Source organism: Pseudodesulfovibrio profundus, assembly GCF_900217235.1.
Taxonomy (GTDB): Bacteria; Desulfobacterota; Desulfovibrionia; order Desulfovibrionales; family Desulfovibrionaceae; genus Pseudodesulfovibrio; species Pseudodesulfovibrio profundus.
Genome location: NZ_LT907975.1, coordinates 1525001 through 1639048, shown reverse-complemented (window position 1 = coordinate 1639048; position 114048 = coordinate 1525001). Strand labels below are relative to the sequence as shown.

At 53.5% G+C, this 114048-nt stretch carries 115 protein-coding genes, 1 other RNA gene and 1 pseudogene (2 of these 117 only partly in view); 80 read left to right on the top strand and 37 right to left on the bottom strand.

The features are described from left to right. Positions 1-520 carry the 3' portion of a diguanylate cyclase gene (locus DPRO_RS07870; RefSeq protein WP_097011551.1) on the top strand. 1997 nt of this gene lie to the left of the window's left edge, so 520 of the gene's 2517 nt are visible here — the last part of the coding sequence; its start codon lies off the left edge, out of view; the stop codon is at positions 518-520. Positions 521-639: 119 nt separating this feature from the next. Here the strand turns inward: DPRO_RS07870 and DPRO_RS07865 are convergent, their stop codons facing one another. The 3 genes from DPRO_RS07865 to DPRO_RS07855 form a co-directional block, all read right to left on the bottom strand. Next, a complete protein-coding gene (locus DPRO_RS07865) occupies positions 640-1422 on the bottom strand; it encodes an ATP-binding protein (RefSeq protein ID WP_097011550.1) in 783 nt (260 codons plus the stop codon). Between the two features lie 158 nt (positions 1423-1580). Beyond that, complete coding sequence (cooS, locus tag DPRO_RS07860; protein WP_097011549.1) at positions 1581-3458, bottom strand: anaerobic carbon-monoxide dehydrogenase catalytic subunit; 1878 nt, start codon at positions 3456-3458, stop codon at positions 1581-1583. Between the two features lie 312 nt (positions 3459-3770). Next, positions 3771-4421, bottom strand: coding sequence for a Crp/Fnr family transcriptional regulator (locus DPRO_RS07855; protein WP_097011548.1), 651 nt, complete (start codon positions 4419-4421; stop codon positions 3771-3773). Between the two features lie 121 nt (positions 4422-4542). Between DPRO_RS07855 and DPRO_RS07850 the strand changes: the two genes are divergently transcribed. Further along, positions 4543-5319, top strand: coding sequence for a substrate-binding periplasmic protein (locus DPRO_RS07850; protein WP_157917398.1), 777 nt, complete (start codon positions 4543-4545; stop codon positions 5317-5319). Between the two features lie 2 nt (positions 5320-5321). Beyond that, the gene (locus tag DPRO_RS07845) at positions 5322-5936 is read left to right on the top strand and encodes a class I SAM-dependent methyltransferase (RefSeq protein ID WP_097011547.1); all 615 of its coding nucleotides are present in this window, start codon (positions 5322-5324) and stop codon (positions 5934-5936) included. A 45-nt stretch (positions 5937-5981) separates the two neighbouring features. On the opposite strand, the gene DPRO_RS07840 is transcribed toward DPRO_RS07845, so the two are convergent. Continuing rightward, a complete protein-coding gene (locus DPRO_RS07840; RefSeq protein ID WP_097011546.1) occupies positions 5982-6317 on the bottom strand; it encodes a TraR/DksA family transcriptional regulator in 336 nt (111 codons plus the stop codon). Continuing rightward, positions 6314-7474 carry a pyridoxal phosphate-dependent aminotransferase gene (locus tag DPRO_RS07835; protein ID WP_097011545.1) on the bottom strand — a complete coding sequence of 387 codons (1161 nt, stop codon included), beginning with the start codon at positions 7472-7474 and terminating at the stop codon, positions 6314-6316. The genes DPRO_RS07840 and DPRO_RS07835 overlap by 4 nt, the downstream gene beginning before the upstream one ends. 49 nt (positions 7475-7523) lie before the next feature. On the opposite strand from DPRO_RS07835, the gene DPRO_RS07830 reads away from it, so the two are divergent. From DPRO_RS07830 to DPRO_RS07820, 3 genes are all read left to right on the top strand, one after another. Beyond that, positions 7524-8273 (top strand): SDR family NAD(P)-dependent oxidoreductase, encoded by a 750-nt coding sequence (locus DPRO_RS07830; protein WP_097011544.1) that lies wholly within the window; start codon positions 7524-7526, stop codon positions 8271-8273. 22 nt (positions 8274-8295) lie between these two features. Beyond that, positions 8296-8868: a hypothetical protein gene (locus DPRO_RS07825; protein ID WP_097011543.1), complete on the top strand. Its 573-nt coding sequence runs from the start codon at positions 8296-8298 to the stop codon at positions 8866-8868. Positions 8869-8954: 86 nt separating this feature from the next. After that, positions 8955-9902 (top strand): phosphotransferase enzyme family protein, encoded by a 948-nt coding sequence (locus DPRO_RS07820; protein WP_097011542.1) that lies wholly within the window; start codon positions 8955-8957, stop codon positions 9900-9902. Between the two features lie 192 nt (positions 9903-10094). Here DPRO_RS07820 and DPRO_RS07815 read toward each other — a convergent pair whose 3' ends face one another. Next, positions 10095-11174 carry a tyrosine-type recombinase/integrase gene (locus DPRO_RS07815; RefSeq protein ID WP_097011541.1) on the bottom strand — a complete coding sequence of 360 codons (1080 nt, stop codon included), beginning with the start codon at positions 11172-11174 and terminating at the stop codon, positions 10095-10097. Positions 11175-11357: 183 nt separating this feature from the next. Between DPRO_RS07815 and DPRO_RS19975 the strand changes: the two genes are divergently transcribed. Next, positions 11358-11681 carry a hypothetical protein gene (locus DPRO_RS19975; protein WP_162291158.1) on the top strand — a complete coding sequence of 108 codons (324 nt, stop codon included), beginning with the start codon at positions 11358-11360 and terminating at the stop codon, positions 11679-11681. Here DPRO_RS19975 and DPRO_RS07805 read toward each other — a convergent pair whose 3' ends face one another. Then, positions 11682-12641: an integrase domain-containing protein gene (locus DPRO_RS07805; protein ID WP_097011539.1), complete on the bottom strand. Its 960-nt coding sequence runs from the start codon at positions 12639-12641 to the stop codon at positions 11682-11684. A 296-nt stretch (positions 12642-12937) separates the two neighbouring features. On the opposite strand from DPRO_RS07805, the gene DPRO_RS07800 reads away from it, so the two are divergent. Then, on the top strand, positions 12938-13588 hold the full coding sequence (locus DPRO_RS07800; protein ID WP_097012874.1) for an IS1595 family transposase: 651 nt from the start codon (positions 12938-12940) through the stop codon (positions 13586-13588). Positions 13589-14196: 608 nt separating this feature from the next. Here DPRO_RS07800 and DPRO_RS19970 read toward each other — a convergent pair. From DPRO_RS19970 to DPRO_RS20465, 3 genes and pseudogenes are all read right to left on the bottom strand, one after another. Beyond that, entirely contained in the window at positions 14197-14364 is a 168-nt protein-coding gene (locus tag DPRO_RS19970; RefSeq protein WP_157917396.1) for an integrase core domain-containing protein, read from the bottom strand. Between the two features lie 26 nt (positions 14365-14390). Further along, positions 14391-15532, bottom strand: a protein-coding gene (locus tag DPRO_RS07795; protein ID WP_097010305.1) for an IS3 family transposase whose coding sequence is annotated in 2 segments (ribosomal slippage) — positions 14391-15271 and positions 15271-15532 — 1143 coding nt in all. Because the reading frame shifts where the segments join, the coding sequence is not laid out codon by codon here. An 81-nt stretch (positions 15533-15613) separates the two neighbouring features. Then, positions 15614-16602, bottom strand: a pseudogene (locus tag DPRO_RS20465) (IS3 family transposase); the annotation flags it as partial. A gap of 254 nt (positions 16603-16856) precedes the next feature. On the opposite strand from DPRO_RS20465, the gene DPRO_RS07780 reads away from it, so the two are divergent. The 14 genes from DPRO_RS07780 to DPRO_RS07720 all read left to right on the top strand — a co-directional run bounded on the left by DPRO_RS07780 (position 16857) and on the right by DPRO_RS07720 (position 33120). Beyond that, on the top strand, positions 16857-18074 hold the full coding sequence (locus DPRO_RS07780; RefSeq protein ID WP_097011536.1) for an NAD(P)/FAD-dependent oxidoreductase: 1218 nt from the start codon (positions 16857-16859) through the stop codon (positions 18072-18074). 214 nt (positions 18075-18288) lie between these two features. After that, positions 18289-18420 carry a hypothetical protein gene (locus DPRO_RS20615; RefSeq protein ID WP_269459708.1) on the top strand — a complete coding sequence of 44 codons (132 nt, stop codon included), beginning with the start codon at positions 18289-18291 and terminating at the stop codon, positions 18418-18420. 30 nt (positions 18421-18450) lie between these two features. Then, on the top strand, positions 18451-20466 hold the full coding sequence (gene tkt / locus DPRO_RS07775) for a transketolase (protein WP_097011535.1): 2016 nt from the start codon (positions 18451-18453) through the stop codon (positions 20464-20466). 12 nt (positions 20467-20478) lie between these two features. Continuing rightward, positions 20479-21654: a phosphoglycerate kinase gene (locus tag DPRO_RS07770; protein WP_097011534.1), complete on the top strand. Its 1176-nt coding sequence runs from the start codon at positions 20479-20481 to the stop codon at positions 21652-21654. A 2-nt stretch (positions 21655-21656) separates the two neighbouring features. Continuing rightward, a complete protein-coding gene (gene pyk / locus DPRO_RS07765) occupies positions 21657-23117 on the top strand; it encodes a pyruvate kinase (RefSeq protein ID WP_097011533.1) in 1461 nt (486 codons plus the stop codon). A gap of 2 nt (positions 23118-23119) precedes the next feature. Then, on the top strand, positions 23120-24187 hold the full coding sequence (gene fba / locus DPRO_RS07760) for a class II fructose-bisphosphate aldolase (RefSeq protein ID WP_097011532.1): 1068 nt from the start codon (positions 23120-23122) through the stop codon (positions 24185-24187). A 10-nt stretch (positions 24188-24197) separates the two neighbouring features. Beyond that, complete coding sequence (gene rpe / locus DPRO_RS07755; protein ID WP_097011531.1) at positions 24198-24944, top strand: ribulose-phosphate 3-epimerase; 747 nt, start codon at positions 24198-24200, stop codon at positions 24942-24944. A gap of 322 nt (positions 24945-25266) precedes the next feature. Further along, positions 25267-26265: a type I glyceraldehyde-3-phosphate dehydrogenase gene (gap, locus tag DPRO_RS07750; protein ID WP_097011530.1), complete on the top strand. Its 999-nt coding sequence runs from the start codon at positions 25267-25269 to the stop codon at positions 26263-26265. A gap of 79 nt (positions 26266-26344) precedes the next feature. After that, positions 26345-27715: a sigma-54 interaction domain-containing protein gene (locus DPRO_RS07745; RefSeq protein ID WP_097011529.1), complete on the top strand. Its 1371-nt coding sequence runs from the start codon at positions 26345-26347 to the stop codon at positions 27713-27715. Positions 27716-27763: 48 nt separating this feature from the next. Continuing rightward, the gene (locus tag DPRO_RS07740) at positions 27764-28615 is read left to right on the top strand and encodes a PHP domain-containing protein (RefSeq protein WP_162291157.1); all 852 of its coding nucleotides are present in this window, start codon (positions 27764-27766) and stop codon (positions 28613-28615) included. Positions 28616-28961: 346 nt separating this feature from the next. Continuing rightward, complete coding sequence (glpX, locus tag DPRO_RS07735; RefSeq protein WP_097013676.1) at positions 28962-29951, top strand: class II fructose-bisphosphatase; 990 nt, start codon at positions 28962-28964, stop codon at positions 29949-29951. Between the two features lie 17 nt (positions 29952-29968). Next, positions 29969-30895: a phosphoribulokinase gene (locus tag DPRO_RS07730; protein ID WP_097011527.1), complete on the top strand. Its 927-nt coding sequence runs from the start codon at positions 29969-29971 to the stop codon at positions 30893-30895. Between the two features lie 35 nt (positions 30896-30930). Then, complete coding sequence (locus DPRO_RS07725) at positions 30931-32319, top strand: ribulose-bisphosphate carboxylase (protein WP_097011526.1); 1389 nt, start codon at positions 30931-30933, stop codon at positions 32317-32319. Positions 32320-32370: 51 nt separating this feature from the next. Beyond that, on the top strand, positions 32371-33120 hold the full coding sequence (locus tag DPRO_RS07720) for an HAD-IA family hydrolase (RefSeq protein ID WP_097011525.1): 750 nt from the start codon (positions 32371-32373) through the stop codon (positions 33118-33120). 93 nt (positions 33121-33213) lie between these two features. On the opposite strand, the gene DPRO_RS07715 is transcribed toward DPRO_RS07720, so the two are convergent. Both DPRO_RS07715 and DPRO_RS07710 read right to left on the bottom strand, forming a co-directional pair. Further along, positions 33214-33864: an IS1595 family transposase gene (locus tag DPRO_RS07715; protein ID WP_097012874.1), complete on the bottom strand. Its 651-nt coding sequence runs from the start codon at positions 33862-33864 to the stop codon at positions 33214-33216. An 85-nt stretch (positions 33865-33949) separates the two neighbouring features. Beyond that, entirely contained in the window at positions 33950-34936 is a 987-nt protein-coding gene (locus DPRO_RS07710) for a TIGR01212 family radical SAM protein (RefSeq protein ID WP_097011524.1), read from the bottom strand. Positions 34937-35113: 177 nt separating this feature from the next. Here DPRO_RS07710 and DPRO_RS07705 point away from each other — a divergent pair, with 177 nt between their 5' ends. The 13 genes from DPRO_RS07705 to DPRO_RS07645 all read left to right on the top strand — a co-directional run bounded on the left by DPRO_RS07705 (position 35114) and on the right by DPRO_RS07645 (position 46934). Beyond that, on the top strand, positions 35114-36157 hold the full coding sequence (locus tag DPRO_RS07705) for a rod shape-determining protein (RefSeq protein ID WP_097011523.1): 1044 nt from the start codon (positions 35114-35116) through the stop codon (positions 36155-36157). Between the two features lie 97 nt (positions 36158-36254). Then, positions 36255-37130, top strand: a complete 876-nt coding sequence (gene mreC / locus DPRO_RS07700) for a rod shape-determining protein MreC (RefSeq protein ID WP_097011522.1) — start codon at positions 36255-36257, stop codon at positions 37128-37130. Then, a complete protein-coding gene (locus DPRO_RS07695; RefSeq protein WP_097011521.1) occupies positions 37114-37599 on the top strand; it encodes a hypothetical protein in 486 nt (161 codons plus the stop codon). Before mreC ends, DPRO_RS07695 begins: the two co-directional genes overlap by 17 nt. Next, the gene (gene mrdA, locus DPRO_RS07690; protein ID WP_097011520.1) at positions 37583-39451 is read left to right on the top strand and encodes a penicillin-binding protein 2; all 1869 of its coding nucleotides are present in this window, start codon (positions 37583-37585) and stop codon (positions 39449-39451) included. Before DPRO_RS07695 ends, mrdA begins: the two co-directional genes overlap by 17 nt. Then, positions 39441-40553 carry a rod shape-determining protein RodA gene (gene rodA, locus DPRO_RS07685; protein WP_097011519.1) on the top strand — a complete coding sequence of 371 codons (1113 nt, stop codon included), beginning with the start codon at positions 39441-39443 and terminating at the stop codon, positions 40551-40553. The genes mrdA and rodA overlap by 11 nt, the downstream gene beginning before the upstream one ends. Positions 40554-40604: 51 nt before the next feature. Further along, entirely contained in the window at positions 40605-40973 is a 369-nt protein-coding gene (locus DPRO_RS07680) for a bactofilin family protein (protein WP_097011518.1), read from the top strand. Between the two features lie 128 nt (positions 40974-41101). Then, positions 41102-41524, top strand: a complete 423-nt coding sequence (locus DPRO_RS07675) for an ATP synthase F0 subunit B (RefSeq protein WP_097011517.1) — start codon at positions 41102-41104, stop codon at positions 41522-41524. A 22-nt stretch (positions 41525-41546) separates the two neighbouring features. Beyond that, positions 41547-42125, top strand: a complete 579-nt coding sequence (gene atpF / locus DPRO_RS07670) for a F0F1 ATP synthase subunit B (protein WP_097011516.1) — start codon at positions 41547-41549, stop codon at positions 42123-42125. After that, positions 42122-42673, top strand: a complete 552-nt coding sequence (gene atpH / locus DPRO_RS07665) for an ATP synthase F1 subunit delta (RefSeq protein ID WP_097011515.1) — start codon at positions 42122-42124, stop codon at positions 42671-42673. The genes atpF and atpH overlap by 4 nt, the downstream gene beginning before the upstream one ends. A 4-nt stretch (positions 42674-42677) precedes the next feature. Then, on the top strand, positions 42678-44186 hold the full coding sequence (gene atpA, locus DPRO_RS07660; protein WP_097011514.1) for a F0F1 ATP synthase subunit alpha: 1509 nt from the start codon (positions 42678-42680) through the stop codon (positions 44184-44186). A 17-nt stretch (positions 44187-44203) separates the two neighbouring features. Next, positions 44204-45085: a F0F1 ATP synthase subunit gamma gene (locus tag DPRO_RS07655; protein WP_097011513.1), complete on the top strand. Its 882-nt coding sequence runs from the start codon at positions 44204-44206 to the stop codon at positions 45083-45085. Between the two features lie 16 nt (positions 45086-45101). Next, positions 45102-46499: a F0F1 ATP synthase subunit beta gene (atpD, locus tag DPRO_RS07650; RefSeq protein WP_097011512.1), complete on the top strand. Its 1398-nt coding sequence runs from the start codon at positions 45102-45104 to the stop codon at positions 46497-46499. 12 nt (positions 46500-46511) lie between these two features. Further along, complete coding sequence (locus DPRO_RS07645; RefSeq protein ID WP_097011511.1) at positions 46512-46934, top strand: F0F1 ATP synthase subunit epsilon; 423 nt, start codon at positions 46512-46514, stop codon at positions 46932-46934. Positions 46935-47131: 197 nt separating this feature from the next. Here the strand turns inward: DPRO_RS07645 and DPRO_RS07640 are convergent, their stop codons facing one another. Next, positions 47132-48304 (bottom strand): pyridoxal phosphate-dependent aminotransferase, encoded by a 1173-nt coding sequence (locus tag DPRO_RS07640; RefSeq protein ID WP_097011510.1) that lies wholly within the window; start codon positions 48302-48304, stop codon positions 47132-47134. 170 nt (positions 48305-48474) lie between these two features. On the opposite strand from DPRO_RS07640, the gene DPRO_RS07635 reads away from it, so the two are divergent. From DPRO_RS07635 to DPRO_RS07620, 4 genes are all read left to right on the top strand, one after another. Continuing rightward, positions 48475-48759, top strand: coding sequence for a hypothetical protein (locus tag DPRO_RS07635; protein WP_097011509.1), 285 nt, complete (start codon positions 48475-48477; stop codon positions 48757-48759). 9 nt (positions 48760-48768) lie between these two features. Further along, positions 48769-48951: a hypothetical protein gene (locus DPRO_RS07630; RefSeq protein WP_097011508.1), complete on the top strand. Its 183-nt coding sequence runs from the start codon at positions 48769-48771 to the stop codon at positions 48949-48951. A gap of 7 nt (positions 48952-48958) precedes the next feature. Further along, positions 48959-50272, top strand: a complete 1314-nt coding sequence (locus DPRO_RS07625; RefSeq protein ID WP_097011507.1) for a MerR family transcriptional regulator — start codon at positions 48959-48961, stop codon at positions 50270-50272. A 191-nt stretch (positions 50273-50463) separates the two neighbouring features. After that, entirely contained in the window at positions 50464-52713 is a 2250-nt protein-coding gene (locus DPRO_RS07620; protein WP_097011506.1) for a vitamin B12-dependent ribonucleotide reductase, read from the top strand. Between the two features lie 103 nt (positions 52714-52816). On the opposite strand, the gene DPRO_RS07615 is transcribed toward DPRO_RS07620, so the two are convergent. The 5 genes from DPRO_RS07615 to DPRO_RS07595 form a co-directional block, all read right to left on the bottom strand. Beyond that, on the bottom strand, positions 52817-54154 hold the full coding sequence (locus tag DPRO_RS07615; protein ID WP_097011505.1) for a response regulator: 1338 nt from the start codon (positions 54152-54154) through the stop codon (positions 52817-52819). Between the two features lie 120 nt (positions 54155-54274). Further along, positions 54275-55618 (bottom strand): tetratricopeptide repeat protein, encoded by a 1344-nt coding sequence (locus DPRO_RS07610; protein ID WP_097011504.1) that lies wholly within the window; start codon positions 55616-55618, stop codon positions 54275-54277. Positions 55619-55685: 67 nt separating this feature from the next. Continuing rightward, on the bottom strand, positions 55686-56474 hold the full coding sequence (locus tag DPRO_RS07605) for an MBL fold metallo-hydrolase (RefSeq protein ID WP_097011503.1): 789 nt from the start codon (positions 56472-56474) through the stop codon (positions 55686-55688). Between the two features lie 15 nt (positions 56475-56489). Next, positions 56490-57200 carry a M48 family metallopeptidase gene (locus tag DPRO_RS07600; RefSeq protein WP_097011502.1) on the bottom strand — a complete coding sequence of 237 codons (711 nt, stop codon included), beginning with the start codon at positions 57198-57200 and terminating at the stop codon, positions 56490-56492. Beyond that, positions 57200-57628 carry a DUF523 domain-containing protein gene (locus tag DPRO_RS07595; RefSeq protein ID WP_097011501.1) on the bottom strand — a complete coding sequence of 143 codons (429 nt, stop codon included), beginning with the start codon at positions 57626-57628 and terminating at the stop codon, positions 57200-57202. The genes DPRO_RS07600 and DPRO_RS07595 overlap by 1 nt, the downstream gene beginning before the upstream one ends. Positions 57629-57696: 68 nt before the next feature. On the opposite strand from DPRO_RS07595, the gene DPRO_RS07590 reads away from it, so the two are divergent. The 10 genes from DPRO_RS07590 (at position 57697) to sppA (ending at position 67018) form a co-directional block, all read left to right on the top strand. Continuing rightward, a complete protein-coding gene (locus DPRO_RS07590; RefSeq protein ID WP_097011500.1) occupies positions 57697-58854 on the top strand; it encodes an MFS transporter in 1158 nt (385 codons plus the stop codon). A 76-nt stretch (positions 58855-58930) separates the two neighbouring features. Further along, complete coding sequence (locus DPRO_RS07585; RefSeq protein WP_097011499.1) at positions 58931-59440, top strand: chemotaxis protein CheD; 510 nt, start codon at positions 58931-58933, stop codon at positions 59438-59440. A 27-nt stretch (positions 59441-59467) separates the two neighbouring features. Next, positions 59468-60262 carry an acetolactate decarboxylase gene (budA, locus tag DPRO_RS07580; RefSeq protein ID WP_097011498.1) on the top strand — a complete coding sequence of 265 codons (795 nt, stop codon included), beginning with the start codon at positions 59468-59470 and terminating at the stop codon, positions 60260-60262. Between the two features lie 4 nt (positions 60263-60266). Further along, positions 60267-60578, top strand: coding sequence for an Hpt domain-containing protein (locus DPRO_RS07575; RefSeq protein ID WP_097011497.1), 312 nt, complete (start codon positions 60267-60269; stop codon positions 60576-60578). 1 nt (position 60579) lies between these two features. After that, positions 60580-61539, top strand: coding sequence for a glycosyltransferase (locus DPRO_RS07570; RefSeq protein ID WP_097011496.1), 960 nt, complete (start codon positions 60580-60582; stop codon positions 61537-61539). 113 nt (positions 61540-61652) lie between these two features. Then, a complete protein-coding gene (locus DPRO_RS07565; protein WP_162291156.1) occupies positions 61653-62297 on the top strand; it encodes an AMIN domain-containing protein in 645 nt (214 codons plus the stop codon). 158 nt (positions 62298-62455) lie between these two features. Beyond that, positions 62456-63217, top strand: a complete 762-nt coding sequence (gene pstB, locus DPRO_RS07560) for a phosphate ABC transporter ATP-binding protein PstB (RefSeq protein WP_097011494.1) — start codon at positions 62456-62458, stop codon at positions 63215-63217. 94 nt (positions 63218-63311) lie between these two features. After that, positions 63312-63977 (top strand): phosphate signaling complex protein PhoU, encoded by a 666-nt coding sequence (gene phoU, locus DPRO_RS07555; protein ID WP_097011493.1) that lies wholly within the window; start codon positions 63312-63314, stop codon positions 63975-63977. Between the two features lie 356 nt (positions 63978-64333). Continuing rightward, positions 64334-66094, top strand: coding sequence for a 30S ribosomal protein S1 (locus DPRO_RS07550; RefSeq protein ID WP_097011492.1), 1761 nt, complete (start codon positions 64334-64336; stop codon positions 66092-66094). Positions 66095-66106: 12 nt separating this feature from the next. Continuing rightward, positions 66107-67018, top strand: a complete 912-nt coding sequence (sppA, locus tag DPRO_RS07545) for a signal peptide peptidase SppA (protein ID WP_322788593.1) — start codon at positions 66107-66109, stop codon at positions 67016-67018. Positions 67019-67074: 56 nt separating this feature from the next. On the opposite strand, the gene DPRO_RS07540 is transcribed toward sppA, so the two are convergent. Then, positions 67075-67797, bottom strand: a complete 723-nt coding sequence (locus DPRO_RS07540; protein WP_097011491.1) for a glutamine amidotransferase — start codon at positions 67795-67797, stop codon at positions 67075-67077. 136 nt (positions 67798-67933) lie between these two features. On the opposite strand from DPRO_RS07540, the gene DPRO_RS07535 reads away from it, so the two are divergent. The 10 genes from DPRO_RS07535 to DPRO_RS07490 all read left to right on the top strand — a co-directional run bounded on the left by DPRO_RS07535 (position 67934) and on the right by DPRO_RS07490 (position 75144). Further along, positions 67934-69307, top strand: coding sequence for a M48 family metalloprotease (locus tag DPRO_RS07535; protein ID WP_097011490.1), 1374 nt, complete (start codon positions 67934-67936; stop codon positions 69305-69307). Positions 69308-69388: 81 nt separating this feature from the next. Beyond that, positions 69389-69895: a TlpA family protein disulfide reductase gene (locus DPRO_RS07530; protein WP_097011489.1), complete on the top strand. Its 507-nt coding sequence runs from the start codon at positions 69389-69391 to the stop codon at positions 69893-69895. Further along, positions 69892-70347, top strand: a complete 456-nt coding sequence (locus DPRO_RS07525; RefSeq protein ID WP_097011488.1) for an N-acetyltransferase — start codon at positions 69892-69894, stop codon at positions 70345-70347. Before DPRO_RS07530 ends, DPRO_RS07525 begins: the two co-directional genes overlap by 4 nt. A 23-nt stretch (positions 70348-70370) precedes the next feature. Next, positions 70371-70898, top strand: coding sequence for a hypoxanthine phosphoribosyltransferase (hpt, locus tag DPRO_RS07520; protein WP_097011487.1), 528 nt, complete (start codon positions 70371-70373; stop codon positions 70896-70898). A 20-nt stretch (positions 70899-70918) separates the two neighbouring features. Further along, positions 70919-72310 (top strand): DUF3426 domain-containing protein, encoded by a 1392-nt coding sequence (locus DPRO_RS07515; protein WP_097011486.1) that lies wholly within the window; start codon positions 70919-70921, stop codon positions 72308-72310. A 265-nt stretch (positions 72311-72575) separates the two neighbouring features. Beyond that, complete coding sequence (locus DPRO_RS07510) at positions 72576-72866, top strand: AtpZ/AtpI family protein (protein WP_097011485.1); 291 nt, start codon at positions 72576-72578, stop codon at positions 72864-72866. Beyond that, positions 72859-73269, top strand: coding sequence for an ATP synthase subunit I (locus DPRO_RS07505; protein WP_097011484.1), 411 nt, complete (start codon positions 72859-72861; stop codon positions 73267-73269). Before DPRO_RS07510 ends, DPRO_RS07505 begins: the two co-directional genes overlap by 8 nt. A 20-nt stretch (positions 73270-73289) precedes the next feature. Next, on the top strand, positions 73290-74012 hold the full coding sequence (gene atpB, locus DPRO_RS07500) for a F0F1 ATP synthase subunit A (protein ID WP_097011483.1): 723 nt from the start codon (positions 73290-73292) through the stop codon (positions 74010-74012). Between the two features lie 76 nt (positions 74013-74088). Next, positions 74089-74394, top strand: a complete 306-nt coding sequence (locus DPRO_RS07495; RefSeq protein WP_097011482.1) for an ATP synthase F0 subunit C — start codon at positions 74089-74091, stop codon at positions 74392-74394. A gap of 117 nt (positions 74395-74511) precedes the next feature. Continuing rightward, positions 74512-75144, top strand: a complete 633-nt coding sequence (locus DPRO_RS07490; protein WP_097011481.1) for a redox-sensing transcriptional repressor Rex — start codon at positions 74512-74514, stop codon at positions 75142-75144. Between the two features lie 253 nt (positions 75145-75397). Here DPRO_RS07490 and DPRO_RS07485 read toward each other — a convergent pair whose 3' ends face one another. Continuing rightward, a complete protein-coding gene (locus DPRO_RS07485; protein ID WP_097011480.1) occupies positions 75398-76084 on the bottom strand; it encodes a response regulator in 687 nt (228 codons plus the stop codon). A gap of 306 nt (positions 76085-76390) precedes the next feature. Between DPRO_RS07485 and DPRO_RS07480 the strand changes: the two genes are divergently transcribed. The 4 genes from DPRO_RS07480 (at position 76391) to hisG (ending at position 79234) form a co-directional block, all read left to right on the top strand. Beyond that, positions 76391-76552, top strand: coding sequence for a hypothetical protein (locus DPRO_RS07480; RefSeq protein WP_232005741.1), 162 nt, complete (start codon positions 76391-76393; stop codon positions 76550-76552). 169 nt (positions 76553-76721) lie between these two features. After that, positions 76722-77648: an NAD-dependent epimerase/dehydratase family protein gene (locus tag DPRO_RS07475; RefSeq protein ID WP_097011478.1), complete on the top strand. Its 927-nt coding sequence runs from the start codon at positions 76722-76724 to the stop codon at positions 77646-77648. Between the two features lie 333 nt (positions 77649-77981). Beyond that, positions 77982-78356 (top strand): phosphoribosyl-AMP cyclohydrolase, encoded by a 375-nt coding sequence (gene hisI / locus DPRO_RS07470; protein WP_097011477.1) that lies wholly within the window; start codon positions 77982-77984, stop codon positions 78354-78356. Further along, entirely contained in the window at positions 78356-79234 is an 879-nt protein-coding gene (hisG, locus tag DPRO_RS07465; RefSeq protein ID WP_097011476.1) for an ATP phosphoribosyltransferase, read from the top strand. Before hisI ends, hisG begins: the two co-directional genes overlap by 1 nt. Before the next feature lie 80 nt (positions 79235-79314). Here the strand turns inward: hisG and DPRO_RS07460 are convergent, their stop codons facing one another. Both DPRO_RS07460 and DPRO_RS07455 read right to left on the bottom strand, forming a co-directional pair. Then, entirely contained in the window at positions 79315-79980 is a 666-nt protein-coding gene (locus DPRO_RS07460; RefSeq protein WP_097013674.1) for a 16S rRNA (guanine(527)-N(7))-methyltransferase RsmG, read from the bottom strand. Between the two features lie 237 nt (positions 79981-80217). Beyond that, positions 80218-81690, bottom strand: coding sequence for a PP2C family protein-serine/threonine phosphatase (locus DPRO_RS07455; RefSeq protein ID WP_097011475.1), 1473 nt, complete (start codon positions 81688-81690; stop codon positions 80218-80220). A gap of 194 nt (positions 81691-81884) precedes the next feature. Here DPRO_RS07455 and DPRO_RS07450 point away from each other — a divergent pair, with 194 nt between their 5' ends. The 11 genes from DPRO_RS07450 to tyrS all read left to right on the top strand — a co-directional run bounded on the left by DPRO_RS07450 (position 81885) and on the right by tyrS (position 91108). Continuing rightward, entirely contained in the window at positions 81885-82493 is a 609-nt protein-coding gene (locus DPRO_RS07450; RefSeq protein ID WP_157917395.1) for a hypothetical protein, read from the top strand. Between the two features lies 1 nt (position 82494). Beyond that, a complete protein-coding gene (locus tag DPRO_RS07445; RefSeq protein WP_097011473.1) occupies positions 82495-83406 on the top strand; it encodes a hypothetical protein in 912 nt (303 codons plus the stop codon). Continuing rightward, the gene (locus DPRO_RS07440; protein ID WP_097011472.1) at positions 83393-83773 is read left to right on the top strand and encodes a PqqD family protein; all 381 of its coding nucleotides are present in this window, start codon (positions 83393-83395) and stop codon (positions 83771-83773) included. Before DPRO_RS07445 ends, DPRO_RS07440 begins: the two co-directional genes overlap by 14 nt. 103 nt (positions 83774-83876) lie before the next feature. After that, positions 83877-85256: a bifunctional UDP-N-acetylglucosamine diphosphorylase/glucosamine-1-phosphate N-acetyltransferase GlmU gene (gene glmU / locus DPRO_RS07435; protein WP_097011471.1), complete on the top strand. Its 1380-nt coding sequence runs from the start codon at positions 83877-83879 to the stop codon at positions 85254-85256. A 31-nt stretch (positions 85257-85287) separates the two neighbouring features. After that, a complete protein-coding gene (gene zapB / locus DPRO_RS20300) occupies positions 85288-85464 on the top strand; it encodes a cell division protein ZapB (protein ID WP_173806763.1) in 177 nt (58 codons plus the stop codon). 12 nt (positions 85465-85476) lie between these two features. Further along, the gene (locus tag DPRO_RS07430) at positions 85477-85731 is read left to right on the top strand and encodes a cell division protein ZapA (RefSeq protein ID WP_097011470.1); all 255 of its coding nucleotides are present in this window, start codon (positions 85477-85479) and stop codon (positions 85729-85731) included. Between the two features lie 40 nt (positions 85732-85771). Beyond that, positions 85772-85957, top strand: a non-coding RNA gene (gene ssrS / locus DPRO_RS07425) — 6S RNA. Between the two features lie 179 nt (positions 85958-86136). Continuing rightward, complete coding sequence (rny, locus tag DPRO_RS07420) at positions 86137-87693, top strand: ribonuclease Y (protein WP_097011469.1); 1557 nt, start codon at positions 86137-86139, stop codon at positions 87691-87693. 406 nt (positions 87694-88099) lie between these two features. Continuing rightward, positions 88100-88933, top strand: a complete 834-nt coding sequence (locus DPRO_RS07415) for a CheR family methyltransferase (RefSeq protein ID WP_232005740.1) — start codon at positions 88100-88102, stop codon at positions 88931-88933. A 72-nt stretch (positions 88934-89005) separates the two neighbouring features. Further along, entirely contained in the window at positions 89006-89782 is a 777-nt protein-coding gene (locus DPRO_RS07410) for a TIGR00282 family metallophosphoesterase (protein WP_097011467.1), read from the top strand. A 45-nt stretch (positions 89783-89827) separates the two neighbouring features. Further along, positions 89828-91108 (top strand): tyrosine--tRNA ligase, encoded by a 1281-nt coding sequence (gene tyrS, locus DPRO_RS07405; protein ID WP_097011466.1) that lies wholly within the window; start codon positions 89828-89830, stop codon positions 91106-91108. A 72-nt stretch (positions 91109-91180) separates the two neighbouring features. On the opposite strand, the gene DPRO_RS07400 is transcribed toward tyrS, so the two are convergent. The 4 genes from DPRO_RS07400 to DPRO_RS07385 form a co-directional block, all read right to left on the bottom strand. Next, positions 91181-91909 carry a CBM96 family carbohydrate-binding protein gene (locus tag DPRO_RS07400; protein WP_157917394.1) on the bottom strand — a complete coding sequence of 243 codons (729 nt, stop codon included), beginning with the start codon at positions 91907-91909 and terminating at the stop codon, positions 91181-91183. Positions 91910-92201: 292 nt separating this feature from the next. Then, positions 92202-92987: an ABC transporter permease gene (locus tag DPRO_RS07395; protein WP_097011464.1), complete on the bottom strand. Its 786-nt coding sequence runs from the start codon at positions 92985-92987 to the stop codon at positions 92202-92204. After that, complete coding sequence (locus tag DPRO_RS07390; protein WP_097011463.1) at positions 92984-93637, bottom strand: ABC transporter ATP-binding protein; 654 nt, start codon at positions 93635-93637, stop codon at positions 92984-92986. The genes DPRO_RS07395 and DPRO_RS07390 overlap by 4 nt, the downstream gene beginning before the upstream one ends. Next, positions 93637-94461, bottom strand: a complete 825-nt coding sequence (locus tag DPRO_RS07385; protein ID WP_232005739.1) for a tetratricopeptide repeat protein — start codon at positions 94459-94461, stop codon at positions 93637-93639. The genes DPRO_RS07390 and DPRO_RS07385 overlap by 1 nt, the downstream gene beginning before the upstream one ends. 295 nt (positions 94462-94756) lie before the next feature. On the opposite strand from DPRO_RS07385, the gene DPRO_RS07380 reads away from it, so the two are divergent. From DPRO_RS07380 to DPRO_RS07360, 5 genes are all read left to right on the top strand, one after another. After that, complete coding sequence (locus DPRO_RS07380) at positions 94757-95317, top strand: helix-turn-helix domain-containing protein (RefSeq protein ID WP_097011462.1); 561 nt, start codon at positions 94757-94759, stop codon at positions 95315-95317. A 6-nt stretch (positions 95318-95323) separates the two neighbouring features. Next, positions 95324-96964: an AMP-binding protein gene (locus DPRO_RS07375; protein ID WP_097011461.1), complete on the top strand. Its 1641-nt coding sequence runs from the start codon at positions 95324-95326 to the stop codon at positions 96962-96964. 133 nt (positions 96965-97097) lie between these two features. Beyond that, positions 97098-97646, top strand: coding sequence for a helix-turn-helix domain-containing protein (locus tag DPRO_RS07370; protein ID WP_097011460.1), 549 nt, complete (start codon positions 97098-97100; stop codon positions 97644-97646). A 98-nt stretch (positions 97647-97744) separates the two neighbouring features. Next, positions 97745-99382, top strand: a complete 1638-nt coding sequence (locus DPRO_RS07365) for an AMP-binding protein (RefSeq protein WP_097011459.1) — start codon at positions 97745-97747, stop codon at positions 99380-99382. Between the two features lie 144 nt (positions 99383-99526). After that, a complete protein-coding gene (locus DPRO_RS07360) occupies positions 99527-99928 on the top strand; it encodes a hypothetical protein (RefSeq protein WP_097011458.1) in 402 nt (133 codons plus the stop codon). A gap of 167 nt (positions 99929-100095) precedes the next feature. Here the strand turns inward: DPRO_RS07360 and DPRO_RS07355 are convergent, their stop codons facing one another. The 11 genes from DPRO_RS07355 to dnaE form a co-directional block, all read right to left on the bottom strand. Continuing rightward, a complete protein-coding gene (locus DPRO_RS07355) occupies positions 100096-101781 on the bottom strand; it encodes a flagellar hook protein FlgE (protein ID WP_097011457.1) in 1686 nt (561 codons plus the stop codon). 59 nt (positions 101782-101840) lie between these two features. Then, positions 101841-102575 (bottom strand): flagellar hook assembly protein FlgD, encoded by a 735-nt coding sequence (locus tag DPRO_RS07350; protein ID WP_097011456.1) that lies wholly within the window; start codon positions 102573-102575, stop codon positions 101841-101843. An 11-nt stretch (positions 102576-102586) separates the two neighbouring features. Further along, a complete protein-coding gene (locus tag DPRO_RS07345) occupies positions 102587-104281 on the bottom strand; it encodes a flagellar hook-length control protein FliK (protein ID WP_097011455.1) in 1695 nt (564 codons plus the stop codon). 117 nt (positions 104282-104398) lie between these two features. Continuing rightward, entirely contained in the window at positions 104399-105805 is a 1407-nt protein-coding gene (locus tag DPRO_RS07340; RefSeq protein WP_173806761.1) for a glycosyltransferase family 9 protein, read from the bottom strand. Between the two features lie 9 nt (positions 105806-105814). Continuing rightward, positions 105815-107062, bottom strand: coding sequence for a CgeB family protein (locus DPRO_RS07335; RefSeq protein ID WP_232005738.1), 1248 nt, complete (start codon positions 107060-107062; stop codon positions 105815-105817). 62 nt (positions 107063-107124) lie between these two features. Then, positions 107125-107589, bottom strand: coding sequence for a D-aminoacyl-tRNA deacylase (gene dtd, locus DPRO_RS07330; RefSeq protein ID WP_097011454.1), 465 nt, complete (start codon positions 107587-107589; stop codon positions 107125-107127). Next, complete coding sequence (locus tag DPRO_RS07325) at positions 107586-107840, bottom strand: hypothetical protein (RefSeq protein ID WP_097011453.1); 255 nt, start codon at positions 107838-107840, stop codon at positions 107586-107588. Before DPRO_RS07325 ends, dtd begins: the two co-directional genes overlap by 4 nt. Positions 107841-107843: 3 nt before the next feature. After that, complete coding sequence (queD, locus tag DPRO_RS07320; RefSeq protein WP_097011452.1) at positions 107844-108224, bottom strand: 6-carboxytetrahydropterin synthase QueD; 381 nt, start codon at positions 108222-108224, stop codon at positions 107844-107846. A gap of 9 nt (positions 108225-108233) precedes the next feature. Continuing rightward, positions 108234-108599 carry a nucleotide pyrophosphohydrolase gene (locus DPRO_RS07315; protein WP_097011451.1) on the bottom strand — a complete coding sequence of 122 codons (366 nt, stop codon included), beginning with the start codon at positions 108597-108599 and terminating at the stop codon, positions 108234-108236. An 86-nt stretch (positions 108600-108685) separates the two neighbouring features. After that, positions 108686-109729, bottom strand: a complete 1044-nt coding sequence (locus DPRO_RS07310) for a PEP-CTERM sorting domain-containing protein (RefSeq protein WP_097011450.1) — start codon at positions 109727-109729, stop codon at positions 108686-108688. A 255-nt stretch (positions 109730-109984) separates the two neighbouring features. Continuing rightward, positions 109985-113527 carry a DNA polymerase III subunit alpha gene (dnaE, locus tag DPRO_RS07305; protein WP_097011449.1) on the bottom strand — a complete coding sequence of 1181 codons (3543 nt, stop codon included), beginning with the start codon at positions 113525-113527 and terminating at the stop codon, positions 109985-109987. Positions 113528-113808: 281 nt separating this feature from the next. Here dnaE and DPRO_RS07300 point away from each other — a divergent pair, with 281 nt between their 5' ends. Continuing rightward, positions 113809-114048 carry the 5' end (the start) of an SLC13 family permease gene (locus tag DPRO_RS07300; RefSeq protein ID WP_232005737.1) on the top strand. Its footprint extends 990 nt past the window's final position, so 240 of the gene's 1230 nt are visible here — the first part of the coding sequence; the start codon lies at positions 113809-113811; the stop codon falls past the right edge of the window.

Genomic DNA, 114048 nt, shown 5'->3' with positions numbered 1-114048 from the left:
GCTCCGATTGCTGGCTACCACCGACGACATGACCAAGCTCCTGAACCGCCGCCGATTCATGGAAATGGTCGAACGGGAATTTCAGCGCAGCAGTCGGTATGGCAATCCGTTTTCCTTCATCATGTTTGATGTGGATAAATTCAAAAACATCAATGACACATACGGCCACGATGTAGGCGATATGGTGCTCAAAAGCATAGCCTCAACAGCCAGGACCATGGTGCGTGATGTTGATATCCTTGGTCGGATCGGAGGCGAAGAGTTCGCTGTGGGGCTTCCTGAGACAGACATGAGCGGAGCGGAACTCCTGGCGGAAAAGCTGCGGGTTGCCATGGAGAACAAGGAAGTCGTTCTTGGCGACGGTACGGTGATCTCATTCACCATAAGCCTTGGCGTTGCCACTCTTGATGCTTCATGCAGTGAGGTCAACATGCTGATGAAGCATGCAGATATCGCTCTGTATCAGGCAAAGGAAAACGGCCGGAACAGGGTAGAGATGTACGAGCCGGATAAGAGCTGAACCACGAGCAGTACTTGACTCGATGATGAACGGGCCTCGACCCCAGTCGCGTCAGCTTCCACCACCCATCCCTTCACAACATTGAATGATTTTTGCGGCGCCCTTTATGGCGTTTGGCACTATTGCCTGCCAGACAATCGAGTCAGAAGGCGCTCGATGGTGGCGTCCAGCTCGTTCTGTTCGGGCAGATTCAGCACGGAGGAGTCGGTCATCTGCCGGGACAGCAATCCCTCGATGGGCGGTATGGTCAGTGACCACTCCGGCAGTCCGTCCAGCTCGGGTGGGGTTCCGCCGTTGTAGCGGTTGATGACCAGTGCCTGATTGGTCAGGCCGAGGTCCGAGGCCATGCGCCCCACCTCAGCCCCTGTGTGCAGGCTGCGCATGGACGGTTCGCTGACCACGACGAGTCCGTCCACATGGGAGACTGTGCCGCGTCCCAAGTGTTCAACCCCGGCTTCCAGATCAACCAGCACCCATTCGTCCCGGTCCATCACGATATGCGCCAGCATGGCCTTGAGCAATGCATTGGCGTCGCATGCACAGCCGCCTCCCGCATTGGTCACGGCACCCATGACAATCAACCGCTTTCGCCCGGGTTGTACCCCGTCTGCGGGTTCTCCACTGAGGGGGATATCCATGGCAAGAGTGTCGGGCAGGTCGTCCACATCGGGATTGAGGTTCAGAAATCCACCGGCGTGGATGCGATCACGGACAAGGTCTTCCCTGCATATGAGCGGTTCCGGCAGGGTCTCAGGCGCAACACCTGAAGCCTGCCCCAGAGAAAGTGCGGTGTCAGCATCGATGAGCCACACATTTTTACCCTGTCGGGCGAGATAATCAGCAGTCCATGCGGCCAGGGACGTCTTGCCGACCCCGCCTTTGCCTGCAAAAGCTATTTTCATGGTCATTTCTCCAGCACAGTATGCAGTGATTGTCCGTGAGTTTTGTTCTCTGGTGATTGTGGATACCGCCAACTGGTAGGGGACCTCCCGCAGGAGGTCCCCCCAGCCGCCGTTTCGGGGAGGTGGCACCGAAACGGAGCGAATCCGGGCATCGCTACCTATTCACTCAATCCCAACCCTTTGCGTTTGGCTTTGATGCGTTCATCGAACATTTCCGCGGTTTTCACCGGATCGGGTTCGATGAAGAAGGTGGCGCCGACGAGGTCTTCAAGCCCTTCGACTGCGAGGTTGGTGACGGTTTCCGAACCGAGTATGTTCGGCGGATGCCCGAGATGCGTGTAGATGCCGGAAGCCACGGCGTACAAACCGATGGCTGCGGCCTTTTCGGAATACCATTCCGGGGAGGATGCGCCCACCGGAAGGTCCGAGATATCCACTCCGAGCGTGTCGGCCAGAGCGCCGCACAGTTGGAGAATACGTGAGTTGTCAACACAGGACCCGTAATGCAGGACCGGTGGAATACCGAGGGAACCGCAGACCTTCTTGAGCCCGGGACCGGCCATCTCGATGGCCTCGGGAACGAGCAGTCCGGCCTTGCCTGCTGCCGTGGTGACACAGCCGGTTGCCAGGACAAGGATGTCGCGTTTGATCAGCTCTTTGGCCAGCCCGACGTTCATGGAGTCCTGTTTGAACTTCGGGTTGTTGCAGCCGACAATGCCCACGGCACCGCGGATGTCGCCATTGGCGATGGCCTGAACCAGCGGGTCAAGTGAGCCGCCAAGGGCTTCGATGACTGCTTCGTTGGAGAAGCCGGTCATGATGGAAACGGGCTCGCACGGAATGTCCACGCGCCCGGCATCACGTTCGGCAAAGCCTTCCACTGCCATGGAAACGATTTCCTTGGCCTGTTCCATTGCTGTCTTGGGCTGGAAGTCGATGTGGATGCCGCCGGTGAAGCGTGCCTTGTTGGCTGTGTCGATGAATTTGGTGTGGTAACAGCCGGCTATTGTCACCAGGCTGGGCATGATGCACTGGTAATCGACCACGATGGCTTCGACGGCACCGGTGAGGATCGCCAGTTCGGTCATCAGGTGGTTACCGGCCATGGGGATTCCCTGGCGCATGAGCAACTCGTTTCCGGTGCAGCACAGACCACCGACATTGATGCCTTCAGCGCCCAGTTCCTTGGCCCGGGCCACCAGCTCGGGATCGCGGGCTGCGGCCAGGATCATTTCGGAAACGACCGGATTGTGGCCGTGGACGAGCAGGTTGACCTGGTCTTCCTTGATGATACCGAGGTTGGCTGTCGACATTTTCGGCGTGGGTGTCCCGAAGATGACATCCGACAGTTCGGTGCCGATCATGGAGCCGCCCCAACCGTCGGCCAGTGCGGTACGGGCCGCGTGGATCATCGTGTTGGGAGCGTCGTTGTCACAGCCCATATGGGTGCGGTGCATCATCTCCGCGATTTCACGGTCAATGCCACGGGGGGTCATGTTCAGGCTGTCCCATTTGTCGCGGCGAACCTTGGGTGCGCGGGACAGGAAGGCGACTTCGGATTTGCGGGAACCGAAATCGCCGAAGAAACATTCCATGGCGTCTTCGGCCACGGCCATGATGTCGCGTCCTTCGGTTTCAATGCCGACTTCAGCGGCAATGCGTATCAGCTTGGCTTCATCGGTGATCTTGTAGTCCTTGGCCTCGCCTTCGACGATGGCTTCGAGCACTTCGATCAGGTCGCGGCCATGGTCCGAGTGTCCGGCTGCACCACCGGCGATGAAACGCCCGAAATTGCGTGCAACCACCACATCGGCATCCGCACCGCAAACGCCACGCGGCATCTTCTTGGAGATGCGGCACGGGCCCATGGTACAGTTGCGACAGGTGGTGCCGAGTTCACAGAATTTACAGTGGGGAGTCTGCATCTGCAGACGTTCGTGCACGGTTTCGATACCTTCTTCCCGTGCCTTCTTTATCATCGCTTTTGCGTCATCCCAGATGGTCAGATCATCAATGGGTTTTGGTTCCTTGGCCATACGTACCTCCAAATGCCTGGTTTAACAGGATCTTCTTACCGCAACGATCCGAAACGATCAGCGTCTTGACTCCAGTTTCTGACGGACCATACACGGAGTCTCTTACCTTATCTGTCGGATAGCCGACAAATGGAAAGAAAAAGATCATGATAATAACCAGACCGCCAAGCTGGGGTATTACGCATACGCAATAGTGCGTACGTTATGGCACGTATTGCACCTTGCGTCGAGCGTGTGCGAATGACGATGGTAAGCTGCCGATGCAGGCTTGGGCGATGGAGGGTGCTGTGGGTGGCTTGAAACCTGCCGCGTTTATTGTCCGGCTGCGGCTTCCAGTGCTGATAAATCCGGAATGTAATACCTGCCACGTCCCTCTTTTTCCATGAGACCCTGCCGGACTATTTCATTGAGCAGCGTGGAGATGGTCTGGCGACTGGCGCCCATGAGCTGGGCGAGTTGTTCCATGGTCAGTCCCAGAGAGATGTGGACACCGCCATTCTCTGACGGCGGAGCAGAACGGGCTTCGCTGAGGATATAGTCGATCAGTCGTTCATGGATATCCTTGAAGGCAAGGCCGCCGATGATGGAAAAGGAGTTGTGGAGGATGTTGCCCAGAACGCGAACCATGGTCCGTGTGAACATGGGGACACGATCCATGACGGTTTTGACCGAATGGACGTCCGCGACCAGCAGGGTGCAGTCGTCAAAGGCTTCGATGAAACAATCCGCATGGGTGGCGTAGAGGTCGCCGGGGTTGAGGATGGCCAGAGAAAATTCCTTGTCTTCATAGCCGAGATAAATACGCACCCGTCCGCTGCCGATCACGAAAACAAGGTTCTCCTGCTCATCAGGGGCATAGATGATCGTACCCTTGGGATAGGTCTTTTCATGGAATACGGCACGGAGGTCCGCCAGTTCCTCTTTTGCCAGTTCATCCAACAGGTTGATGCCGGAAAATTTCATTATGTTCTCCCCCGGTGTCCGCAGACACCCGTTTATATTGCTGCCTATCACGGGGTGGGGAGTTCGTCCAACAAATGCAATTTTCAAGATTCAGACACCAATGCTTGCTTTTTGTGTACACTTGCACGATATTGCAACGGTGAAGCAATATTTGATCATAATTTTTACCCTGTTGATGGCCGTCACCGCGTTTGCGCAGGAAGATGACCCCTGGGTTCCGCGAGAGGTGTGTGTGTTCGGCATGCCCTATGTCGGCCGGGCCGTGCAGCCGGGACAGGCCGGACTGTATACGGAGATTCTGCAGAGTGTGTACGAGGATGAGGGGATTGGTTTCAAACACAAATCCCTGCCGTATCCGCGTGCGCTGCAATCTGTGACTGACTCCAGGATTCAATGCACTCTGAGCGTCAGGGATCAATTCAATGACGTTGTTCAAGGGGCTGTGTCCCTGGCGCTGTACGATTTGGTAGCAGTCCATTTTCGTTCCACGGATTTTACCGGGGTTGATTCTCTTCGCGACAAACGCGTGGCCTATCTCAACGGGTTTGACTGGCAGGAATACATCACGGTGAAGATGTCCCCACAGGAAGTGTACGATCTCGGTTTTGCCTTCCAGATGTTGGACAGGGGGCATGTGGAATACATCATAGGTGACAAGGACCAACTGCTGGAAGCGTTGCCCCGGTCCGGTATCCAGCTCAGTGACCTACGCATTTCCCCCATCACCACACTTGAGGTCTGCCCCATATTCAGCCCTTCGGAGAGTGGTCGACGACTCAAGGAAGTCTATGACCGTCGCATGCAGGAGTTGGTGGATTCTGGTGCTCTGGATCACATTTATCAGAGGCATGGCGTCAATATTCGAGCCCTCCATGGCGCCTCAGTCACACTAGATTGATCATGAATGAATACAGCCGTATGGCGAAGTGGTACGATACCCTTGTCGGACCATCTCTTCGTCCTGTGCATGAGTCCATGGTACAGGTTGCCCTCAAGAGGGGCTGTCGATCTGCGGTGGATGTCTGTTGCGGTACGGGCATGCTTGCCGGAATGTGTTTTGAAGCGGGACTCCCCGTGATCGGCCTGGATCTTTCTCCCGACATGTTGGCTGTGGCCAGAAAAAAGCGCTCCGGTGTTCGTTTTCAGCAAGGGGACGCCACACGTTTGCCATTCGCCTCGGATGGTTTCGATGCCGGATTCATCAGCTTTGCCCTTCATGAAAAACCGCTTGATCAGGCAGAGCGTATTTTTGCGGAAACCTTGCGTATCGTCCGTCCCGGCGGGGTCGTTCTCATCGGTGACTACCGCCTACCATCCGTTGGCCGTTCACCTATGACGGGCCTGGTAGTAGCCATGGTCGAACGGTTGGCCGGTGCCGACCATCATGCCTGTTTCCGACAATACATGGATCGGGGCGGAACCACGTCTTTCCTCCATCGCTCGGGAGAACCGTTTGTCAGGAAACGGGTGTTCATGGGCGGATGGGCTGGCGTCTACGCTGTAACGGTCGAATAAAAAACGGACACGATGCAGGCATCGTGTCCGCTGACAGTCTGTGGGTTACTCCGCACATTCAACGCATAATTCGGTTTCCGGCATGGCTTTGAGGCGGGCCATGGGGATAAGGTCGTCGCATTCGATGCACCGCCCGAAATCTTCGTCTTCATCCACGCGTTTGAGCGCTTTTTCCAGGCTCATCAGACGGACCCGGGCCTTGGAAAGCTGTGCCTCGGCCACGGACTGGTTGACGATGTTGTCCATGCGGGAGATGCGGCCGATGGCATTGTCGGGGGCAACCGGTTCCAGCAGTTTCTCAAGGTGAGGAATCTCTTCCTTGATTTCCTTCATTTCCTCCTGCGCAAATGCCTTGAACTGCTTTTTTTGCGAATCATTCATGAGGACAGCCTCCGTAAACGGTTCATGGCATCTTCCAGTACCGGCATTTCCTTGGCAAAGCAGAAACGCGCCAGTGTTTCACCTTCCGGGCCGTGGAAAAAGGCGGAACCGGGGACGCAGGGCACGCCGGTCTGTTGCAGCAGGTACAGCGCCCGCTCCTTGGCTGTTTCACCGGGAAGCGACGATATATCGGCCAGCGTATAGTAGGCTCCTTCTGGAACATGCGGCGTCAGATCGATCTCCTTGAGCGTATTGCAAAAGAGATCACGCTTTTGTTGGTGGTCGTCGGATATGGCCTGATAGTAGTCAGGGCCGAGGGTAGCCAGTCCGTTGGCCGCGCCGATCTGGAGCGGGGCCGGAGCGCAGACATAGACCAGGTCACTGAAATGGCCGATGGGCAACGCCCATTCCGGGTCGCAGATGGCGTAGCCCAGTCGCCAGCCCGTGATGGAAAATACCTTGGAAAGCCCGGAGATGGTGATGGTCCGGCGTCCCATTCCCGGCAGGGTGGCCGGGGAAATGTGCTTGAGCCCGTCAAAAACAAAGTGTTCGTAAATTTCATCCGTAAAAACAAAGAGATCATGTGCTTCGGCGAAATCGGCAATGACCGACATCTCTTCACGGTTGAAGACCTTGCCCGCCGGATTGGACGGCGTGTTCAGGATGATGGCCCGTGTTCGACTGGTAACAGCGTCTTCAAGGGCTTTTGTGGTAAAAGACCAGTGAGGCGGCTCAAGGGTGACATACCTCGGCTTGATGCCCAGCGATGCCATGGTCACGATATGATAGCCGTAATATGGCTCAAACACGACGACCTCATCCCCTTCATCCAGCAGGGCGAGACATGCGGAGTAGAAGGCGCCAGTCGCACCGGCCGATACCACGACCTGTCCTTCGGGGTCGATGTCCAGCCCGGTGAAGCGGCCCTGCTTCTCGGCCACGGCCTTGCGCAGTTCCCAGCGCCCGTCAAAGCGGGTGTAGGTATTGATGCCGCGGTCCATGGCTTCCTGCGCGCCCTGCCTGACTGCATCCGGCACAGGCAGGTCACAGACCCCCTGCGCCAGATTGATGCCTTTGGCCTTGGCGCATTCGATGGACATGTTGCGAATTTCTGATTGGGCGACCAATGGACGTCGTTTGCTTACTTTCAATGACATGTTGCGTATTCTCGGGTATGCAATAGGGTAAACGGAAGGATCAACATATATGACTTTGCTCAGGAATAAAACCCTCGTGCTCACAGGAGCCTCAAGGGGCATAGGAAAAGCCCTGGCTCTGGAGCTGGCCAAGGAAGGCGTGAACCTTGTTCTTGGTGCGCGCAGTGAAGATAAGCTCAGGGAAACCAGTAAATTGTGCCGAGAACAGGGCGTGAAGGCCGTTGCCATCAGTGGTGACGTGTCCTCGTCCAACGTGGCACTGGAATTGGTACAGGTGGGAATTGAATTTGGTGATTTCTACGGATTCATCCACGCGGCCGGAGTGCTGGCACCCGGTCCGGCCATCTGGGAGCTGAACAAGACCCGTTTCCGTGAAGTCATGGATTCGTCGGTCACCGCTGCCCATCAATTGATTCGGCATGCGGTACCCCATCTGCTCTGGCGGGGAGGCGGTCTGGCCGTCTTCTTCGGGTCCGGCGCAGCAGAACGCGCACAGCCGGGAATTGGGGCCTATTGCGCCGCCAAGGCCGCAGAAGAACACATGGCTCGTCAATTGGCGGCGGAAGCACCGCCGGTCACTTCCATAATCTGGCGTCCTGGCGTCGTGGAAACACGGATGCAGGTGGACGCACGCAACAGCGAAGGGCATAGTGCCGAACAGCTCAAGGCGGTCTTCCGCCCATGGAAGGAAGAGGGCATCTTGTTGACACCGGAAGAGTCGGCCCGCGGCCTTGTTGATTTCTTGAAAGACGATCCGGGCAAGTATAATGGCAAGGTTGCCGATATACGGAAAATATAGAAGATATTCCAAGGAGATAATTGTGAAACACCTCAGCCTTACCCTCATGCTGATTTTCTCTCTCGTACTCTTTGCCGGTTGCAGCGATAATGAAACCGTGGCCCCGGAACCGCCTGAAACAACACGGGATTCAGCCCCGGCTTCGATCCCGGAGGCGCAGGTCGAAACGCAATCCATGGCTCCGCTCACCGAAGCCGAATTTCAGAAGTTCATCAAGGATATTCCCGAAATCACCCGCTTGACCAATCCGACCATCAACGCCGAAGGTCCCAAAGACCCCGAAGTCCTTTCCGCCAAGATTGCAGAGGTCACCACATCCCTTGGCTGGGATCAGCAGCGGTTTCTGTATGTGTACGGACAGGCCATGACCGTTATGAATTACGAACAGATGGTGCTCATGAAGCGCCAAATGGATGAGCAGATTCAGGGGCTGACCGAAGAAGAACAGAAAATGGTCGAAGAGATGATGGCCCAGCAGCCTCAGGGACAGTTGGAAGCCGTCAAGCAGCAGGTGGATCGACAGGTCTCCCCTGCTGAACAGCAAATCATCCGAGACAATCTGACAGCTCTTGAAGAGGCTTTGGGGCTGCGCTAGGCCACAAGCCACTACCATTAAACAACGGCCTGGCCGTCACCGGTTCTCACCGATGGCGGCCATGCTTTTTTACCTTTCAAAAATCTATGAAAACTGATCTTTCCCCATGGGGGCTGACCTTAGGGCGCATACGTGACGACATTCTCCTGCCGGGCAGTCCTGAGCGGTGTGCATCCCGTGTGGCGGTCGATGATTCAACCGGTCGAACCTGGATGCTGGAGCAGCTCAAACCCGGGCAATTCGACAGCCGTGAACGTATCGGGCGTGCCCTGACCACACTCTCGGACGCCGGGGTGCCTGTACCTGCGTATGTCGCCGCTGATGGGCGGTATTGCGTGGAGCAGGGCGGCGCGTATTGGCAGCTTTCCCCGTTCATTTTCGGTGATCCTTTACCGCAGCCCGAGTTTGTGGATGACGCGGCGCGGGGCGTGAGTCTCGGGCAGTTCATAGCGGGCATGCGATTTGTTTCATCGGCAGCTTCGGACGAGTTTCTCAACGTACCCCGGTTCGATCTTGAAGCGTACGTCAATGAACTGATGGCAGTCATGGCGCCACGCCGGGTCGACCTGCACGAGGCGTTGCTCCCTGTTCTTGGTGTGCTGGCCCCGCTTTTCGACGTCTGGCACGATTTGCCCGTGGCTCTGTGTCAGGGAGACTTTCATCCGCTCAATGTCATCTGGAATGATACGCAGGTTGGCGCGGTCATCGACTGGGAATTCATGGGGCTTCGGCCTGTATTATTTGATGTAGCCAACTGTCTGGGGTGTGTCGGTATCGAAGACCCCCACGCCTTGGTGCGCGGTTTGGCTCCGGCATTGCTCAAGACCTTGCGGGATCAAGGGCAGCTTGATCCCGCTGATTTGGCGCTGTTGCCCGAGATGATTCTGGGGATGCGATTCGCCTGGATGTCCGAGTGGTTGCGCAAGCAGGACGAAGAAATGGCCCAGCTTGAGGTTCGGTACATGCGTCTTCTGGGCAATTCCATCGATACATTGCTCCCGGTCTGGGAGCAGATGCTTGGGATGAAAGGCTGAAGCAGAATATGAATGCCGCGTTGCGGCGATATGTCGCAAGACTTCGCCTCCGGCGGCCAAAGGGCGAGCCCCTTTGGAATAGCCACAACCTCTGTGTGTGACTATCGGTTCTTACCTTTAGTTTTCAACGGGTTGCCGACAAATGTCTGCAACCCGTTTTGTGTTTGTGTGTGAACCGCGTGTGTGGATTTGTTACGCGACCTTATTGTCATCCTTGCGGCTTTCCCTTTCGTAGATGTCCATGGCATCGCGTTCAACGTCACGGAGTTTTTCCAGGTAGATTTCCGTGCTTCGGCGGTCGGCGTGTCCAAGGACGCGCTGGATGCCTGGAAGCAGGGCGCCATGGTTGTCCATGACGGATGCGCCCGATGCTCGGAAGCGGTGGAAGCTGTAGTAATCCACACCTGCCCGTTTGCAGGTGTTTTGGAGCATGGTATATCTGCCACACTTGTACGGCCCTTCTTCCATCCTTTTGGTCTTCGCATTGTAGGCTCGGCGCCAAAACACCCATTCCTTATCTGGATCACGTTCATTATACAGGTCCAACAAGACTTCATACAGCTTGTCCGTCATCGGGATTTCACGCAGGACCGGCTCCCTGTTTTTGTTCTTGAACGTCTTCAGCTCAACATACCGTTCTTCGAAGTTGACCCGCTTCCACTTGAGTCGGTGTACTTCGATGCTTCGGGCCAAGGTTTCGCGCAATACCCACAAGTAGGCACGGTGCTTCGGTTTGGCCGCTTCAATAATGCGATCAAGTTCATCACTCGTCGGAGTCCGCTTCTTTTCCTTGGGCTTATCGTTGGGAAACGTTTCCAGTCCCGCAAAGGGATTGTTTTGAATGAAATGCTGCCCACGTTTCATGGCCCAGGAAAACGCTGCCCGAAGGACCTTCAAATCGTTATTGCCTGCAACAGGGGTGCTTTTCTTTACCAAAGCCATCAGGAACTCATCGGCCTTCAGGCGGGTGATGGTGCTGCAAGGCACGTTGCCCAGATAATCCAGCAAGCGTTGAGCTGCGTACTTTGTCTTTATGTAATGCGACTCGGAGTATGCTCGGTCCAACATATAGTCCAAACGCAGGTTCAGCAGATCAAGCAAGGCCATGTCGCCCTGGGCTTCCATCGCCAGTTGTGCTTTTACTTCCTTCCTTTTTTCGGCTTCTGCCGCTTTTGCGGCCCGTTTTGTCTTGAACCACGCCTTGGTGTGGCGCTTGCCTTTTACCATGAAGTCGTACCGGTACCCTTTTCCGGCTTTTGAATAAACGGTCATAGATATCTTCCTCGTTCGGGAAGAACCACGACCCACCGCGTTTGACACCACCGATTGCTTCGGCATGGTCGTAGACCCAGTCTACGCTTTTGCCCAAGTATTCGGCGACATCCTTTGCGGATAATACGCGCGGATGTGATTCAGTGTCAAAGGTCATCGATCTTCCCAACCATTGTTTTCTTAGTGTCGGGAAAATTTGAAATTAACCCAACTCATCTGCCAACCCTTCAGTTTAAGCACAGCGAGAGGTTAAATTGCAAGGTTGGGACAACGGGTATTTTGTATTTGGGCGATAAAAAGCAAAAAAAACTACGAAAAGGTGGGTTTTTGGAAAAAATCAATACCAAAAAAGAATCAGAGGCACCCACTCCTCGGAAGCAAAGTCATGCCTGTTTGTCGGCCTACGGACTACAAACAGGTACGACGGTTGAAGAGCAGATTGACTCGTCGACCTCCCTCTTCAACCTATCCCAACAGAAAACCCCGCACAAAAAAGCGGGGCTTTGATTAATGACTACAACCAAGATAAGCGTCAGACACATCCCGGCGACCGGAAGAATGACCGGCAGTGACTTCAATATCATCGCGGGCCTCAGCATCCAGCCGAGACCATTCACCCCCTGCCGCATTTTGAGCGGCCTGTTGAAAGCCTTCCACAGACTCGTGTTGATTGGGCGGCTGAAATCCAGTGTGATCGACGTACATACGATGGAACCTTTCGTGCCGATTACTGTGGAGCGTCCAACCGCTTTCTTTCTTTGTAAAGCCACATAATCGGGCAGCGTGGGATAGCTTTTCTTGCCACTTGTCGCCCATGCCGCTTGGCATGAGATTGTGTATTCCGGGCCTGTCAGATTGACTGACATATGGCAGTGCTTTTTCCAATGCTTCTTGCTGCTGCCATGACAGGTTGTAAAGTGTTCTTGGTCTGCCGCCTTTCGTCCCATACTGGACATGAAGACTACGGCTTTCTCGGTCCCAATCGCTGATCAGATCAACTTTGGCTGCTTCTTCTCGGCGTAATCCGAGTTCATACTGTAATCTTATCTGTGCAGCGGCTCGTGGCCCGTATTCATACTTGACCTCGTTTGCCAGCTTGTCGATTGCCCCCTGCACAAAGACGGGGGCAACCGCTTTACTATTAGCGTTGGCAATGCTTCCGCGCCTGACGTCGAAGACATCATTAGTCGGGCTAATACCTGTATTGCCATATGTTTCGCACAGGTGACGGGCTGCAGAGAATACTTCTGCTATACGCCCGTCACCCGTGCCATTTTCTTTCATTTTGTCAGCCACTGCCGAAAAATGTTTGTTGGATATCTTAGACCATTTACGGACCCCATATCCTGCTTCTTTTAACCTTTTCGCAAAGACTTTTGCATTTTGTCTGATGCGATATTGTTTTGAGCGCGGACCGGACAGGGTTGCCCTGTTCGCGCCCAGTGCTAGACTGATGGATTTTGCCATGGATTTCTCCTTCAATAATAGTTCGGGACAATGCCCCGGGACAAAGCAGGTTGGACCTTTCCCGTTATCGGGGAAACAACCTGCCTATGGCGCGAAGATGCGCCACACAACAACCGATAGCGGAACAAATCAATGTCCGTTTCCCACTGAATGAGAAATTCAAGAATCCATTTAATAAGGGGTGTCACCGCACAGGCTCGTTCGTCCTGCGCATAGATTGGTGACCATGGGGGAATTTGGGCAAAGATAGATTTAGGGGCTGTACCAGATAACTCCTTTGGGTTATCGGTATGGCAATGCGAAAAAGTCGTTTGAGCAAGGACAAGCAGCTTCGTTTAATCGAACATTTTGTGGCTGGCACGACAGCTCGTTGCGCTGCCGATCTGGTTGGTGTGAACGTCAAAACAGCCGCCTATTACTTTCACCGGCTCCGGGAAATCATAGCGGTAGAAGAGTCCTGTGAAGGGATGGATTTTGGCGAATTTGAGGTCGATGAGAGCTACTTCGGTGGCAAGCGAAAGGGCAAAAGAGGACGTGGGGCGGCTGGTAAGGTTCCTGTTTTTGGAATCCTTAAAAGGGGCGGGAAGGTCTATACACAGGTGATTCCTGATGCGAAAGGTAAAACCTTGCTTCCCATTATTCAGGAAAGAATCCAGCCAGACAGTGTGGTTTACTCGGACTGCTGGTATGGCTACAATGTCCTTGATGTGTCAGCGTTCAAACACTTCCGAATCAACCACTCGAAGCTGTTTGCAGATAGCCACAACCACATCAATGGAATCGAGAATTTTTGGAACCAGGCCAAACGCCATATGAGGAAATTCAACGGCATTCCAACCAAGCATTTTTCTCTGTTTTTAAAGGAATGCGAGTGGCGTTTTAATAACAGCAATCCGCGAAGCCAGTTTAAACAACTGAAACAGTGGGTTAGAAGACATATGGGCTAGTTATCTGGTACAGCCCCTAGATTTATAGGTATCTACCGTTTGTCCGATGGCGGGTGCTGCGTTTCAGCTTGCGTTTGGATGTGAAAGTCTGCCGTTTGGAATGAAAAGGCACTGAAGTGTTAGATGTTTCGGCGCATTAGCGCCGGATTTCGTGCTCATCAGTTCTGACTGTCGTCCAGAACTTATGAGCACTTGCGGTGAGAATCCTCCTTTCCGAGTTTAAAGGTTAGACATGAGTCCTTACTTAGTGAATATGATCATCTTTTCTGAAGATCAAGGGCTCACCGCCAATTAAATGATCTTTCCCGCCTTTTGTTATCAGCGTAGCGCAAACAGACTCAATGGCAAGGCGATCCCTACGGGCGAATGGCAAGCATTCGGCCTTGTCATTGAGTCTTGATTTACGCTGGACGCGGATTAGATGACGGCGACAGGATGCTCGAATCTGGTTCAAGGGATAATCATGACATAGGGTTTATTCACATACTAACCAGGTGGTAGAGAAAAAATCATTCCCCGAAGGAATTTAAGTTGACTATTAGTCCAAAGAAGTGGCCTCGGTTCTTCGGACCACTGAGCGACGATTTTAAGGTGGACACGTTTACGAGCTACGCCGCTCTTTCGTTCCAGGCCAGAGGGGGTACCCCCTCTGGCCTGGAACGGTTCTGATATATCTCCATCGGCTTCTTGCCGTCAAAAGCAAAATGCGGACGTCGATTGTTGTAGAAATCGAACCACCAAGCCAAGGCTTGCCGCAGTTCGCTTCCGGTTCCCATTGTAAAGTCCCCTTTCATAGGGCCAGTTAACGGTAGAGACTCCCGGCAGTTTTCGGGGGGTTGCCCAGAGGGTAGGGGGTACCCCCTGCCCTTTGGGCAGCAAAATTTATCGGCGACATATTCCCCAGGGATTCATGAGGACGTTCCTCGTTGTACTCACGGATAAAGTCCTCCGTAATGGCCCGAACTTCGCTCAGGCTGTTGAACACGTACAAATCAAGCACTTCTTCTCTGTAGGTTCGGTTGAACCGCTCGATGTATGAGTTCTGGGTGGGTTTGCCAGGCTGAATGAACTCCAGATTCACGCCATGCGATTCGGCCCAGGCCGCCATGACAGTCCCCGAGAACTCTGGACCATTGTCCATTCGCAACCTCTCGGGATAGCCGCCACGCTCTTCGGCTACCCGATCCAGCACCCTTACCACTCGTCCTGCTGGCATATTGGTATCGATCTCCACGGCCAAGGCCTCACGGTTGTAATCATCTACAGCGTTGAAAGTCCTGAAGACGCGACCGCTGTAAAGCGTGTCCCGCATGAAATCTATCGACCAGCAATAGTTTGGCGCAAGCGGTTGGGCCACTGCCGTCCGAGAGGCTTGCGGAAGCCGCTTCTTGGCCTTGCGCTTCAGGTTCATTTTCAAGAGGCAGTAAACCCTCCAGACCTTCTTGTGGTTCCAGGGCTTGTCCTGCTGTCGAAGGACGTTGAAAAGCTTACTGAAGCCCCATGTAGGCTTTTTCTCGGCCAGTTCAGTCAAGGCTGCGATGACATCGCTGTCGTCCCGCGGATGCGGCTTGTAGGCGTAGTAGCTCCTACTGATGCCCATGGCCGCGCATGCCTTGCGCAAGCTCAACTCAAACGCGTTGACCATGTGCATGACAAATTCCTTGCGTTGAACTGGCCTCAGAGTTTTTTTTCGATCACATCCTTGAGCGCCATGTTTTCCAGGCTGAGGTCGGCGAACATCTGCTTGAGCTTACGGTTCTCCGTTTCGAGATCCTTCATCCGTTGGATATCGGATGCCTCCATGCCGCCATACTTTGACTTCCACTTGTAGTACGTGGCGCTGCTCACGCCGTGCTCGCGGCAGACATCGACGACAGTTCGTCCGCCTTCCACTGCCTTCAGGATCTTGACGATCTGGTACTCGCTGAACTTCGATTTACGCATGCAAAACTCCTGTCCCATTTTGGGCCAGAAGTCTCTACTTGGCAATGGACCTACTTTACGGGGACTTTACACCATCTCACGCAGGTAAGCACATTCATATTTCAACGAACGCCACAGACGCTCGATCATCACATTATCCATCCATCGGCCTCGACCGTCCATGGAGATACGAATTCCAGCCTCTCTGAGCGTCCGTGTGAACTCGTAGCTGGTGAACTGTGATCCCTGGTCGGTGTTGAAGATTTCCGGCACCCCATAACGATTCAGGGCTTCTTCCAAGGCAGACACGCAGAAATCAGCATCCATCGTGTTTGAGAGCCTCCACGACAGGACGGCCCGACTGTGCCAGTCCATGACCGCCACAAGGTATAAGAAGCCGCGTGTCATGGGGATATACGTGATGTCGGCACACCAAACCTGATTGGGCTTCGTAATCGCCTTGTGCCGCAGCAAATACGGATACGTCTTATGTTGCGGATGCGGATGGCTTGTCTTTGGCTTTTGGTAAATCGCCATCAGGCCCATTTTACGCATCAGACGTCGTACCCGTTCACGACCGACCCTTTGCCCTTCGTCTCGTAGGGTATTACGCATCTGTCTGGAACCGAAAAACGGCAGCTCCATAAACAACTCATCGATTCGGCGCATAAGGGCCAGGTTGGCCGGAGATTCGCCGATCGGTTCGTAGTAGTACGTCGATCGGTACAGCTTGAGAATTCGGCATTGCCGCCGGATACTGAGCTCGGGGTGAGTCTTGTCGACCACCTCTCGCCTTCGCTCACAGCTCAAATTTTGGCGAAGGCTTGTTGCAAAAAATCCTTCTCCACCGTGAGCTGGCCAATCTTGGCGTGAAGCTCCTTGATCTGGGCCCCGTTATCCTGACGGCCGACGGCCTTGCCTGAAAAGGACGCCACGATCCCTTCCTTGGCCTGCTTCTTCCACTGGGAAACCTGATTGGGGTGTACGCCGTACTTGCTGGCGAGTTCCGACAGGGTGTGTTCCCCGGACAGGGCATCCAGGGCGACTCGGGCTTTGAATTCCGCGCTGAAACGTTTTCTCGTCTTGGACATGAATTGCCTCCTTCGGGCAGTTTATGTCCACCTTATCGAGTGGTCCAGTTTTCCGAGGCCACTTCGCTTTTCCTTGTTCAGACGACTTTTTCGCATTGCCATACTGATAACCCAGAGGAGTTATCTGGTACAGCCCCATGGATTTTTTAGGTGTTTCGGTAGTGGGCTGCCAGCTTGGTGGCCATTCTTCTCTTCCCTTGATCCGCGAGTTGTGAAATATTTAAAGGGTAGCAGAATAACTATGGGATGGGTTTTTGCCAGATTATGATGTCATAGTAGTTGGAGCAGGGCCCGCAGGGGCGTGTACAGCAATCCATGCTGCCAGGCAGGGCTTGCATGTCCTCTTGCTCGACCAGAAAAAGTTCCCAAGGGAAAAACCCTGCGGAGACGCGCTCTCTTCGTTGGCGATTGCCGAGTTCAACGTCTTGGGACTTCTGCCACGCCTATTGGAAATCCCCCATACCCCGGTTCAAAAGATCGCCTACCACTCTGCCGACGGTAGTTCTGTGACCGTGCCGATACTCAAGATCGACAAAGATACTCCCGAGGCCGGAATTATCTGTCGCAGAATTCTTCTTGATGCTCTTTTGATGGAAGCTGCGGCTGAAGAGGAAGTGGAGATTGTCGATTGGTGCCAGGTGACTGAGATCCAGACTAAAAATGGACAGGCCTGTGGAGTGAAGGGCGAACGTGGCGGCGGGCGCGAAGTATCCTGGACTGCAAAGGTCATAGTCGGTGCTGACGGCAGCGATTCAGTCGTAGCTAAGCAGATGAAGATGCCCCGCTACAGTGAGTATCGTGCTCTGGCTGTCCGTGGGTATTATCGTCAGGTGCTAGGCATCCGGGGGAACATCGAGATTCATTTCCCTGAAGAGGTTCTGCCCGGTTATGTCTGGTTCCATCCCACTGAAACGAGCCAGACCAATGTCGGCCTGGCCCTTCCCATGGACGTGGTCAAGCAAGGGAATATTAAGCCCAAGCAGGCCCTTTTACGGGCACTTGAATCTCCTGAACTCAAGGAACGTTTCGCTTTTGCCGAGCAGATGGGTGAGATCGAAACGGGCGTGTTGCCGGTGGGTAATCCCATGCGTGAAATTCATGGCGACGGCTTCCTTCTCGTCGGTGACGCAGCAGGTCTGGTCAATCCCTGCAGTTCAGACGGCACAACCAATGCCATTATCTCTGCCCGGATAGCCGGACAGGTGCTTGCCAAGGCGTGCGCTGGTGATGTCTGGGACGAAGCCGCCTTGCGCGAGTATCCATACAACCTGTGGCAGGAGATCGGTCCTTCCCTTGAAATGGGCGGCCGCCTCATGGGGTTGAGAACCCCCAAAGCCATAGGGAGCCTCATTCGAAGTGCTTCCCGACGTCCCCACAATGCCGGTTGGATTTCCGGTGTTCTGCTCGGCTCGGCGCTTCCCTCGGAAGACCTGGACGATTTCCTGGCCTACATCAATTTCTTCGCCAAATAACATTCCCTCACGCTGTGCCACTTGCGGCCCAGCTCACGGCACATGCTCTGAATTGCTGGGTCAGGAATGGCACAGTCATGAGAAGAACTCTTTTCTCTCGTTTCGCAGTAACCATCTGTAATAAATGTGGTTGTCTTCTTCCATCTTTCAGGCGAAGTCGTCGGCACGTCTTTTGATCTAATCCTGGCATCAACCGTTTCGCCGGGAGGACACCATGAAAGAGACATTACGACACTACCTGAATCCGCTGCACGTCTTCTGCCGCCTGAAAAGCTGCGGCCTGCATAACCGAACCGCCATGAAGCTCTGCGGTGTGTACGAGCGTGTCTATTCCCGGATCCTCTAATCAATCACGTCAACAAGAAGGGGAAAAGCAATGCCTCAACGCAGTGAACTTGCCAATGCCATCCGTGCTCTGAGCATGGACGCCATCCAAAAAGCCAATTCCGGACATCCGGGTGCTCCACTCGGCATGGCCGATATCGCCGAGGTTCTGTGGAACGATTATCTGGTCCACAATCCGGCCAATCCCAGCTGGGCAAACAGGGATCGATTCGTTTTTTCCAACGGGCATGGCTCGATGCTCCTCTACTCATTGCTGCACTTGAGCGGCTATGACGTCACCATCGATGACATCAAGCAGTTCAGGCAACTCAATTCTAAAACCCCGGGGCATCCGGAGCTTGGAATGACGCCGGGCGTCGAATCCACCTCCGGGCCTCTTGGGCAAGGCATCGCCTGCGCTGTGGGCATGGCCGTGGCCGAAAAGGTTCTCGGCGCCCAATACAACCAAGACGGTCATACCATCATGGACCACCACACCTATGTCTTCATGGGGGATGGATGCATGATGGAAGGCGTCTCCCACGAGGCGTGTTCCCTGGCTGGCACCCTGCAACTCGGCAAGCTCATCGCTTTTTACGACGACAACGGCATCTCCATCGACGGCTGCGTCGATGGTTGGTTCACGGATGACACGCCGCGTCGATTCCAGTCCTATGGCTGGCACGTCGTTCCCGGTGTGGATGGTCATGATCCTGAGTCCATCAAGGACGCCATTGAAAAGGCACGGAGTGAGCCGGACAGGCCGACTCTCATCTGCTGCAAGACGGTCATCGGGCAGGGTGCTCCCAATGTCTGTGGTACGGAAAAATGCCACGGTGCTCCTCTCGGCGATGACGAAATAAGCTGCGCCAGAGATGCCATGAGCTGGCCTCATCCACCCTTTGAAATCCCGGAGTTGGTGTATGCCTCCTGGAGTGCCAAAGGATCTGGCTTCAGGGCAGAGGATTCCTGGAATGCCCGCTTTAAGGAATACGAAAAGGTTTATCCGCAACTGGCTGCCGAGTTCACTCGTCGTATGAATGGCGAGTTGCCTGACGACTTCGACTCTCACGCATCCAATTATGTTGACAGTGTTGATGCCAAGGCAGAAAGCCTGGCCACTCGCAAGGCCTCGCAAAATGCCATTGAAGGGTTGGCCCCGGTGCTGCCGGAATTCTTTGGTGGATCGGCCGATCTGGCTGGTTCGAACTTGACCAGATGGTCCGGTTCCAAGATCGCTGTCCCGACTGACTGGAATGGCAATTACATGAATTACGGCGTGCGAGAATTTGCCATGTCCGTGATGATGAACGGCATGGTCCTGCATGGCGGCTTCATCCCTTATGGTGGGACATTTCTCGTCTTTTCGGACTATGCCCGCAACGCCATGCGCATGTCTGCCCTGATGGGGCTGCGTACTCTCTACGTCCTGACTCACGATTCCATCGGTGTTGGCGAAGACGGACCGACCCACCAGCCAGTGGAGCATGTCGAATCGCTGCGCCTGATTCCCAACATGGATGTTTGGCGTCCCTGCGACGCAGTGGAAGCCGCAGTTGCCTGGGAACGGTCGGTCAAGCGCGACGACGGCCCATCATCTCTCATCATGTCCCGCCAGGCTCTGCCGCATCAGTCCCGGTCTGCGGAAACCCTCGAACAGGTGTCTTGTGGCGGATACGTCCTGCGTGACAGCGACACGACTCCCGACGCCATCATCATTGCCACCGGGTCCGAAGTCGGCCTGGCCATGGAAGCCGCCATGACTATGGAATCCACAGGCAGCCATGTCCGGGTTGTGTCCATGCCGTGTGTCGAGGTCTTTGAACGGCAGAGCGAAGACTATCGCAATCAAGTTTTACCGCCTCATGTCACGACTCGTGTGGCAGTCGAGGCTGGTGTGACGAGCGGATGGGGCAAGTATGTAGGACTTGAAGGTGCTGTGCTGGGCATGGACCGTTTCGGCGAATCTGCTCCGGGCAATGAATTGTTCGAATATTTCGGGTTCACGCCCGATGCATTGGTCAAGCTGGTCAAACGAGTCATGAACGGGAAGAAGATGGCCGCTTAATCAAGGGGGAGGATGGTTATGTTGGAGATGTCAAAGCTCGATTTGGCCGGAAAGCGGGTCCTCATAAGGGAGGATTTCAACGTTCCGATTTCAGATGGCGAGATCACGAGCGATAAACGACTTATGGCGGCCTTGCCGACCATCCGAACGGCCTTGAATCGCGGGGCCCAGGTCATGATCATGTCCCACTTGGGACGGCCAAAGGAAGGGACCTTTGACCCGGATATGACTCTGGAGCCAGTGGCTCATCGATTGTCGGAATTGCTCGGACTGGTTGTCCGTTTCGAGAAAGACTGGATCAATGGCGTTTCCTTACAGCCCGGTGAGGTTGTCCTCTTGGAAAATGTTCGATTTCTCAAGGGAGAAAGTGACAATGACCTTGAGCTTGGTAAGGCCATGGCCGTGCTCTGCGACACCTTTGTCATGGATGCTTTTGCTACGGCTCACAGGGCTCAGGCGTCGACGCACGCCGTAGCCCGGTTCGCGCCTGTCGCCTGTGCCGGGCCGCTCTTGATGAGGGAACTGGCCGGACTGGAGCGAGGATTCATGGCTCCCCAATCGCCTGTGGTGGCTGTGGTGGGTGGGGCCAAGGTTTCAACCAAGCTCACGGTACTTGAGTCGCTCCTCTCTAAAGTGGACAAGCTTATCGTGGGCGGTGGTATTGCCAATAATTTCATTGCTGCCGCGGGTTTCGACATCTGCTCTTCGCTCTTTGAGCCGGACTTGGTTGAGGCTACCCGCGACCTGATGCAGGTTGCCATCGATGCCGATGTTGAAATCCCCATCCCGCTTGATGTGGTGTGTGGACGGGAGTTCTCCGAAGATGCCGCGCCCATTGCTCGGCAGGTCAATAAAGTCGCTGCCAATGAGATGATTTTGGATATCGGTCCCAAGACATCCTCGCTGTATTCCCGATTGTTGGAGGATGCCGGAACCATCGTCTGGAACGGTCCGGTCGGTGTTTTCGAGTTCGACCAGTTCGGCCAGGGGACCATGGATCTTTCCATGTCCATCGCGGAAAGCCCGGCCTACTCCATTGCCGGAGGGGGAGATACCCTAGCTGCTATCGACAAGTATGGTGTGGGCGATGACATCTCCTATATCTCGACCGGTGGCGGGGCTTTTCTGGAGTTTCTTGAAGGCAAGACTTTGCCCGCAGTGGGCATTCTCGAAGAACGAAGTATGTGAGTATGGAACAGAGACTTCGCAGAACCAAGATTGTGGCTACGCTCGGGCCTGCAACCGACAATGAGGACGCATTGCGCGACCTCATCCGTCAGGGTGTCGATGTCGTGCGCCTTAATTTTTCGCACGGGAACAGTGCCGATCACGTCAAATTGGCAGCACTGGTCAGGAGAATTGCCAACGAGCAGGGCAGGACTGTGGGGATCCTTGCCGATCTCCAGGGACCAAAAATCCGCATCGGTGGTTTCAGGGAAGAATCAATTACCTTGGAAGAAGGGGATAGTTTTATCATTGACCCGGACACCGCTCTGCACGAGGGCAGCGTCGAGAGGGTTGGTATTACCTATTCAGCTTTGTCTGATGACGTGGACCCTGAAAGTATCCTGCTTCTCGATGACGGTAAATGCATCCTCGAAGTCGACCACGTGGTCGATGGTGCGGTTCACTGCACTGTTGTTACTGGAGGCGTCCTTTCCAGCGGCAAGGGTGTGAACCTGCTTTCGGGCGGCCTTTCAGCCGGCGCTCTGACTGAAAAGGATCGCATGGACATGCGAGCCGTGGCAGAAATGGATGCTGATTTTCTGGCTCTTTCATTCGTCCGCAATGCCGCAGATGTTGATGAGTGCCGTGAACTCATGGCCGCGCTTGGCTGGCACGGATTCATTCTTTCCAAGATCGAGCGCGCCGAGGCCCTGGAGCATGTGGAGACAATCGTTCAGCTTTCCGACGGCATCATGATCGCGCGTGGCGATCTCGGTGTGGAGATCGGTGATGCCAAGCTTCCCGGTGTACAGAAGTCGCTCATCAAGCGGGCCCGATCTCTCAACCGGATCGTTGTCACAGCCACTCAGATGATGGACTCAATGATCCTGAGTCCGGTTCCGACACGGGCCGAAGTCTTTGACGTGGCCAATGCGGTTTTGGACGGCACGGATGCAGTCATGCTCTCCGCAGAGTCTGCTGTGGGCAAGTATCCGGCTGAGGCCGTGTCCGCCATGGGAAAAATATGTCTTGAGGCGGAGCGGCAGGAAGTGGCAATCCGCTCCCGACATCGTCTGGATTCCCGTTTTACGCATATTGACGAGTCCATTGCCATGTCCGCCATGTATGCGGCCAATCACCTGGATACCGCCGCTATTGGCGCTTTCACTGATTCGGGTGGAACCGCGTTATGGATGTCCCGAATCAGTTCTGGCATCCCGATTTTCGCCCTGTCCAAGATTGAAAAAACCCGCCGTCGAGTCTCGCTCTATCGTGGCGTCTACCCTGTGGATTTCAATCCCGAGACTGTCTGTGCTTCCCAGCAGCATTCGGCTGCAGCAGCAGAACTCGTCAGGCTCGGAGCTGCACAGGTAGGCGATCTGGTCATCACCACCAGCGGGGATACCGCCGGAGAAAAGGGCGGCACCAACTCGATGCGAATTTGCAGAATAGAACAACCAACCGAGATACATCCGGAGGAGTAATCATGGCGCTTATTTCATTACGACAGTTGCTGGATCATGCAGCAGCCAACGGCTATGGCGTTCCTGCTTTCAACGTCAACAATATGGAACAGATCAGGGCTATCATGGAAGCTGCTGACGAAACCAACAGCCCGGTCATACTTCAGAGTTCGGCTGGTGCGCGCAAATATGCCGGTTCCGTCTTTCTGCGCCATCTTATCCTGGCTGCTTTGGAGGAATGGCCCCATATACCGGTCTGCCTGCATCTTGATCACGGTGCCTCGCCTGGAGTCTGTGTTCAGGCCATCCAGAATGGTTTCAGCTCAGTCATGATGGATGGTTCTCTCATGGAAGATTCCAGTACCCCATCCAGCTATGAATACAATGTGGATGTGACTAAAAAAGTTACGGACATGGCTCATGCTTGCGGTGTGTCAGTGGAAGGAGAACTCGGCGTGCTGGGATCTCTGGAGACGGCAACGGCAGGCAAAGAGGACGGTGTCGGAGCAGAGGGTAAATTGACCCGCGAACAGATGCTCACCGATCCGGATCAGGCAGCCGATTTCGTTGCGAAAACCAAGGTGGATGCCCTGGCCATCGCCATTGGCACCAGCCATGGTGCGTACAAGTTTTCCCGCCCTCCGTCCGGTGAAGTGCTGGCCATCGATCGGATCAAGGAGATCCATGCCCGCATACCGGATACGCATCTCGTCATGCACGGCTCTTCCTCGGTGCCGCAAGAGTGGCTCAAGACCATCAATGATTATGGCGGAGAAATTCCCGAGACCTACGGCGTTCCCGTGACCGAAATTCAGGAAGGCATCAAGCATGGCGTGCGCAAAGTCAATATTGATACCGACCTGCGATTGGCAGCCACTGGTGCGGTTCGTAAATACATTGCCGAAAATCCGGGCAATTTCGATCCGCGCAAGTTCCTCTCCGAGGCGACCAAGGCCATGAAGGAAGTCTGTAGGTCTCGGTTCCTGGCTTTTGGTTCCGCCGGCTGGGCAGAGCCCATCACACCCCGCAATCACGAGACCATGGCCGAAGGGTACGCTGCCGGGAAGTATGCCCCGACAGCGAGGACGTAAAGGGGGAATCATGAGTGTTGAAAATACTGTCATATTGTCGCCTTCTCTTCTGTCGTCTGATTTCAGTCGACTCGGTGAAGAACTGGCTATGTTGGAAGATGCAGGTGTGGAATGGGTCCATTGGGACGTCATGGACGGTCAATTCGTCCCCAATATCACCTTCGGGTCGCCTGTCATCAAAGCGTGTCGCAAGCAGAGCAAACTGTTCTTTGACGTACACCTCATGATTGATAACCCCGGTCGCTACATCAAGGAATTCGCTGATGCTGGCGCCGACCTCATTTGTGTTCACGCCGAATCGGAGACGCACCTGGAGCGTACCGTGGCCGAGATCGCAAATCACGGTGTACGACCTGCAGTAGCCATCAACCCGCACACGTCTTTGAGCGCAGTTCAGTACTTGTTGCCACAGTTGTACATGGTCCTTGTCATGAGTGTGAATCCCGGCTTTGGCGGACAATCGTTTATTCCATTTTCCATCGACAAGATCAGAACCCTTGCCCGGATGATCAAGATGCATGAAGCGGACACCCTCATCCAGGTGGATGGTGGCGTGACCCCTGCCAACATCGCTGAGCTTCATCATGCCGGGGCTGATGTTTTCGTATCCGGCTCGGCGTTTTTCGGAGAACCCCCGTATGACAAACGGCTAGAAACCTTTATGGAGGCAGCCTGCGCAGGGGCTGACCAAAAGGCGTGCGGTTGGGGGGCCATTGCGCCTCCCCCCATCCTTTGGACCACTGATCGGTCATTTTAAGGTGGAGCCCGGCGTCCGAGTTTGTGCCTCCTTAGAGGCGGTTCGCCGTAGCCGTTGTGGAGCGTAGCCCGTCCCCGTAGGGGCGGCCCGAAGGGCCGAGGGCGGAGCGGAGCAACGGCTACGAGCCAAGTCAATGAACATTCAAGTTGCTTCTGTATACGGCAGCGGGAGTTCTTTTGTCCAACGACGAATGACCGCGCTCCCCGTTCACCACGTTGAATCGGCCATTGAAAGAGAATTCATCAGTAAAAGTCCGGGAATTGGCTAAGTAAAGCCAACAAGGGCACAGCGAGGGCGGCCACGGTCGCTTGAGGAGACAATCATGAGTGTGAAAATAGGTATCAACGGTTTCGGGCGAATCGGACGTTATCTTGCCAGGCTGCTTGCCAGGGAAGAAGGGTACGAACTCGCTGTGGTCAATGCCCGCGCCGACAATGTCCAATTGGCCCACCTGCTCAAATATGATTCGGTTCACGGAACCTTTGATGAGGAAGTAAAAGCCACCAACAATGGGTTCATGGTCGGCGATCATGAAGTCGTGGTGACTCGCTGTGCGCCCGGCGAATGGTGCTGGGGAGCCTGGGACGTCGATATCGTCGTTGAAAGCACCGGTGCCTTTCGTGATCGTATGAGTTGTGAACAGATGATCGATTGCGGCTGCGAGAAAGTGGTTATCAGTGCTCCAGGCCCAGATTGTGATGCCACCATAGTCATGGGCGTCAACGATCACCTTCTGAGCGAAAACGATGTGATTATTTCCAATGCGTCCTGCACTACCAACTGTCTGGCTCCTGTTGCCAAGGTGCTGCATGAGGCCTTTGGCATCGAGAAGGGACTCATGACCACCATTCACTCATACACAATGAGTCAGCGAGTGCTGGATGGCACGCACAAGGACCTCAGACGCGCCAGGGCCGGTGCAGTCAATATGTTGCCCACCACCACGGGCGCTGCCCGGGCCGTGAGCCAGGTCATCCCTGCCCTTGAAGGCAGGCTCGATGGTATGGCAGTACGTGTGCCTACCCCCAATGTTTCACTCGTGGATTTTGTGGCAGACGTGAGTTGTGACGTCACGACAGAAGACGTCAACAACGCCCTCAAATCCGCCTCCGAAGGAAGCCTGAAGGACGTTATGGGCTACTCGGAAGAGCCTCTCGTATCGACTGATTATCTTGGCTCGGCGTATGGCGGCGTGGTGGATGGTCTATGTACCACTGTTATGGCAGACCGGATGGTCAAGACCATTATCTGGTACGACAATGAATCAAGCTTCACCCACCAGCTTCTTCGCCTTATTCGCAAGGTTGCTGCACTGATGTAAGAAACAGGGGTCACTCGCATTCCCGATTATTCGGCATAAGCGTGGCCCCTATAAAGGCCTCCCAGCCGATGGAGGGAATATGTGGAAAGACACCAAGATACAGATCCTGGTTGCAGGTTCGGGGAAGACATGTGCCCCGTTCGTCAAGGCGATCGCGGATGTGCACGGTGTCAAGATAGCCTGCCTTTTGGACATGCAGGCTGACCCGTCGAGCATCGAACTCGCCAAGGACATCGGTGTGCCGTTGGTCAATGAACTGCCGTCCTATGTGGATGCAGCCAATTTGGACATCATCGTCAATGCTTCGAAAAACGATGATGTTTCAACACACATCAACAAGAACAAGCCTGAGCACGCCGTTGTGCTTGAAAATGCGGCCGCACGCTTGGTCCGTCTCCTGACGGTCTCTTTACGCAAGAAAGCGCGCTACGAGGGGCGCTTCCATGCAGTGCAGCGAGAGATGGAGCAGCGCGGGGGAAAAACCCGGATCATCGGAAAATCGATCCAGATGTGTGAGGTCATGGATCTCGTCGAACGTGTTGCACCCACGCCGACTACAGTGTTGTTGTTGGGCGAAACCGGGGTCGGCAAGGATCTCATTGCACGGGCCATTCACCAGCAGAGCCACCTGAACAGTCGTCCCTATATCTCAATCAATTGTACAGCCCTGACGTCGTCGCTCATGGAAAGTGAACTCTTTGGTTATAAGAAGGGTGCATTCACCGGTGCCGAGGAAGACCGCAAGGGACTCTTTGAAGAAGCCGATGGCGGTACTTTGTTCCTGGACGAAATCGGGGACATGTTGCCCGAGTTGCAGGCCAAGCTGCTCCGCTTTCTTCAGACGGGAGAGATTCGTCGCGTCGGCAGTACTGAAACCACGAATGTCAATGTGCGGGTCATCGCAGCCACCAATCGTGATCTTGAATTTGCCATGGATAACGAGACGTTTCGACGAGATTTGTACTATCGGTTTAATACTTTCACTATCGAAATTCCGCCTCTCAGGGATCGGATGATGGACATCCCGTACCTGGTTTATCACTTCATAACCAAGGCCGAGGCCAAGTTGAACAAAAGGCTGACTGGCATTGCGGACGAGGCACTGGAGTGCATGAGCCGCTACGACTGGCCCGGCAATGTCCGGGAACTGGAAAATGTCATCGAACGGGCTGCCATTCTGTGCAAGGGCGATGTTATCGGCCCTGAGGATGTAGCCTTGCGTATTGATGATTCCGGTACTTTCGGGTGTCCGGTAGGAAAGCCCGCAGCAGAGGATCAGGAAAACAGCAGTGTTTTCCAATCCAAGAAAGACCAAGTCATGGAGAACTTCGAGAAGAAGGAGATGCAGCGCTACCTCCAGGAGACGGATGGTAACGTCAGCGAAGCCTCCAGAATGTCTGGGATCCCTCGTCGGACCTTTTACAGAAAAATGAAAAAATACGGGATGTAGGATAATGTCATGTTCCCTCGAACAACGAAACAATCCGTGCATTTTGACATGCACACACACTCTGGCCGCTCATGGGAGAGCAAGATACCCGGCAGACTGCTGCTGACTCTTGCAAGACAAAACGGGCTGCAGGGAATCGGCATATGTGAAAAGGATGCATTTCCTGATGAAACCCTCTTTACTCATGCCGCCAAGCTGCGTTTGAAGCTGGCGCTGGGCATCGAATTCTCATGCCGGGACGCCAGCATCATTGGCTTCGGTTTGGACTTGACCACAAAGGACCAAACCAAACTTGAATCTCGCTTTGCCTTGGTACGAGAGCAAACCTTGCAACGTGCACATGTTCTCATCGAACGGTTGCAATCGTGGGATGGGACCATAAACCGTAAAAACGTCGCTGCATTTGCAGGGAGAGACCCACACCCCACATTCATTGTGCAGTATATGGTTCAGGCCAGGCGTATGTTTCCATCAATGATTGACGCAGGGCGTTTTATTGCTGAGGAACGACTTGATTCCGATCTGCCCGCCTTGCACCTGCCCGATCCGGTTGACATCATCGAATTGATACACCGGGTCGGAGGAGTATCCATCTGGGCGCATCCGTTCATGTCGCCATCCGAAAAGCAGCGACCGCTCATGGCAACCCTTGCCGAGGCCGGTCTCGATGGCATTGAGGCGGTCTACCCTTACCGTGAAAACGGATATCCAGGGGAAGAGAGCAATGAGATCCTTCAGGCCCGGACCTTGTCTCTGACGAAGAACACCGACGTCTTCTTCTCCGGTGGGTCTGATTGTAGATATCCAATAGGTCCTTTTGAAGACACGAGACTCATGCTGCCCGGTGAATACGGTATCACTTCGCATGAGGCTCAGTTCCTTGAGCGGGTGCTGCACTGACCTGTGTCACAGGCGGCACAGTTAAGAAACACGGCTCATCCGAGTGTGCCCCTTGCGGCACATCCGGATGAGCCTTTTCTTTTTCGTCGACTCAATAACCTTCTGTATACAAAGACTAAATCTCAATTCATCTGTTCAGAACAATTGTGGCACGGCAGTTGTAATCATTCATTCTAGGAGACGGCCTTACCGCAAGCCGTCTACCTCTCTCCGAGGGAGAGGCAAGGGGATGTAATCTGTCATCCCCCCCAGGATGAATGCTCAGAATAAACAAGGTGACCGCAACACACCGCCCCTTGCCTCTCTTTCAATCATATAGCGAAAACACTTTTGTGGAGATGAAATGATGACAAGAAGACAGCCTGACAGAAACCTCGCCCTGGACCTTGCCAGAGTCACCGAAGCCGCAGCCCTTGCCTCGGCCCGATGGCTTGGCCTTGGTAAAAAAGAGGACGGAGACGGCGCTGCCGTGGATGCCATGCGTATCAGTTTTAACGCCATGGCCATCAACGGCCGGGTCGTCATCGGTGAAGGCGAAAAGGATGAAGCACCGATGCTCTTTAACGGAGAATCGGTCGGCACCGGCGTCGGCCCCAGGATGGATATCGCCGTGGACCCGGTGGAAGGAACCCGTCTTCTTGCCAATGGACGACCCAACGCAATTTCCGTTGTGGCAATGACTCCTGAAGGAAGCATGTATGATCCGGGCCCTGCCTATTACATGAACAAGCTTGTTGTTCCGCCCGAAGCCGTCGGGATGGTCGACATCAAGGACCCAGTGGCTCGAACTCTACGCAAGGTAGCCCAGGCCAAGAACAAGGACGTGAGAGATCTCGTTGTGTTCGTCCTGGACAAGGAGCGGCACGAAGAACTCATTGCTGACATTCGTGCCACCGGAGCGCGCATCCAATTGCACACGGATGGCGACGTGGCCGGTGCACTCATGGCTGTCATTCCCGATACGGGTATCGACATCATGATGGGCACAGGCGGCACCCCCGAAGGCGTGCTGGCCGCCACGGCAATTCGTGTCCTCGGAGGCGAGATGCAGGGCATGCTCGATCCCCAATCAGAGGAAGAGAAAGCACGGGTCAAGGAAGCCGGTCGCGACATCAAGCAGGTATTGAAGATGGAGGATCTCGTGAGCAGCGACGATATTTTCTTCGCCGCCACCGGTATTACCGACGGCGTCTTTCTCAAAGGCGTCGACTTCACCGGCAAAGGGGCAAAAACGACCTCGCTCGTCATGCGGGGCCTTACCGGTACTGTACGCTATGTCGAGTCGGCTCATCGGTTCGACAAGCTCATGCGCATCAGTTCCATCGATTACGATTAAAGAAAAGGGAGAACCCCATGCAACGCACAAGACCAATATTGCTTGGCATAGTGGGCGATTCGGCCGCCGGGAAAACCACGATCTCGGCTGGGATTGAAAAGATCCTCGGCCCGGACCGAGTGACCAACATCTGCTCCGACGACTATCACAAGTACAACCGGGTGCAGCGTGCCGAGAAGAATATCTCCGCCCTCCATCCCGATTGCAACCATATCGACATCATGCAGCACAACTTTTACCAGCTGCGTCGTGGCGAAGCGATCCTCAAGCCTGTCTACAACCATAGCACAGGCGACTTTGACCCGCCTGTCTATGTCGAGCCCAAGGAATTCGTCATCGTTGAAGGGCTGCTCGGCTTCTATACCAAGAAGATGCGCGATGCCTTTGACGTCAAGATCTATCTTGATCCGGACGAGGAACTCCGGGTGGACTGGAAGTTCAAGCGGGATACGGTCAAACGTGGCTATACCCGTGAAGAGGTTCAGGCTTCCCTGGACAAGCGGATCGAAGTCTCAACCAACTTCATCCGCCCGCAACGAAAATTTGCCGACATCGTCTGCAATTTCTATCGCCCGGATGGAGCCGAAGAGGAAACCGGTACCAAGCTGAATACCAACCTCATCCTGAGGCCGACCATTCATCATCCGGATTTTGCCGAGTTCATCGACCATCGTCCGGGCACCAAGGAGAAGTGTCTGACGTTCACCTTAGGTCGCGATGAAGGGCTGCCTGTGGATATTCTCAAGATCACGGGCAACATCAAACAGATGACCGCAGAAACGCTCATGGACATCATCATGGACCATCTGGACAAGGTCGACGACCTGACCACTGATGGAGTGGGTTGCTACACCGAAGGTTCGGAGAAAAAAGTCAGCTATCCTCTTGGCATCACTCAGCTTTTGACCTGTTTTCACCTGATGAATGCCAAAATGAACACATAAGATGCACACACGTGCTGAGACAAAAGGAGACAACCATGTCTGTATATGACCAAACCAATCGCTATGTGAACTTTGACCTGAATGAAGAAAAGCTGATCGCCGACGGCAGGCACGTCCTCTGCGCCTACATTTTCAAACCAGCCGATGGGTACGGTGATGTCGAGGTGGCAGCCCACTTTGCAGCCGAATCATCCACCGGCACCAACGTTGAAGTGTGCACCACCGATGATTTCACCAAAGGGGTCGATGCCCTGGTGTACGAAGTCAAGGATGTTGGAGACGGTGATTCGTTGATGAAGATCGCCTATCCGGTGGAACTCTTTGACCGCAACATCATTGACGGTCGGGCCATGCTCGCCTCGTTCCTGACCCTGTGCATCGGTAACAACCAGGGCATGGGTGATGTGGCCTACGCCAAGATGCATGATTTCTACGTGCCTCGTCAGTATCTGGAACTCTTTGACGGTCCGTCCAAGAATATCTCGGACTTCTGGCGTATGCTGGATCGTCCCACGGAAAACGGCGGCATGATCGTCGGTACCATCGTCAAGCCCAAGCTGGGCTTGCGTCCCAAACCCTTTGCCGAAGCCTGTTACCAATTCTGGCTTGGTGGCGATTTCGTCAAGAACGACGAACCCCAGGGTAACCAGGTGTTTGCGCCTCTCAAGGAGACCATCACGGCCGTTGCCGATGCCATGAAACGCGCCCAGGACGAGACCGGTGAAGCCAAAGTCTTCTCGGCCAACATAACGGCCGATGATCCGCTGGAGATGATCGCTCGCGGTGAGTATATCCTCGAAGCGTTTGGTGAGAATGCAAACCAGGTTGCTTTCCTGGTTGATGGATATGTGGCAGGCCCGACCTCCATCACCACCGCCCGTAGGAACTTCCCCAATCAGTTCCTGCACTACCACAGGGCAGGGCATGGCGCTGTCACCTCTCCCCAGGCCAAACGCGGTTATACCGCCTTTGTGCTGAGCAAGATGTCTCGCCTCCAGGGTGCATCCGGTATCCACACCGGCACCATGGGATTCGGTAAGATGGAAGGCGACAGGAGCGACAAGGCCATGGCCTACATGATCGAGCGTGAAGAGGCCCAAGGGCCGTATTTCAAGCAGAAATGGTACGGTATGAAAGCGACGACACCCATGATCTCCGGTGGCATGAATGCCCTGAGACTGCCGGGCTTCTTCGACAACCTCGGCCATTCCAATATCTGCCAGACCTCTGGCGGCGGTGCTTTCGGGCACGTCGATGGTCCCACGGCAGGCGCGCTGTCGCTGAGACAGTCGCATGAAGCGTGGATCCAGGGAGTCAATCTCGTGGAATATGCCAAGGAGCATAAGGAACTGGCTCGGGCATTTGAATCCTTCCCGCAAGACGCAGACCGGTTCTACCCCGGTTGGCGCGAACAACTTGGTTAATAATGATCAAGGGAGGGGCTACGGCCCCTTCCTTATTTATGGGGAGGTTTTATGAAACTTGAGGCTCTTATCTGGGATGTAGACGGCACTCTTGTGGATAGTGAGGAGTTACACCGAAAGGCTTTTAATCAGTCATTCGAAGACGCGGGTCTTGACTGGCATTGGAGTCATGAGGCGTATTTGAAGCTACTCGACGTCACAGGCGGTAAGGAGCGAATCCGGCATTATATGGAGCTGTCCAGAATAGACGAAGAAAGCATGCCAAAAACGCCGGAAGACATCCACGCCGTGAAGACCGATTTCTATAACCATAGCGTGCGCAACGGTGGTCTCGGCCTGAGGCCGGGCGTGGAAGCTCTCATCGAGGAAGCCGTGCAAAGGGGAAACCGGCTTGCCATCGCCACGACAACCTCACTGGTCAATGTCGAAGCTCTTTTCCATTCTGGAGTGCTCCAGCGAGAGCACTGGGAAGTCATTATGGCCGGTGATCAGGTGGAAAACAAGAAGCCTGCACCTGATGTATACATTGAAGCATTGAGGCAGCTTGGGTTGAACCCCTTGGAGTGCCTTGCGGTCGAAGATTCCGAGAATGGGTTGAACGCTGCCTTTGAGGCAGGCCTTCCCACCGTGGTAACGACCAATGCATACACTCGACATCAGAGCTTTGGGAAGGAAATAGCCCTTGTCCATGGTTTCGAAAATGGTGTCCCAACGCTGGGCGGAACGTTAAGACCAATTTCCATGTGTCATCTTGAGGCGTGGCATGCTGCTGCACAATCCATCTATCAGCGGAGAGCTTAACAGTCTGCTATTGTCAGTCCACAGTCAAACACGTGTTTAGTTATTGATTTAATTTGAGATTGATGTATTATTAAAAGGGGCTGTACCAGATAACTAGCCCATATGTCTTCTAACCCACTGTTTCAGTTGTTTAAACTGGCTTCGCGGATTGCTGTTATTAAAACGCCACTCGCATTCCTTTAAAAACAGAGAAAAATGCTTGGTTGGAATGCCGTTGAATTTCCTCATATGGCGTTTGGCCTGGTTCCAAAAATTCTCGATTCCATTGATGTGGTTGTGGCTATCTGCAAACAGCTTCGAGTGGTTGATTCGGAAGTGTTTGAACGCTGACACATCAAGGACATTGTAGCCATACCAGCAGTCCGAGTAAACCACACTGTCTGGCTGGATTCTTTCCTGAATAATGGGAAGCAAGGTTTTACCTTTCGCATCAGGAATCACCTGTGTATAGACCTTCCCGCCCCTTTTAAGGATTCCAAAAACAGGAACCTTACCAGCCGCCCCACGTCCTCTTTTGCCCTTTCGCTTGCCACCGAAGTAGCTCTCATCGACCTCAAATTCGCCAAAATCCATCCCTTCACAGGACTCTTCTACCGCTATGATTTCCCGGAGCCGGTGAAAGTAATAGGCGGCTGTTTTGACGTTCACACCAACCAGATCGGCAGCGCAACGAGCTGTCGTGCCAGCCACAAAATGTTCGATTAAACGAAGCTGCTTGTCCTTGCTCAAACGACTTTTTCGCATTGCCATACCGATAACCCAAAGGAGTTATCTGGTACAGCCCCGACCACAATTGTCTCGATTTGTGTCTCTTGCCTGTCAGTCATGCTTAAAAGGGGACCTCGCCCGAATAGGCTGCGTCGAACCAATCGGGGATGGCGTCTTCAGCACCGTTGTGCTTGCCCTGCCAGATGTCGCCGCCGTCGAGATGATTGCGTACCGCGTTGTGCAGGCCGCGCATGTTGGCTGCCCATTCCGGGGCGATCAACTCGCCTTCCAGTGGATTGCCGTTGAGCCGGTGTACAATGGTGGTCGGCTTGAGCAGCATGAGCGCGTCCGAGAGAAAACTGAGATATTCGAGCTGACTCAGGGGCGTGTACTGTCCGTTTTCATACATTTTGGCGATGCCCGTGTCGCGGCATACATACAGGTTGTGGAACTTGATGCCGTTTATTGGAAGTCGATTGATGAAGCGAACGGAATCGAGTAACTCATTACGTCCTTCGCGACCATACACGGATGGCAGACCAGCGATGACATGGGCCACCACCGTCAGGCCGCGTTGTGCCGCCGCCTTGGTTGCGTCGGCAAAGGCGCGGGCCGTGTGGCCTCGATTGATGTGGGCCAGCGTTTTGTCGCAGGCTGATTGCAGTCCCAGTTCCAGCGTCACATCCTCAAGGCCCAGCTTCTCCTTCTGTTCTGCAAGCAGGTCCAGCTTTTTGTCATCAAGGCAGTCTGGGCGTGTACCCAGGCTGAGGGTGGTCAGGCCGGGAAGCCCCTTGAGCTGGGCCACGGCATCGGCCAGTTGGTCAATGGGGCCGTGGGTGTTGGAGTAGGATTGCAGGTAGGCGGTGAAGAGTTCAAGATTATGGTTGGTCGTGTGAATGTCGCGCCAGAACTTCCACTGTTCGGCAAAGGACATACCCTTGTCGGCAAACCCGGATCCGGAACCACGCGGGTTGCAGAAAATACAGCCGGTTCTGGAGAGGGTGCCGTCACGGTTTGGACAGGAAAAACCGGCGTCGAGCGGAATTTTCTGGACTCGTTTGCCGTACCGTTGTCGTGTGTATGCTGATAAGGAGTAGTATCGAACCATGTGGTTTTTAGAAAAAGTTGAGAAAATATGCTCAAACCGGCCTTGGCGTATTGCCTGAGCCGGTTATGTTTGGTACCAATCGTCAACTGAAAATGTACGCTAGCGCACTTCCGTGCCGTTGGGAAGTGCCTTTCTCGCATATGATTCTGAACGAATTTCGAATGGAACGGGGGTTTAATGGGAAGCCTGCTTAACAAAATTATCGGCTCTTTTTCGAACGATCTTGCCATTGACTTGGGGACGGCCAATACGCTGGTCTATGTCAAAGGCAAGGGAGTCATGCTGTCCGAGCCATCTGTAGTCGCGGTCAAAAAAGACTCGCGCGGTGGCAAGGCGGTATTGGCGGTTGGTGCCGAAGCAAAGAAGATGCTGGGTAGAACGCCCGGCAACATCGTCGCTATTCGTCCCATGAAGGACGGCGTTATCGCCGACTTCGAGGTGACGGAAGCCATGCTGCGTCACTTTATATCAAAAGTTCATAACTCTCGGAGGCTTGTCCGGCCTCGCATCATGATCTGCGTTCCTACCGGCATCACGCAGGTAGAGAAACGGGCAGTGCGAGAATCCGCTCAGTCTGCCGGTGCACGTGAGGTCTACCTGATTGAGGAGCCCATGGCCGCTGCCATCGGTGCCAATCTGCCGATTACGGAACCGACCTCAAACATGATCGTCGACATCGGTGGCGGTACCACTGAGATCGCTGTCATCTCCCTGTCGGGTATCGTTTATGCGCGCTCGGTGCGCATAGGCGGCGACAAGATGGATGAAGCGATCATGCAGCATGTCAAACGCAAGTACAACATGCTCATCGGTGAATCCACGGCTGAACAGATCAAGATTCACATCGGTTCCGCCTATCCTCTCGGGGATCAGGAGCCTGTGATGGAAGTCAAGGGTCGCGATCTGGTCACAGGTATCCCGCAGAATCGACCGATCACTGCGGAAGAGGTTCGCGACGCCATCAGCGAACAGGTCGAGGGCATCGTTCAGGGTGTTCGTATCGCCCTTGAGCAGACGCCGCCCGAACTGGCTGCCGACATCGTGGATCGAGGTATCGTACTGACCGGTGGTGGAGCACTCCTCAAAGGACTCGACCAACTGTTGCAGCATGAGACCCAGTTGCCCATTACCGTAGTCGAGGACCCGCTTACCGCGGTCGTTCTTGGTTCGGGTAAGGCGCTGGACAATATCGATCTCTATAAAGACATCACCACCGACTAGTCGGCCATTCATGGCCGGAAAACTGGTTGTTCCGGGGCGCACGATTGCAGCATCCACGCAATCGTGCGTCTTTTAACTCAGCGGGCAGGAAGCAAATGTGAGCGGGCCGAAGAAAATAGCTGTCATCATCGTCGTTGGACTTTTCGTCTATCTTTCCATGTACACGTGGAATCTGCGAACCGGCCACCTCGACGCGCTTTCCAGCTACACCGGGCTGGATATCTCCGGCTACGTGTTGCGCCCCGGCATCTGGGTGAAAGATCAGGTTGTCGGGTTCTGGGAGCGATACATCTATTTTGTCGACCTCAAACAGAAGAACGACGCCCTGCTACGTGAGAACAGCGAGCTGAAACGGCAATCGATGCTCCTCAACTCGCGGGCTGAATCTGCCGCCCGAATCGAAAAAATGCTCGGATTCCAGCCGCCGCAGGAATGGGAATACTCTGGCGCACGCGTTATTTCCCATCGAATGGGGCCTGCTGGCATCTTCGCCACGGTCGCAGTCGATGCAGGTGCTGCATCCGGTGTGGAGCAGGATATGCCCGTGGTTGCCCTTGACGGAGTTGTCGGGCGCGTGCTGGAAACCGGTGCCATGACATCGACGGTCTTGCTGCTGAGCGACCCCAATAGCCGTATTGCCGTTCTGGGACAGGACAACCGTTCTCCCGGCATGCTCTCGGGTCGTGGGTATGGCAATCCCCTTGAGCTGCGTTTCGTCAATCTCAATTCCGACATAGAACCCGGCGAGATACTCGTCACTTCCGGTCTTTCCGGCATCTACCCGAAAGGCCTGCCGGTTGCGCGAGTGGTCAAGGTTCAGCGTTCGGATATCTCTCTTTTCCTTTCCATCTTGGCTGAGCCGTTGGTTGATATGGCTGAGCAGGAAGAAATCTTGTTGCTCAAGCGCGTCCCCATCGAAGAACCCGTGGCTCCCGAAGTCACAGAGGGTGATGACGATGTTGTCCAACAGTAATCTGCTTTCCATCGGGTGGTGGTCCGGGTATACGCTGCTTGGCGTATGGGCGCAGCGCTTCGTGCCGGGTGTGGATTTCCTCGCTCCGGGTATCGTGCTGGCCCTGCAAAAAGAGTATCGATACGGCGCGCTCTGGCTCATGCTGGTGTGGATTCTTCTGCAGGAAGGGATGGGGAGTCTTCCATTTGGCTATGGTGTGGCATCGTATGGAATGCTGGCGGTATTTTACGCCATGGGGCGCTGGCTTTTCGAGGCACGGTCCATCCTGTTCATGTGTCTGCTCGGAGTGGCACAGGGTGGCTTGCACGTCTTTTTGGGGTACAGCCTTGCCAGGCTGGCCAAGCTCCATGTCATCATGGATACCCTGCTGTGGGAAGGTATGATTCAGGCAGTAACATTTGCCGGGGTGTGGGTTATTATCGACGCGCTTTACCCCAAAAGGTTGAGGCACAATGTCAAACCTTTATAGCAATGCTGACCAGACGCCGCCCCAGAGCGGCCTTCTTCTGCTCCAGATTCTGATCCTTGCGCTGTTTTGTCTGTTTTCCGTCCGGCTGTGGTATCTGCAAATCCACCGGGGCGAGGAATACGCTCGTAAGGCCAAAGAAAACCAGCTTCGTCAGGAACATATTTTTTCACCGCGTGGCTTGATTCGCGATAGAAACGGCGACCTGTTGGCGGTCAATGAACCTGCCTATGCCCTTGGGCTGGTGCGGGAAGATTGCCCCGATATCGACCAGACCCTGCATCAGGTGGCTCGCTGGACCGATTTGTCCTTTGAGGAACTCAAGGAGACCTACAATAAAAAACGCCGACGGGTGAAGCCGTTCGAGCCGCTGATTCTGGTCTCTGATCTTTCCTTTCATCAGCTTGCGCTTATTGATGCCAATAAACTCCGCTGGCCCGGACTTGAGGTCCAGGTTCGACCCAGAAGACAATATCGCTATGGCAAGCTCATGGCGCATGTGCTCGGATATGTAGCTGAAGCCAACGAGCGCGAAATGGCAAAGAATCCCGAACTCGCTCTCGGTGATACCGTGGGCAAACAGGGAATTGAGTTTGTCCTTGAAGACCGCATGCGTGGCGTCAAGGGCCTAAGCCAGTTCGAGGTCGATGTCACTGGCCGTCGTTTGCAGGAACGCATTCTCAAACACCCTAGGGCCGGTCACGAGGTTTCTCTGTCCATCGATCTGGGGCTGCAGAAAGTGGCCATGGACTGGCTTGAAGAGCAGGCAGGCGGTGTCGTCGTCATGGACGCCGATACAGGGCAGATTTGGGCATTGGCCACCTCGCCGTCATATGATTCCAATGATTTTTCTTCCGGGCTGACGCCAGAACAGTGGGCCGAGCTCAGAGATGATCCGCTACACCCCATGCAGAACCGTGTCATTCAGTCCGTCTATCCTCCCGGATCCGTATTTAAGCACGTGGTGGCTGGGGCCGGATTGCACTACGATATGCTCGATCCCAGTGAAACAGTGAATTGTACCGGCCAGATGAAGCTGGGACGACGCGTTTTCCGTTGCTGGAAAAAATGGGGCCACGGCAAGGTCGATCTCGAAACGGCATTGGTTCAGTCCTGTGACGTATATTTCTATAGAATGGGAAAAAAGCTGACCGTTGACCGCATGTCCGAATTTGCACAAGCATCTGGTTTCGGCAAGCTGACAGGAATCCGTTTGCCACATGAGAAGGCCGGAGTCATGCCCACGCGTGAGTGGAAACAGCGCCGATTCAACGAAAGTTGGCAAGGAGGTGACAACCTGAATATGTCCATTGGGCAAGGGTATACGCTTGTTACCCCGTTGCAGGTTGCTCGATTCTTCGCTGGAGTCATCAACGGTGGAAAGTTGTTGAAACCGCTGCTGCTGAAAGATGAAAAGACCGTTGTTCAGGGAACCATACCGCTTGATCAGAAACAGCTGGATCTGCTCCATGACGCATTGGTGGAAACCGTGGACAGCAACCGTGGTACTGCGCGGCGTATTCGTACTCCCGGTGTCGTGGTTGGTGGCAAGACGGGAACGACTCAGGTTGTGCGTTTGACCGATGAACTCAAGGAGCTGGATGACGATGACATCCCCTACAGATTTCGTGATCACGCATGGATGTCAGCCATTGCTGAAAAAGATGGTCGTCGATTTTCCATTGCCGTGCTTGTGGAGCATGGTCTCCATGGCTCATCCGGTGCTGGGCCGGTTGTCAAAGCGGTCATAGATTACCTGTTCCTGGACAAGGTCCGTAAAAATCCTGAATCGCGCAAAGCCAAAGCTCGCCAGGCGCGAGAACTGAAAGTGCCGGAGAAAAAGAATGCCAATTGATAGAAGGCTCTTTTTTTACATCAACTGGCCTCTGCTTATCTCGGCCATCATGCTGTTTGCCCTCGGTGCACTCAACCTCTATTCCGCCAGCGGTCATCGGCTGGAAGAAGGCATGAGTGTCGCTCCCTTTTTCAACAAGCAGTTGATTTGGGGTTTGATGGGCGTGTTCGGCATGATTCTGTTCATGTTCTTTGATTACCGTCACCTCAAGACCTTGGCCTGGCCTGTCTTCTGGATCACGGTCCTTTTACTCGTTTCCGTTTTCTTCATGGGTAAAACCATCTATGGAGCCAAACGGTGGCTTGACCTGGGGTTCATGAACTTCCAGCCAAGTGAACTAGCCAAGATTGCCATACTGATCGTAGGAGCGCGCATCCTTTCCAAGGAGCGTGAGCCACTGGATTTCCTGCGCCTGTTCTATGTGCTCGGGGTGGGACTTATCCTTGCTGGGCTCATCATCAAGCAACCGGACCTTGGTTCCGGCCTCTCGATCATAATGATATTGGGCGGCATGATCCTTTTCCGCGGCGTGACGCCCAGGGTCTTTAAAACCGCACTCCTCGTGATCCCTCTTTTGCTGCCGCTGTCATGGTTTTTCCTGCATGACTATCAGAAGCAGCGAATCATGACGTTCCTTGATCCGACCACGGATCCACTGGGTGCTGGCTACCATATCATCCAGTCAGAGATAGCCATTGGCTCAGGCGGCTTCTGGGGCAAGGGATTCCTTGAGGGAACCCAGTCGCAGTTGCGCTTCCTGCCCGAACGTCACACCGACTTTGCCGTGGCGGTTCTGGGTGAAGAGTGGGGCTTTTTCGGGACTATGTTACTTTTGTCACTATTCTGTTTTTTCCTGTACCAAATGGTGCTCATAGCACGTGATGCGCGGGGGCTTTTCGGGAGCTATCTGGCGACAGGCGTGTTCTTTTATTTCTTCTGGCAAATCCTAATAAATACGGGTATGGTCCTCGGGCTTATGCCAGTAGTAGGAATTCCGCTGCCTTTCATCAGCTATGGAGGCAGTGCCACACTGGTAAACTTCTGTCTCGTAGGGCTTGTGCTAAATGTGTCAATGCGCCGATTCCTCTTCAAGCAGAGGTAGGCCAAGTCCGGTCGCAGTGCGGATTAAACAGCTTTTCAGGAGCGCGTTTCGATGGCGAGAGATGAAATCAACGCCTTTTTGGGTGCTGGTACTAACTATGAAGGAAGATTGCACTTTCAGGGTGCTGTTCGAATAGATGGCAACTTCCGGGGCGAAGTCGAGTCCGATGGCACATTGGTTGTCGGGCAGGAGGCTTCGGTGGAAGGCCAGGTAAATGTAGGCCAGCTCGTCCTATCCGGGAAGATTCAGGGCGAGGTGGCAGCCAAGAACAAGGTCGTTCTGCACAAAACGGCCAATCTCCAAGGCAACATCAGGACGCCAGTTCTGGTGGTGGAAGAGGGTGCTGTCCTTGAGGGACAGCTTGATATGGGCAGTCTGAGCTCCAAGTCCGAAGGGACCTCGGAAGCAGATTCCAGCTAACTTTCAACAGGGCGCAGCCGCTGTTTTTTGAGCGTGTCAAAAGCAAAAAGCCTTTGACAGAACGCTTGAAATTGCGTAATCGGCAGTGACTTTGCGCCAAAATTCACAACCTATCTGGGGGCAACGGTATGGTATTACCTGACAAAACAATTTTTATCCAAGCAGTGAACTTTTTAGTCACGATCTTCGTGCTGAACGTGCTGCTGATCAAACCCATTCGCGAGATCATCAAGAAACGCAAGGGTTTGATGGCTGATCAGCTGGAGAAGATCGAAGGTTTCAACAGCAGCGCTGAAGGCAAAGTGGCCGATTATGAGGTCCAGCTTGCAGCCGCTCGCAAGGAAGCCAACGATATCCGCACCGCCATGAAAGACGAAGGCACTGCTGAAGAGCAGAAGCTGATGTCCGCCGCAGGTGAGGAAGCCTCCAGCACCATTCAGGCCGCTCGCGCTGAAATCAAGAGCGAGGTCAAAGGTGCCATGGATCAGCTGACCAAGGACGTTGACAAATTCGCCGAAGCCGCTACGGGCAAGATCCTGGGCCAGGCTTAGACGAGGGAAGGAGGGTTTCATCTTGAAACGGATGTATGTGTTTTTTGCGGTCCTGGTGTCCGCCCTGGCGATCTCGTCGGTTGCCTTTGCCGCCGCAGCGGAGGGTCATGCTCTCTTCACGTCTGAGAACGTGAAAGACTATGGTCTCCGCATTGTCAACTTCATCATCTTCGCTGGCCTGCTGTACAAGTTCGCCGGTGCAAAGATCAGAGACTTCTTCGTTGGTCGCCGTGACGGCATCAAGCAGGAACTTGACGACCTGCAGACCCGTCAGGCCGAGGCCGAGAAGAAGCTCAAGGAAGTTGAAGCTGGCATCGCCAACATGGCGCAGGAAAAAGAGGCAATCATTGCCGAAGCCAGACAGCAGGGCGAAGCGATCAAGGAAGGCATCATTGCCAAGGCTCACAGCGACGCCGAGGCTCTGAAGGAGCAGGCCAAGCGCACCGCTTCCAACGAAGCTCAGGCAGCTATCAAAACCATTCGTGTCGAAATGGCCGAAATGGTCGTTGAAGCCGCAGAGAAAATCGTTGCCGAGAAGCTGAGCGCGGAAGATCACGACAAGCTCGTGGATGACTATTTAACCAAGGTGGTGCTCAATTGACCGGTAACGTAGTTTCCCGCCGCTACGCCAAGGCTCTGTTCTCTATTGGCGCCGCCAAGGGCGAGGCAGATCAGGCGAAGTACGGCGAGCAGCTGGTTGCTCTGAGCGATTCCATTATGGAATCCGCAGAAGCCGTGGGGTTCTTCAAGAATCCCTCATTCTCTGCTGAAGAGAAGAAGGCTGTACTGAACCAGCTCACTGACAAGATTGCGGTAGATCCGATGGTTAAGAACTTCTGTGACCTGCTGGCCGACAAAGGCCGGGTCGAGATGATTCCTGCTATCGCTTCCGACTATAAGGCAATGATGGACGCCGTGTCCGGTGTCATCTCCGGCGAACTCATCACGGTGAGCGAGCTTTCCGAGGAAAGAAAATCTGCAATTCAGGCGAACCTTGAAAAACAGGCCGGCAAGAAGCTGGAACTGTCTTTCGCAACCGACAAGGACATCCTTGGCGGCATCGTCCTCAAAGTAGGGGATAAGGTTATGGACGCCAGCCTCAAGGCTCAGCTGCAGATTTTGAAAGAAAATATTAAAAGGGGTGAGTAGGGCAATGCAGATCAAAGCAGAAGAAATCAGCAAAATCATTCAGGACCAGATTCAGAATTATGAGTCTCGTGTTGAAATGAGCGAGACCGGTACCGTCCTCTACGTTGGTGACGGTATTGCTCGTGTTCACGGCGTAGAGAACGTCATGGCCATGGAGCTGCTGGAATTCCCCGGTGGCCTGATGGGCATGGTGCTCAACCTGGAAGAAGACAACGTTGGTGTTGCTCTCCTGGGTCCGGACACCGGTGTTAAAGAAGGTGACCCGGTCAAGCGTACCGGTAACATTTACTCCGTTCCCGTTGGTGACGGTGTTATGGGTCGCGTTGTTAACCCGCTGGGTGAGCCCCTTGATGGTCTGGGACCGATCAACACAACCGAGACTCGTCCGGTTGAGATGAAGGCACCCGGCATCATCGCTCGTAAGTCCGTTCACGAGCCCTGCTACACCGGCCTCAAGGCTGTTGACGCCATGACTCCTGTTGGCCGCGGCCAGCGCGAACTCGTCATTGGTGACCGTCAGACCGGTAAGACCGCTGTCTGCGTCGACGCCATCCTCGCCCAGAAGACCACTGACGTACATTGCTTCTACGTCGCTATTGGTCAGAAAAAAGCATCCGTTGCTCTCGTTGCCGACATTCTCCGTCAGCACGGCGCCATGGAATACACCACCATCATTTCCGCGACCGCTTCCGAGCCCGCACCGCTGCAGTTCATCGCTGCCTACACCGGTGCGACCATGGCCGAGTTCTACCGCGACAACGGCAAGCACGCCCTGATCTGCTACGATGACCTTTCCAAGCAGGCCACCGCTTACCGCGAAATGTCCCTCCTGCTTCGTCGCCCTCCGGGACGTGAAGCATTCCCCGGTGACGTCTTCTACCTCCACTCCCGCCTCCTCGAGCGTTCCTGTAAGGTTAACGACGAACTGGGCGCCGGTTCCCTGACCGCTCTGCCGGTTATTGAAACCCAGGCTGGTGACGTTTCCGCGTTTATTCCGACAAACGTTATCTCCATCACCGATGGTCAGATCTACCTGGAACCCAACCTGTTCCTCTCCGGTGTTCGTCCGGCCATTAACGTCGGTCTCTCCGTCTCCCGAGTCGGTGGTTCCGCACAGATCAAGGCCATGAAGCAGGTTGCCGGTACACTGCGTCTCGACCTCGCTCAGTACCGCGAGCTCGCCGCATTCGCCTCCTTCGGTTCCGATCTCGATAAGGCTACTCAGGCCAAGCTGAACCGCGGTGCCCGCATGGTTGAGCTTCTGAAGCAGCCTCAGTACCGTCCGCTGACCGTCCAGGAGCAGGTTGCTGTTCTGTACGCCGGTACCCGCGGCTTTATTGATGAGGTCCCTGTAGAAGAGGTTGTCCGTTTCGAAGCTGAATTCATTGAGTTCATGAACAACGCCAAGTCTTCCGTGCTCGACTCCATCGCTGAGAAGCAGAAGATTGATGACGCTGTGGAAGCTGACCTGAAGGCAGCTATTGAAGAATTCTTGAAAGGCTTCAGCGCCTAACCTAAGGGGTTAACTGAATGGCTTCGTTAAGAGACGTCCAGAACCAGATTACTGGCGTCAAGAAAACCAAGCAGATCACCAAGGCCATGAATATGGTGGCCTCGGCAAAACTGCGCAACGCACAGGAGCGTATTGAACGCTTCCGTCCGTATGCGGACAAGTTTTATGAGATGCTGGGTGACTTGGCTGCCGGTGCTGACGAATCGGTACACCCGCTGCTGGAAGTCCGTGACGAAGTGAAAACCGTGGCAATCATGGTAACCACTTCCGACCGCGGACTCTGTGGCGCATTCAATATCAATATAATAAACAAGGCCAAAAAGCTCGCTCAAGAAAAGGCCGCCGAAGGCAAGACTGTCAAAATGTACTGCATCGGCAAGAAGGCCCGCGACGCCTTCAAGAAGTTGGATTTCGAAATCGTTCGTGCGGATGCAGATTCCATGAGCGGAAAATTCGACTTCACCCTGGCCGCCAGCGTAGGCAACGAGCTGATCTCCGGTTACATGAATGGAGAACTGGACGAAGTACACGTTGTGTACGGTGAGTTCCAGTCCATGGCCAAACAGCCGCCCGTAGCTCTGACTGTACTGCCCATGGCAGCTCAGGAAGAAGGCGAAAGCCAGGGCGAAAGCGGCACTGGTGATTACTTGTACGAACCGTCTGTCGAGGGACTGCTCGCTGAGCTCCTCCCCCGCTTCATCAAGGTCCAGGTCTACCGCGGCCTGCTCGATACTTCGGCATCCGAGCACGCAGCTCGTATGGCTGCCATGGATAACGCCACCAAGGCGTGTGATGAGTTGACGGACAGCTTGACCTTGCTCTTCAACAAGACGAGGCAGGCCGCCATTACTGGCGATCTTATGGACATTGTCGGCGGCGTTGAAGCGCTGAAAGGATAAAAGGGGGCTATGAAAAATGGCTAATACTGGTAAAATTGTTCAGGTAATCGGCGCCGTTGTCGACGTCGAATTTGCCGAAGGGAATCTTCCCAACATTCTGTCTGCGTTGGAGATTAAAAACCCCAACAATACTGACGCTCCTGAGCTGATCTGCGAAGTAGCTCAGCACCTGGGTAACAACGTCGTTCGCACCATCGCCATGGACGCTACTGAAGGTCTCGTTCGCGGCATGGTAGCTACCGACCTCGAATCTCCCATCACCGTTCCTGTTGGCGCCGGTTCTCTGGGCCGCATCATGAACGTCGTTGGCGCACCTGCTGACGAAATGGGCGAAGTTCCCTGCGAAAAGCGTCTTCCCATTCACCGTGAAGCCCCCGCCTTCACCGAGCAGTCCACCAAAGTTGAGCTGCTCGAAACCGGCATCAAGGTCGTTGACCTTCTTATTCCCTTCCCGAAGGGTGGTAAGATGGGCCTCTTCGGCGGCGCCGGTGTTGGTAAGACCGTTATTCTGATGGAGATGATCAACAACATCGCCAAGCAGCACGGTGGTATTTCCGTGTTCGCCGGTGTTGGTGAGCGTACCCGTGAAGGAAACGACCTTTACCACGAAATGAAGGACGCTGGCGTTCTCGAGAAAGCCGCACTTATCTACGGCCAGATGAACGAGCCTCCGGGAGCACGTGCTCGTGTTGCTCTGACAGCTCTGACCTGTGCTGAGTACTTCCGTGACGAAGAAGGCCAGGACGTGCTTCTCTTCGTTGATAACATCTTCCGCTTCACCCAGGCTGGTGCTGAGGTATCCGCACTGCTCGGCCGCATGCCTTCCGCAGTTGGTTACCAGCCGACTCTGGGTACTGACCTTGGTGGCCTTCAGGAGCGTATTACCTCCACGAACAAGGGTTCCATTACTTCCGTTCAGGCCGTTTACGTCCCTGCGGATGACTTGACTGACCCCGCACCGGCTACCACCTTTGCTCACCTCGACGGTACTCTCGTTCTGTCCCGTCAGATTGCTGAGCTCGGCATCTACCCCGCGGTTGATCCTCTTGACTCCACCTCCCGTATTCTCTCCCCCGACGTTCTCGGTGAAGAGCACTACGCTACTGCACGTGAAGTCCAGTCCGTACTGCAGAAGTACAAGGACCTGCAGGACATCATCGCCATTCTTGGTATGGACGAACTGTCCGACGAAGATAAGCAGACCGTTGCCCGCGCTCGTCGCGTCCAGCGTTTCCTGTCCCAGCCGTTCCACGTTGCTGAGGTCTTCACCGGCGTTCCCGGCGTGTACGTCAAGACGGAAGACACCGTTAAGGCATTCCGCGACATTCTGGACGGCAAGTACGACGACCTGCCTGAGCAGGCCTTCTACATGTGCGGACCCATCGAGGAAGCCATAGAGAAAGCCAAGCAGTAAGCGAGGTAACCAATGGCTAATAATTTGAAAATCGAGATCGTCACTCCCGACCGCAAGGTATTGTCGGAAGAAGTGGAGTACGTGGGCGCACCCGGTATCATGGGTGAATTCGGTGTACTGCCGAACCACGTCCCTTTCCTTTCCGCTCTGGGAATCGGCAATCTCCATTATAAACAAGACGGCAAGGCGCACTACGTCTTCATCGCCGGTGGATTTGCTGAAGTAAGCAACAACCAGGTCACCATTCTGGCTGAGGTTGCTGAAAAAGCCACTGAAATCGATGTAGATCGTGCCCAGAAGGCCAAGCAGCGTGCTGAAGAGCGCACTGCCAAGGCCAAGGAAAAAGTGGATGCCGCTCGTAACCAGGCTTCATTGAAGCGCGCAATTGCTCGCATCAACGCAAGATCCTGCGGTAAAAACGCTGGCACCTGCTAGATCCACACCCCATAAAATAAAAGGGCAGTCTCGTATGAGACTGCCCTTTTTTTATTACTGGCCGAAAAATGTGAATGACTCGTTAGATACGATATTCTTGGAAAGCGTGATGAAAGTGCATCGATAGTTGCAACACGTTTCTGAAGCATAAACAAAGGCTGCCATGACCATGGCAGCCTTTGACGATGAGAGTCTGTTTATTTGCCGGTTAAGACCTTACCAACAGCGTGGAGCGCTTTCTCAAGCGTTGCATCGTCCACGGCGTAGGAAAACCGAATACAGTTGTCGTCACCGAAAGCAGAGCCAGGAACAAGGGCAACACCTGCTTCTTCCAGGATTTTGGTGCACATGGTGCCGGAGTCCGGGGCATCGTCCGTATAGAACTGATTCAGGACAGGAAAGAGGTAGAATGCGCCATCAGGTTTCGGACAGGAGGCACCCCAGCCGGTGATGATGTCGTATGCCAAATCACGACGTCGTACAAATGACTCTTTCATCTTTTCAACTATATCCCAAGATCCAGTGAGACCGGCTATTGCAGACTTTTGGGTGATGGAGTTGATGTTGGAAGTCGATTGTCCCTGAATCTTGCACATGGCCTGAATGAGATCCGGGTGAGTAAGCGTATAGCCGACACGCCAACCGGTCATGCAAAAGGATTTGGATAAGGCACCAACAATGGCAATGGTGTCTGGATAAGATTCCCAGGTTTTTGCCAGCGAGGAGGGCTTGGCCGGTTCGTAAACAAGTCGATCATACACTTCATCGGAAATGATGAAAATATCGTTTTTCCTGGCCCACGACGCGATTTCATCCAACTGTGCTTGTGTGTAGCAACAGCCGGTTGGATTAGAGGGCGAGTTGAGAATGAGCACCTTGGTTCTCTCAGTACGTGCAGCCTTCAGACCTTCGATGGAAACCAGATATCCATCTTCGGCGGTTGAAGGCACGAATACGGAGACACCTTCTGCCAGCTGTACCATTGCGGGGTAGCTAACCCAGTAGGGTGAAGGGATCAGCACCTCGTCACCGGGGTTAACCAAAGCCATGAGCAGGTTGTACAAGACCTGTTTGCCGCCATTGGAGGCCATGGTGTCAGCGCTTTCTGCGTTAGCGCCGTAAAATTCGGAATAATACCCGGCGATGGCCTCACGTAGCTCAGGAATGCCTGGTACAGGCGTATATCGTGTGAAACCTTCATCAAGAGCCGCTTTAGCAGCTTCGCATACGTGTGGTGGTGTTTCAAAGTCCGGTTGACCAACGGCAAGGCTGACGATTTCCTTACCCTGCGCACGCAGTTCCATGGCTTTGGCATTCACAGCAAGGGTGGCAGAAGGTTTGATTCTGCGCAGCCTCTCGGAAATATTCATCGGGTGCTCTCTTTTTATGGTTACTATAATGGACCGCTCTACTGCCCATAGACGAAAAACCATTACACGTAAATCCGTTTTATTTACCGAAATAAAAAATTTGACCTGTCTATACGTTCATAGTGCATCACCCTTTGACAATGTTGTGTAAACAATAGCTTGGAGGCGCTATGTTGGATGGAATGTACGAGGGTAAAATGGTATCGGAAACCATGAAGCTGGAATACCCAATTGATGATATCTGGAGACTGCTGTGTCCGGTGAGTGAGTATGATTGGATTCCAGGCTGGGAATGTCGCATAGTTCATACAGAAAGCGGGACAAATGAACTGGGCTGTGTGTTTCAGACCGACTTCCCACTTGATGGACCGACTGATACCTGGGTGACCAGTGTCTTTGAACCACCATCAAGGCTTGAATTCATTCGCACCAATTCTATGCGTGTCATTCGGTAAAGCATCGAATTGGAGGTCATTGATGGCGCGACGCAACTGAAATGGTCCCAACGAATAATCCCGCTTTGTCTTGAAGGTGTTGAATTGGCAGAGGCCAAGATTGACAGCTTTGCAAGCCAGATCGCCGGGTTGAAGCAGATGATGAATCATTATTTGGACACCGGTACCATGCTGAACCTCATCAAGGAGTAGCAATCGAATGTTCACAGTAGGACGACTGGCAAAAAAACACGGTTTGTCGCGTTCGACCTTGCTCTATTATGAGCGCATTGGCTTGTTTGCCCCCCATCAGCATGCAAAAGGGGACTACCGGCAGTATTCAGAGGAAGATGATCGTCGATTAGCTCGAATCTGCCAGTACAGAAAGGCAGGCATCGCGCTGTCGGTGATCAAGGAGATGCTCGATGATGGGCCGGAGAATCGAATTGTTGGTGCTCTTGAACAACGTCTGGAAGAATTGAACACAGAGCAGGAAACCATTCGAATGCAACAGGAACTGGTCGCAAAATTGCTTGGTCGTCCTGCGCTACTGGCAGGCGTATCTGCCATGGACAAAGCCACATGGGTTGGATTGTTGCGTTCTGCGGGACTCAATGAAGATGACATGCGGCAGTGGCATATTCAGTTTGAACGGACGGCACCACAAAAGCATGAAGCGTTTTTGCGGCAACTCGCCATCCCATCGATGGAAATACGAGCTATCCGCTCCATGACGGCAGCTCCTCATCATATACTGCAAATAAATAAGGATTCAGGACGATTTATGAAGATGTTTTTCAAAATATATGAAGGATTGAAACGGGAAGGTCCAGGCAGTTATGCCATGACGGAAAAAGCGTATTCCATGTGTGAGGGGCTGAAAGAACGGCCTGCCATACTGGAGACAGGATGTGGCAGCGGTGGCGCGACCCTGAATCTGGCACGGATAAGCAACGGGACGGTTATGGCTACGGAAATACATCAACCGTTTCTTGATGTGCTGGAACAGCGGGCAAAGGATGCTGGTTTGTCTGACAAGGTGACGCCATGCAGAATGGATATGGCCAGTCTTGACTTCGAGCAGGAACAGTTTGATCTGATCTGGTGCGAAGGGGCGGCTTATATCATGGGCGTAGATGAGGCTATGGCCTACTGGAAGCAATTCCTGAAGCCGGGCGGCTATCTCGCATTCAGTGATGCGGTTTGGTTGTCAGAAGACATTCGCGACTCGGCTCCTGAGGAACTCAAAGTTTTTTGGGCAGACGGGTATCCTGCCATGCGTACTGTTAAGGAAACTGTCCATTCTGCAGAATCATTGGGCTACACACACTGTGGCAACTTCATCATCGACACATCGTGTTGGGTTGACTTCTATGCTGATGTAGCCAAGCGATTGGATAAGGTGGAAAAAGAGTATGGTGATGATCCTGATGGGAGACCGATCATCGATTTGGCCCGTAAAGAAAAACGGCTCTTTGAAGCGTATCCGAATACCTATGGTTATGCATTTTATGTGTTGAAAAAGGAAAAATAAATAGTAAGCATTACTGATAGCTAAAGCTACTTCAGAGGGGCCAGATCCGTAAATCGTTCAGTTTAACGATATTATGGCTGGCCTTTTTTGTGCTGTTTCTGTAGTCTCTTCAATCTCTGACGGTGCCGCCCTGTGGGCGGCTTCTTTAAACATAAAGCTAGAAATTCAAGTATATTACGAGAGGTTGCCCTATGTCCAAACTGAAGATGCCGAACTCACTTCCAGAACCGAATATCAATGAAAACGCGAAGATAGTTTTGCAACGACGGTATCAAAGAAAGGACACGACCGGAGTAGTATATGAAACTCCTAAAGAACTGTTTTGGCGGGTAGCCTCATCCATCGCTGAGGAAGAGCGCAAATACGGGGAATCCGTCTACACCCCGTCCAAGCTTGCTCGTGAATTCTATGATCTCATGACGTCCTACCGCTTCCTGCCCAACTCGCCGACACTGATGAATGCCGGAACAGGACTGGGGCAGTTGGCTGCCTGTTTTGTCCTGCCTGTGGAAGACTCCATCGAGGGTATCTTCGATGCAGTCAAGCATGCGGCGATGATTCACAAATCCGGTGGCGGTACCGGCTTTTCCTTTTCCCGCCTCCGTGCCAAGGAGTCGGTGGTCGGTTCGACCGGCGGCGTCGCTTCCGGGCCGCTGTCGTTCCTCAAAATTTTCAACTGTGCCACCGAACAGATCAAGCAGGGGGGAACGCGTCGTGGTGCCAACATGGGCATCCTGCGTGTTGACCATCCGGACATCATGGATTTCATCAAGGCCAAGGAGCGCGACGGCGAGCTGAACAACTTCAACCTGTCCATCGGGTTGACCGAGCAGTTCATGCAGGCGGTCGAGAAGAAAGAGGACTACGACCTCATTGCTCCCAATACCCATGAAGTCGTCGGCCAGCTCAATGCGCGTGAAGTCTTCAATATTCTGGTCAACAAGGCATGGGAATCCGGCGATCCGGGCATCGTCTTTCTGGACCGTATCAATCGCGACAACCCGACTCCGGCGCAGGGTGAGATCGAATCGACCAACCCGTGCGGCGAGCAGCCGCTGCTGCCGTACGAAGCCTGCAACCTCGGCTCCATCAACCTCGGTGCCTGTTTTGCCAAAGGCAAGAACGGCCATGATTCCGAGATCGACTGGGAAGAGCTTCGCCGCATCATTCACCTGTCCGTCCGCTTCCTCGATAACGTCATCGATGCATCCATCTACCCGCTGGACAAGATCACGGAAACAGTGGAGCGCAACCGCAAGATCGGCCTTGGCGTTATGGGCTGGGCCGACCTGCTGTTCCAGTTGAATATCCCCTACAACTCCCAGACTGCCATTGATCTGGGTGAGCGGGTCATGAAATTCATGCGCGATGAAGCGCGTGCCGCCTCCAAGCAGCTTGCAGCCGAGCGTGGCCCGTTCCCGGCATACGCGGAATCCATTTTCGGCGAGACCAACCTCGGTCCCTACAGAAACGCCACCACAACGACCATCGCGCCTACCGGGACCCTGTCCATCATCGCCGGGTGCTCCTCGGGCGTAGAACCGCTGTTTGCTCTCAGCTTTGTTCGTAACGTCATGGACGACGACAAGCTGCTGGAGAGCAACCCGTTCTTCGAGAAGGCCCTCAGGGAGGCTGATGCCTATTCCACGAAATTGATGGAAGAGATCGCCAAGGTCGGCACCATCAGGAAGATGGACCACCTGCCTGAAAGCCTTCGTAGCGTGTTTGTGACTGCCATGGACATTCAGCCCATCTGGCATCTGAAGATGCAGGCCGCCTTCCAGAAGTACACGGACAACGCCGTGTCAAAGACCGTGAACCTGCCCAATGAGGCCACCCGTGAGGAAATCTGGGATATCTACTGGAAAGCCTACGAATACGGCTGCAAGGGCGTGACCGTTTATCGTGACGGCTCCAAGATGTCTCAGGTGCTGTGCACGGGAGATGACAAGGAGAAGAAGGACAAGGAGGAATCCGGTGCACTGAGCGTGGTTCAGGACCGTCCTGATGTCATTTACGGCTTCACCCAGAAGATTGCTACCGGGTTGGGCGTCCTCTTCCTCACCGTCAATGAAGTGAATGGCAAACCTTTTGAGGTGTTCGCCACCATCGGCAAGTCCGGTGGTTCCATCACTGCCAAGGCCGAAGCCATTGGTCGTCTTGTCTCCCTGGCTCTGCGTTCCGGTGTTGAAGTTCGAGAAATCGTACAGCAGCTCAAGGGTATCGGCGGCGAGAATCCGCGCTTCATGAAGAAGCATCTGGTCAAATCCATTCCTGATGCCATCGCCCACGTCTTTGAATCCCGCTACATGCAGGGGGATCGTGTGGATGCCAGCGCCGCATCCCTCAACAAGGAACTGTGCCCCGACTGCGGCGAGGCCCTTGTCTTTGAGGAAGGCTGCCACATCTGCAAATCCTGTGCGTACACCAAGTGCGGCTAACCGCTGCTCTCATTGGTTAATTCAGGGCTGTCCGATTGTCGGACAGCTCTTTTTTATTGCGTGGATGGTGTCAGTGGAGCAGGCCCGGGAACCGATAAACTGCTTATGCGGCAAGTCGTTCCTTGACCATGCGTAGTCGCTTCCGGGCAGTGGTGTTGTTGGGGTCAAGTTCCAACACGTGCTGGAAAAACGGCTCGGCATCGCGGTACATGCGCATGTCCAGATACAGCAGCCCGATATTCAAAGTCGCACCGACGCTTCCCTGATGGAATTCGGGGTCGATGGCCAATGCCTGCTCAAAGGATTGCAACGCCTGATTGCGTTTGCCGCCTTCCCAGTAGGCAAGCCCCATGTTGTAGAGGATGGCCGGATCGTCGGGCGAAATTTCCAGAGCTTTGGCATATACATCAATCGCTTCGTCCCACTTGCCTTCTCCGCGCAGGAGCATGCCAAGCCGGTTGTAGTGAACAAGCGCGTCGAGTCCGACCACCCGTTGCGAGTCGATGACCCGTTGCAGGTACTTCTTGGCAAGATGGGGGGCCGTGCCGGTCACGGCGTCGACAATACGCATGGTCAGATCGCCCACCATGCTCAGGGCTTCCCGTTCGGCAGCCTCGACCCCCTGATCCATATAGACCTCGGCCTCTTCGTGATCGTCACGCAGCAGATACTGTTCGGCAATGTCGATCTTTCGTTCCGGGTTGAGGGGAGATATTTCGTCCAGTGTCATGAGGTAGTCGAGGGCGCGCTCGTCTTCCATGTCCCTGAATGCCGAAGCAAGCCGGAGCAGCGGGGCCATGAACATGGGGCGCGCTTCGTGGGCGGTCATGTATTGACGGATCGCTTTGTCTTCTTCGCCTATGCCCATGAGCGCGTCGCCACGCAGGGCGAGACCTCGCGCAGAGTTGGGCTTGACCAACAGTATTCGGTCGGAGATTTCGAGCGCCTCGTCATAGTTGCCTTCCCGTAGCAATTCTTCGCATCGCTTCATCTGATTCTTCAGCTCGCCGGGAGGGCTGATGGCAAGAGCCAGTTCACGGATGATCTGATCGGCGGAAGCGGGCTTGAGCAAGACGCGACTGACGCCCAGCTCGAAAAAATAGGCTACGGTTTCCTGCGTTGCTTCCCATGTCAGCATGATAACCGTGGTGTCGGGCAGTTCCTGCTTGAGGGTGATGAGCTGGTCGGTGCTGGGTCGCTCATTGAGCATCCGTTCAATAAGGACGATGGTGGGCCGCTCGGCTTCCTGCAGTTCCCGGCATCGGGAAAGACCGTCAGCAAAGGAGCTGAACGTGGAAAGCATGTCTCCCTTGAGGCCGAACATGCGGCTGATGATGTGGCGAAGCGCTCGGGTAAAGGTGACGTCACCGGTTATCTGGACAATGGCTCCGTTGTCCTGCTCAAGGAAATTGCGAACGATGGTATCAAAGGACGGCGGCATCGGGTGTTCCCCCCTGCAAGAGCGGTGGTCGGGTTATACTGCGGTCAGTATATCCTTTCCGGCAGGATAGGGTCAACACGATGAAAAAAGCCGCCGGAGTGACCGGCGGCTTGAATTGTTCTATTTGGCTGTATTGGGTTTGATTTTATTATATTTGCTGCGGGCCAGCGAATTGTTGGGATTGAGCTTCAGGACGTTCTCGTAGAAAATGATTGCCTGATCGTAGCGCCGCAGATCGGCATATACAGTGGCCAGATTCATGGAGACCACCTCGCTCTGCTTGTAGAAATCCGGGTTGATTTCCAATGCCCGCTCAAAGCACTGGGCTGCCTCACGATGTTTACGTCCATCGTAATACGCCATGCCCATGTTGTAGTGCAGTCCTTCATCCTCGGGAGAGATGGTCAGGGCGCGTTTGTAGTTCTCGATGGCATCTTCCCATTTGCCTTGACCGCGCAGGGCGATACCCAACTTGTTGAACAAAGTAATATCGTCCTTGGTCAACGCTGCTTTCTTGGTGTTGAGCACCTTGGTCAGATATTTTTCCGCAAGCACAGGAGAGGTGCTCCCGACAGCCTGCGTTATCTGTTCGGCAACGGTGCCGATCATGGACATGGCTTCTTTTGTAGCAATGTCGATGGCCTGATCAAAGTACTTCTCCGCCCGCTCAACATTGTTCTTGTTGAGATGAACCTTGCCCATGTTTGTCTTGCGCTCGACATTGAGCGGACTCAGTCGGTCAAGCTTCTCCAGGTAGTGGAGCTGCTTGTCTTCATCAACACCTTCATAGGCATTGGCGAGCTTCTTGAGCGGTTCAAGGTAGAGGCGGGAGCTTTCATGGGCCTTGAGGTAACTTTGGACCGCTTTGTCGTGGTCCTTGGCCTGCAAATACACATCGCCTCGCAGCATCAGTCCGGCAGGCGAATCGGGTTTGATCGAGAGAATCTTGTCACTGACTTCCAGCGCCTGCTTGAGGCGGCCGACTGCCAGGAACTTTTTCCCGATGGACATGTATTCGCTCAGCTTGCCCTGGGGCTTGATGGTGAACGCCATCTTTTCGATGATGTTGTTCATGGACGCCGGTTTGGAGATGACGTTGTTGACGCCGATCTCATAAAAATACGCGATATTCTCGCGTTTGGTTTCATTGACAAGTGCAATGATCCGAAGGTCTGGAAGTAGCTGTTTTAGCGTGATTATGGTGTCTGTGCTGGGCCGTTCATTGATGATGCGTTCAATGAACACCACGCACTCGATCTTGTCTTTCTGGCACTGCTGTATGCGCTTGAGTGCCGGTTGGACCTCTTCAAAAGACCACATGCAGTCCCGTTTGGTCCCGATAGTTTTGAATATTGTGTTGGAGAGCGTTTTCTTGAATATCTGATCATCGCTCAACAGCACGACTCCACCATTTTTCTTTTCAAAAAAATCGTAGAGTATTGCATCGTACTTTTTATCCGCCATTTGTTTCCCCTGTGAAGTGAATTGGTGCTCACATGGTGAGAGAGTGGACACCTGATGTCGATTATAATTATACCTGAGAGGTAAAGTTATCACCTTCCCGAGATGTGATCGTGATGGAATCCCCCGATTCCGGTACGATCACATGTGGTTCCTGTGATAAGGATATGCGTTGCTGTAGTTGGTCGTTCTGGTATTTGCGAACATCTCGTTCGATATGAACCAACGCCAATTGTCGTGCACCAGCACGACGTGCAAAGTCAATGGAAGCGTCCACTGTCCCATGTCCCGGGGTGTCTGCATCCATTGTGAACGACTCGTGGATGATCAGGTCGGCTCCCGCAGCCAGCGCCGCCGTGTCAGCCGTTGCCCCTCCGTCACCGGAATAGAAGAGTGCCCTGTCACCGCAGTCCACACGGATTGCAAGGCATGGTCTGGGATGATCGCTCAGGGCAAAGCCAAGACACATGTGGCCAAGCACGATGTTCTGTCCTGCGGAACATTCCATGAAGGACAGATCAAATGAAGCCTTGGCCAGAGAACCGGGATACGCCAATTCGATTGTCTGGCGAACCACAGCTTCCACACCGGGCTGTCCCAAAATGGTCAGCGGGGCGGTTCGTCCTTCCTGCTTCATGCGCATGAGCAGCGCAGGGAGGCCGAAGAAATGGTCGCCGTGAAAGTGGGAAATGTAGATGGCCTGCAAGTCGAGAGGATGGGCAGCCGCTTTCCAGAACCCCATCGGGGCGGTGAATCCGCAATCCAACAGCAATGATGATTCTGCTGTTTCAATAAGTAGACTGGTATTGAGTTGGTTGTCGTCAAATGCCTCGCCAACGCCGATGAATGTCGTACGCATGCTACTCCTTTCCTCTTAGCCGAACCAGGCTGGAACCAGCCGTCCTGCCTTGCTCAACAGTCGTTCATACCGTTGAAAATCCGGCTGATGTCGTGCCACCAGTTTCCAGTATTGCGGGGAGTGGTTGAGGTGGCGCGTATGGCAAAGCTCGTGGAGCAGCAGGTGCTCGACCAGTTCCACGGGCAGAAACATGAGTTTGGCATTGATGCTGATCGTTCCCCTGGCAGAGCAACTGCCCCAGCGCGTTTTCTGTCTGCGTACACGCAGGGCTGAGTAGGGGAGGTCTAGTCTTCGGCTCATGCTATCCAGCATGGGGAGGACAAACTCCCGGGCTTTGGCTGCCGTGAACTTGCTAAGGGCATCAAAGATGGTTTCGCGATCCTCTTTCGGTCCGGTCACCATCAGGCGTAAGCCATTTTCAGTGATACGAACCCGTCCCGGACGATCCACATAGCCAATGGCATAGTCTCGACCACATGCTTTCAAATCCAGATTGGTGGGCAGTTCCGGCGGGGTACCGCTCAGATCATACCCCCGCTCCATCATTTTGCGGCTGGTCTCACGAAGCCACCGCCGTTTCTCTTCAAGAATGGCCGGTACCTGACGGGTGTCGAATCGCTTGGGGACAACGACCTCAATACCTTTGCCCGGCACCAGCTTGACCAGTACTCGCTTGGCGCGGGGGTGGGGCTTTACCGTCAGCGGCATGTCCAGAAATTCTGTCATCAGCCGTCGAGGTCCTCTTCGGTGCGGACGCGAATTCCGGCATCAAGCAGCATTTGGGCAAAGACGCCATTGCCGGGAATGCGGGTGGAGGTGAATGTGCCGTCATATATCTCGCCGCAGCCACAGGAAGGGGAGCCGGCCTTGAGGATGGCTTCGGTGCAACCGGCCATCTGTGCGAGGCGGACGCCTTCCTTTGAACCGCGAATAAACGGTTCGGTCTGATCCACGCCCTCTTTATCAATAACTCGGTCTCCCTGAATCTCGCATGGAGCGCGGGGAGTAGGCAGTCCGCCGTAGGCTTCGGGGCAGAAGGGGATGGCTTTTCCCCCGGAAATGAGATCCACGATGCGCTGATCGGAACGGGTCTCTCCATTATATCGGCAGTAGATGCCTGCGAGGCAGGCGCTCACTAAAAATGTCTTGTCCATGGACCGGATTCTACCCTTGATCTTTTCAGATGCCTAGCCCTATTGTTTTCCTTTCCAGCGAGGTCGTAATGTCAGAGAATTTCAAGCAGCGTAAAATGTACCTGTTCCTTCTTGTTCTGGTGGTGGGTTCAGGGATTGCATTTCAGGGGTGGCGCACCCTGCTCAACAACTTTGCCGTGGAAGTAGGCGGCCTTTCGGGCTTTGATATGGGTATCATCCAGTCCGTCCGTGAAGTGCCGGGATTTCTGGCACTTCTGGCCCTGTATGTCATTTTGATCATACGGGAGCATCGGCTGGCCGCTCTTTCGGTCGTCCTGCTTGGTCTGGGGGTGGCCCTGACCGGTTTCTTCCCCTCCACCGTGGGACTGGTGGCCACGACCCTGCTGATGAGTTTCGGGTTTCACTATTTTGAAACCATGAACCAGTCGCTGACGCTGCAGTATTTTTCGTACACCGAAGCGCCGGTGGTTCTTGGTCGACTGCGCTCCTATGCGGCGTTGACCAATGTCGCCGTTGGTGGGGCCATTTTCCTGCTTGCCCGCTTTCTGGGCTTCACTTCTCTGTTTGCGCTGTTTGGTGCGCTGGCGATTTGTGCTGGGTTGTGGGCATTCAAGCAGGACCCATCCGCTCCCGACATGCCGCCGCAATCCAAGAAAATGCGCATCTACAGGCGGTACTGGCTGTACTACCTGCTTACCTTCATGGGGGGAGCCAGACGGCAGATTTTCGTGGCGTTTGCGGTTTTTCTGCTGGTGGAGAAGTTCGGGTATTCCATCGTTGATGTCACGGTCCTTTTCGTCATCAACAATGTGCTGAACTATTTTGCCAATCCTCTCATCGGCAGGGCGGTGAATCGGTATGGTGAGCAGGCTGTGCTTGTGGTGGAATATGTGACCCTGACCTTTGTTTTTCTCGGCTATGCGTTGACGGATAGCGCCTGGGTGGCCGGAGCGCTGTATGTGGTGGACAATATTGTTTTCAACTTCTCCATGGCCATCAAGACATTCTATCAAAAGATAGCCAAGGGGGAGGATATTGCTTCGGGCATGGCGGTGGGATTCACCATCAACCATGTTGCCGCAGTGGTTATTCCCGCTGCTGGCGGACTGGCGTGGATAGCTGATTATCGGGCGGTTTTCTATGGTGCCGTGGCACTGTCTCTTATCTCGCTCGCACTGACGTTTTTCATCCCCGGACAGCTTGCGAGAAAAGGTGCCAAAGCTTGACTTGCGAACACCCGCTTGTCACATTGAGCAGGAATGATAATTTCGACTGAAAACGCGTTCAACAGGTGATCATCGCATGAATCATAAGAATCTACCCAAAGTCTTTTTGCAGACAGGAGACTGTTTCTTCGGGGTCCAGCCGACACTGGTGACCACCGTGCTTGGGTCATGCCTTGGTGTGACGATTCATGCGCCCGAAAAAGGAATCGGCACCATTTGCCATGCCTTTTTGCCGGATAGCTCCGAATCCCGGGGCGGACATGAGCCCCAGATATGTCGATACGTGGATACGGCATTGCTCAATATGCTGGAATCACTCGATAAGATTGGTATCCCCCGGCGTGATCTCGTTATCAAGATGTTTGGCGGTTCCTCCGGCATCGCTGTGCAGGGCATGAAGCGGACCTCATATGACATCGGGCGGCGCAATATCGACATGGCGCGCAAGCTGCTCCGGTTTGCGCGGCTTGAAGTGAAGCGTGAAGACGTCGGGGGCTCAAGAGGTCGCAAGCTCATGTTCAATACCTTCACCGGTGAAGTGTGGTTGAAGAAGTTGAACGGCATGGCCTTGGAAGATCAGCGTTAAAACTCCAGCCGACAAGGACTCCCTGTTATGTTCTCAAAATCTCGGACAATTGTGTTGGTCCTTGTTCTTTTCCTGAGCCTTCCGTCCGGTTTTGCGGCGGCAGGTCAGACTCTGTATCAGTATTCGACCATCGATGCGCTGCTGGCCGGCCTGTATGATGGTGATTTGACCGTGGCAGAGCTCAAGGAACGCGGTGGTTTCGGGCTTGGGACCTTGAACGGCATTGATGGGGAACTGATCGTTTTGGACGGTGAAGCGTACCAGGCTGCTGCAGGCGGTGCGGTTACCGTGCCTGCGGGAGATGCTCTGGTTCCATTTGCCACTGTGGTCCATTTTGATGCGGAACAGCAGAGGCAACTCAAAGATATTCATACGCTGGATGGCTTGAACGACGCCATTCACGCACTGCTTCCTTCGGAGAATCGCTTTTACGCCGTTCGTATCGATGGTACATTTCATGCCGTAAAAACCAGAGCCATTGCCAAGCAGTCTCCACCATACAAACCGTTGGCGGAAGTGGTCAAAGAACAGGTTGTCACAACGTTTGATGGTCGCGGCACTTTGATCGGCCTCTATGCACCTGTGTTTGTCAAAGGAGTGAACGTCCCGGGTTTTCACTGGCACTATCTTGCCGCGGACCGTCAGGGCGGGGGCCATGTTCTTGATTGTACCTTTGATGCGGCAGTGGCAAAGCTTGATGTACTCCGTTCTTTTACCGTCGAACTTCCGGCTGACAGGGCGTTTGACGATATCGACTTGAGTGGTGACAAAGGGAAAGAACTGCATGCCGTAGAAAAAGACCCGGCACAGGGAAAGAGGTGATCTGATGGGGAAGCGTTTTCAGGTGATTGTCGATTCCATGCTTGAGCCAGTCATGGATAGGTATTTCGAGATCCGGTATGAGGAACTTGAGCAGATGGAGCAGGCTTTGGTAGCGGGGGATGCGGAGACAATCGCCCTGTTGGGGCATCGACTGAAAGGGTCTGGCACATCCTACGGATTTGTTCGTCTTACCGAGCTGGGAGCCATTATTGAGGCGGCAGGCAGAGATGCAGAGCTTGAACAGGCTCGGGAACCCCTTGCCGAGGTTCGCAGCTACCTCGATGCGGTAGACGTTGTTTTTGGGGAGCAAGGCTGACATGAAAATCCTGATGTTCGCCATCAATGATCCTGCCGGAACAGCCATTCAGTTTACCAAAGCCGTTAACAAGTACAGTGAACATGAGGTCCGCCTCGTTACCCTTGAGACCCGGTACACCCATTCCTGGGAGAAGGACCTGCACATCCCCGATCTGGGGTTGGATGGTATGGAAGAGGTCCGTATTCTCATGGAAGAAGCGGATGTATTTCATTTTCACATGACATGCGACGAGCACCAGCCTTTTGGTCCATGGCTACCAGCCGACTACCTTGCAGGCAAAGCGGTTGTGCATCACCATCATGGCCATCACGATTTTCGGTCCAACCCCGATTCCTTTCGGCAGAAGTATGCCGAACTCGGGCGGACCAACCTTCTTGTTTCCACTCCCGACCTCATGAAGCTGCTGCCCGAAGCACAGTGGCAGCCCAATCTTGTTCCAATCGACGATCCGCTTCTCAAGCCGCTGGGCGGACGATTCGATGATCCCGGTCGACTCAGCATTTGTCATTCTCCTACCCGCAAGGACCTCAAGAACACGGACGACTTCCTTGCGGTGGTGAAACGTTTGGCCAAGGACAAAGTGCGCCTTGACGTGGATATGATTGATGATGTGCCCAATGATGAGTGTCTGGCCCGAAAACGCCGATGTCATGTGTTGTTCGATCACATGCAGGGGTATTACGGCGTCAGCAGTCTCGAAGGCTTGTCGCAGGGCGTGGCGGTCATTGCCGGGCTGGATGTATGGAACAGGGAGCAGGTGGCCCGATTCGCCGGGACCGAAGACCTGCCGTGGATATTGGCCCATGATCGTGATTCGCTAGAGACATGCCTGCGAGAACTCGATGGCGATAGAGCGTTTTGTGAAGCCAAAGGATATGAAGGTCGGTTGTTCATGGAAAAATACTGGTCAGACAGGCGCGTGGCTGAACATCTGATCGATTTTTATGAAACAATGTAGCCGGAACTTTTGCCTTTATCGACACTTTGCAGTATACCCGACACATGCTTTTCAAGGGTCAGTATAGAATCTTCCGTAGCTTTTCCTTTTGCGCCATACTTTTGATGGCGGGAATGGGAGTCTGTGTCCCTGCAGTCGTGTCTCACGCTGCGGATTCCGACATGTCCCGTGTGCGCATGGAAGTTGACCCGACGGTGCTTCCCCCCATTCAGCCGCCGAATCTGCCTGAAAAGGCCAATGCAGAGAGTGATGACAAAGCGGACAATGGTTCTGATGCTGCCGAGTCTGCACCCGCTGCTGCTGAAGGTATCAACGCTGAGGGAAACAAAGCAAAGGAAGCCAAGGTCGAGGACCCCACTGTTGATGTGAAGTCCGATTCCGAAGCTGCCGATGCCGGCGAGTCTGCCCCGGCCGTGGAAGTCAAGGCGTTGGCCGGTCCCGGAACCGTGGATTCCATTGATGTGGATATTGCCAAGGGGCGGGTCGTTCTGCATCTGCACACAGATAAGAAAGACGTGGAAACTTCCTCGTTCAATCTGCAATCTCCCCGTCGATTGGTCGTCGATGTCCTCGGCGAGTGGCGCTACGATAAAGAAAACGTGCTGCGCCTTGAGAGTGATGCCATCAAGCATGTGGTCATCGGCTCCCATCCCGACAAGTTGCGCCTGGTCATTCACTTCCGTTCCGATATCGAAGACGTTGTCCCGCTCATCAAGCAGGAAGAATCCGGTCTTCGGATCACCATTCCTTTTTCATAGATTCCCTGGCATTTTCATTCTGGTCAGCCAAACACCCGCTACCGTAACGAAATCGTAACAAGCGGGTCATTGATCCGTAACTGAATCGCGGTACTTACCCCGAGTCCACCCTGTTTCGCGCAGGGGGCTTATTATTTGTAATCGGGAGTAAGCAACGCATGACACGAGCCATCAAAGCAGCTTCGACCAACCTTGATTTTTATTATGGCGACTTCAAGGCGCTGGAAGATATTAGCATTGATTTTGAACTCAACCGGGTCACTGCCCTGATCGGGCCGTCCGGTTGCGGAAAATCAACCTATTTACGCTGCATCAACCGCATGAACGATCTCATCCCCGGCACGCGAGTGGTCGGGCAGATGGTGCTGGACGGAGAGGATATCTATGCCCCGGGCATTGATGTCGTTTCATTGCGCCGTCGGATCGGCATGGTCTTTCAGAAACCGAACCCATTCCCCAAAACCATTTTCGAGAACGTGGCCTACGGGTTGCGTGTCAATGGCATCAAGGACAAGCAGTTCATCGAGCAGCGGGTGGAAGAATCCCTGAAGGGTGCTGCTCTGTGGGATGAGGTCAAGGATCGCATGCACACCTCGGCCCTGGGTCTGTCCGGCGGGCAGCAGCAGCGTCTGTGCATCGCCCGGGCGCTGGCCATCGAGCCGGAGGTGCTGCTTATGGATGAGCCGGCATCGGCTCTGGACCCCATCGCCACCCAGAAGATCGAAGACCTTATCCATGAGTTGAAAAAGGAATTAACCATCATCATTGTCACCCACTCCATGCAGCAGGCTGCCCGTGTCTCGGACCGGACTGCATTCTTCTACATGGGTAAACTGATCGAGGTGGACAGCACCAAGGCTATGTTCACCAACCCGGCCAACAAGCAGACCGAGGATTATATCACCGGTCGATTCGGCTAAAGGGCAATCTGATGGTGATATGGTGATTAATAAGGTATAGTATCGAGACACACCAACCGGGTCGGTCCCATGAGGGGAGACCTTGGAGGAGTATATGGAACAACGGGCACATTTTTCAAAGAAGATCGAGGACCTCAAAGTGATGGTTCTTCGTATGGCCGCTCTTTCGGAGTCAGCCATTCACAAAGCTATTCGGGCCTATCTCGAAAACGATGCCGATCTGGCTGAAGAGGTCATTGTCGGTGATGACGTCATCAATGAAATGGAAGACCAGATTGATAAGTTCAGCCTTGAGTTGCTGGCCCTTGATCAGCCCATGGCGATCGATCTGCGAACCATCGTCGGTGCCCAGCGAATCACTGTCAATCTCGAACGTCTTGGCGATGAGGCCGTGAACCTCGCGCATCGGGCCTTGTTTTTGTCCACCCGTCCGCCCTTGCCGCACAATCCGAAGATGGAAAGTCTCGCGAACGTGGCGAAATCCATGCTCTCGGAAGCATTGAAGGCGTACGTCGACGAAGACGTCAACCTGGCCGGACAGGTCTGTCGAATGGATGATAAAGCGGACGACCTCAATATTGCCATCCTGCGCCAATTCGTGACGGAAATGGTTGCTGAATCGCGTATTGTCGAGCGTGGAGTGCATGCAATCATCGGCGCACGGCACCTTGAGCGCATCGGCGATCTTGCTACTAACGTTGCCGAATCCATCGTGTTCATCGTGGAAGGGACCAGTCTCAAACATTCGTGCAAGGGATAGTCTGTAATCGAATTTCAAATGAAAAACCGGGGGGCGATAGTCTCCCGGTTTTTGTCGTATTGGCGAAAAAGCAAGGCAGGGCTTGAAAAAAGGGTTGTAGAAAAGAGTTTACAGTGTGTTCAAATTTCGGTAGGAACAGGACTCTTTATAGATAGGATAAGGCTTGACAGCCGTAACTGACCAAAAAGGTTGGGTATCCTTAAAGATGGCGCAAAGACGTCGGAAGCGGCTTACGCCGACCGCATAGCCTGGGGCTCGACTGCCTCGGAACGACCCACCCCGGGGAATGCTGGTACCGATGTTTTACGATATAACGCAAAAATACTTTGTCCGAGGTTCCGTTGTGGAGGTAACCCATGGAAAAAACTGTTGAAGCACCTGAAATGGAAATGAACTTTGCCGATGCTCTTGATGAGTATCTGAATTCCGATTTCGGTGATCTGGACGAAGGCACCATCGTAGCTGGTGAAGTCGTCAAAGTTGATAAGGACTATGTCCTCGTCGACGTGAATTTCAAGTCCGAAGGCCAGATTCCGGTGTCCGAGTTCACCGAGCCTGATGGCACCGTCACTGTCTCCGTTGGAGAGAAGGTCGATGTCTTTGTTGCTCGCAAGAACGAAGCCGAAGGCACCATCTACCTGTCTCGCGACAAGGCCAAGCGGATGCAGCTGTTCGACAAGCTGGAAGAAGTGCAGGAAAAAGACGGCGAAGTCGTCGGTCGCATCATCCGTCGGATCAAGGGCGGTTACACCGTCGATCTGGGCGGCGTTGAAGCATTCCTGCCCGGTTCTCATGTTGATCTGCGCCCGGTCCCTGATATGGACGCTCTGGTTAACCAGGAGTTCGATTTCAAGATCCTCAAGATCAACCGTCGCCGTTCCAACGTCATCGTTTCCCGTCGCGTCCTCCTCGAGGAAATGCGCAGCGAACAGCGTGATAAACTGCTCGGCACCCTGGAAGATGGTCAGGTTGTTACCGGTAAGGTCAAGAACATCACCGAATACGGTGTGTTCATCGATCTCGGTGGCCTCGACGGTCTCCTCCACATCACTGACATGTCCTGGAAGCGCATCAAGCATCCTAAAGAAATGGTCAACCTCGGTGATGATCTGGAACTCAAGATTCTCTCCTTCGATCGCGAAGCACAGAAGGTCTCTCTTGGCCTGAAGCAGCTCGTACCCGATCCGTGGGAAAATATCGCTGAGAAATACCCCCAGGATTCCCGCTTCACCGGCACCATCACCAACCTGGCTGATTACGGTGCATTCGTTGAGCTGGAAAACGGTGTTGAAGGTCTGGTTCACATCTCCGAGATGTCCTGGACCCGTAAGCTGCGCCACCCCTCTCAGATGGTCAAGGTCGGTGACGAAGTTGAAGTCATCGTTCTGGGCGTCGATCAGGAGAAGAAGCGCATCTCTCTCGGCATGAAACAGATCTCCCCGAACCCGTGGGATGTCGTGGCCGAGAAGTACCCCGAGGGCACCGTCCTTGAGGGCGCTATCAAGAATATCACCGAATTCGGCGTCTTCATCGGTATCGAAGAAGGCATCGACGGTCTCATCCACGTGTCCGACATCTCCTGGACCAAGAAGATTCGCCACCCTTCCGAGGTTTACAAGGTCGGCGATACCGTTCAGGCCAAAGTCCTCACCGTGGACAAGGAAAACGAGAAGTTCACCCTCGGCGTGAAGCAGCTCACCGAAGATCCTTGGACCCAGGTTCCGGGCAAGTACCCCGTTGGTCAGATGATCACCGGTACTGTCACCAACATCACCGACTTCGGTCTGTTTGTTGAAGTGGAAGAAGGCATCGAAGGTCTGGTTCACGTTTCCGAAATCAGCCGCAAGAAGGTCAAGTCTCCCTCTGAAATGTTCAAGGAAGGCGACTCCATCGAAGCCAAGGTCATCCACGTTTCCGCTGACGAGCGTCGCCTCGGTCTGTCCATTAAGCAGACCAAGGAAGAGCCCGCAGGCGGCGGACGTAAGCCGAAGTCCTTCGGTGGTTCCTCCTCTGGCGATATCGCTGGTTCCACCCTGGGCGACCTGCTCCGTGAAAAGCTCGAAGAAGCTGCTGGCGACATCCCCACCGATGAGCCTGCTGGCGACGAAGAAGCCTAAGCGAGCAACAGCATGATGCGCATGGAAGACAGCCGTCCTCGGTTCTCCCAGCGCCACCCCCTTATGTTTGGGGTGCTCATGATTACTATGGCCGTGATCCTCTTTTTGGGGGTCACGGCCTTTGTTCGCGCTATGGGCTGGACCAGTGGGAACTTCGCCTTGGGCAAGGACTCATTGGGCGTTGTGCACATTGAAGGGATGATCATGGACTCCACGGATGTGGTGGACTGGATCAACACCCTGCGGCGCGATGAAGATGTCAAAGGCGTGTTGCTGCGGGTCAATTCCCCTGGCGGTGCCATCGCTCCCTCACAGGAAATTTATGAAGCCGTTAAGATGCTTGCAGCAGAAAAGCCTGTTGTCGCATCTTACGCAACCGTCGCAGCTAGCGGCGGGTATTATGCTTCGGTTCCATCGCAAATCATTGTTGCCAATCCCGGTTCCATCACGGCATCCATTGGCGTTATGGCCGAATTCATTACGGTCACGGAAGCGCTGTCCAAGCTCGGTATCAAGCCGGAAGTGCTGACCACCGGCAAGTACAAGGCGGCAGGGACGCCCATCCGTGAATTGACGGATGAACAACGCGAGCAGTTGCTTGGGATGATGCTCGACATGCACGATCAGTTCGTGACTGACGTGGCCGAAGCCCGTGGCATGGAGCGTGCCCGCATTGAGGAAGTCGCGGACGGAAGGGCGGTCACAGGGCGTCAGGCCCTTGCGCTTGGTCTGGTCGATCTACTGGGTTCCAAGCAGGTGGCTTTTGATAAGCTCAAGACCATGTGCGGCATAGAAGGCACGGCCATCCTCGTTGAAGGCCCCATCCATGAAAAGACATTCATGGAAGAAGTGCTTGGCTCAATCCAAATCGATATATCCGGCCTGACCAACTCCGTTGGTAGCTGGTCCTTCTCCTACAAATAATCTCGCCATTATCCATCCTCCACTTGAGTGGAACGGGATGCGTGTGTTGTGAACCGTTAGCGGCTCAGGCTACGACAGTAGGCTGTGAATGTGCAAAGCAGGCTCGCGGCATCGTGTGTTTGAGTCACATTGCTGAGCAAAAGGGATGGGTCTCCGCCGTTCTTCAGTATGGCTTGCGCTTGTTCGGCTACATATAAGCGCATGGCTTCAGCATCGAACTCCGGGTGAAACTGGACTCCCCAGATGTGTTTACCGATACGAAAGGCGTGGTGCGGTTCGTGCTTGTTGTGTGCAAGAATGACGGCATCGTCGGGCAGAGTCAGGGCTGATTGAAAGTGGGTAGTGTGTGCAGGAAAAGTGTCGGGCAGCGTGCTGAAAAGCGGATCGTTGGCGGCTTGGTCTGTCTTGTGAATCTGCATGGTGCCGATTTCAGGCCCTTGGGGGTGTGGCCCGACCTTGCCGCCCAATGCGTCAGCTACCAGTTGATGACCAAAGCATATTCCGAGAATAGGTACATCATGTGAAGCCGCATCACGAATCCAACCCTTCACTGAAGTGAGGTAGGGCAGGCTGTCATCCGTAACCATGTCATGTGATCCGGTGATGACGCACCCGGAAAAATCCCAGGATGAGGGCAATTTCTCCCCATTTTTTACGTCGCTGCATACCCATTCATCGGCCCCTATCCCCATATTCCGGGCAGTCCAGTCTTGGAAGTCTCCATGCTTTTGGGCATACTGGGGAAAGGTACCGCCGGTGCGTATTACAAGATATTTCATGTCATGAACCTACAAAAATGTATGTAAATTGAGTTAGTTCAATTACAAATTTTGCGCCTGAGTTGAGCAGATGTCAATAGTCGTGCCCCTTGGGTGTTGAAATGGGTATAGAGTAGTCAGAAACAACGGAGTTACAATGCCTTCCATAAAAAATATTCGCCAATGGAGCCGACGGGAGTTTATTCAGGCTGGTGGCATGACGGCTATGGGTATTGCACTGGGCGCTTGCGCTAAAAATCCTGTGACAGGACAAAGTCAGTTCATGCTGGTTTCCAAAGAGCAGGAAATATCCATGGATAAGGAAGCGTCACCACATCAACTGTCTGCCGACTACGGTCCGACGCAGGACGCTCAGCTCAATGAATACGTATCAGGGATCGGACATACGCTGTCCAACAACAGTCATCGTCCCGATATGCCCTACAATTATCAGGTAGTGAACGCCAATTACATCAATGCGTACGCTTTTCCTGGCGGCACCATTGCCTGTACGCGTGCCATCATGTTGGAGATGGATAATGAAGCCGAACTGGCTGGCCTGCTTGGGCATGAAATAGGTCATGTCAATGCCAGGCACACCTCTTCGCGCATGAGCAGCCAGATGATGGTCGGTGCCGTGGCAGGCATCGGTGGCGCTGTTGTCGGCGCAACCCTGGGCGGTGAATGGGGTGCTCTGGCCGGAGGCTTGGGTGGAATCGGGGCAGGTGTCCTTCTCGCCAAGTATAGCCGTGACGATGAGCGCCAGGCCGATGCGCTGGGCATGGAATACATGACTCGCGCCGGATATAATCCCGATGGAATGGTTGGTCTCATGGACATGCTCAATGAGCAGCATGATCGTGAACCGAGCGCATTGGAAGTGATGTTCTCCACTCACCCCATGAGCAGCGAGCGGTTGCAGACCGCACGCAAGCGTGCTTACACCGAATATATGGGCGCAAGTGAATATTCCCTTTACCGTGAACGATACATGGATAATACGGCTTCGTTGCGCAAGTTGGCGCCGGCGATCAAGGAATTGCAGGATGCCGAAAAGTTGCTTGGTCAGAAAAAGTATGACGCTGCTGAGGAAAAGTGCGCGGCAGCTCTTCAAATTGCTCCGGACGATTATGCCGGATTGCTGACCATGACCAAATGTCAGATAGCGAAGGAAAATTACGAAAAGGCGCAACCGTACGCCCAACACGCCAAGGATGTGTATCCGGGTGAAGCGCAGGCTCTCCAGCTTAATGGTCTCCTGCTGTTGCATTCCAAGCAATATGCATCGGCATACGAGAATTTTGATGCATATGAACAGAGTATGCCCGGCAATCCGTATACCGCTTTTTACAAGGGATATACGAGTGAAGGGATGGGAAATCGGGATCAGGCAGCACAGAATTACCTGCGATTTCTGAAACAGGTCAACAAGGGCGATCAGGCGAAACACGCCTATTACAAGCTTGTTGATTGGGGATACATCAAAGGTGAAGCTTCGCCGGTGGAGAATCCTCTTGCCGGACTGGCCTGATGCATTGCGGTCATCGGTTTGGGCGCTTTTGTTTGAATAGTTTATCTGTTAGTGTGAATAAATCATCTTATGAGGTGTAATATGAATATGTTACAACGGTTTATAGTTGTGTTGGCCATGAGTTTCGTTCTGGTCGCCTGTTCAGGTGGCAGTCAGGCTGATGGAGAAGGCAGTGGTGCTGCTCAGGATGGGTTCCCCAAAATGGGACTGGCTGAGCTGGATGCCTATCTTGCCGCCAACAAGGGCAAGCCGACAGCATTAATGTTCTGGACCACTTGGTGTCCTTCCTGTAAGCAGGCAATTCCCGAGATGGAAAAGCTGGCTAAGTCCCATGGCGATTCCGTGAATGTAATCACTGTCTCGCTGGACGAAAACGTCAGCGCTTTGGAAAGCTACTACGCTAACAAAGAGAAGGTATTGCCCGTATACCACGGCAACGAGGCCATTGCTCAGCGGTTTGGTGTTCAGGCCATCCCGACCCTGGTTCTGTTTGACACAGAGGGCAATTCGGTTTTTGCCAAGCCCGGCGTATACCCGCACGAAATGCTCACGAAGATGGCCGAAAAGATGATGGCAGGACAAAAGTGATTCGGAAGGCAAGAATAGATGACGTCAAGGCCATACACAGCCTGCTTCTTCTTACGAAGGAGCATGATGGGCTGGTGTTGCCGCGTTCGTTCAGTCAGTTGTATTCTCACCTCAGAGACTTTTTTGTAGTCGTTGAGGGTGATGAGGTTATAGGGTGTTGCGCCCTGAACATCATATGGGACAACCTTGCAGAGATCCGTTCTCTTGTGGTCTTGCCGGAGCATCGAGGAAAAAAACTCGGTCGCAAGCTCGTTGAGGCATGTCTTAGCGAAGCCGTGACCCTGGGCATATACGAGGTATATACCCTGACCGAGCAGACAGGCTTTTTTGCCCACCTGGGCTTTGTCGAAGAGGGGATGGAGAAACTCAATCAAAAAGTGTTCATCGATTGCATGAACTGTCCCCGATTCCCAGACCACTGTAACGAAGTGGCAATGGTACTCAACCTTTAACCGAGACACTCTGGTGTACGAAGATGGGACATAAACTCACCCCTTTCATTACTGCCGAACAGATCGCGGAACGCGTCGAATCTCTCGGCAAGGAAATAACCACAAGCTATGACGGCGACGAGCCGTTGGTTTGTATTTGCGTCCTCAAAGGCGCTTTTCTCTTTTTCTCTGATATCATTCGTAAAATCGATCGCGACATCGAAGTGGATTTTGTCCGTCTTGCCAGCTACGGCACGGCGACATCCCGCGGTGATGACATCGTTTTCTCCAAGGATCTGGAGATATCCATCGAAGACAAGGATGTGCTGGTCATCGAAGATATCGTCGATACCGGCCACTCCATGGACTTTCTTTTGAATGTTTTGAGGATGAGAAAGCCGAAGAGTTTGAAAATCTGCTCACTTATTGATAAGCATGAGCGACGAGAAAAGCAGATCACTGTTGATTTCTCGGGGTTCAAGCTCGAAGATGGGTTCATCGTCGGGTACGGCCTGGACTATGCAGAGCGCTATAGAGAGCTTGATGGAATTTACGAATTGTCCACAGAATAAGGATAATTGGAGATAGCTGTATGATCGTCACCTGCCCAAACTGCACCACAAGGTACAATCTCCCCGACGACAAAGTGCCGCCGGGCGGAGCCAAGGTCAAATGCTCCAAATGCGCCCACGTCTTCAAGGCCGGTCTGCCGCCGGCATCACCTGAAGAAGAAGTGGAAAGCCTGTTGGAGAATGACTCTCCAGCTCCGGAAGCCGGGGCCGGTGATGATTTTGACGCTACATTCGATGAAGTCGCGGCCGGACAATCCCCGGCAGGTGACGAAGAAATCCCCCAATCCACAGATAGCGACGAAGACCAAGCTGACGACGCTGCGGCTGAAGACGAGTTGGGTGGCCTCCCGGATGATATGTTCGAAGAGGACACACCTGAGCCGGAAGCAGACGCTGTTGAAGAGGCTATGGGGGCTGTTGAAGAGGAGTTCGGACCGGAGACCACCGAATCCGATGCCTCTGATGATATGCCCGGTGTCGATGATCTTTTCGATGACGTGGATGATCGCCCCGAACCCGAAGAAGGCCCTGCTCCCACGGGGATAGATGAAGAAGCCGCAGAGAATGTGGATTCACTGTTCGGTGATGACGACGAACTCTTTGACGACGACGAATCCGAAGATGCATTCGATGATGAGTTGGAAGAAGAGAGCGATGACGTATCGGATGATTTGGAAGACGATGAATCCGACCTGTTCCTCAAGAAGCCGACGTCCGATGAAGACCTGGATTCCTCGTTGACGGATGAAAAGGAAGAGGATGAGCCTATTCTTCCGGGCGAGACTGACTTCGAGCTGGACAAGCAGTTCGATGAGAAGCCTGAGAAGAAGAAAAGCAGCAAATCAATGGGATGTCTTATCATCCTGGTCGTGACTCTTCTCTGCTTGGGTGGCGGCGTCTACTGGGCCATGACCAGTATGGATATCGGTCAATATCTCAAGAATGTTCCGTACGTCGGCAAGATGTTCATGGAAGAGACCGGTGGTGATGAACCTGCTGCGCCTGGTGAATCTCCAGAAGACCGCGTCCGAAACATCGAACTCAAGAATGTTCGACAGTACTACGTGGCTAACGAGAAGACAGGCAATCTCTTCATCGTGGACGGCAAAGCGGTAAATAAATTTTCCGAGCCGAAAGAGCGCATTAAGGTCGAAGTTGTATTGTATGATGCCAGTGGCAACGTGCTGACCTCCCAGGCCTTCCTGTGCGGCAACGTGCTTTCCCAATTCCAGTTGCAGGTTCAGACCCGCAAGGAAATTGAGGAAGGATTGGCCAGCGATGTTGGTATCCTTTCCAACAATATGTTCCTCAGGCCGGGGTCATCCACGCCGTTCATGGCCGTGTTCTTCGACCCGCCTAGCAACGTCAAGGAATTCCTGGTCAAGGTCGTTGACGTCAGCGATCCCGAGTAGTAAAAATACTCTTGTGAGCGCATGTTCAAAGGGGGGCGTTTTCTCGCCTCCCTTTTTCTTTTCCGATTAGCGCAATTCCAATAATGGCGGGCGTTTCTGCCCATCGGAAAACTTTGGGAAAAAAAGCACGAATATGACAGAAACGCATTGACGAGAAAACACTCAGTGTGTTACTTCTCCTCCACTTGTGAAGGATTGCACTAATTGCTGTGTTCGCCAGTGGATTCCCGGAGCTGGTAATCAAAATCTTCACGAGGGTGTGACTATGTTCTTTTCAAGTGATGGACGTTGGAAAAATATCGTGCAGGTCGGTGGAACCGCCAGCACGATGGGGCTACACATTGTGTCAGCCATCATCGTCGGTTTGACTTTGGGGTATTTTCTGGACGATTACTTCGGTACCAAGCCGTATCTGATCATGATCTTCTTTGTGCTAGGGGTCATGGCTGGGTTTAAAATGGTTTGGGAAGATTTCAGAAAATTGCAACGACGTCAGGAAGGACAGCAACACGGTTCTTTGAAACAGGAAGGTGAAAAGAGTGCTGGAGATGATTAATCGGAAAATTGAACCCCTCCTTGTGAAGATGGGGTTTGATCAGACTGATACGCGTATCATCATCCGCAATCAGATTTACGTATCGCTGGGGACCTCTCTAGTGATCGTGCTGGTAACATTGTTTTCCCGGTGGTCCTTTGCTTTTTCGGCAGGAGCGTTACTCGCTCTCGTCAATTTCTGGGCGCTCGCCCGCATAGTCCAGAGTATTGTGCACGAGCCGAAGGGCGGACCATTCAAACTGTTTGTAATATTCATGGTGAAGATGACTCTGAGCGGGCTGGCCCTGTATTGGTTGCTAGGAGTCGAACGTGTTCCCCACTGGGGGTTGATTTCAGGTATCGGCACCGTTCCGCTTAATCTTACGGTGACAGGCCTGATGCTGATGGGGAACAAAAAGGCCTAGATTTTTAAGGAGGCTTGGATATGGGTTTCGCAGGCGGACTTCCGCATCCTCTTCTGTACGCTGACATGGTCAAATCCATCGGGCACTGGGGTGCCAGCATGGAACAGGCTCTTGGCGTCGCATCAATCAACCACGTGCTGTACATGTGGTTGGCAATGGGTATTCTTTTCACACTCGGTTTTATTGTTCGTGGCCGATTGCAGATGGTTCCCGGCGGGTTGCAAAACCTGTTTGAGACCATTATCGGCGGTCTGGAAGACTTCACTGTCTCCAACCTCGGCCAGGAAGGCCGTCAGTTCATGCCGCTGCTGTGTACCATCTTCTTGTTCATCCTCGTGATGAACTACATCGGCCTGGTCCCAGGCTGTGATGCTCCTACCGCGAACATCAACACTCCCGCCTCCATGGCGATCATCGTGTTCCTGTTCTACAACTTCGTGGGTATCAAAAAATGGGGCGCCGGCTACATCAAGCACTTCATGGGTCCGGTCAGCTTTCTGGCTCCGCTCATGCTGATCCTTGAGCCGATCTCTCACATGGCACGTCCGCTCAGCCTGACTCTGCGTCTTTTCGGTAACATCCGCGGTGAGGAAATTGTCCTTATCCTGATGTTCTTCCTGGCGCCGATCCTGGGCTCTCTGCCGATGTACTTCCTGTTCGTTCTTGCTAAGACCATCCAGGCATTCATTTTCTTCATGCTGACGATGCTCTACCTGCAGGGTTCCATCGAACACGCTCACTAGATCGGTACGTTTCAACTTTGGGGAAATGGTCCTTGGACCAAAACAATATTAAATGATTCCATTCGGAGGATTCAAAATGAAAATCGCTAAGATTCTGTTCACCACCCTGGCTATGGTTATGGTTGCTTCCACTGCTTTCGCTGCTGGCGACGCAGGTGTCATGTCCGCTAAAGCTTACGCTACTGCAATCGGCATGGGCATCGCTGCTGGTCTCTGCGGCATCGGTCAGGGCATGGGCGTCAAGGGCGCTTGTGAAGGTATCGCTCGTAACCCCGAAGCTGGCGGACAGCTGTCCACCACCTTGATTCTCGGCCTGGCATTCATCGAGTCCCTGGCTATTTACGCTCTGGTTGTTAACCTGATCCTCCTCTTCGTCGTCTAGTTTCAGACTACCAAGAAGCTTATAGAGGGAGGCTCCGGCCTCCCTTTTTAAACCCGTAGATTGTTAAAATTTTCACATGGATGGCGTTGTTTTGACGCCTCAAGAGATTAATAAGGCATGAAAAGCGAACATATCCCAAAAGCCACCATCGGGCGCCTCGCCGTGTATATCCAGGTTCTTGAAAACCTGCTTCGTGACGGTAATGACGTTATCTCTTCTGAGAAGCTTGCTCGCGCTTGCTCGGTAAACTCGTCCCAGATTCGCAAGGACCTTGCGTATTTTGGTGAATTCGGAGTGCGTGGTGTCGGATATTATGTTCAGGAACTGATCACGTCCATCAAGCAATCACTCGGAATCGATAGAGTGTGGAAATGTGCGTTGATCGGTGTTGGAAACATGGGTACGGCTTTGCTGCGTCACCATGATTTCGAGAAGCGGGGATTCAAAATTGCCGCTGCATTCGATTGCGACCCTGACAAGATCGGGCGTGAATTTGAAAATCTCGAGATCGTATGTCCCACCCACCTGAAAGAGCAGGCTCCCGAGATGGGCCTTGAAATAGGTATCATCACCACACCACCCGACCGTGCTCAGCGCGCAGCTAACCATCTGGTTGATGCAAACATTCGTGGCATTATCAACTTTGCACCTGCCCGAATCAATGTACCCGCGCATATCCCTGTCGAATACGTCGACTTCTTTGATCACTTATACGCAATTGCATTTCAGATCACGCTAGGCAACGATTAATCGATCGCTGACATCTTTGACGGCGAGACATGGATGTGGCTCGCTGTATTTTTATGTGTTATGCTATTGATTTTGTCTATGGATAGGCGGTTTTTATTAGAACTGCCTATCTTATATGGGGGCAAGAGAATGAACTCATTTCATTTATTGAGTCATTTGGTCTAGTGAGAACCGTGGAAAGTCGAAGAAATTGGTTCAAAAAAAAGCCGTCCAAAAAAATGGGCGGCTTTTTTACTTGTAAAGTAAGTACGCATCAGGCTTTAAAGCGGTAGCCAACTCCTCGCACTGTCTCAATGAGTTTGGCGTATGGCCCCAGCTTTTGGCGCAGTCGACGAACATGGGTATCGACTGTTCGTGAGTATCCTTCAAAATGGGTATCCCATACAGTGTCCAAGAGGTTGTCGCGTGTCTGCACTTTGCCAGCGCCGGAAACCAGCACGGTCAGCAGTTTGAATTCCGTGGCTGTCAGAGGAATTTCTTCTCCGTCGACGGAAAGTCGGTGTGCTTCAAAATCAACAGACAACCCATCACGTTCCCACTGTTTGGGTGAGTCTGGCTGTGGTGAACCTGAGCGACGCAGGATCGCCTTGATGCGCAGTACCAGTTCGCGTGGCGAGAATGGTTTGACTACATAATCATCGGCTCCGAGTTCCAGCCCGACAATTTTATCGACTTCCTCGCCCTTGGCTGTGAGCATAATGACAGGGATGCGCGCAAGGCTCACGTCAGACTTCAATTGTCTGCATGTTTCCAGTCCATCCATCCCCGGCATCATGAGGTCAAGCAGTACGATGTCCGGCTTGAAGGCAGCAGCCAGATTCAGGCCGCTTTGGCCATCTTCTGCTGTGCCTACATCAAACCCAGCGGACGTCAGATTGTATTTCAGTAGCTCTCGAGTGTCTTTATGGTCTTCAATGACCAGAATTTTCTGTGCAGACACGGTAGAATCTCCTTGGTGGAATAGATTGTTACGGACTGCTATAGCCTACTGCGTGTTAAGTTCGTGTTACAGTAAGGTAACTTTATGCCAACGAAATGTCATTATTATCTAAATAATGAAAACATGATTGATTGAACCCTCTTCTGGAAAAAATCCGACATTGGTCTTTTTTGTCCCTTAAGGGATTCTTTGAAAGGTCCGATAGATTGTGTAGCCAGCCAACAACACATATTACCAGGGACGGTAGAAAATATGTATTATCACGGATTTGATAAGAAGTTTCCGTCAGGGAGCAAGTATTGGACGATGTACGATGATCAACTCATCGGCATGTTGTTTTCCAAGATCGTCAACAAAACTATGAGTGTTGAGAATGGGGAAAATGATTCGGAAGAACTCGTAGATGAGATGGTGCAAAACCTGTTCGATCTCTGTTTCTACATCAACAAGGATTTTCATGATTGCTAGATGGTTTGTTCGATCCTTTATCCATTTTGCAAAAAGCCCGGTTAATCCGGGCTTTTTGTTTGGTGAACGAAGGTAAACGTCGCGATGTTGCCAAGTTTGTATAAAGTATATAAGTAGTCCTCTCCTACAGCGACAGAGATTTCCCAAGTATCAAGGCATTGCAAATTACATGAAGCCCACTAATACATCATCCAGCATCGCGCTCATCGGCGGCTTGTCTCCTCTTGGAGAGGCTACAGCGCGTATGCTTCTTGCCGCCGGTGACGTGGATATCCTCATCACGCACAGGCCGGATTCCTCCGGTGTGCCGTTAGATGATGCTCGTGTTTCCCATATCGCCATTGATGGGCTAGACGTGCATGCCATGGCCGATAGCGTCAAGGATTGCGACACGGTTGTCTGGTTCATTCATGACCGAAGCGCGGCGCAGGGCGTCAACACCGCAGCTTTCCGAGATTTTGTTCACGGGATTAAAGGCAGTGCCGTAAGGAAGATCGTGTTCATATCTTCTGGTGGCGCCGTCTATGGCGAGCCGCTTTTGCTGCCGGTCGAAGAGACACAGATCCGCAACCCGCTTGATGACTACGGCATGGAGAAAAAGGGTATGGAAGATGTGTTGTTCGATCTCGATGATGCATCCTCCATTCAGACGGCCATTATTCGCCCCGCCAATATTTACGGGGACGAGTCGTTAACCGGTCGATCAAAAGGTGTTGTCAGCAGTTGTCTGCAATGCCTGATGAATGGCGATGTGTTGTCGGTGTTCCATAATGGTGAGACCGTGCGCGACTATGTTCATGTTGATGATGTTGCGGCAGCAACCATAGAGGCGATTCGAACAGAACTTCCCCATGTGGTTTGGAATGTCGGGTCAGAGCTGGGGTACAGCACCACGGAAGTCATCAATGCGCTCGAATCCTTTTATGGTGGATCGGGTCTGAGAACAAAATACATCCCTGTGAGTGGAGAATTCATACGAAACAGTGTGCTTTCCACTGAATCGCTTCGTTCCCAATCCTCGTGGCGAATGACGAAGGAACCCATGGACGGATTCAGGGAACTTGCGCAAAAAGCGCGTAAATTAGCTGGAATATAATGAAGAGACCGCTGACAAGGCGGTCTTTTTTTTTGATAAGTCTCTTTAGCTGTGAAAAGGGGCACTCCTTGAATGAGTAAACAGCCTTGGATCAGAACTGAACAAGTCGTCGATATTGATATATTAGCGTGGGTTGTTGCACAAAACGAACACCAAGTTCTGAGCACGGAGTAGAGACCATCAGCTTTTTCCAAAGGGTGAGCAAGGCTGGATTTGCCGCATGGCGATTGGGTTACATTGGAGTTGCAGAGTTGCGTTTGTCACGACCATCCGCTATGTATGCTCCCCGACCCAATCCCGGGTCGGAAAAATCATCTGATATGAGGTACCGCGATGATCAGACCGGATTTTGAAAAAATGGACGGACTCGTCCCTGCCATTGCACAGGACGCCGAAACCGGCGAAGTCCTGATGATGGCCTACATGAATGAAGAAGCATGGGATAAGACCCTGGAAACCGGTGAGGCCCATTACTGGAGCCGCAGCCGCAACACGTTATGGCATAAGGGCGGTACCTCGAGCCATACGCAGAAGGTGAAGTCCATCCGCATTGATTGCGACGACGACACCTTGGTGCTTCTCATCGACCAGATTGGCGGCGCAGCCTGTCACAAAGGCTATCGCTCATGTTTTTATCGTGAAATGAAGGACGGTGAGGTGACCGAATGTTCCCCGCTCGTCTTCGACCCGAAAGAGGTATATAAATAATGTCTGAACAATTTCTCCGTCTTGGTGTCCCCAAAGGTTCCCTGCAGGATGCAACTCTCAAACTGTTTGCCAAGGCAGGCTGGAAAATCAAGCTGCACAATCGCAACTACTTTCCGGATATCGACGATGATCGCATAAAATGCTCCCTTGCCCGTGCACAGGAAATGTCCATGTACGTCGAGAACGGCACCTTTGATGTCGGCCTGACCGGCATGGACTGGATCAAGGAAAACAAATCCGACGTTGTTGTGGTTGACGACCTCATCTACTCCAAGGTCTCCAATCGCAAAGCCCGCTGGGTCCTGTGCGTCAAAGGGGATTCCCCTTACAAGCGCCCTGAGGACCTTGAAGGTAAGAAAATCGCCACCGAGCTGGTCGGTTTCACCAAGGAATACTTCAAGTCCATTGGAGTCAACGTGGATGTCACCTTTTCCTGGGGTACCACCGAGGCCAAGGTTGTCGAAGACCTGTGTGATGCTGTCGTGGAGATCACCGAAACCGGCACGACCATTCGCGCCAACGGGTTGCGCATCATCGCTGAGCTGATGCAGACCAATACGCAGCTCATCGCCAACAAGGAAGCATGGGAAGATCCGAAAAAGCGCAAGCTCATTCAGGAAATCAACATGCTGTTGCAGGGTGCACTCAAGGCCGAAAAGATGGTCGGTTTGAAAATGAACCTGCCCAAGGATAAGCTCGAAGCCCTCAACGGCTCCCTGCCGTCCCTCAATTCCCCGACCGTGGCGGAACTGCAGGACCACAACTGGCTCTCGGTTGAGATCATGGTTGAAGAGACCGTTGTTCGCGACCTCATTCCTCGTCTGGTGGAATTTGGTGCAGAGGGCATCATTGAATACCCGCTGAACAAAGTCATCTAGACGGCGATTCACAAGATAGTAAAGCCGGATGATCCATATGGATCATCCGGCTTTTATTTATGTAACTGTTGGTCGGATCGTCAGGATTTAATCAGTGACCAGAAGTATCGTTCATCACGTGCTGCCGGGTAGCTGGCCACATCAGCCAACTTCCATCCATCGGGAATGTCGGAATCCGCAGGTTGCGGGTCATTTGCGAGGATGACGATAATGCCGCCATCTCTGAGCATGGGACGGGTGAAGTCGAGAAGTTTGCGCCATGGCATGAAAGCGCGGCTGAGAATGAGGTCGGCTGTTGCGCTATGCCCGGACTCGGCCAGTCGTGTGAGTGCATCTTCGGCCCGGCCATGAAAAACATGCGTGTTGGGCAGTCCCATCCGACCAAGAACGGAACGCATGAAGAGCGAACGTTTTTCCCGTACTTCCACCAGCCAGTAGACGCCATCCTGCCAGATGGAGCGAAGGGGAATGCCAGGCAAGCCAGCTCCGGCTCCGAGATCGAGTGTCAGCGGTTGGTCTTCAAGTGGAAGCCCGTCCAGAAAATCAGCAAGAAACAGCGAGTCGACGATCAGCGTGTCGAAAACCTGCTGCCACGAGGATTTGCCGACCAGATTCATCTTCCTGTTCCATTTGATGAGCTGATCGAGATAGGTGCGCAAAAAGTCAGCCTGCTCATTGTTTAGTGAGCGACCGAGCTTGCGCGCAGCGTTGATTACAGCGTCTTGTGTGATTGCTTGGGTAGCCATGGAGATGAAATAAAATGTTTCAGGACAACAATCCAGTAGAACCTCATTCATGGTGCCATAAACCTGAGCGCCCGCCTGTTGTACAGGCGGGCGCTCAGGTTTATGGAGGTGTGACGGTTGATGGTTGTCACAGAGTGTGTCAGACGGTTTTGGCTGATCGTCTTGAGTCTCTTTTATGACAAGCTTGGGTGAAAATCCTTGATCTAGGTCAAGAAATGCATCTTTTCGGGCAAAAGGCTACTTGCCCTTGATGACAACGAGCGTCACATCGTCGCGCTGGGAGCGCCTGCCTGCGAAGTGGTGAACTCTGTCTTCAAGAGCCTGCACTATGCGCTCGGCGGGTTGGTCGGCGTGTTCACGGATAACCTGCTTGATTCGAGCAGGTCCGAACATCTCGCCATCCGGACTGATTGCCTCCCATATCCCATCCGTGCCAACGAGTATGACCTGATCAGATGAAGGAAGCGAATGGTAGTTTTCGTGAAACAGCCAGTCGTCGATGACGCCGAGCGGGATGTCGTTCCCCTTGAGCTCTGTGAACGTGTCGGTTGAACGGTCGTAGAGAAGTGGCGGCTGATGGCCGGCATTAACCCAGGTCATGTGCTTGGTCACAGGATCAAGGACAATGTAAAACAGGGTCATGAAACGGCCAGTCCCCTCAACGTCCCGGGCAAGGTGCATGTTGGCGGTCCCCACGTTTTGCGCAGGCGATCCGGGTGAACTGGTGGATTGTCGGATCAGTGCGCGCCCTTCGGCCATGAGCAGGGCAGCGCCTATGCCGTGGCCGGAAACATCGCCCACCGCAACGGTCATCAATTGGCAGTCCGGACGCTCGCACTCGATATAATCGTAAAAATCACCACCGGTCTCATCGGAAAAAGAGGCTGTGCCTGCAATGTCGACGCCTTCTATGGGCAGGGGGTGCTTGGGAAGAAAATGCTGCTGCACCTCATGGGCAATGCGTAGCCCCTCGCGCATGCGCTGGCTGTCACGAAGGGAGCGGATCATCGTGTTGGTATGCCCGGCGATAACGCCCATTTCGTCACTGGTGGTCACCGGCACCTGACGGGAGAGGTCGCCGTCAGTCACGCTTTCCAGCACACTGGTCTCGTTGTCGAAAAGGATACGGAGATTGCGTGCATACGAGAAGATCAGGTTGATGATCATGAGGAGCAGGAAGCCCATCACAAAGATGATTTCAAGCAGCACGGACCGTCCAAGTTCGTCAACGGACGCTATGGTCAGATCCTGCTCGGCGAGCCAGTGAACATCGCGGATAATCACCAGTAGCATGATGCCGGTAATCAGAAGCAGGATCAGTGTTGCGACCAGCGAGAAGCGGCGCGTCAAGGGGCTGAAGCGGCTGGGTGGCTCGAAAGGTCCGCTGCCGGAAAGAGCCATGCGAATGACTTGCCGTTCGCGGGCAAGGGCAATGTCGAGAGCAGCGAACAGTCCCACAGTGAATATGCCCAGGACGAGCTTGAAACCACTTTCGAGCAGCGGGAAACTGTGCATGAACAGCAGGAGAAAAGCCATGATGATTCCTGCTGCAAAGTACAAGGCCAGTTCGACTCGGAATTGCCGGAAAGATTGTTGTATCGGTGGTGCGCATTCAACATATCGGGCTATGGCAAAAGGACGCAGCAGATAGACCCCTGCCATGGGAAGGAGAATGATGAGCCCGAGCTCCCAGACCGGGAGCTGTACCATGAGTGGTCAGACCTGGCCGCCGTACACGGCTCCGCCGAGTACGGTGAAAACGGCATATGCCAATGCGCGGAGGTCGAAAAGAGGTCGCATGCTGCTCCTGCGGGTTACTAATCTCTTTGCCAACAAGAGAATTCTCTTTTACCATAAGTGTTACGAGAAAAACCGACAAGTCTTTCAACGAGGTAGTTGCTACAATGAAAAAAATTAGCATGATCGTACTGGTGGTACTCGCTCTTATGGTTTCGACTGCGTTCGCAGGGCCGTTCCCTACGACTATTGCCGGTCTGACCCTTGGTGAGCATATGGGTAATCACCAAAAATACTGTGAAACAGGAGAAGCGACCCCTATACCGGATATGCCGTTTCTCAAGGAAGTGCATTTCATTCCTGGTGCCATTCCCGGCGTACGGGGAGGGAGCCTGACCTATGCTAATTGTGACGATGTCGATATGCTCATGCGGGTGAAGATCAAATTCCATGACCGCAGTCAGCACTTTTTTGACAAGTTGTATAAGAAATATGAGAAAGCGTATGGTAAGCCGGACAGTTATGAAGGCGATACGTTTCGTAATATCATAGCGTGGAAATGGGTCTTCACACGAGGCGATGAGCGCATGAGTATTTTGCTTATGTGGAGTAAAAAGGCTGAAATGCGCCCTGGAGTTTCCATCAAGATGACCTATGATTCTGTCATGGAAAATGAGTACCGTTGCTATATGAAGCAGCGTGACGATGAAGAGCGGCGCATGGGTAAGCATAGGAACAAGAAGGTACGTGATCTCGACGATTTCGTAGCCCGTTAAGATGAGTACTCTTTGCTGGAACGGTGTTGGTTTGACAACGCCGGAGGACTGGGAGCCGTCCGCTCTTGAGCGGGACGGCTTTGTCTTGGCCCGTGGGGACATGCCGTTATGTGAATTGAAGTGGCGGGTAGTGCATGGTTCCTTTTCTTTCAAGAAACACCTGAAACGTCTTTCCAAAGGCAACAAAGGCGCTGAGATGCGTCCGCTGCCTGAGAGTGAAACCCCGAAATCTTGGGCGCAAGCTGTTGGGAAGCTGGAGCAAACCGGTTTGCTGGCAGGGAGCTTTTTCTGGAAAGGCCCGGGCCATGATGGCATGGGCGCAATGCTCCACAATCCAGCCACGGGACTGGCTGTTCTCGCGCAGTTTTTCATTCGAGGTCAGCATGATCTGGATATCGCCTCAGAGGTGCTGTCCTCCTTTCGAGATCACACGAACGGCAAGACTGTTCCCTGGACCATGTTTGGACTGACAGCGCGGGTCCCATCCAACTTCGTCTTGGACACCTTTTCCTTTAAGCCCGGACATTATCGAGTTTCGTACTGGCTCCCTGCAACGAAGAAAGGTGAACGCCTGCCCCCGGGAAAAGGCAAGGGAGTGTCGCTTGTCTTTGATCGGTACGCTCCGGCCTCTGTTTTTCTCAAGGGCACAAGCCTTGAAGCTTGGGTGACAGACAATATGGACGGCGCTCCAAAGTCAGGAAACGGTATTGAGAGCGGGGAGAAGAAAGTCATGTGGGATGTGGTAGAGAAGACCTCTTTGCTCCGTCGGATTTTGCGGCGTGAGGTGTATAATCGAGGTCGAGTCTGGATTGTCGATGACGAGAATACTGTGCTCGGAGTGCATGCTCGTGGGAGCATTGCCGCACCCGCTGATCAATTTAACGGAATATGCGAGTCCTATGGGATTGTTTAAGAAAAAAGTTCATCCTGTCATCAGCCGTTCACAGGCCCTTGATATGGTCCCGGTGCGTAATACCGAGGTCAAAGAAACGACCATGGACGGCGGACTGCTTCGACTTTCCTATCCGTTGGCAGTGAAGCCGTGGTTTGGTCGTCTGGCCGAAAAGGTCGGCATGTGGGACAAGCGACCCATGATCAAGCAGGTGGAACTGGATGAGATGGGCACATTTGTGTGGGAACGTATTGACGGTGAGCATTCCGTTCGAAATATTGCTGAAGCGTTTGTCGAAAAGTATGGGGTGCAGCTTCGCGAGGCCGAGTTGAGCGTCACCGCATTCATCAAAACTATCGGTCAACGCGGGATTATCGGCTTGAGATAGCCGTTTCGTCTTTTTCGGGCGGGATACTTGCCCAATCCGCTTCAAACAGGTAATTTCCAGCTAGTTTGTTTCATAGAGAATTTATTGTCCGGGAGATATAGTTATGACCGACACTTCCATCGCCGCGGTTGTCCTTGCCGCTGGCAAGGGTACTCGAATGCATTCGGCCAAACCGAAAGTATTGCAGACGCTTTTGAACGAGCCCATGCTCCATTATGTATATAGCGCCCTTGATCCCATCATGCAGGACAACGTGCTGACCGTGATCGGTCACGCTGCGGATATGGTCAGAGAGGCCTTCCCGGAGAAGTGCGACTCGTTTGTGGTGCAGGAAGAGCAGCTTGGGACCGGGCATGCCTTGCAGGTCGCATGGGATGCCGTCAAGAAAACCGGAGCGCCATATTGCATGGTTATCAACGGAGATACGCCGCTGGTGACCACGGAAGCGCTCCAGCGCCTTGCCGAAGTTGCCGGTCGCTGTGATCTGGCGTTCATGACGATTACACCGCCTGAGCCTGGCTCTTTTGGGCGGATAGTGCGTGACAACAAACGCGCCATCAATGCCGTTGTTGAAGCCAAGGATTATGATGAGAGCGTCCATGGTCCGGTTTCGGGCGAAGTGAACGCCGGAATCTATCTGCTCAAGGTCGAAACCATGGAAGCGCTTCTGGATGAACTGAGGAATGAGAACGCCAGCGGTGAATACTACATCACGGACTTGGTCTCACTGGCCGTTGAAAAAGGACTGAGCGTACACGGAGTTCTGTGCGGCGATGACGTCAGCCTGATGGGTATCAACAGTCCGCGTGAACTGGTTGCAGCAGAGAATACCTTGCGCCACAAGATCGTGGAAGCATTGATAGACAAGGGCGTGCTGGTGCATAACCCCGGTACCGTTATCATCGGGCCGCAGGTGACAGTTGAGCCGGGGGTAGAGATCTTCGGTCATTGCGAAATTTACGGCGAATCAGTGGTCAAGGCCGGAGCGCGGCTTGGATCATACAACTACATCACTGATTCCGTTTTTGAGTCCGGTTGCGAAGTCAAACAGTTTTGTCACATTGAGAAGGCCGTGGTTGGATCGGGAGCCACGGTTGGCCCCTATGCGCGCTTGCGCCCGGGAGCTGAACTCAAGCGTGACGCACGGGTAGGCAACTTTGTTGAGATGAAGAAGGCAGTGCTGGGCGAAGGCGCCAAAGCAAGTCATCTGACCTATCTCGGAGACACGGACGTCGGGGCTGGAGCAAATATCGGCGCCGGTACCATCACCTGCAACTATGACGGGAAGAACAAGTTCAAGACCGTCATCGGTTCCGGGGCTTTTATTGGTTCCAATTCAGCATTGGTAGCACCTGTTTCCATCGGCAAGGATGCTCTTGTCGGAGCCGGGTCCACCATCACCAAGGATGTGCCTGACGAAGGGGCTGGAATTGCACGCGGCAAGCAGATTAATTTGAATAAACGGTTGAAAAAATCCGATTGATTTTTCACAAGCACGAGGATACATACAAGGTATGGAAATTGTTGACCGACTCGAAGAAAAATTCAACGGGTTGTTACATAAAATCAATGAGTTGAAGGAAGAAAACCAGCGCTTGAAGGAGCAGGTCGAATCCGAAAAACAGACTCGACGCGATATTGAATCTCGCATCGATACTCTTTTGGATAAGGTCCAAAGTGAACTGGAATAACAGCAGGTTGCGATGCCACGATATACGCTGAACCTGTTCGGATTAGACATCTCCTTTAAGACAGATGCGAAAAGTGAACGCATTGAAGCTGCCCAAGAGTACTTGGAAACAAAGTACGGTGAATTGACTTCCGGGGCTGGTGATCTAAGTAAGGAAAAGGCGCTAACTTTTCTTCTGCTTAGTTTGGCCGACGATTACCTCGTTTGCAAGTCACAGCTTGCGCAGCTGGAAGAGAGGATCGGAGAGATTTTGGAAAAGGCCGAATAACCCAAGCCGATGATAGGAAGGGACAGGCCTCGATAAAGATATTACCCTGGGGCGTTTGTGATCGCCCGGAGTGTTATTGAGCCAATGCTCTGAAAAAAGGGCGACGACTCCAGCGTGCTGGTGAGCAGGCCCGACTCGCATCGGGAAGCCTGAAGGTACGCGAGACATGCCCACCTGTAGATAACAGGTTCAAAACAAACAGGCGACACGGCCTCCCGGGGACTTTTCCGGACAACAACCAGTTCGGTGGAGTTATATATAATATCCAGTCTTTCATTCTCCTCCCGATATATGCGCTAAACGTACTCTTCCTTGCGCGTCTGCTTGGCATGCAGACATTACGCGTACTTGTTTGGCGTCAACAGGCCGCCCAAAGCCTGTCAACATAAACGTAAGGAGAACCCCATGTTAACCGAAATCGCCATGATCGGCGCAGGAGTAGGGGTCGGCCTCGGAGGCGGCTACCTACTGCAACGGTACATTTCAGATAAACAGATATCCGACTCCAGGGGGCTGGCGCAACGGATAGTCGAGGAAGCCAGAAAAGAGAGTGAGGCGCTGCGCAAAGAAGCGCGTCTTCAGGCTCAGGACGAAATATACTCTCAGAAGAAAGAGCTGGAGCGGGAATTCAAGGACCGCGAAGGCCAGTTGAAAAAAGAAGAAAAACGCCTCCAGTCCAAGGAAGAGCGTCTTGATGCCAAGCGCGAGAAGGCCGCGGACAAGGAAGCGCAGGCTGTCGAACTGCAGAAACAGCTCCTCAACCAGGAAAAACACCTGACCGACCTTGAGGAAGAGCTCAGCCAGAAAGCGGATGAGCACGAGCGGAAGTTGCAGGAAATTTCCGGCCTGACCGTTGAAGAAGCCCGCGAAAGCCTCATGACCGAGATCGAATCCCGTACGCGTCATGAAGCTGCCAAGATGATTCGCAATATCGAGATGGAGGCCAAGGAAAACGCCAGCAAGAAAGCCAAGGAAATCCTTTCCCTTGCCTTGCAGCGTTATGCTGGTGACTACGCTGGAGAGCAGACCGTCACCGCCGTGACCCTGCCCAGTGAAGACATGAAGGGCCGCATCATTGGTCGTGAAGGTCGCAATATCCGCGCACTGGAAGCTGCCACTGGTGTCGACCTGATCATCGACGATACTCCCGAAACAGTTGTTCTTTCGGCCTTTTCTCCGCTCAAGCGCGAGGTCGCCAAGCAGGCCCTGGAGCGTTTGATCCACGATGGCCGTATTCACCCCGCACGTATCGAAGAAATCGTACGCAAGGTGGAGTCAGAGATGGACAGCAAGCTCAAGGAAATCGGTGAGCAGGCCACTTTCGATGTCGGCGTTCACGGTATTCACCCTGAGCTGGTCAATCTCCTTGGTCGTCTTCATTACCGCACCTCCTTCTCCCAGAACGTGTTGCAGCACTCCATGGAAGTCGCCTTCCTGTGTGGCGTCATGGCTGCCGAGCTCGGATTGAACGAGAAGGAAGCCAAACGTGCCGGTCTGCTGCATGACCTTGGAAAGGCCGTTGATCATGAGATCGAAGGTCCTCACGCCATTATCGGTGCCGATATTGCCAAGAAACATGGCGAATCCAAGGACATCATTCACGCCATTGCCGCTCACCACGAAGACACGCCTCCCATGTCCATCCTTGCCAATCTGGTGCAGGCAGCTGACTCGCTGTCCGGCGCCCGTCCCGGCGCCCGTAAGGAACTGCTTGAGAATTACGTCAAGCGTCTTGAGGAACTTGAAGGGTTGGCTACGAGCTTTGACGGTGTTTCCAAGGCATACGCCATTCAGGCCGGTCGCGAGATTCGTGTCATGGTCGATTCTGAAAAGGTGGGTGACGAGAACACCTACGTCCTCTGTAAGGACATTGCTGAAAAAATTGAAAACAATATGACCTATCCCGGCCAGATCCGGGTGACCGTCATACGCGAAAAGCGTGCCGTAGGGTACGCCAAGTAGAGAATGACAAGCCCGGCTTCGAAATGAAGCCGGGCTTTTTTTTGACCAATTATTACTGCTGCACCATGAAATGGTAAATGTATCAGTTTTTGATTTGGTGAAGGTTAAAGCTTGGTGTAGGATACTGGGATACGCACCGATGTTACTTTTGCCCAATGCAACGAGCCAAGACTGAGCTGGATTCTGGGTGATCGGCCACTGGATTTGGCAGGGCTTCCACACTGCTATTTTATCGTATGTGTTGATAATTATCATGGTACAGCTTCTGATTCTATTTTAGTGTGATTTCGTTGAGTCTGGTAAGCATGCTGGATGGAGCACGAAGAGAATGACTGGGAAGACGAATAAGGACGCGCAGACGTCACTATCTAATGCTGACACATTGAACAGGCGCATGGAGAGTAACATGTCGATGTTTCGTGCGGAAATGGGCGAGGGTGAATTCAAGCGATTCGCCGAGCTTATCCACAAAGAATTCGGCATCAAAATGCCGCCGACCAAAAAAGTACTTTTGCAGTCCCGTTTCCAGAAACGGCTGCGTGCTCTCGGTTTGCAGTCATACGAAGAGTATTGCGAGTATGTTTTTTCCGAAAAGGGCCGCGCTGAAGAGCGGCGGCACCTGATCGATGTTGTTACCACCAATACCACCCATTTTTTCCGTGAGCCCAAGCACTGGGACATCATGAACAATATCGTTCTGCCCGAAGTCTGGCGGCGGGGGATCGGCAATGGTCAGCCGCTCAAGATGTGGAGTGCCGGCTGTTCCAGCGGCGAGGAGCCCTATACGCTGTGCATGATCCTTTCCGAGTTTGCCAATCGCAACAAAGGGTTCGACTACACGGTTCTGGCTACCGATATTTCCACAGAAATTTTGCAAAAGGCCAAGCGCGCCATCTATTCCATGGAAAAAGCGGATGAGATTCCCATGGAAATGAAAAAGAAGTATCTGCTCAAATCAAAGAATAAGCCGCTGATCAAAATTGATGCATCCCTGCGTAACAAAGTGCGTTTTCAGCAATTGAATTTCATGGAGAATTTCAAGTTGCAGGAAATGCAGGACATCATATTCTGCCGCAACGTGGTTATCTATTTTGATCGTGATACCCAGGTCGTCCTGTTCAACAAGTTCTGCAATAACCTGAAGCAGGGCGGGTATCTGTTCATCGGGCACTCGGAATCGCTTTCAGGCATGCGGCTCCCACTCAAGCAGGTGGCCCCCACGGTGTTCCAGCGCCTGTAGTTGACCTGCTCGGCGAGGATGATTACTTCATCCATTGCCCCTTTCCCCAATACGACAAGGATAGCAATCAAAATGCGTGTATTGTTTCTGGGCGACGTAATCGGTCGTCCCGGCCTTACGGCTGTTACCAGTGATGTTTCCAGAATTCGCGAGGAACTCGAAGTTGATCTGGTTTTTGCCAATGGTGAAAATGCCAACAACGGTTTTGGGTTGACTGCAAAGCAGGCCAAGGCGATTCTCAAGGCCGGAGTGGACGGTATCACTGGTGGCAACCACATTTGGGCCGCCAAGGATCTGTACAACATGCTTGAGCAGGATAGCCGCTTGTTGCGTCCCTTGAATTATGCCGATCATCTGCCTGGATCCGGGGTGCGGATTTTCCGTAAGGACGGCCTTCCGCCGGTGGCAGTGATCAATATAATTGGGCGTACTTTCATGCCACCCATTGATTGTCCGTTTGCGGCGATCGAGACCGCTCTTGACGAGTTAACAGCCGAGGTGAAAATTATTCTGGTCGATTTTCACGCCGAAGCCACGGGTGAGAAAGTCGCCATGGGATATTTCCTGGATGGCAAGGTTTCGGCCATGGTCGGAACGCACACGCATGTCCAGACCAATGATGCCAGGGTACTGCCAGGAGGAACTGCCTACCTGACCGATCTGGGTATGTGCGGCACACGGGATTCCTGCATCGGCATGAAGCCGGAGATTATCCTGGATAGGTATTTGACGGGCCTTCCAAGACAGCTTGAAGCAGCCTCTGGAAGAGGTGTTTTACAAGGCGCCGTTTTTGACATAGATGATACGACCGGGCGGGCCATTTCCATGGCCACGTACCAACAGGACTAGGGACCGAATGGAAACGTTTTTTCCCACGGAAACAATGAGGAAACGATGAATATTTACGATGATTTAAAATGGCGGGGGCTCATTAATCAGGTTTCGGACGAAGACAAGGTACGCGAGTATCTGGCCAATCCGGGTGCCAGCATGTATTGCGGCTTCGATCCTACCGCCGCCAGTCTCCACGTCGGTAACCTCGTTCCGTTGCTCTGTCTTGTGCGCATGAAGCGCGCTGGACACAATCCCATGTACCTCATGGGTGGAGCTACCGGCCGTATTGGCGATCCCTCCGGCAAGGACAAGGAACGTGAATTGTCCAACCCCGAGATCATGGAAGGGCGTCTTGAGAAGATCAAGAGCCAGGTTCGCCGTTTTGTTGAGAGAAACACCGGTGATCGTCCTGACATCGTGAACAACTACGACTGGGTCAAGGATATGACCGCCATCGAGTTGCTGCGCGATGTCGGCAAGCACTTTTCCGTGAACTGGATGATGCAGAAGGAATCCGTCAAGGGCCGCATCGGTCGTGAAGACGGTGGTATTTCCTACACCGAATTTTCTTACATGATCCTCCAGAGCTACGACTTCTACCACCTGTACAAGACCCGTGGCTGCAAGTTGCAGATCGGTGGCGGCGATCAGTGGGGTAACATCACGGCCGGTTGCGAATTCGTGCGTCGTCGCTATGCCCATGATGACGAGCAGGCCGAGGCGTTTGCCCTGACCTTCCCGTTGATCACCACGGCATCCGGCAAGAAGTTCGGTAAATCCGAAAAGGGTGCCATCTACCTGAACGCGGAAGTCACATCACCGTATGCTTTCTACCAGTTCTTCATCAATACCGATGATCGTGATGTCGTCCGTTTCCTGAAGCTCTTCACCTTCCTTGAAAAGGATGAGATCGAAGCGCTGGAAAAGGAAATGGAAGACGCACCGCACCTGCGTACCGCGCAGAAGCGTCTGGCTGAAGAAGTGACTCGCATGATTCATGGTCAGCATGAGCTGGATCGGGTTCTTGCAGCTACCGAAGCATTGTTCGGGCAAGGCGATCTGAAGACGGTTGATCCGGGTACGCTCCGTGCCGCTCTTGAGTCTGCTCCGCACAAGCACTACGCCCCCGGCGACGTACCTGATCTGCCGCAGATGCTGGTTGATCTTGGTCTGGTCAAGTCCAAGGGACAGGCCCGTAAGGACGTACAGGGCGGCGGTGTTTACATCAACGGACAGCGCGTGGAAGACGGGCAGGAAATCACTAATGGTGATTTCATTGCCGGTGAACTGATGGTCATTCGTAAAGGCAAGAAGAATTACGGACTCATCACCCGCGGCTAGTCGCCGTTCAAGAAAAAGTATCAAGGGCCGCTCCATTTGGAGCGGCCCTTTTTTTGTTGGTGAAGAAAATAATCAGCCCATCACCTTACGACCATACCCAAGCAGGCCGATGATGCCGATTCCAAGCAGCAGTATGGTGGAAGGTTCCGGCACTGTTGCCCCCGGCCCCGGTCCTGGGTCTTCGAACGTATACTCCAGGTAGAGTCGCGGCCCATTGGTTGTTCCACCAGTTCCTTCGCTGTATGCGGAATAGCTGGCCGAATAGCCCATGGTGTCACCGATAAGTCCGACAATGGACAGGAGATCATCATTGAGATCGACTCCTTCGTCCCAGTTGTCGGTGCCACCATTGGTGAAGTAGGCGTTGCTCCACGTGAAGGCCGAGCCGGGGTAGTTGACTCCGAGCAAGGAATCATACCCGCCTTTGTTATCCCAGGTCAGCGTTGAGTCGATCCAGGTATCGTCGCTTACGTGGTAGAAGTGCGGGTAGCGGTTATACGGTGTTGTCCAGTCGGAAGCCGTACTCCAACTGGCTGAACCGTACAGGGAGAGTCGAGCTTTGGAAATGACGGCAGTGTCGGGGATTGAGGAGAGATCAAATTGAAAATAACTCCAGCGCTGGGAGTTGCTGCTGGAGTAGATGGAAAGAAATGGTGAGTCGCTTGGTGTGGATGATGGGTTGTCGGAATCAACCCAGGCGTCTTGGGATGCATACAGGGTTACCATCTCGGCGTTGGCTGCGGTCGCAAAGCCAACGATGACCAAAAGCAGTGAAAAGAGCATGCAAATCTGTCGTTTCATAATGCCCCCTCTGGATGTTCGGGATAGGCGAGAATGCATCTCCGTTGCATCCGATTTGTTGATTGGCCTACAGTTTGCGGGTGAAAAAATGCAAATAATGTTCCTGACTGTATGGGTGAGTAATTGTACGCTTTAGTGAAATAACGAGAAAATCAATCTGTAAAAAATAGATAATAACTGTAAAACAAATCGACAGGTGTGCAGGTGCTCATGTGTCTTTTGATTGGGTCAGAGCTGTGCAACTCTGGCTAGTCAAAAATCTTTGCCTAGAAGGAGGGAAGTGGACAACGGGCTATCGGAGCAGCAACCGCTGGCCACTGGAAAAACATCGCTTCCTGACGAGGCCGGTCACCAGGAGTGCACCCAGTGACGTTGCGGCCACGATCATCAGCATGACCACGATCTGGTAGCGGATGGCGATCAGTGGATCGGTGCCCGAAAGAATCTGACCGGTCATCATGCCCGGAAGAGAGACAAGCCCCACTGCCATGAGCGAGTTGATAGAAGGGATCATGCCTGCCTTGACTGCGTTGCGGAGAATGTCCTGTGATGCTTCACGGTAGTCGGCACCAAGGGCCAACTGCATCTCTACCTCGGCTCGTCGCGTCCGCAGGTCGGAGAACAGTCGTTCCAATGAGATGGAAATGGCGGTCATGGAATTGCCCACGATCATTCCGGCAAGGGGAATGAAGTATTGCGGAGTCCACCAGGGTTTTGCGCCGACAATAACCGCAGTCACTACATAGGAAACCAGCGAGTACGAGATGAGCATGGCTATAAACGTGGGCATGACAAAAGGTATTCGTCGTTCCTGGACCCTGCCTTTGATGATGTGCACTGCCGCAGCAATCATCCCGGAGAAAATGAGCAGCACCAGCCAACTGTAGTTGACCTCAAATATGAACTTCAGCACATATCCCATGAGAAAAAGCTGGGCGAATGTCCGAATGGTGCCGACCAGCAAGTCACGACCAAGTCCGAGCTTATGGTAGATGGAAGCCCCTCCGGCAAGCAACACAAAGCCAAGGCACAGCGTCAGTTGCAGTGGACCTATTTCAATGATGGCTTGTGTGGTCATGACAATTCCAGCTTTTTGTTGTTGAAATGAAGGGTGTGTGTCACCCCCGGGGGTGATTGTTCCGAGTGGGATATCATGAGTACGGTCATGCCGTTGTTATGCAACTCAACGGTTTTTTCCAAAACAATGGCTGCACTGTCGGCGTCCAGTGAGGCTGTCGGTTCATCGAGCAGGATGACTTCCGGCTCAAGCAGTAGGCTTCGTATGAAACAAAGCCGCTGCGCTTGACCAACAGATAAGGTGTCGGCACGGGTGTCCAGGGAAAAGCAATCGAGCAGAAACGCCTTAAGCCGATCCTGTAACTCCTGATCATTGGGGTGGCTTAGCACGCTATTCGCTTTGAAAGTGAAGGGCAGGAGCAGGTTGTCGCGGATGGTGCCGCTGATCAATGATGGCATCTGCTGCATGTAGGCCACCGAGCGCCGGTACTGTGGTGGCGGAACGGTTTCGCAGGGAGCGCCATGGAAAAGGATATGGCCGGATTGGGGTTCTTCCAGACGGGAAAAGAGTCGAAGCAGGGTGGATTTTCCGGCACCGGAAGGTCCGCGCACCAGCGTGTAGCTGTTGTCCGGGATGGACAGTGAAACAGCGTCCAATATGACAGGGCCGTCGGCATACTGAAAAGTGACCTGATCCAGCCCGAGTGACATTACTTGTCCCGATGCTTCGCTATGTAGTCGAGAAACTTCTGCGCCTCTTCAAAATTCGGTGCTATCTCGAGTGCTTTTTGGAGATGTTCCTGGGCCAGGTCAATGTCTCCACGCTGAAAATAGGCACGGCCGATGTTGTAGTAGAGATTCTCGTCGTTGTCGGTGATTTCCAATGCCCGTGTGTAGTAGGTGACGGCCTGATCGAGCAGATTGGACTTGCGAAGATTGATGCCGAACTCGTTGAAAAGATGTTTGTGCTGACTGGTGAACGCTGCATCCAGCCCGACGATACGCTCAAAAATATCGCTGGCCTTGGCTGCGTCCCCTCGTTCCATGTAGGTGAGGCCCAGACCAAAGTTGGCGCGTACGTTGTTTTCATCAAATTCGAGGGCGGCAGAGTATTCGAACTCGGCAGAATACAATGCTCCCTGATCACGTTGCTGCTCGGCACGTTGGATGGTTGAGTTCATTTCCTGCATCCGCGGAAACACTTCGGTCTGATAGTATTCGAGCTCCGGAGTGTAGCGCTCCAGAAAGTCGGGCAGAGGGATTTCCTCCTTTGGGCCGGAAGGAATATTGTTGGTGTTGAGAGGCTGGACTTCGACCATGGGCGTTTCTCCCGCCTCATCAGGAGCGATCTCTCGGGCGAACCAGTATGCTTTTTGAATCATCTTCCGTTGCGTGGTACCGGTTCCGACCTTGTTGACGGTCTGGCTGGAGAACACGCCGGATATCTTTTCCCGATTGACATCATCGGGTATGGCACCTTCAAAAGTCCCTTCATCTTGCGGAACTTTTTTGCTCGTCAATTTTTCATTCGTCACAGCGTTTCCTTGTCTCTTGATCTGTTTTTGAAAAATACACTGGTGTGAAGCGGTTGGCAACCGCCCTCCGTGCCGATTCGTCAACAATATAATTCGTTCATATGTCGGGTGAAGATCGTTTTCATAGCCGGGAGAGAGAAAGAAAGATGACCCTGAGTGTATGGAAGTGAGTCAGGTGACATTCTTCGCTGTTTCGGGTAGAGGCAAGGGCTGCGAATAATTGTCTTCCGCGAGGCTGATCGACGGAAGATTTTACATATAGCCGTATAGTAACTGTTTTCAGGAGACAACATCCATGACTAGCATCGGTAAGAGGATTCAATCCTACCGTGAAAAGCAGAATCTGAGCATCGAAGACCTGGCCAACCGCACCGTTCTTTCAGAAGATTTCATCCGCGCCGTCGAAGACGACGACATGTACCCCTCACTGCGTCCGCTGGTAAAACTTGCACGCGCTCTGGGCGTTCGCCTGGGCACCTTTCTGGATGATCAGGTGTCATCCGACCCGCTGATCACCCGTCTTGCCGACAGGGAAGAAGAACTGACCATGCATCCTGACGGCAAGGAGCCGGGGGTTGTCTTCCATTCTCTGGGTAAAGGGAAAACCGATCGGCACATGGAGCCATTTTTCATTGAACTGCTTCCTGAGTCCGCCAAGGATGAAACGCTTTCCTCCCATGAAGGCGAAGAGTTCATCGTTGTCCACTCCGGGCAGGTTCGCATCAAGTATGGTCAGGAAGAGACCATCCTTTCGCCTGGTGATTCCAGCTACTTCAATTCCGTGGTGCCGCACAACGTGGCCTGTCATGGTGATGAAAAGGCTGAAATCTACGCTGTCCTCTACTTCCCGGAGTAGATCGTTATGGGAGCTATACGCGAAGTAACACTCGGACAATTGTTGGATGAGGCCGTTGAGAAGTGGCCCGATACCGAGGCCGTAGTTTATGTGGATCGTGACTTTCGTCTGACCTACCGCGAATTTGGCGAGTTGGTCGATACTGTTGCCAAGGGCCTGATGGCGCTTGGCGTCAAGAAGGGTGAAAAGGTCGCTGTCTGGGCCAACAACGTACCGTACTGGGTGACGTTGCAGTTTGCCACGGCCAAGATCGGGGCAATTTTGCTGACGGTGAATACGCATTACCGTTCGCATGAGCTCAAATATCTGCTGGAAAACTCTGAGGCCGATAACCTTTTTATCATAGGCAGTTACAGGGATCACGATTACCTGCAGACCGTCTACGAGCAGATTCCCGAACTCAAGGTGCAGGAACGAGGTCAGTTGCGGACCAACAAGTTCCCCAAGCTCAGGCGGGTGTTCTATCTCGGGCACGAGAAACATCGCGGTATGTACTCCATCCCTGAACTGCAGGCCATGGCTGCCATGGTTTCGGATGAAGAGTACCAGGCACGTCAGGCTGAGCTTGATCCGCATGATGTGGTCAACATGCAGTATACTTCCGGAACCACCGGGTTCCCCAAGGGCGTGCAACTGACCCATCACAACATTGGCAACAACGGGTACTGGATCGGCAAGAATCAGGAATTTCAGCCCGGAGAACGGCTGGCGCTGACCGTGCCGCTGTTCCATTGTTTCGGCTGCGTGCTTGGCGTGCTTGCCTGTATCAACCACGGTGTGACAATGGTCATTCTGGAGGACTTTGTCCCCACTGATGTCATGCTCGCCATTGATCAGGAAAAGTGCAACGCCGTGTACGGTGTGCCTACGATGTTCATCGCCATGCTCGATCATCCCTTGTTTCCCAAGTTTGACTTCTCCAACCTGCGGACAGGCATCATGGCCGGTTCGCCTTGTCCGGTCGAAGTCATGAAACGGGTCATGGACAAAATGAACATGACCGAGATCACCATCTGCTACGGCCTGACCGAGAGCAGTCCGGTCATGTCCCAGACCAAGATCGGCGATACCATGGAGCACATGACCGAGACCGTTGGCACGGCAATGCCCGAGGTCGAGATCATGATCACTGATCCTGAAACCGGCGAGGAAGTCGGTCCTGGTGTTCAGGGCGAAGTGTGCTGTCGCGGTTACAATGTCATGAAAGGGTACTACAACAACCCCAAGGCCACCGAAGAGACCATCGACAAGGATGGCTGGCTGCACTCCGGCGACCTCGGTGTGCTGGACGAGGATGGGTACCTTTCCATTACCGGACGTCTTAAGGATATGATCATTCGTGGTGGCGAGAACATTTATCCTCGTGAAATCGAGGAGTTCCTGTACACCATGGACGGCGTGCTTGATGTGCAGGTAGCCGGCGTCCCGAGCAAACGTTTCGGTGAAGAGGTGGGTGCATTCCTTATCCTCAAGGAAGGAGTGGATCTGTTGCCCGAAGATGTCACCGATTATTGCCGTGGCAAGATATCCAAATACAAGATACCAAAATACGTCACCTTCATGACTGAATACCCGATGACCGCATCGGGCAAGATTCAGAAATACAAACTGCGCGACCACGCCGCCGAGCTGTGGCCAAACGCGTAGCATCGTGAAAAAAAGCCGGGGTGTTTTAGATGGCGCCCCGGCTATCCATACATTATGGTGATTACCGTTCCCTGTTTTTCAGGGACGGCCCTCCGGTCGGTCACCGGAGGTATTGCTTATAGCAGGAGGATATATGGAACAGTACAAGGAAATCGCGCCCCGACTCGTGGGACTGCGCGAGGGCATCGGTTGGACGGTCGAGGAAATGGCCGATCTGCTGAACATGCCCAAGGAAAAAGTCGCGGAATACGAATCCGGCACCGTGGAAATTCCCGTTGGGTACATGCTGGATGTCTCCCGCCTGTGCCGCGTGGATTTGACCACGCTGATTTCGGGTCGCGAGCCGCACCTGAAGTCCTACTCGCTGGTGCGCAAGGACGAAGGGTTTTCCGTGGATCGCCGCAAGGACTATGATTACAAGTCTTTGGGCTACAAGTTCGCCGGTCGTCAGATGGAGCCGTTCTTGATTACGGTTCCGGCCAAAAGTGGTGAAGACATGACCGAAACTTCACACCGCGGTCAGGAGTTCATCTACGTGCTTGAAGGACGTCTGGAGATTCGCCTGGATGGTGAACCCGTTATCGTCGAAGAAGGGGATTCCTTCTATTTCAATTCCGAAAAGCCCCATGCCCTGCGCGGTCTGGATGGCAAGGACGTCAAATTTCTCGATGTGATTCTATAGGGCTGGCTGTTAAAGCAGTCCGCCCGGACCAAGTTTTGATGGTTTTTTGAGAGAGGAAACAGGAAAAACTGTGTATGGAATCACGGAGAGATTACTAAATGTTTACGAAAGAGAATTACGCGAGCTACGAAGATTTTTGTCAACGATATGAACTGAAGGCGCCGGAGAATTTCAACTACTCCTACGATGTACTGGATGCGATGGACCCGGAAAAGGTTGCGTTGATCCATGTGGATGATGCAGGAGAGCGCCGGGATTTCACCTTCGGATTTTTTCAGCAATCATCTGCCAAGCTTGCCAACGCCCTGATGGCCAAGGGCGTCAAAAAGGGCGATCGCATCATGTTGGTGCTGTATCGTCGTGTGGAATACTGGACCGTCATGTTGGCGCTGCATCGCATTGGTGCTCTGCCGATCCCCTCACCCTCCCTGCTGACCAAGAAAGATATTGTCCAGCGTGTGAATTATGCCGGTATCTCCGCCATCATCTGTGAAGACTCCATCTGCGAGCGGGTGGACGAAGCCCGCGGTGAATGTGACGGGCTAAATCTCTTTGTTCAGATCGACGGCGAACTGAACGATGGCTGGCTCGACTATGAGGCACTGATGGACAAAGGCGGGGAGGACTGTCCCCGCACTTCCGATGCTCCATGCGGTTCCGACCCCATGGTCATCTTCTTTTCCTCTGGCACGACCGGTCTGCCCAAGATGGTCCTGCACAATTTCGACTACCCGTGCAGCCACTTCTCCACCGGTGCCCATTGGCACGATCTGGAGGAGGGCGACATTCACCTGACCTTGTCTGAAACAGGCTGGGCCAAATCTGTCTGGGGCAAGTTTTACGGGCAATGGATGGCTGGAGCCGCTGTTTTTGTCTGGGATTTCCGGGGCAAATTCGAGCCGGCCGAGTTGCTGCGGATCATGGCTGAAAACAAGATTACGACGTTCTGTGCGCCGCCCACCGTGTACCGGTTCCTGGTGCGTGAGGACTTGTCTCAATATGACCTGTCGGCTCTGCGTCACTGCACGACCGCTGGTGAGCTACTTAATGAATCAGTTTTCCATGCCTGGAAAAAGGCCTTCGACATGCCCATTTATGAGGGGTACGGCCAGACGGAAACCACCTTGCAGGTGGCGACCTTCAAGTTCATGGAGCCAAAGCCCGGCTCCATCGGCAAGCCTGTTCCCGGATGGGAGATTGCGTTGATGGATGAAGAGGGCAAGGAAGTTCCTCAAGGTGAGGAAGGGGAAATCTGCATCCGTATCGATAAACCGGTGCTTGGGTTGTTCGATTCCTATATGGATGAGCCAGAAAAAACCGCTTCCGTGAAATTCGACGGCTGGTATCACACCGGCGACAAGGCATGGGCGGATGAGGATGGATTCCTCTGGTTCATGGGCCGTACCGATGACCTCATTAAAAGCTCCGGCTACCGCATCGGGCCCTTTGAGGTCGAGTCTGCATTGATTGCTCACGACGCAGTCATCGAAGCCGCCGTGACTGGTGTGCCTGATGACGTGCGCGGTCAACTGGTCAAGGCCACTGTTGTGCTGGCTCCCGGTTACGAAGGAAACGAAGCGTTGACCAAAGAGCTGCAAGGGTATGTTCGGGAACTCACCGCACCGTATAAATACCCCCGCATCATCGAGTACGTCACTGATCTGCCCAAAACCATCAGCGGCAAGATCAAGCGAAAGGAAATTCGCGAGGCGGATTTGAAAAAATACGCTAACTAGTTTCGACGTTACGAACAAAGCAAAAGGCCGTCCGATACCGGGCGGTCTTTTTTTATTGGGATACATCCCAGTGAGATACGGCGTAACCGGTCAGACATATGTGGACCACTTGCTCAATGAAATAAACTCCAATACCCTTACCCCATGATTTTATTTGTTCTTATACGAGATATCATTATCTTTGCGGCTGGGGTGTGGTTTTTCGAGTTCTGGCTGGATTTCAAATTGCCGGATGAAAACAATCTTTTACTCTTTTTCGTGGCAATCCCCATTATATGGGCGACCATGATGCAGATGTGGACTTCCATCAGTTATAAGGAACAGCCGAATCGTATCATGTACTGGGTATGTCATCTGCTCGGAGTCCTGCTGTTGTTCTGCTCCGTTTTCCTGATCAGCGCAGTGTTGAATACCATTGAAGGCTCATTGGATCAGACGGGCAATATCATGTTCCACTTTGTGGGCTGGTCCGCCATCGTGGGGATCATCATTTATGACGTGGTGGATATCAGCCGGATGGAGAGCAGCAAAAAAGAAAGCGAATAACATGGGACTTCTCTCCCAGTGAGGGAAATAGAATCCATGACGTAAAACCAGAGCGGCCCGGCAGTATTGCCGGGCCGCTTGGTCTTCGTTGTCCCGAGTTGGTCAGAAACGGGACTACTTGGAGAAGGAGTCTGTCAGTATGGGTTACTTCAGACTATGAGTCAGTATTAGCGCTTCATGGCGATTACTTCGCCGAGCATGGAGTCTGTAGTGGTGATGACCTTGGTGTTCGCCTGGAAACCACGCTGGGTGGTGATCATGCGAACGAATTCGTTGGCCATGTCCACGTTGGACATTTCAAGGGCGTTACCATCGACGGTACCCTTGCCGGATGATCCGGCCTGACCTGTCAGTGCAGGCCCGGAATCGCGGGTATCCGTGAACAGGTTGCCGCCTTCGCGTCGCAGACCGTGTTCGTTGGTGAACGTGGCAAGCGTAATGGCGTAGAGTTCCAGAACCTGTCCGTTGGAGTAGTGACCGGTCAGGACACCCTCACGAGTGATGGAGACATTCTGCAGGATACCTGCGGAATATCCGTCCTGGCTCTGGAACAGAGTGGAGGAGCCGCCGGTGTCGTAGCTCTGGGTTGCCAGGGCGCTGACATCACGATCCTTGAAGTTCGGCAGCCAGCCTGCGTTGTCGATATTCTGTAACTGGGCGGCGCTGGCATTGGTAGGCAGCGTGCCGAGTGCAGAGGACCAACCCTTGGTTACCGAACCGTTCCCATTACTGGAAAGGTCATTGTTGGCGATGCCGAAATCCATCTGGATCGGGGTGGCATTGGCTGCTTCTGCAGTCGATGCGTTGGACTTGCCCAGGAAGTTGGCGGTGAAGACCGGGTATCCGGTGGTAGAGAAATCTGCCAGGGTCCAGTTGTCCAGATTCTTGGGGCCGCCACTGGCTCCACCGTTACTCTTAAGAGTGTAGGCAGACATGCCGGAAAGCTGACCGGTCGTGAAGGTGAGTGTACCCATCATGAGGACACCGGCCGCACTGGTTGCGCCCTGACCGATAGTGGTCATGTTGCCGTCGGCACCGGAGAGCATCCGCTGGTCTTCGTTGGGATCGACAGTTACCATGTATTCCCAGACGGTGTTGCCGCCGGCGTTACTCATGGTGACCGGATCAAAGTAGACGGTCAGGTTGTGACCGGTACCGATGTCATCATATACCTTCAGCGTGGTGGAGTAGGCATAGTTGGCGGACGGAATGGGTACGTCGTCAGCACCATTCCAGTTCTCGAACATGGAAAAATACGGATTGTTCGCGCTTGTTGAGCTGTCGACCGCAGAGGGATCGAGGTTGGTTACCACAGATACGCTGCTGGTGGACTTGGGCGAGGACTGGAAATTGTCGAGCCGGATGTCTGTCGGCGTGCCGATGATGCGGGTCTGATTGGTGGCCGTGGAAGTGGATGTGCTGCTGGTGGAAACAGTGGTGGAAGATTGTTCGACTTCCCATCCCTGGATGGCGTATCCGTGAGGATCGACCAGGTAGCCGTCGTTGTCGAAGCGGAAGTTGCCCGCTCTGGTGTAGAATGTGTCTTCCTGACCAATCGGCTTGACCATGAAGAATCCGTCACCGGAAATAGCCATGTCGGTTGCTTCGGTGGACGCCTCGAACGCTCCCTGACCGAAATCGGAATAGATGGATGAGACTCTGACGCCTCGTCCTACCTGGCCGACACCGTTGACGGTGGAAAAATCCTGGCTCAGCAGGTCCTCGAAGTACATCCGAGTGCCCTTGAATCCAGTGGTGTTGACGTTGGCAAGGTTGTTGCCGATGACGGTCATCCGCTGGGAGTGCGTCGTCAAGCCGCTGATTCCCGAGTATAATGATGCTGTCAAACCCATGATAACCTCCTAAATCTCTTCTCCAAGAGTCCCGGGCCACAATGCCCGGAGTGATTACATTACTGTACGGTTTCTTCCGTCGAATCGTCCGGAGTGGTGACCTGTTCACTGCCTGGATCGACGATTTCCTTGACGTTGAGGAAGCTCACGAAGCGGCCGTCCTTGAGGCGCAGGTACTGGGTACCGCCCTCGTTGACCACTGCATCGACCTTCCCGGAAATTTCTGTTTGGACCATGACCGGCTTGCCTTCAGCGTCTTCACCCAGCATACCGATGCCGTATGAACCGTCAGGCATGACCTCGCCCTTTTCGTTCTTGCCGTCCCACTCATACTGGTAGGAGCCAGCCTTCTTGCTGCCCAGCTCCACGGTGCGGATGATGGCGCCTTCGGAATCATAGATGTTCATCATGATGGAAGAGACCGGCTCGCCGAATCCGTAGTAGATGGAAGACACATTACCTTCATCGATAGAGACCCGGTAGCCCTCGGCCTTGATTTCCTTGCCGATAAAGCTGACTGCGGAGAGCATGTCGTTCTGGGTCATGTTGTCATTGAGGCCGGTAATGCCTTCATTGATGTTGGTGAGCTGCTCCAGGCTGGAGAATTCGGCCAACTGAGATGTCATGTCCGTATCCTGCATCGGGCTGAGCGGATCCTGATGCGTGAGCTGAGCCACAAGAATGGTCAGGAAGTCGTCCTGATCCATGCTGGTCTTGTTTTCGGGCGTGTTGGAAGCAGCCAGACGCTCTTCCTGCGCTCCAAGAATGACTCCGGAATTATCGATATAAGACATGATGAACCTCGCTACGCGACGACGTACAGTCGTTGGTCGGAATTAATTACCTGTTCACGTACGTTTTGCATGTCCTGGGCCAGAACGCCGCTTTCCTCGCGCATTTGTCGCATATGGTTGCGCATGGCCATCATGGCTTCCCGTTCCCGGGCCAGGTTATGTTGATCCTGACCTGCCCAATTGTTGTGGTCATTGGAGCCTGAGAGACCGGTCTGGACGTCCAGCTTGTCAACCTTCAGCCCCTGGCTTTCGAGGGAACTCTTAATGATATCGATGTTTTCTGCGATAACCTTGGCAGCGTCTGCACTCTCTGCCCGGATGGTGGCGCTCACTTCCTTGCCATTGACCTGCAGCATGACGGACAGCTTGCCCAACGCTTCAGGGGTGAGTTGCAGAGTGAGTTGCTTTGCACCGTTATTCATCGTCTGGATGAAGGCATTTTCCACCTGACGCATGACCTTGGGGGCGGAAATCTTTTCCCATGCCCGAGCCTTGTCTGCGGCTTGCGCCTCGGCAAGACCGGTCTTCAGGAGTGATTCGATGGTTTCCGTGGTTGCCTTGATTTGGGGTGCGCCCTTCTGACCACTGCCGTCATCCTGCAGCTTGCCGAAGAAATTGTTCCAGGTGCTGTTGGAGTCGTTATCCATGTTCTGGTCGGTCATGTCCTGCTGCGCCTGCTCGGGCATCACCTTCTGGCTGCTCTTGCGGGCGTTGGCATCGGGCAAGACGTCCTTGCGATTGTCGGCCGCTTCACGGAACTCCTGCTTGACGTCGGGGCGGGGCTGGTCTTCGCCCACACGCGGCTTCAGGTCTACGGCTTCGCCGAGGTCCTTGGCTGCGGTGGAATCCTTAGCCGTGTTGCCCATGGCCTGAAGGAAGGTCTTACCAACGGCCCGGACCAGTTCCTGATCCTTCTTGTCCATGTTCGCCATTTCCTGACGGATCATGGTGAAGGCTTCCTTCATATCCTTGGCCATCATATTCTTGCCAAAAGCTTCCTTGATCTTGGAAGTGAACTCCTTGGAGAAGTTCATGGCTGCGGAAAACGCTTCGATCTGCTCCTTGCTGAACAGCAATTGCTGTTGCTCGGGCATCTGGTCGATCTTCTGCTGAAGGGCGGCCATCACCTTGTCCTGGTGTCCGTTCTCAAGCTGCTTGATCAGCTTGGTGGATTCCTTTTCGGTGAAGCCGAACTTGGCGAAAAATGTATGGAGTTGGTCCTTTTGCTCGTCAGAAAGGGATACCTTGCGCATCTCGTTCATCTTGTGGGCGATGGTCGAAACAAACTGTCCCCAGGTCATGCCGTCTTCGCTGTTGACCTCTTCTTCGATCTCGGCGATGTCCTCTTCAGTCATTCCGTATTGCTTGAGGTCGTCACGAACAGCATTCAGGTCTTCCTGAGTCATGCGCTTGTCGCGGTCACGTCCCTCGGCCGCCGGCTTTTCAGGAGCCTGTTGAACCGGGGCTTCCTCATTGGCGACGGAGGTGGGCTGATGCTTTTCTTCGCTGACAACGGGTGCAGCCTCAAGCACCTGCTCCTTGGTGGCAACAGGCTTGAGTGCAAGCTCGTCTTCAATTCTGTTGGAATGCTGATTGAACAGATCCGCAAACAATTGGTGCTGCGTAGTGGTCTTGACGTTGGAATACGTCAGGGTCTTCATCTGTTCTGTGGCCTTTTCCAAGGCGATGCCGGGAATATTTTGCATGTTCAACTCCTTCGGCCTTGTATTCATCAAAAGGCGTGCCAAAGTTGAAAGTGCTGTATTTCAGCGTGTTAGCTGTTTTTCAGGTAGGAAGAAACCGCCAGTATGCGGAAAAAAGAATCAGCGGCAGCAGGAAATGAGTGCTTCAAGATGGGTCATGGCAGTCTTCCACGCATGTGGCTCGTAATTGTCGTTTTCGAGCATCATGTGGATATATCCGGTAAAAGGATGCACCTCGGCCGGACTGGATGACCAGAACGTATCGTCGTGCAGATAGCCAGTCTTCAATCCGTGGGTGAATTGGCGCGTAATTTCAGGGATGTGAGTGAGGATGGATGCAGCGCTCTCTTCCGTCGTTGACGCCACGGATTCCCATGCCTTGTGAGGTTTGTCCACAGACCACAGTCCGAATCGGTGTCCGAAGAATGATTGCCAGAAGCGGGAGAGTCGCTGTTCAGGGTCTGAGCCGGTATCACCCAGTCGTTGCAGATGATACAATCCATCCTGCTTGGAAGACAGGGACAGATCAAGGTCGGGGAGTTGCAGCTTAGAAAGCTTGTCGACCGAGTCGCCCGCAGTGATTCGTTTGACCAGTGCGGCAATACGTTTGGGATTGAAAGAATCATGGCAATAGAGTCGAGAGCGGGTGCACTGCCAGCACCCCTTGGCGCACCAGATGTTTGAGCGCAATACAAAATGTCCCGGCGTGTAAGGGCCTGTCTCCCACGGGCTGACATTGCCCATGGAGAGATTGAGACATTTGAGGCCGGTCCATGCCGCCAGATGCATGGGGCCGGTATCCGGCGTGATGAACAGGGCCAGTGTCTGGCCGATCGCACTGAATTCATCGAGTCCGAAGCGACCACACAGGTTGAGTAGCGGTATCCCGGCAGCCTGTTCTACTTGCTTGCCCAGTTCCACTTCTGCAGGGCCGCCAAAGAGCACCGGGCGCAAACCACGTTTGAGCAGTTCCGTGACAAAGGACGCAGACCACTCGGCAGACGGGCGCTTGGCTTCTTCACTTGCACCGATAAAAACCCCGACCTTGTTGGATTCGGCGGGGAGAGTCCGTGGCACATCAAATTTGGTTTCAGCGATGTCCTTATAAGGAATGACATCCAGCGCGTTCAGTTCTGCCCAGTGGTATCGATTGTACAGGTTGTTGCGAACCAGCGACGTGCGATACAGTTGCCAGTCGCCCTGTACGGTACGCACGCCGGAGGGGGACTGGATAGGGCCGTATTTGGTCTCCGCCCTGACATCATGGGCCAGTCGTGCGGCCTTTTCCTGAATGGAAAGATTGATGACCAGTTCGTACTCGTGTTCCTTGAGTACATGACTGCCAGCCCACGGCACATAGCTCACCTGTGGCGAGAGCTTCATGAGCGGCTTGTAGAATGACTCTTCCGCTGCCACGAAAATACGCTGCCCAGGGTAGCGCCTCGCCAGCCAGATCATCAACGGATAGGAGAGAATCAGATCGCCCATGCGCTGCATTTGCAGGATCAGAATCGGTTTTCCACTCACGGGAATGTCCTAGGCAAATGTCTTTCGCATGCAATCGACAAGGGAGAGCATGCGGTGGTCATAGGTATGTTCGGCCAGAATGCGCTTGCGAGCAGCGTCTGCGATACGCTTTCTCTTCTCGGGTGCATCCTTGTATATCTCGATAAGGCCCGGAATCTCATCCGGTTCATTATAGTAGATGATTTCACGGCCCGGCTCGAACAGGTCTTCCAATTGCCGCCGGTAATCGGTCAGCAGGAACGCGCCGCAGCAGGGGACATCAAAAACGCGCTGGTTGACCGCTCCCTTCATCTGTTGACTGGTGCAGTTGAAGTTGATGTCGCTGAGCGGGTAGAAGTCCGGAAGGTCCTGATAGTAGGAAAGTTCACTGTGGTACCGCCAGCCGTCCCGTCCACGAAGCAGTTCCTTCCAGCCCGGATCACCCACGATCAGCGGGGAGTAGTCGAGGATGCGAAGAATGCAGTCCAGTCGGTACATGAGCGTTGACTGCCAGGTGATGAATGTGTCGAAGGCCTGTTGCCGTACCGGGTGCGCCAGTGCCTCGTAATCATCGCGCAGTTCAGGGAAATTTCGTTTGAGAAAACGTCCGGCATTGGGTTCGTCCGATTGGCCGAATGCGCGGGCCACGATCATGCCCGACTCGATGAGCCGTTGTGAGGGCTGCGCCGCCTCGATGCGTTTGATGGTCTTGGTGAGCATGGAGTTGCCCACAAAGGAAATGGGTGCCCGCCATTCTTCCACAGGCTCAGGGCGATTGGGGACGAGTCGGGTGGGATCAGCTCCCAGCGGCAGGTGAAAAACATTGTCAAAGCCCATCTTCCTGAGCGATTCCATGTTGTCTGCGTCCCAGGTGAACAGAGCGGTCTTGGCTTCGTGCAGGTTGTTGTAGGCGCCGAGGATGAGATGCGGGTTGTCCACGAACCAGGAAGCCAGCGGAACGTCATACTTGTTGAGCAGGGTGGGCAGAAAGCCTTCCCTGTCGACGCCGAGGTGGTTGACCGTCAATACAAAGTCAGGCTTGAACGATGACAACGTACTGATCATCTTCGAGACAAACGTGTCGAGGTCCATCTCTTTAGTGTCGAAATCCATGAGAAGATGTTCGATGCCGAGTCGCTCACAAGCGGCCTGCAACTCACCAATCAGAAAATACTGACTGGTCAGCAGAAGAATACGTGGTTGTGCTTTGTCGAATTTGGGCCAAGCCGTGGATTTTTGCATTGGCCCTATGTAGCCATCACCAGTGATTTTGTCCATAGAGGGTCTGAAAAAGCGTGTTGCTTTCGCCAGGTGAACCGAAACGGTTCAGTCAGCCTGTATCAGAAGTCGTTGGAATCGAGGATGATGGTGATCGGCCCCCAGTTGGTGAAGCTGATATCCATCATGGCGCCGAAGCTGCCGGTGGCGACATTGGCTGGCGCCACGCTGCGAGTATCCTCAACAAACCGGTCAAAGAGCGCCTCTGCCGGTTCCGGCGGACACGCTCCCGTGAATGATGGGCGGCGTCCTTTCCGACAGTCTGCGTACAGGGTGAACTGGGATACGAGCATGATATCGCCGCCGATATCGGTAAGGGAGCGGTTGAGCTTGTCCTGTTCGTCGGGAAAGACGCGAAGATTCATGAGCTTGTCGATAAGCTTCTTCCACACGGGTGAACCGGCCAGCTCCATGGTGTCTTCCTGGCCGAACCCCACGAGCACCATGAAGCCGGTGCCGATCTGGCCTACCGTTTCTCCTTCCACAGCAACAGTTGCTTCGGAAACACGCTGGATGACAAGTTTCATGAGCGAATGGAATCGGTTTGAATGGTGGACTGGCTGATCCGTTGTTCCGGCTGCTGGACTTCAGTCTCGCGCTGGCAACCGCGCCCCAGGGCAGAGAGGAGGAAAAAGCAGATGAACGCCAGAAATGCGATGCCGCTGATTATCCGTTTCGGATTGGAACGGGAGTCTTTGGGAATGAGCAGGGAGGTCATGATCCGGCCAAAAGACATGCCGTTGATATCTCCGCGCTTTTCTTTCTTGGGGTCGGCCATGGGTTACTCTTCCCAGTAGGTGGCTTTGGAGGAATCCTTTTCAGAGACCGAGACCTCGGAGAGGCGGACGTTCTCCGGCATGTTCCCTTTCAGTTCCTGATAGATGAACATGGCGATGTTCTCGGAGGAGGGGTTGACCTCGGTGAAACACTCCACTTCATTGAGGTGCTTGTGGTCGAGCTTTTCCAGCACCTCTTTGGTGCGGCGCTTGATCTCCTTGAAGTCGACCAGATACTGGACCTTCTCGTCCAACTTGTCTCCTTCAACCACCACTTCGACACCGAAGTTGTGGCCGTGCATGTTTTCGCATTTGCCGCCATAGTTGCGCAGTTGATGCGAAGCGGAAAAGTCCTGGGTAATGGTCAGTTTCCATTTGCCGGGCATGGTTGTTACCTACTTCTTGGAATTTTTATATTCGTGAGGGCGTTTGTCATTGCCCTGGAACGCTTCTTTCGGGTACTTGCGGTCGTTTCTCTCGCATTTTTCGTGAGCGGCCGCAACCAGATCGATTCCCAGTTCGTCCGACAGCCTGACGAGGTAGATGAGGATGTCGGCCAACTCTTCAGCCACCGCTTCCTTTTGCTCTCCCTGAACATTACGGCTTTCTTCGACTGTCAGCCATTGGAACAGCTCGTTCAGCTCGCCGACTTCGCCGGTCAGGGCCATGACGAGGTTTTTGGGAGTCTGGTGTTTCTGCCAGTTTCGCTCTTCCACAAACCGCCAGTGTCGTTCATTCAGTTCCTTCAGTGAATCGTGCATGCGGCATGGTGAGGTGAGGGACGCGCTTTGTCAACAAGCAAAAAGCCCCGCCGGGGCGGGGCTTCGGACATCGACTGTTGTTGTGCCTACGCTTGGCGCATTCTACGGATGAAGAACAGTCCCAGGAGACCGATTCCCATGAGCATCCAGGTTGTCGGCTCGGGGACGACGGTGCGAGGTTCCAGGACGGTGTCGGACAGGATGAATGCCTGTTCGTATCCGCTGTTGAGGGAATGCATGCGGATGTCAATGGACATCATGTCGTACATGCTCTGATCGGACCATTCGCTCAGGAAGTCATTCAGTTCAGGAGACATGACTGCGTAAGCTGCCTGATCGGCACCGAGGTTGTGCGGTTCCGGGCCGAAGGCAACGTCTTCGGAGTCACAGCTCACAGGAGCATCATTGCCGTCCAGACAGACATCGCCGCCTGAAAGGATGTAATCGTCAAACTGGGTGGGTTCCCAGTTGGCGTCACTGTATGCGTGAGCCAGGTAGGTGTAAGGATCGCCACCGAACTCTCCGGCAAACTCTCCAGCTCCGCCACCGAGGTGGCTGACCAGCTCAAAGTAAATGGGATCGGCTGTTGCGGCCGAACTCCAGAGTTCGATCTGTCCCCATACCCACAGGTTCTGGTTCAGGGAATCGCCGGAATTTTCCTGATTGTTGTTGAAGTAGAAAAACGGCATGCCGCCATCAAGATAGTTGGTGAGTGCACTGATGGTGGTATCCCAGGTGTCTTCTCTGTCATAAGGCAGGGCCGGGTCGGGATCAGTCGTCGTGCCGGTGGAAAATTCCGAAGTACCCGAGCTGTTGGGAGTCGGGTAGGCATCATCCATTCCGGCGAAGTTTTCATTGACCGGCTTTCCTGTCGAGCCTGTGGCGATAACCACGCCATCCTTGATCTGACCGGGGCCGGAAGCAACGTAGTACGGGTTTGTGGGACCGGTGCCGACCGAGTCGACATCCCTATCATATAAATAGGCGAGAACCGGCAAGGAGTAGGAGTAGAAGTCTCCATACAGCAAAGCCGAAGTGGTCGGGTCGGGATATATCAATGCTTCTGCGTCCTTAGGGGCAGCAATCAGCAGCATGGGGAGCAATATAAAAAGGGCGAATATGTTCTTCATGATGTCCTCCTGTGTGTATTATTCGCATGCATAAAATAAACCATAGTGGAAAAGTCTGGTTTTTAGATCGGTTAGTAATTGAGGGTAATGCAAAATGTGTAAATAAACCCGACAAAGTGTCGACTTAGTAATCACTATTATCTCTTGAAAAGATAAAAAAAGCCCCTGTCAGTCACTCCGTTTGGGACGGCTGTGAGACAGGGGCATACAGAACAATAATGCTGATATGGTAGCTAGATACTCATGAAATGCGGATTACTCATTCTCCGCCTGGAATCGAATGGCATCACCGTTTTGCCACTTCTCCACGTCTTTCCAGAAATCACGGCCCGGGTAGACCTGCCAGCCGTTGCCCAGCTTGAGGGTTACAACGGATTCAGGAGTGATAACCCCGAGATTGACCGCGGTGCTGCCCGGATACTTTCGGATGAGACCCTGCAGCGCGCCCAGGTGTTCCTCGTTGCATTTTTTTTCGCCAACCCACAGGGAAACCGGCTGGTCCGAGCCCTGTACGGCATCAGCCAGAAACAGGACCTTTTCAGCCAGTATCTTGGCTGTTTTGGGTGCGTCTTCCTGTCCCGGTTCTTCGCGCAGGTCGATCTTGCCCTGAATGAAGAGCGGACGGTCGGCATCGACTTTTTCCTTGGCCTCTTCCCACACATTGGGAAGCATGGTGATCTCACCGGACGCCAGCAGGTCTTCGCCCATGCAGAAGGCCATGGGATCGCCCTTGCGGGTGAGAATCTGCTTGTAGTCCGGGATGATGACAGCCACACGGACCTCGCTGCCATTGGGGATCGTCTTGCATTCCTCCAGAGTGGAGGTTCGCAGGCGGATCAGTTCGTGGCGGTAGGCCAGCAACGGGTGGCCGGACAGAAAGAAGCCGAGGACCTCTTTCTCCATTTTGAGCTTTTCACGGTCATCAAATTCTTCACAGGATGAACAGGTAGGGGACATGGCCTCGATCTTTTCATCCTGACCGCCAAGCATTCCCAGCATGTTGATCATGCCGGAATCCTTTTCCTTGGCCTTTTTCTGGCCGTAGGCAACAGCCTTTTCCAGATCTTCAAGGAGCGCGGCACGTGAGCAGTTGAAGCAATCCAGTGCTCCTGCCTTGATCAGAGATTCCATGACACGCTTGGTGACTCGACGAAGGTTCACGCGCTCGCAGAACTCGAAGATATCCTTGAAGGGACCATTTTCGTTGCGCTCGGCCACGATTTCGTTGATCGCTTCCTCACCCACGTTCTTGATGGCAGCCATGGCAAAAAGGATATCCCCTTCGAGCACGGAGAACCGGGCCATACCCGCGTTGATGTCCGGCTGCTTGACCTTGATGTCCATATCCCGGCAGGCGTTCACGTACATGATGATCTTGTCCGTGTTGTTCATTTCCGTGGACATGAGAGCAGCCATGAACTCCACAGGGAAATGCGCCTTGAGGTACGCCGTGTGATACGAAATGAGCGCGTACGCAGCCGAGTGCGACTTGTTGAAGCCGTAGGCTGCGAACTTTTCCATGGTGTCGAAAATTTCATTGGCGGTCTTGTCGGGAATCTTGTTTTCCCGTGCGCCTTCGAGGAAGCGGGAGCGCTGCTTCGCCATCTCCTCGGCGATCTTCTTACCCATCGCACGACGCAGCAAGTCACCTTCACCAAGCGAGTAGTTGGCGATGGTCATTGCCGTGGCCATGACCTGCTCCTGGTAGACCATGACGCCGTAGGTGGGCTTGAGCGTGTCTGTCAGCGATTCATGCGGATACGTGACTTCGATCTCACCATGTTTACGCATGATGAATTCATCAACCATGCTGACGCCATGCGAGCCGATCATGCCCAGCGGGCCGGGACGGTACAGGGCGAGCATGGCGACGATGTCTTCAAAGCAGTCAGGACGCAACATCCTCAGATACTTGCGCATCCCCGACGACTCAACCTGGAATACGCCATCGGTGTCGCCTCGTGCGAAAACACTGTACGTCGCCTGGTCATCCAGCGGGAGAGTGTCGAGGTCCGGAGCATCCTTGCCCTGCTCACGGATGATGTCGATGCAGTCCTCGATGACCGTCATGGTCCGCAGACCCAGGAAGTCGAACTTGATCAGTCCGGCTTTTTCGACCTTTTTCATGTCGAACTGGGTTACGATTTCACCCTTCTTCCCTTTGTAGAGAGGAAGATATTCGGTCATGGGCTTGTCGGAAATGACAACACCCGCCGCGTGTGTTGACGCGTGGCGGCAGAGTCCTTCCAGACGGGTTGAAATATCTATGAGCTTTTCGACTCTGGGGTCGGTGGCAACCATGTCGCCCAGTTCGACTACGCCTTTGACGGCGTTGGGTACGTTGATCTTCGCCTTTTCCACACCCAGCAGCTTGGCCATGACTCCCGGGTCGTCCGGCACCAGCTTGGCGATGCGGTCGGTTTCGCCAAAGGATAGACCAAGGGCACGCCCGACATCCTTGATAACCGCTTTGGTCTTCATGGTTCCGAAGGTCGTAATCTGCGCCACACGGTCGTGACCGTACTTCTCGGCACAATACTTGACGACTTCCAGACGGCGGCGTTCGCAGAAGTCGACGTCGATATCCGGCATGGAGACACGTTCGACGTTCAGGAATCGTTCAAACAGCAGGTCGTAGGGGAGGGGGTCGATGTTGGTGATCTTCAGCGCCCACGCAACAATGGAGCCCGCTGCCGAACCACGCCCCGGCCCGACCGGAATGCGGTTGTCCTTGGCCCAGTTGATGAAGTCCTGAACGATGAGAAAGTAGGCCGGGAAGCCCATCTCGATGATGATGCCGAGTTCGTAATCGAGGCGCTTCCAGTAAACATCCTCATCAATATCGTACTTGAGTATGTCCAGACGCTTCTGGAGACCTTCCTTGCAGAGCTTGATGAATTCTTCATCAAGGTTCGATACGCCTTCGGAGAGCTCGTAGTGGGGGAAATAATAGTTGCCCAGCTCAATCTCCACATTGCACATCTCTGCAATTTTCTGTGTGTTGGCTATGGCTTCCGGGACATGGGCAAAGGCCTGTTCCATCTCCTCGGGGGTCTTGAAATACAGCTCCTTGGTATCCATCCTGAAGCGCTTTTCCGCATCCACCGTAGTCTGGGTCTGGATACAGAGCAGGGTGTCGTGCGCTTCATAGTCTTCGGCGGTCAGGTAGTGGCAGTCATTGGTCGCCACCAGAGGCAGGTTGGTCTTCTCGGCGCACTTGATGAGCAGATCGTTCAACCGAGTCTGGTCGCCAATGCCGTTGTCCTGCAATTCGAGGTAGAAGTTGCCGGGAAAGATGGACTCGTATTCACGGGCCATTTCCACGCCGGCATCCAGTCCTTCGTTCATCAGCTTGCGTGGCACCTCGCCTGCCAGACAGGCGGAGAGAGCGACCAACCCTTCGGAATACTTGTTGAGCAGGTATTTGGATACACGGGGTTTATAGTAGAACCCTTCCAGATAGCCGGTCGAAACGAGTTTGATCAGATTCTTGTAGCCGAGCTGATTCTTGGCAAGGAGGACAAGGTGGTAGCCGCCACCCTTTTCTTTCTTTTCGTGAGCCTTTTCATCGTCAATGTCACCGGCTGCGACATATACCTCGCAACCGATGATCGGCTTGATGCCCATTTCCTGAGCAGCCATGTAAAACGTAACGGCGCCGTACATGGATCCGTGGTCTGTGATGGCCACGGCAGGCATGCCGAAATCCTTGGCCTGTGAAAGCAGGTCTTTGATTCGGATTGCTCCGTCGAGCAGGCTGTATTCCGTATGAACATGTAAATGGACGAATTCGGCCACGAAAAAACCTCGAAAATGTGGAGTTTGAAAAACGACCTCAAGCTATACTGGATAATGGGTGACATTGGAAGCGGCGAACAGCGCTTCTAGTTAAAATGGTATAAGCCGCTGTAATATAATCACTTGATGTTGAATGTGTCTTGGTGGGACGTTTGCCGGATTGTTGTCAAGTCACTGGTTTCACGGCCGGGATTTCGTTGACATTGTCGCGTAAATGAATCCATGTAAAAATGGTTAATCGTTTCGCATAACAAGGACACGCTGTGGACGCTTTTGGTGATATGAGCACATATGTTTGGCATCGGCTACCGCTGATACTCCTCTTTGGGGGAGGTTATCTGGTGTATCAATTGATGGCTGCAACTCGGTTGACGAGCAGTTTCGTTACCTGGGTTTTGCACAAGAGCCGTGGCGGCAGTGGGCGGTTGGTATTCTATATAATATGCGCCACCGCTATGCTCTCTTCCTTCATACCGAATACAATCGCAGTGCTTACATTGCTGCCCGTACTTCAGAAGCTT

Excerpts from the sequence above, each read along its gene's own strand:
- rny (WP_097011469.1), top strand. The coding sequence starts at position 86,137 with ATGTTAACCGAAATCGCCATGATCGGCGCAGGAGTAGGGGTCGGCCTC.
- DPRO_RS07820 (WP_097011542.1), top strand. The coding sequence starts at position 8,955 with ATGAAAACTGATCTTTCCCCATGGGGGCTGACCTTAGGGCGCATACGT.
- tkt (WP_097011535.1), top strand. The coding sequence starts at position 18,451 with ATGCCTCAACGCAGTGAACTTGCCAATGCCATCCGTGCTCTGAGCATG.
- DPRO_RS07865 (WP_097011550.1), bottom strand. The coding sequence starts at position 1,422 with ATGAAAATAGCTTTTGCAGGCAAAGGCGGGGTCGGCAAGACGTCCCTG.
- DPRO_RS07335 (WP_232005738.1), bottom strand. The coding sequence starts at position 107,062 with ATGGACAAAATCACTGGTGATGGCTACATAGGGCCAATGCAAAAATCC.
- budA (WP_097011498.1), top strand. The coding sequence starts at position 59,468 with ATGTTCTCAAAATCTCGGACAATTGTGTTGGTCCTTGTTCTTTTCCTG.
- DPRO_RS07635 (WP_097011509.1), top strand. The coding sequence starts at position 48,475 with ATGTTGGATGGAATGTACGAGGGTAAAATGGTATCGGAAACCATGAAG.
- DPRO_RS07845 (WP_097011547.1), top strand. The coding sequence starts at position 5,322 with ATGAATGAATACAGCCGTATGGCGAAGTGGTACGATACCCTTGTCGGA.
- DPRO_RS07830 (WP_097011544.1), top strand. The coding sequence starts at position 7,524 with ATGACTTTGCTCAGGAATAAAACCCTCGTGCTCACAGGAGCCTCAAGG.
- DPRO_RS07530 (WP_097011489.1), top strand. The coding sequence starts at position 69,389 with ATGAATATGTTACAACGGTTTATAGTTGTGTTGGCCATGAGTTTCGTT.
- DPRO_RS07800 (WP_097012874.1), top strand. The coding sequence starts at position 12,938 with ATGCGAAAAAGTCGTTTGAGCAAGGACAAGCAGCTTCGTTTAATCGAA.
- pstB (WP_097011494.1), top strand. The coding sequence starts at position 62,456 with ATGACACGAGCCATCAAAGCAGCTTCGACCAACCTTGATTTTTATTAT.
- DPRO_RS07350 (WP_097011456.1), bottom strand. The coding sequence starts at position 102,575 with ATGTCTTATATCGATAATTCCGGAGTCATTCTTGGAGCGCAGGAAGAG.
- DPRO_RS07715 (WP_097012874.1), bottom strand. The coding sequence starts at position 33,864 with ATGCGAAAAAGTCGTTTGAGCAAGGACAAGCAGCTTCGTTTAATCGAA.
- DPRO_RS07705 (WP_097011523.1), top strand. The coding sequence starts at position 35,114 with ATGGGAAGCCTGCTTAACAAAATTATCGGCTCTTTTTCGAACGATCTT.
- DPRO_RS07840 (WP_097011546.1), bottom strand. The coding sequence starts at position 6,317 with ATGAATGATTCGCAAAAAAAGCAGTTCAAGGCATTTGCGCAGGAGGAA.
- DPRO_RS07550 (WP_097011492.1), top strand. The coding sequence starts at position 64,334 with ATGGAAAAAACTGTTGAAGCACCTGAAATGGAAATGAACTTTGCCGAT.
- zapB (WP_173806763.1), top strand. The coding sequence starts at position 85,288 with ATGGAAATTGTTGACCGACTCGAAGAAAAATTCAACGGGTTGTTACAT.
- DPRO_RS07720 (WP_097011525.1), top strand. The coding sequence starts at position 32,371 with ATGAAACTTGAGGCTCTTATCTGGGATGTAGACGGCACTCTTGTGGAT.
- DPRO_RS07645 (WP_097011511.1), top strand. The coding sequence starts at position 46,512 with ATGGCTAATAATTTGAAAATCGAGATCGTCACTCCCGACCGCAAGGTA.
- DPRO_RS07505 (WP_097011484.1), top strand. The coding sequence starts at position 72,859 with ATGATTAATCGGAAAATTGAACCCCTCCTTGTGAAGATGGGGTTTGAT.
- DPRO_RS07745 (WP_097011529.1), top strand. The coding sequence starts at position 26,345 with ATGTGGAAAGACACCAAGATACAGATCCTGGTTGCAGGTTCGGGGAAG.
- DPRO_RS07450 (WP_157917395.1), top strand. The coding sequence starts at position 81,885 with ATGAAAAAAATTAGCATGATCGTACTGGTGGTACTCGCTCTTATGGTT.
- DPRO_RS07480 (WP_232005741.1), top strand. The coding sequence starts at position 76,391 with ATGTACGATGATCAACTCATCGGCATGTTGTTTTCCAAGATCGTCAAC.
- DPRO_RS07380 (WP_097011462.1), top strand. The coding sequence starts at position 94,757 with ATGACTAGCATCGGTAAGAGGATTCAATCCTACCGTGAAAAGCAGAAT.
- DPRO_RS07620 (WP_097011506.1), top strand. The coding sequence starts at position 50,464 with ATGTCCAAACTGAAGATGCCGAACTCACTTCCAGAACCGAATATCAAT.
- DPRO_RS20615 (WP_269459708.1), top strand. The coding sequence starts at position 18,289 with ATGAAAGAGACATTACGACACTACCTGAATCCGCTGCACGTCTTCTGC.
- rodA (WP_097011519.1), top strand. The coding sequence starts at position 39,441 with ATGCCAATTGATAGAAGGCTCTTTTTTTACATCAACTGGCCTCTGCTT.
- DPRO_RS07395 (WP_097011464.1), bottom strand. The coding sequence starts at position 92,987 with ATGACCACACAAGCCATCATTGAAATAGGTCCACTGCAACTGACGCTG.
- atpD (WP_097011512.1), top strand. The coding sequence starts at position 45,102 with ATGGCTAATACTGGTAAAATTGTTCAGGTAATCGGCGCCGTTGTCGAC.
- DPRO_RS07430 (WP_097011470.1), top strand. The coding sequence starts at position 85,477 with ATGCCACGATATACGCTGAACCTGTTCGGATTAGACATCTCCTTTAAG.
- DPRO_RS07455 (WP_097011475.1), bottom strand. The coding sequence starts at position 81,690 with ATGGTACAGCTCCCGGTCTGGGAGCTCGGGCTCATCATTCTCCTTCCC.
- DPRO_RS07315 (WP_097011451.1), bottom strand. The coding sequence starts at position 108,599 with ATGCACGATTCACTGAAGGAACTGAATGAACGACACTGGCGGTTTGTG.
- DPRO_RS07570 (WP_097011496.1), top strand. The coding sequence starts at position 60,580 with ATGAAAATCCTGATGTTCGCCATCAATGATCCTGCCGGAACAGCCATT.
- DPRO_RS07460 (WP_097013674.1), bottom strand. The coding sequence starts at position 79,980 with ATGGCTACCCAAGCAATCACACAAGACGCTGTAATCAACGCTGCGCGC.
- hisG (WP_097011476.1), top strand. The coding sequence starts at position 78,356 with ATGTCTGAACAATTTCTCCGTCTTGGTGTCCCCAAAGGTTCCCTGCAG.
- DPRO_RS07600 (WP_097011502.1), bottom strand. The coding sequence starts at position 57,200 with ATGACAGAATTTCTGGACATGCCGCTGACGGTAAAGCCCCACCCCCGC.
- DPRO_RS07655 (WP_097011513.1), top strand. The coding sequence starts at position 44,204 with ATGGCTTCGTTAAGAGACGTCCAGAACCAGATTACTGGCGTCAAGAAA.
- DPRO_RS07605 (WP_097011503.1), bottom strand. The coding sequence starts at position 56,474 with ATGCGTACGACATTCATCGGCGTTGGCGAGGCATTTGACGACAACCAA.
- DPRO_RS07365 (WP_097011459.1), top strand. The coding sequence starts at position 97,745 with ATGTTTACGAAAGAGAATTACGCGAGCTACGAAGATTTTTGTCAACGA.
- DPRO_RS07625 (WP_097011507.1), top strand. The coding sequence starts at position 48,959 with ATGTTCACAGTAGGACGACTGGCAAAAAAACACGGTTTGTCGCGTTCG.
- fba (WP_097011532.1), top strand. The coding sequence starts at position 23,120 with ATGGCGCTTATTTCATTACGACAGTTGCTGGATCATGCAGCAGCCAAC.
- atpA (WP_097011514.1), top strand. The coding sequence starts at position 42,678 with ATGCAGATCAAAGCAGAAGAAATCAGCAAAATCATTCAGGACCAGATT.
- hpt (WP_097011487.1), top strand. The coding sequence starts at position 70,371 with ATGGGACATAAACTCACCCCTTTCATTACTGCCGAACAGATCGCGGAA.
- DPRO_RS07345 (WP_097011455.1), bottom strand. The coding sequence starts at position 104,281 with ATGCAAAATATTCCCGGCATCGCCTTGGAAAAGGCCACAGAACAGATG.
- DPRO_RS07590 (WP_097011500.1), top strand. The coding sequence starts at position 57,697 with ATGTCAGAGAATTTCAAGCAGCGTAAAATGTACCTGTTCCTTCTTGTT.
- DPRO_RS07390 (WP_097011463.1), bottom strand. The coding sequence starts at position 93,637 with ATGTCACTCGGGCTGGATCAGGTCACTTTTCAGTATGCCGACGGCCCT.
- DPRO_RS07540 (WP_097011491.1), bottom strand. The coding sequence starts at position 67,797 with ATGAAATATCTTGTAATACGCACCGGCGGTACCTTTCCCCAGTATGCC.
- DPRO_RS07615 (WP_097011505.1), bottom strand. The coding sequence starts at position 54,154 with ATGCCGCCGTCCTTTGATACCATCGTTCGCAATTTCCTTGAGCAGGAC.
- DPRO_RS07725 (WP_097011526.1), top strand. The coding sequence starts at position 30,931 with ATGTCTGTATATGACCAAACCAATCGCTATGTGAACTTTGACCTGAAT.
- DPRO_RS19970 (WP_157917396.1), bottom strand. The coding sequence starts at position 14,364 with ATGGGAACCGGAAGCGAACTGCGGCAAGCCTTGGCTTGGTGGTTCGAT.
- phoU (WP_097011493.1), top strand. The coding sequence starts at position 63,312 with ATGGAACAACGGGCACATTTTTCAAAGAAGATCGAGGACCTCAAAGTG.
- DPRO_RS07360 (WP_097011458.1), top strand. The coding sequence starts at position 99,527 with ATGATTTTATTTGTTCTTATACGAGATATCATTATCTTTGCGGCTGGG.
- pyk (WP_097011533.1), top strand. The coding sequence starts at position 21,657 with ATGGAACAGAGACTTCGCAGAACCAAGATTGTGGCTACGCTCGGGCCT.
- DPRO_RS07415 (WP_232005740.1), top strand. The coding sequence starts at position 88,100 with ATGTCGATGTTTCGTGCGGAAATGGGCGAGGGTGAATTCAAGCGATTC.
- DPRO_RS07610 (WP_097011504.1), bottom strand. The coding sequence starts at position 55,618 with ATGGCGGATAAAAAGTACGATGCAATACTCTACGATTTTTTTGAAAAG.
- DPRO_RS07355 (WP_097011457.1), bottom strand. The coding sequence starts at position 101,781 with ATGGGTTTGACAGCATCATTATACTCGGGAATCAGCGGCTTGACGACG.
- DPRO_RS07310 (WP_097011450.1), bottom strand. The coding sequence starts at position 109,729 with ATGAAGAACATATTCGCCCTTTTTATATTGCTCCCCATGCTGCTGATT.
- DPRO_RS07565 (WP_162291156.1), top strand. The coding sequence starts at position 61,653 with ATGGGAGTCTGTGTCCCTGCAGTCGTGTCTCACGCTGCGGATTCCGAC.
- DPRO_RS07440 (WP_097011472.1), top strand. The coding sequence starts at position 83,393 with ATGGGATTGTTTAAGAAAAAAGTTCATCCTGTCATCAGCCGTTCACAG.
- DPRO_RS07445 (WP_097011473.1), top strand. The coding sequence starts at position 82,495 with ATGAGTACTCTTTGCTGGAACGGTGTTGGTTTGACAACGCCGGAGGAC.
- DPRO_RS07510 (WP_097011485.1), top strand. The coding sequence starts at position 72,576 with ATGTTCTTTTCAAGTGATGGACGTTGGAAAAATATCGTGCAGGTCGGT.
- dtd (WP_097011454.1), bottom strand. The coding sequence starts at position 107,589 with ATGAAACTTGTCATCCAGCGTGTTTCCGAAGCAACTGTTGCTGTGGAA.
- hisI (WP_097011477.1), top strand. The coding sequence starts at position 77,982 with ATGATCAGACCGGATTTTGAAAAAATGGACGGACTCGTCCCTGCCATT.
- DPRO_RS07515 (WP_097011486.1), top strand. The coding sequence starts at position 70,919 with ATGATCGTCACCTGCCCAAACTGCACCACAAGGTACAATCTCCCCGAC.
- DPRO_RS07770 (WP_097011534.1), top strand. The coding sequence starts at position 20,479 with ATGGTTATGTTGGAGATGTCAAAGCTCGATTTGGCCGGAAAGCGGGTC.
- glmU (WP_097011471.1), top strand. The coding sequence starts at position 83,877 with ATGACCGACACTTCCATCGCCGCGGTTGTCCTTGCCGCTGGCAAGGGT.
- DPRO_RS07695 (WP_097011521.1), top strand. The coding sequence starts at position 37,114 with ATGTTGTCCAACAGTAATCTGCTTTCCATCGGGTGGTGGTCCGGGTAT.
- DPRO_RS07640 (WP_097011510.1), bottom strand. The coding sequence starts at position 48,304 with ATGAATATTTCCGAGAGGCTGCGCAGAATCAAACCTTCTGCCACCCTT.
- glpX (WP_097013676.1), top strand. The coding sequence starts at position 28,962 with ATGACAAGAAGACAGCCTGACAGAAACCTCGCCCTGGACCTTGCCAGA.
- DPRO_RS07585 (WP_097011499.1), top strand. The coding sequence starts at position 58,931 with ATGAATCATAAGAATCTACCCAAAGTCTTTTTGCAGACAGGAGACTGT.
- DPRO_RS07835 (WP_097011545.1), bottom strand. The coding sequence starts at position 7,474 with ATGTCATTGAAAGTAAGCAAACGACGTCCATTGGTCGCCCAATCAGAA.
- DPRO_RS07410 (WP_097011467.1), top strand. The coding sequence starts at position 89,006 with ATGCGTGTATTGTTTCTGGGCGACGTAATCGGTCGTCCCGGCCTTACG.
- sppA (WP_322788593.1), top strand. The coding sequence starts at position 66,107 with ATGATGCGCATGGAAGACAGCCGTCCTCGGTTCTCCCAGCGCCACCCC.
- queD (WP_097011452.1), bottom strand. The coding sequence starts at position 108,224 with ATGCCCGGCAAATGGAAACTGACCATTACCCAGGACTTTTCCGCTTCG.
- DPRO_RS07815 (WP_097011541.1), bottom strand. The coding sequence starts at position 11,174 with ATGACCGTTTATTCAAAAGCCGGAAAAGGGTACCGGTACGACTTCATG.
- DPRO_RS07855 (WP_097011548.1), bottom strand. The coding sequence starts at position 4,421 with ATGAAATTTTCCGGCATCAACCTGTTGGATGAACTGGCAAAAGAGGAA.
- rpe (WP_097011531.1), top strand. The coding sequence starts at position 24,198 with ATGAGTGTTGAAAATACTGTCATATTGTCGCCTTCTCTTCTGTCGTCT.
- DPRO_RS07680 (WP_097011518.1), top strand. The coding sequence starts at position 40,605 with ATGGCGAGAGATGAAATCAACGCCTTTTTGGGTGCTGGTACTAACTAT.
- DPRO_RS07495 (WP_097011482.1), top strand. The coding sequence starts at position 74,089 with ATGAAAATCGCTAAGATTCTGTTCACCACCCTGGCTATGGTTATGGTT.
- DPRO_RS07535 (WP_097011490.1), top strand. The coding sequence starts at position 67,934 with ATGCCTTCCATAAAAAATATTCGCCAATGGAGCCGACGGGAGTTTATT.
- atpB (WP_097011483.1), top strand. The coding sequence starts at position 73,290 with ATGGGTTTCGCAGGCGGACTTCCGCATCCTCTTCTGTACGCTGACATG.
- mrdA (WP_097011520.1), top strand. The coding sequence starts at position 37,583 with ATGTCAAACCTTTATAGCAATGCTGACCAGACGCCGCCCCAGAGCGGC.
- gap (WP_097011530.1), top strand. The coding sequence starts at position 25,267 with ATGAGTGTGAAAATAGGTATCAACGGTTTCGGGCGAATCGGACGTTAT.
- DPRO_RS07490 (WP_097011481.1), top strand. The coding sequence starts at position 74,512 with ATGAAAAGCGAACATATCCCAAAAGCCACCATCGGGCGCCTCGCCGTG.
- DPRO_RS07575 (WP_097011497.1), top strand. The coding sequence starts at position 60,267 with ATGGGGAAGCGTTTTCAGGTGATTGTCGATTCCATGCTTGAGCCAGTC.
- DPRO_RS07370 (WP_097011460.1), top strand. The coding sequence starts at position 97,098 with ATGGAACAGTACAAGGAAATCGCGCCCCGACTCGTGGGACTGCGCGAG.
- DPRO_RS07375 (WP_097011461.1), top strand. The coding sequence starts at position 95,324 with ATGGGAGCTATACGCGAAGTAACACTCGGACAATTGTTGGATGAGGCC.
- DPRO_RS07675 (WP_097011517.1), top strand. The coding sequence starts at position 41,102 with ATGGTATTACCTGACAAAACAATTTTTATCCAAGCAGTGAACTTTTTA.
- DPRO_RS07325 (WP_097011453.1), bottom strand. The coding sequence starts at position 107,840 with ATGGCCGACCCCAAGAAAGAAAAGCGCGGAGATATCAACGGCATGTCT.
- cooS (WP_097011549.1), bottom strand. The coding sequence starts at position 3,458 with ATGGCCAAGGAACCAAAACCCATTGATGATCTGACCATCTGGGATGAC.
- DPRO_RS07730 (WP_097011527.1), top strand. The coding sequence starts at position 29,969 with ATGCAACGCACAAGACCAATATTGCTTGGCATAGTGGGCGATTCGGCC.
- DPRO_RS07740 (WP_162291157.1), top strand. The coding sequence starts at position 27,764 with ATGCACACACACTCTGGCCGCTCATGGGAGAGCAAGATACCCGGCAGA.
- tyrS (WP_097011466.1), top strand. The coding sequence starts at position 89,828 with ATGAATATTTACGATGATTTAAAATGGCGGGGGCTCATTAATCAGGTT.
- DPRO_RS07400 (WP_157917394.1), bottom strand. The coding sequence starts at position 91,909 with ATGAAACGACAGATTTGCATGCTCTTTTCACTGCTTTTGGTCATCGTT.
- DPRO_RS07710 (WP_097011524.1), bottom strand. The coding sequence starts at position 34,936 with ATGGTTCGATACTACTCCTTATCAGCATACACACGACAACGGTACGGC.
- DPRO_RS07595 (WP_097011501.1), bottom strand. The coding sequence starts at position 57,628 with ATGGACAAGACATTTTTAGTGAGCGCCTGCCTCGCAGGCATCTACTGC.
- DPRO_RS07475 (WP_097011478.1), top strand. The coding sequence starts at position 76,722 with ATGAAGCCCACTAATACATCATCCAGCATCGCGCTCATCGGCGGCTTG.
- DPRO_RS07805 (WP_097011539.1), bottom strand. The coding sequence starts at position 12,641 with ATGGCAAAATCCATCAGTCTAGCACTGGGCGCGAACAGGGCAACCCTG.